This window comes from Enterobacter sp. Crenshaw (genome assembly GCF_024734705.1).
GTDB classification, from domain to species: domain Bacteria; phylum Pseudomonadota; class Gammaproteobacteria; order Enterobacterales; family Enterobacteriaceae; genus Enterobacter; species Enterobacter asburiae_B.
In genome coordinates this window covers 3895658-4007043 of record NZ_CP102932.1, presented here as the reverse complement: position 1 = coordinate 4007043, position 111386 = coordinate 3895658, and the positions used below count along the sequence as shown (strand labels likewise).

Annotated in this window: 114 protein-coding genes, 2 tRNA genes and 1 riboswitch (2 of these 117 running past the window's edge); of the genes, 68 read left to right on the top strand and 48 right to left on the bottom strand. The window is 57.4% G+C overall.

Translation table 11 applies throughout. The features are described from left to right. Positions 1 to 546, top strand: partial view of a siderophore-interacting protein gene (locus NWV12_RS19050; protein ID WP_048981239.1) — the 3' portion only. 219 nt of this gene lie to the left of the window's left edge; only the last 546 of its 765 coding nucleotides appear in the window; its start codon lies off the left edge, out of view; its stop codon occupies positions 544 to 546. Here NWV12_RS19050 and NWV12_RS19045 read toward each other — a convergent pair whose 3' ends face one another. Together NWV12_RS19045 and NWV12_RS19040 are read right to left on the bottom strand one after the other, a co-directional pair. Next, positions 547 to 1716, bottom strand: coding sequence for a DNA repair protein (locus NWV12_RS19045; protein ID WP_033146698.1), 1170 nt, complete (start codon positions 1714 to 1716; stop codon positions 547 to 549). A gap of 282 nt (positions 1717 to 1998) precedes the next feature. Then, on the bottom strand, positions 1999 to 2574 hold the full coding sequence (locus NWV12_RS19040) for a phage repressor protein CI (RefSeq protein WP_047060318.1): 576 nt from the start codon (positions 2572 to 2574) through the stop codon (positions 1999 to 2001). Positions 2575 to 2801: 227 nt separating this feature from the next. Between NWV12_RS19040 and NWV12_RS19035 the strand changes: the two genes are divergently transcribed. From NWV12_RS19035 to NWV12_RS18955, 17 genes are all read left to right on the top strand, one after another. Continuing rightward, on the top strand, positions 2802 to 3140 hold the full coding sequence (locus NWV12_RS19035; RefSeq protein ID WP_033146696.1) for a DUF5347 domain-containing protein: 339 nt from the start codon (positions 2802 to 2804) through the stop codon (positions 3138 to 3140). A 68-nt stretch (positions 3141 to 3208) separates the two neighbouring features. Next, the gene (locus NWV12_RS19030; RefSeq protein ID WP_029741400.1) at positions 3209 to 3436 is read left to right on the top strand and encodes a DUF2732 family protein; all 228 of its coding nucleotides are present in this window, start codon (positions 3209 to 3211) and stop codon (positions 3434 to 3436) included. Beyond that, positions 3436 to 3657: a TraR/DksA family transcriptional regulator gene (locus tag NWV12_RS19025; RefSeq protein WP_045404086.1), complete on the top strand. Its 222-nt coding sequence runs from the start codon at positions 3436 to 3438 to the stop codon at positions 3655 to 3657. The genes NWV12_RS19030 and NWV12_RS19025 overlap by 1 nt, the downstream gene beginning before the upstream one ends. 1 nt (position 3658) lies before the next feature. Continuing rightward, positions 3659 to 5848 (top strand): replication endonuclease, encoded by a 2190-nt coding sequence (locus tag NWV12_RS19020; protein ID WP_048981241.1) that lies wholly within the window; start codon positions 3659 to 3661, stop codon positions 5846 to 5848. A gap of 109 nt (positions 5849 to 5957) precedes the next feature. Next, entirely contained in the window at positions 5958 to 6398 is a 441-nt protein-coding gene (locus NWV12_RS19015; RefSeq protein WP_048981242.1) for a DinI-like family protein, read from the top strand. 179 nt (positions 6399 to 6577) lie between these two features. After that, the gene (locus NWV12_RS19010) at positions 6578 to 6781 is read left to right on the top strand and encodes a tail protein X (RefSeq protein ID WP_023309248.1); all 204 of its coding nucleotides are present in this window, start codon (positions 6578 to 6580) and stop codon (positions 6779 to 6781) included. Beyond that, positions 6772 to 6993 (top strand): HP1 family phage holin, encoded by a 222-nt coding sequence (locus tag NWV12_RS19005; protein ID WP_029741404.1) that lies wholly within the window; start codon positions 6772 to 6774, stop codon positions 6991 to 6993. Before NWV12_RS19010 ends, NWV12_RS19005 begins: the two co-directional genes overlap by 10 nt. Next, the gene (locus tag NWV12_RS19000; protein WP_048981243.1) at positions 6977 to 7486 is read left to right on the top strand and encodes a lysozyme; all 510 of its coding nucleotides are present in this window, start codon (positions 6977 to 6979) and stop codon (positions 7484 to 7486) included. The genes NWV12_RS19005 and NWV12_RS19000 overlap by 17 nt, the downstream gene beginning before the upstream one ends. Positions 7487 to 7494: 8 nt before the next feature. Further along, positions 7495 to 7908 carry an Rz-like lysis system protein LysB gene (lysB, locus tag NWV12_RS18995; protein ID WP_071891638.1) on the top strand — a complete coding sequence of 138 codons (414 nt, stop codon included), beginning with the start codon at positions 7495 to 7497 and terminating at the stop codon, positions 7906 to 7908. Further along, positions 7796 to 8041 (top strand): Rz1-like lysis system protein LysC, encoded by a 246-nt coding sequence (gene lysC, locus NWV12_RS18990; RefSeq protein WP_231926973.1) that lies wholly within the window; start codon positions 7796 to 7798, stop codon positions 8039 to 8041. The genes lysB and lysC overlap by 113 nt, the downstream gene beginning before the upstream one ends. Further along, positions 8004 to 8471, top strand: coding sequence for a phage tail protein (locus tag NWV12_RS18985; RefSeq protein WP_048981245.1), 468 nt, complete (start codon positions 8004 to 8006; stop codon positions 8469 to 8471). The genes lysC and NWV12_RS18985 overlap by 38 nt, the downstream gene beginning before the upstream one ends. Before the next feature lie 112 nt (positions 8472 to 8583). After that, positions 8584 to 9225 (top strand): phage baseplate assembly protein V, encoded by a 642-nt coding sequence (locus tag NWV12_RS18980; RefSeq protein ID WP_048981246.1) that lies wholly within the window; start codon positions 8584 to 8586, stop codon positions 9223 to 9225. Further along, on the top strand, positions 9222 to 9572 hold the full coding sequence (locus tag NWV12_RS18975) for a GPW/gp25 family protein (protein ID WP_033146688.1): 351 nt from the start codon (positions 9222 to 9224) through the stop codon (positions 9570 to 9572). The genes NWV12_RS18980 and NWV12_RS18975 overlap by 4 nt, the downstream gene beginning before the upstream one ends. A gap of 5 nt (positions 9573 to 9577) precedes the next feature. Beyond that, on the top strand, positions 9578 to 10486 hold the full coding sequence (locus NWV12_RS18970; RefSeq protein ID WP_048981247.1) for a baseplate assembly protein: 909 nt from the start codon (positions 9578 to 9580) through the stop codon (positions 10484 to 10486). Then, entirely contained in the window at positions 10479 to 11087 is a 609-nt protein-coding gene (locus tag NWV12_RS18965) for a phage tail protein I (RefSeq protein ID WP_101744685.1), read from the top strand. The genes NWV12_RS18970 and NWV12_RS18965 overlap by 8 nt, the downstream gene beginning before the upstream one ends. After that, positions 11084 to 12166, top strand: a complete 1083-nt coding sequence (locus NWV12_RS18960) for a phage tail protein (RefSeq protein WP_101744684.1) — start codon at positions 11084 to 11086, stop codon at positions 12164 to 12166. Before NWV12_RS18965 ends, NWV12_RS18960 begins: the two co-directional genes overlap by 4 nt. Continuing rightward, positions 12166 to 12762: a tail fiber assembly protein gene (locus NWV12_RS18955; protein WP_048980215.1), complete on the top strand. Its 597-nt coding sequence runs from the start codon at positions 12166 to 12168 to the stop codon at positions 12760 to 12762. The genes NWV12_RS18960 and NWV12_RS18955 overlap by 1 nt, the downstream gene beginning before the upstream one ends. Here NWV12_RS18955 and NWV12_RS18950 read toward each other — a convergent pair. Together NWV12_RS18950 and NWV12_RS22135 are read right to left on the bottom strand one after the other, a co-directional pair. Then, positions 12746 to 13141 carry a tail fiber assembly protein gene (locus tag NWV12_RS18950; RefSeq protein WP_029742197.1) on the bottom strand — a complete coding sequence of 132 codons (396 nt, stop codon included), beginning with the start codon at positions 13139 to 13141 and terminating at the stop codon, positions 12746 to 12748. The two genes, NWV12_RS18955 and NWV12_RS18950, sit on opposite strands and share 17 nt — an antisense overlap. Before the next feature lie 8 nt (positions 13142 to 13149). Further along, positions 13150 to 13458 carry a phage tail protein gene (locus NWV12_RS22135; RefSeq protein ID WP_375379104.1) on the bottom strand — a complete coding sequence of 103 codons (309 nt, stop codon included), beginning with the start codon at positions 13456 to 13458 and terminating at the stop codon, positions 13150 to 13152. Positions 13459 to 13583: 125 nt separating this feature from the next. Between NWV12_RS22135 and NWV12_RS18945 the strand changes: the two genes are divergently transcribed. The 9 genes from NWV12_RS18945 to NWV12_RS18905 all read left to right on the top strand — a co-directional run bounded on the left by NWV12_RS18945 (position 13584) and on the right by NWV12_RS18905 (position 20637). Then, positions 13584 to 14177, top strand: coding sequence for a recombinase family protein (locus NWV12_RS18945; protein WP_033146684.1), 594 nt, complete (start codon positions 13584 to 13586; stop codon positions 14175 to 14177). Between the two features lie 58 nt (positions 14178 to 14235). Next, positions 14236 to 15423, top strand: coding sequence for a phage tail sheath protein (locus NWV12_RS18940; protein WP_047060339.1), 1188 nt, complete (start codon positions 14236 to 14238; stop codon positions 15421 to 15423). A gap of 11 nt (positions 15424 to 15434) precedes the next feature. Next, entirely contained in the window at positions 15435 to 15953 is a 519-nt protein-coding gene (locus NWV12_RS18935) for a phage major tail tube protein (protein ID WP_023309235.1), read from the top strand. A 56-nt stretch (positions 15954 to 16009) separates the two neighbouring features. Continuing rightward, positions 16010 to 16318 (top strand): phage tail assembly protein, encoded by a 309-nt coding sequence (locus tag NWV12_RS18930; RefSeq protein WP_047060341.1) that lies wholly within the window; start codon positions 16010 to 16012, stop codon positions 16316 to 16318. A gap of 32 nt (positions 16319 to 16350) precedes the next feature. Then, positions 16351 to 16470: a GpE family phage tail protein gene (locus NWV12_RS18925; RefSeq protein WP_023616176.1), complete on the top strand. Its 120-nt coding sequence runs from the start codon at positions 16351 to 16353 to the stop codon at positions 16468 to 16470. Then, positions 16463 to 18742 carry a phage tail tape measure protein gene (locus NWV12_RS18920; protein ID WP_048979132.1) on the top strand — a complete coding sequence of 760 codons (2280 nt, stop codon included), beginning with the start codon at positions 16463 to 16465 and terminating at the stop codon, positions 18740 to 18742. The genes NWV12_RS18925 and NWV12_RS18920 overlap by 8 nt, the downstream gene beginning before the upstream one ends. A gap of 11 nt (positions 18743 to 18753) precedes the next feature. Further along, positions 18754 to 19218 carry a phage tail protein gene (locus tag NWV12_RS18915; RefSeq protein WP_023309232.1) on the top strand — a complete coding sequence of 155 codons (465 nt, stop codon included), beginning with the start codon at positions 18754 to 18756 and terminating at the stop codon, positions 19216 to 19218. Next, positions 19215 to 20369 carry a phage late control D family protein gene (locus NWV12_RS18910; RefSeq protein WP_048979131.1) on the top strand — a complete coding sequence of 385 codons (1155 nt, stop codon included), beginning with the start codon at positions 19215 to 19217 and terminating at the stop codon, positions 20367 to 20369. Before NWV12_RS18915 ends, NWV12_RS18910 begins: the two co-directional genes overlap by 4 nt. Positions 20370 to 20436: 67 nt before the next feature. Then, the gene (locus tag NWV12_RS18905; protein ID WP_029741756.1) at positions 20437 to 20637 is read left to right on the top strand and encodes an ogr/Delta-like zinc finger family protein; all 201 of its coding nucleotides are present in this window, start codon (positions 20437 to 20439) and stop codon (positions 20635 to 20637) included. An 81-nt stretch (positions 20638 to 20718) separates the two neighbouring features. Here NWV12_RS18905 and NWV12_RS18900 read toward each other — a convergent pair. Further along, a tRNA-Ile gene (locus NWV12_RS18900) sits at positions 20719 to 20794 on the bottom strand. 125 nt (positions 20795 to 20919) lie between these two features. On the opposite strand from NWV12_RS18900, the gene mug reads away from it, so the two are divergent. Beyond that, positions 20920 to 21426 carry a G/U mismatch-specific DNA glycosylase gene (mug, locus tag NWV12_RS18895; protein ID WP_023309229.1) on the top strand — a complete coding sequence of 169 codons (507 nt, stop codon included), beginning with the start codon at positions 20920 to 20922 and terminating at the stop codon, positions 21424 to 21426. A 101-nt stretch (positions 21427 to 21527) separates the two neighbouring features. Here the strand turns inward: mug and rpoD are convergent, their stop codons facing one another. The 3 genes from rpoD to rpsU all read right to left on the bottom strand — a co-directional run bounded on the left by rpoD (position 21528) and on the right by rpsU (position 25605). Further along, complete coding sequence (gene rpoD, locus NWV12_RS18890) at positions 21528 to 23375, bottom strand: RNA polymerase sigma factor RpoD (RefSeq protein ID WP_023309228.1); 1848 nt, start codon at positions 23373 to 23375, stop codon at positions 21528 to 21530. A gap of 153 nt (positions 23376 to 23528) precedes the next feature. Then, a complete protein-coding gene (gene dnaG / locus NWV12_RS18885; RefSeq protein WP_023333458.1) occupies positions 23529 to 25274 on the bottom strand; it encodes a DNA primase in 1746 nt (581 codons plus the stop codon). Between the two features lie 115 nt (positions 25275 to 25389). Beyond that, entirely contained in the window at positions 25390 to 25605 is a 216-nt protein-coding gene (gene rpsU / locus NWV12_RS18880) for a 30S ribosomal protein S21 (protein ID WP_001144069.1), read from the bottom strand. A gap of 236 nt (positions 25606 to 25841) precedes the next feature. Here rpsU and tsaD point away from each other — a divergent pair, with 236 nt between their 5' ends. Next, positions 25842 to 26855 carry a tRNA (adenosine(37)-N6)-threonylcarbamoyltransferase complex transferase subunit TsaD gene (gene tsaD / locus NWV12_RS18875; protein WP_029741753.1) on the top strand — a complete coding sequence of 338 codons (1014 nt, stop codon included), beginning with the start codon at positions 25842 to 25844 and terminating at the stop codon, positions 26853 to 26855. 44 nt (positions 26856 to 26899) lie between these two features. Here tsaD and ureG read toward each other — a convergent pair whose 3' ends face one another. The 9 genes from ureG to NWV12_RS18830 form a co-directional block, all read right to left on the bottom strand. Next, positions 26900 to 27517, bottom strand: coding sequence for an urease accessory protein UreG (ureG, locus tag NWV12_RS18870; protein WP_014071813.1), 618 nt, complete (start codon positions 27515 to 27517; stop codon positions 26900 to 26902). A 9-nt stretch (positions 27518 to 27526) separates the two neighbouring features. Continuing rightward, on the bottom strand, positions 27527 to 28201 hold the full coding sequence (locus NWV12_RS18865) for an urease accessory protein UreF (RefSeq protein WP_039263018.1): 675 nt from the start codon (positions 28199 to 28201) through the stop codon (positions 27527 to 27529). Then, the gene (locus NWV12_RS18860) at positions 28201 to 28740 is read right to left on the bottom strand and encodes a HupE/UreJ family protein (RefSeq protein WP_029741751.1); all 540 of its coding nucleotides are present in this window, start codon (positions 28738 to 28740) and stop codon (positions 28201 to 28203) included. The genes NWV12_RS18865 and NWV12_RS18860 overlap by 1 nt, the downstream gene beginning before the upstream one ends. Before the next feature lie 9 nt (positions 28741 to 28749). Continuing rightward, complete coding sequence (gene ureE / locus NWV12_RS18855) at positions 28750 to 29214, bottom strand: urease accessory protein UreE (RefSeq protein ID WP_101744682.1); 465 nt, start codon at positions 29212 to 29214, stop codon at positions 28750 to 28752. A gap of 9 nt (positions 29215 to 29223) precedes the next feature. Further along, positions 29224 to 30927 carry an urease subunit alpha gene (ureC, locus tag NWV12_RS18850; RefSeq protein ID WP_048979129.1) on the bottom strand — a complete coding sequence of 568 codons (1704 nt, stop codon included), beginning with the start codon at positions 30925 to 30927 and terminating at the stop codon, positions 29224 to 29226. Next, positions 30920 to 31234: an urease subunit beta gene (locus NWV12_RS18845; protein WP_045404057.1), complete on the bottom strand. Its 315-nt coding sequence runs from the start codon at positions 31232 to 31234 to the stop codon at positions 30920 to 30922. The genes ureC and NWV12_RS18845 overlap by 8 nt, the downstream gene beginning before the upstream one ends. A 10-nt stretch (positions 31235 to 31244) precedes the next feature. Then, a complete protein-coding gene (locus NWV12_RS18840; RefSeq protein ID WP_006811999.1) occupies positions 31245 to 31547 on the bottom strand; it encodes an urease subunit gamma in 303 nt (100 codons plus the stop codon). A gap of 10 nt (positions 31548 to 31557) precedes the next feature. Then, entirely contained in the window at positions 31558 to 32385 is an 828-nt protein-coding gene (locus NWV12_RS18835; RefSeq protein WP_048979128.1) for an urease accessory protein UreD, read from the bottom strand. Positions 32386 to 32529: 144 nt separating this feature from the next. Further along, entirely contained in the window at positions 32530 to 33543 is a 1014-nt protein-coding gene (locus tag NWV12_RS18830) for an alpha/beta hydrolase (protein ID WP_033146672.1), read from the bottom strand. Positions 33544 to 33690: 147 nt separating this feature from the next. Between NWV12_RS18830 and NWV12_RS18825 the strand changes: the two genes are divergently transcribed. Further along, entirely contained in the window at positions 33691 to 34113 is a 423-nt protein-coding gene (locus NWV12_RS18825; protein WP_045356087.1) for a MarR family winged helix-turn-helix transcriptional regulator, read from the top strand. Between the two features lie 40 nt (positions 34114 to 34153). Here the strand turns inward: NWV12_RS18825 and NWV12_RS18820 are convergent, their stop codons facing one another. Beyond that, positions 34154 to 35620, bottom strand: a complete 1467-nt coding sequence (locus tag NWV12_RS18820; protein ID WP_048979127.1) for an MFS transporter — start codon at positions 35618 to 35620, stop codon at positions 34154 to 34156. Between the two features lie 85 nt (positions 35621 to 35705). Next, positions 35706 to 36326, bottom strand: a complete 621-nt coding sequence (plsY, locus tag NWV12_RS18815; RefSeq protein ID WP_023309216.1) for a glycerol-3-phosphate 1-O-acyltransferase PlsY — start codon at positions 36324 to 36326, stop codon at positions 35706 to 35708. A 107-nt stretch (positions 36327 to 36433) separates the two neighbouring features. Between plsY and folB the strand changes: the two genes are divergently transcribed. Next, complete coding sequence (gene folB / locus NWV12_RS18810; protein ID WP_048979126.1) at positions 36434 to 36802, top strand: bifunctional dihydroneopterin aldolase/7,8-dihydroneopterin epimerase; 369 nt, start codon at positions 36434 to 36436, stop codon at positions 36800 to 36802. A 106-nt stretch (positions 36803 to 36908) separates the two neighbouring features. Further along, a complete protein-coding gene (gene bacA / locus NWV12_RS18805; RefSeq protein ID WP_033146670.1) occupies positions 36909 to 37730 on the top strand; it encodes an undecaprenyl-diphosphate phosphatase in 822 nt (273 codons plus the stop codon). Positions 37731 to 37740: 10 nt separating this feature from the next. On the opposite strand, the gene NWV12_RS18800 is transcribed toward bacA, so the two are convergent. Then, positions 37741 to 38982, bottom strand: coding sequence for a multifunctional CCA addition/repair protein (locus tag NWV12_RS18800; protein ID WP_039263025.1), 1242 nt, complete (start codon positions 38980 to 38982; stop codon positions 37741 to 37743). A gap of 60 nt (positions 38983 to 39042) precedes the next feature. Then, entirely contained in the window at positions 39043 to 39663 is a 621-nt protein-coding gene (locus NWV12_RS18795; protein WP_024906484.1) for a TIGR04211 family SH3 domain-containing protein, read from the bottom strand. A gap of 229 nt (positions 39664 to 39892) precedes the next feature. Here NWV12_RS18795 and NWV12_RS18790 point away from each other — a divergent pair, with 229 nt between their 5' ends. Genes NWV12_RS18790 through hldE form a run of 3 tightly spaced genes read left to right on the top strand, consistent with a single transcriptional unit; the run spans position 39893 to position 45542 of the window. Further along, entirely contained in the window at positions 39893 to 41194 is a 1302-nt protein-coding gene (locus NWV12_RS18790) for an inorganic triphosphatase (protein ID WP_101744681.1), read from the top strand. 21 nt (positions 41195 to 41215) lie between these two features. Next, positions 41216 to 44071 (top strand): bifunctional [glutamate--ammonia ligase]-adenylyl-L-tyrosine phosphorylase/[glutamate--ammonia-ligase] adenylyltransferase, encoded by a 2856-nt coding sequence (gene glnE, locus NWV12_RS18785; protein WP_048979124.1) that lies wholly within the window; start codon positions 41216 to 41218, stop codon positions 44069 to 44071. Between the two features lie 40 nt (positions 44072 to 44111). Beyond that, positions 44112 to 45542 carry a bifunctional D-glycero-beta-D-manno-heptose-7-phosphate kinase/D-glycero-beta-D-manno-heptose 1-phosphate adenylyltransferase HldE gene (hldE, locus tag NWV12_RS18780; protein WP_048979123.1) on the top strand — a complete coding sequence of 477 codons (1431 nt, stop codon included), beginning with the start codon at positions 44112 to 44114 and terminating at the stop codon, positions 45540 to 45542. A gap of 75 nt (positions 45543 to 45617) precedes the next feature. Here the strand turns inward: hldE and ubiK are convergent, their stop codons facing one another. Next, positions 45618 to 45914, bottom strand: coding sequence for a ubiquinone biosynthesis accessory factor UbiK (gene ubiK, locus NWV12_RS18775; protein WP_028014454.1), 297 nt, complete (start codon positions 45912 to 45914; stop codon positions 45618 to 45620). Between the two features lie 119 nt (positions 45915 to 46033). Next, positions 46034 to 46184, top strand: a riboswitch (FMN riboswitch). 106 nt (positions 46185 to 46290) lie between these two features. Here ubiK and ribB point away from each other — a divergent pair. Next, positions 46291 to 46944, top strand: coding sequence for a 3,4-dihydroxy-2-butanone-4-phosphate synthase (gene ribB, locus NWV12_RS18770; protein WP_023309208.1), 654 nt, complete (start codon positions 46291 to 46293; stop codon positions 46942 to 46944). Between the two features lie 32 nt (positions 46945 to 46976). Here ribB and zupT read toward each other — a convergent pair whose 3' ends face one another. Continuing rightward, a complete protein-coding gene (gene zupT / locus NWV12_RS18765; protein ID WP_033146665.1) occupies positions 46977 to 47750 on the bottom strand; it encodes a zinc transporter ZupT in 774 nt (257 codons plus the stop codon). A 196-nt stretch (positions 47751 to 47946) separates the two neighbouring features. Here zupT and ygiD point away from each other — a divergent pair, with 196 nt between their 5' ends. Next, positions 47947 to 48735: a 4,5-DOPA dioxygenase extradiol gene (gene ygiD, locus NWV12_RS18760; protein WP_096151032.1), complete on the top strand. Its 789-nt coding sequence runs from the start codon at positions 47947 to 47949 to the stop codon at positions 48733 to 48735. Between the two features lie 93 nt (positions 48736 to 48828). Here the strand turns inward: ygiD and NWV12_RS18755 are convergent, their stop codons facing one another. From NWV12_RS18755 to tolC, 3 genes are all read right to left on the bottom strand, one after another. After that, positions 48829 to 49989 (bottom strand): glutathionylspermidine synthase family protein, encoded by a 1161-nt coding sequence (locus NWV12_RS18755; protein WP_048979121.1) that lies wholly within the window; start codon positions 49987 to 49989, stop codon positions 48829 to 48831. Positions 49990 to 49991: 2 nt separating this feature from the next. Beyond that, entirely contained in the window at positions 49992 to 50660 is a 669-nt protein-coding gene (locus tag NWV12_RS18750; RefSeq protein ID WP_029740695.1) for a DUF1190 family protein, read from the bottom strand. A gap of 192 nt (positions 50661 to 50852) precedes the next feature. Further along, positions 50853 to 52331, bottom strand: a complete 1479-nt coding sequence (tolC, locus tag NWV12_RS18745; RefSeq protein ID WP_033146662.1) for an outer membrane channel protein TolC — start codon at positions 52329 to 52331, stop codon at positions 50853 to 50855. 204 nt (positions 52332 to 52535) lie between these two features. On the opposite strand from tolC, the gene nudF reads away from it, so the two are divergent. From nudF to parE, 5 genes are read left to right on the top strand one after another with little or no spacing between them, the layout of a single operon-like run. Further along, positions 52536 to 53168, top strand: a complete 633-nt coding sequence (gene nudF, locus NWV12_RS18740) for an ADP-ribose diphosphatase (protein WP_023333429.1) — start codon at positions 52536 to 52538, stop codon at positions 53166 to 53168. Continuing rightward, positions 53165 to 53587 (top strand): DUF1249 family protein, encoded by a 423-nt coding sequence (locus NWV12_RS18735; protein WP_003862516.1) that lies wholly within the window; start codon positions 53165 to 53167, stop codon positions 53585 to 53587. The genes nudF and NWV12_RS18735 overlap by 4 nt, the downstream gene beginning before the upstream one ends. 27 nt (positions 53588 to 53614) lie before the next feature. Continuing rightward, positions 53615 to 54442 carry a 3',5'-cyclic-AMP phosphodiesterase gene (gene cpdA, locus NWV12_RS18730; protein ID WP_024906493.1) on the top strand — a complete coding sequence of 276 codons (828 nt, stop codon included), beginning with the start codon at positions 53615 to 53617 and terminating at the stop codon, positions 54440 to 54442. Further along, positions 54442 to 55023 carry an esterase YqiA gene (yqiA, locus tag NWV12_RS18725; RefSeq protein ID WP_008502976.1) on the top strand — a complete coding sequence of 194 codons (582 nt, stop codon included), beginning with the start codon at positions 54442 to 54444 and terminating at the stop codon, positions 55021 to 55023. Before cpdA ends, yqiA begins: the two co-directional genes overlap by 1 nt. A 28-nt stretch (positions 55024 to 55051) precedes the next feature. Continuing rightward, positions 55052 to 56944 carry a DNA topoisomerase IV subunit B gene (parE, locus tag NWV12_RS18720; RefSeq protein WP_029740698.1) on the top strand — a complete coding sequence of 631 codons (1893 nt, stop codon included), beginning with the start codon at positions 55052 to 55054 and terminating at the stop codon, positions 56942 to 56944. An 83-nt stretch (positions 56945 to 57027) separates the two neighbouring features. Here parE and NWV12_RS18715 read toward each other — a convergent pair whose 3' ends face one another. After that, positions 57028 to 59169, bottom strand: coding sequence for a TonB-dependent siderophore receptor (locus tag NWV12_RS18715; protein WP_048979119.1), 2142 nt, complete (start codon positions 59167 to 59169; stop codon positions 57028 to 57030). 386 nt (positions 59170 to 59555) lie between these two features. On the opposite strand from NWV12_RS18715, the gene NWV12_RS18710 reads away from it, so the two are divergent. The 5 genes from NWV12_RS18710 to NWV12_RS18690 are packed head-to-tail and all read left to right on the top strand — an operon-like array spanning position 59556 to position 64229. Beyond that, a complete protein-coding gene (locus NWV12_RS18710; RefSeq protein WP_048979118.1) occupies positions 59556 to 60368 on the top strand; it encodes an ABC transporter ATP-binding protein in 813 nt (270 codons plus the stop codon). Continuing rightward, positions 60365 to 61348: an iron ABC transporter permease gene (locus NWV12_RS18705; RefSeq protein ID WP_048979117.1), complete on the top strand. Its 984-nt coding sequence runs from the start codon at positions 60365 to 60367 to the stop codon at positions 61346 to 61348. Before NWV12_RS18710 ends, NWV12_RS18705 begins: the two co-directional genes overlap by 4 nt. Further along, on the top strand, positions 61345 to 62385 hold the full coding sequence (locus NWV12_RS18700) for an iron ABC transporter permease (protein WP_048979116.1): 1041 nt from the start codon (positions 61345 to 61347) through the stop codon (positions 62383 to 62385). The genes NWV12_RS18705 and NWV12_RS18700 overlap by 4 nt, the downstream gene beginning before the upstream one ends. A gap of 9 nt (positions 62386 to 62394) precedes the next feature. Next, a complete protein-coding gene (locus tag NWV12_RS18695; RefSeq protein WP_048979115.1) occupies positions 62395 to 63345 on the top strand; it encodes an iron-siderophore ABC transporter substrate-binding protein in 951 nt (316 codons plus the stop codon). Continuing rightward, entirely contained in the window at positions 63342 to 64229 is an 888-nt protein-coding gene (locus NWV12_RS18690; RefSeq protein WP_048979114.1) for a MurR/RpiR family transcriptional regulator, read from the top strand. The genes NWV12_RS18695 and NWV12_RS18690 overlap by 4 nt, the downstream gene beginning before the upstream one ends. A gap of 83 nt (positions 64230 to 64312) precedes the next feature. Here the strand turns inward: NWV12_RS18690 and NWV12_RS18685 are convergent, their stop codons facing one another. The 4 genes from NWV12_RS18685 to qseB all read right to left on the bottom strand — a co-directional run bounded on the left by NWV12_RS18685 (position 64313) and on the right by qseB (position 67339). Next, positions 64313 to 64627, bottom strand: a complete 315-nt coding sequence (locus NWV12_RS18685; protein WP_008502984.1) for a putative quinol monooxygenase — start codon at positions 64625 to 64627, stop codon at positions 64313 to 64315. Positions 64628 to 64658: 31 nt separating this feature from the next. Further along, positions 64659 to 65240: an NAD(P)H-dependent oxidoreductase gene (locus tag NWV12_RS18680; RefSeq protein ID WP_023333418.1), complete on the bottom strand. Its 582-nt coding sequence runs from the start codon at positions 65238 to 65240 to the stop codon at positions 64659 to 64661. Between the two features lie 105 nt (positions 65241 to 65345). Further along, positions 65346 to 66683, bottom strand: coding sequence for a quorum sensing histidine kinase QseC (gene qseC / locus NWV12_RS18675; protein ID WP_048979113.1), 1338 nt, complete (start codon positions 66681 to 66683; stop codon positions 65346 to 65348). Then, positions 66680 to 67339: a quorum sensing response regulator transcription factor QseB gene (gene qseB, locus NWV12_RS18670; protein WP_039262997.1), complete on the bottom strand. Its 660-nt coding sequence runs from the start codon at positions 67337 to 67339 to the stop codon at positions 66680 to 66682. The genes qseC and qseB overlap by 4 nt, the downstream gene beginning before the upstream one ends. Positions 67340 to 67478: 139 nt before the next feature. Between qseB and NWV12_RS18665 the strand changes: the two genes are divergently transcribed. The 4 genes from NWV12_RS18665 (at position 67479) to ftsP (ending at position 72629) form a co-directional block, all read left to right on the top strand. Continuing rightward, complete coding sequence (locus tag NWV12_RS18665; RefSeq protein ID WP_023309189.1) at positions 67479 to 67880, top strand: YgiW/YdeI family stress tolerance OB fold protein; 402 nt, start codon at positions 67479 to 67481, stop codon at positions 67878 to 67880. Positions 67881 to 67998: 118 nt separating this feature from the next. Next, positions 67999 to 70257 (top strand): DNA topoisomerase IV subunit A, encoded by a 2259-nt coding sequence (parC, locus tag NWV12_RS18660; protein ID WP_032659942.1) that lies wholly within the window; start codon positions 67999 to 68001, stop codon positions 70255 to 70257. A gap of 163 nt (positions 70258 to 70420) precedes the next feature. Further along, entirely contained in the window at positions 70421 to 71158 is a 738-nt protein-coding gene (gene plsC, locus NWV12_RS18655; protein WP_023333413.1) for a 1-acylglycerol-3-phosphate O-acyltransferase, read from the top strand. A gap of 58 nt (positions 71159 to 71216) precedes the next feature. Continuing rightward, the gene (ftsP, locus tag NWV12_RS18650) at positions 71217 to 72629 is read left to right on the top strand and encodes a cell division protein FtsP (protein ID WP_048979112.1); all 1413 of its coding nucleotides are present in this window, start codon (positions 71217 to 71219) and stop codon (positions 72627 to 72629) included. 30 nt (positions 72630 to 72659) lie between these two features. Here the strand turns inward: ftsP and NWV12_RS18645 are convergent, their stop codons facing one another. Then, positions 72660 to 74135, bottom strand: a complete 1476-nt coding sequence (locus NWV12_RS18645) for a TrkH family potassium uptake protein (RefSeq protein ID WP_048979111.1) — start codon at positions 74133 to 74135, stop codon at positions 72660 to 72662. A gap of 199 nt (positions 74136 to 74334) precedes the next feature. Between NWV12_RS18645 and NWV12_RS18640 the strand changes: the two genes are divergently transcribed. Beyond that, on the top strand, positions 74335 to 76506 hold the full coding sequence (locus tag NWV12_RS18640; protein ID WP_048979110.1) for a YgiQ family radical SAM protein: 2172 nt from the start codon (positions 74335 to 74337) through the stop codon (positions 76504 to 76506). Between the two features lie 82 nt (positions 76507 to 76588). Here the strand turns inward: NWV12_RS18640 and dkgA are convergent, their stop codons facing one another. Together dkgA and yqhD are read right to left on the bottom strand one after the other, a co-directional pair. Further along, the gene (gene dkgA / locus NWV12_RS18635) at positions 76589 to 77416 is read right to left on the bottom strand and encodes a 2,5-didehydrogluconate reductase DkgA (RefSeq protein WP_033146647.1); all 828 of its coding nucleotides are present in this window, start codon (positions 77414 to 77416) and stop codon (positions 76589 to 76591) included. 105 nt (positions 77417 to 77521) lie between these two features. After that, complete coding sequence (yqhD, locus tag NWV12_RS18630) at positions 77522 to 78685, bottom strand: alcohol dehydrogenase (RefSeq protein ID WP_048979109.1); 1164 nt, start codon at positions 78683 to 78685, stop codon at positions 77522 to 77524. 195 nt (positions 78686 to 78880) lie between these two features. Between yqhD and NWV12_RS18625 the strand changes: the two genes are divergently transcribed. Then, complete coding sequence (locus NWV12_RS18625; RefSeq protein WP_048979108.1) at positions 78881 to 79780, top strand: AraC family transcriptional regulator; 900 nt, start codon at positions 78881 to 78883, stop codon at positions 79778 to 79780. Positions 79781 to 79824: 44 nt separating this feature from the next. Here NWV12_RS18625 and yghB read toward each other — a convergent pair whose 3' ends face one another. Together yghB and metC are read right to left on the bottom strand one after the other, a co-directional pair. Next, the gene (gene yghB, locus NWV12_RS18620; protein WP_023309176.1) at positions 79825 to 80484 is read right to left on the bottom strand and encodes a DedA family general envelope maintenance protein YghB; all 660 of its coding nucleotides are present in this window, start codon (positions 80482 to 80484) and stop codon (positions 79825 to 79827) included. Positions 80485 to 80627: 143 nt separating this feature from the next. After that, the gene (metC, locus tag NWV12_RS18615) at positions 80628 to 81815 is read right to left on the bottom strand and encodes a cystathionine beta-lyase (RefSeq protein ID WP_048979107.1); all 1188 of its coding nucleotides are present in this window, start codon (positions 81813 to 81815) and stop codon (positions 80628 to 80630) included. A 251-nt stretch (positions 81816 to 82066) separates the two neighbouring features. Between metC and exbB the strand changes: the two genes are divergently transcribed. Together exbB and exbD are read left to right on the top strand one after the other, a co-directional pair. Next, a complete protein-coding gene (gene exbB / locus NWV12_RS18610) occupies positions 82067 to 82798 on the top strand; it encodes a tol-pal system-associated acyl-CoA thioesterase (protein WP_023333405.1) in 732 nt (243 codons plus the stop codon). A 4-nt stretch (positions 82799 to 82802) separates the two neighbouring features. Next, complete coding sequence (exbD, locus tag NWV12_RS18605) at positions 82803 to 83228, top strand: TonB system transport protein ExbD (RefSeq protein WP_023309173.1); 426 nt, start codon at positions 82803 to 82805, stop codon at positions 83226 to 83228. Between the two features lie 42 nt (positions 83229 to 83270). Here exbD and NWV12_RS18600 read toward each other — a convergent pair whose 3' ends face one another. Beyond that, on the bottom strand, positions 83271 to 83720 hold the full coding sequence (locus NWV12_RS18600; protein ID WP_032659963.1) for a hypothetical protein: 450 nt from the start codon (positions 83718 to 83720) through the stop codon (positions 83271 to 83273). A 1-nt stretch (position 83721) separates the two neighbouring features. Continuing rightward, positions 83722 to 84126, bottom strand: a complete 405-nt coding sequence (locus NWV12_RS18595) for a hypothetical protein (protein ID WP_023309171.1) — start codon at positions 84124 to 84126, stop codon at positions 83722 to 83724. A 103-nt stretch (positions 84127 to 84229) separates the two neighbouring features. Between NWV12_RS18595 and NWV12_RS18590 the strand changes: the two genes are divergently transcribed. The 4 genes from NWV12_RS18590 to NWV12_RS18575 all read left to right on the top strand — a co-directional run bounded on the left by NWV12_RS18590 (position 84230) and on the right by NWV12_RS18575 (position 87577). Then, positions 84230 to 84733 (top strand): ESA_00282 family adhesion-associated protein, encoded by a 504-nt coding sequence (locus tag NWV12_RS18590; protein ID WP_023309170.1) that lies wholly within the window; start codon positions 84230 to 84232, stop codon positions 84731 to 84733. An 81-nt stretch (positions 84734 to 84814) separates the two neighbouring features. Beyond that, positions 84815 to 85303: a TIGR00645 family protein gene (locus tag NWV12_RS18585; RefSeq protein ID WP_023309169.1), complete on the top strand. Its 489-nt coding sequence runs from the start codon at positions 84815 to 84817 to the stop codon at positions 85301 to 85303. 345 nt (positions 85304 to 85648) lie between these two features. Continuing rightward, positions 85649 to 87196, top strand: a complete 1548-nt coding sequence (locus tag NWV12_RS18580) for a methyl-accepting chemotaxis protein (protein WP_048979106.1) — start codon at positions 85649 to 85651, stop codon at positions 87194 to 87196. Positions 87197 to 87322: 126 nt separating this feature from the next. Beyond that, positions 87323 to 87577: a hypothetical protein gene (locus NWV12_RS18575; RefSeq protein ID WP_045888190.1), complete on the top strand. Its 255-nt coding sequence runs from the start codon at positions 87323 to 87325 to the stop codon at positions 87575 to 87577. A gap of 107 nt (positions 87578 to 87684) precedes the next feature. Here the strand turns inward: NWV12_RS18575 and NWV12_RS18570 are convergent, their stop codons facing one another. Next, positions 87685 to 88017: a hypothetical protein gene (locus tag NWV12_RS18570; RefSeq protein ID WP_029740720.1), complete on the bottom strand. Its 333-nt coding sequence runs from the start codon at positions 88015 to 88017 to the stop codon at positions 87685 to 87687. A 160-nt stretch (positions 88018 to 88177) separates the two neighbouring features. Continuing rightward, positions 88178 to 89044, bottom strand: coding sequence for a glutathione-dependent disulfide-bond oxidoreductase (yghU, locus tag NWV12_RS18565; RefSeq protein ID WP_048979105.1), 867 nt, complete (start codon positions 89042 to 89044; stop codon positions 88178 to 88180). A gap of 245 nt (positions 89045 to 89289) precedes the next feature. Here yghU and NWV12_RS18560 point away from each other — a divergent pair, with 245 nt between their 5' ends. From NWV12_RS18560 to gss, 6 genes are all read left to right on the top strand, one after another. Further along, a complete protein-coding gene (locus NWV12_RS18560; protein ID WP_048979104.1) occupies positions 89290 to 90879 on the top strand; it encodes an ABC transporter substrate-binding protein in 1590 nt (529 codons plus the stop codon). A gap of 45 nt (positions 90880 to 90924) precedes the next feature. Further along, a complete protein-coding gene (locus NWV12_RS18555) occupies positions 90925 to 91878 on the top strand; it encodes an ABC transporter permease (protein WP_080973628.1) in 954 nt (317 codons plus the stop codon). 5 nt (positions 91879 to 91883) lie between these two features. Further along, positions 91884 to 92729: an ABC transporter permease gene (locus NWV12_RS18550; RefSeq protein ID WP_033146638.1), complete on the top strand. Its 846-nt coding sequence runs from the start codon at positions 91884 to 91886 to the stop codon at positions 92727 to 92729. Next, entirely contained in the window at positions 92722 to 93699 is a 978-nt protein-coding gene (locus NWV12_RS18545; RefSeq protein WP_039262944.1) for an ABC transporter ATP-binding protein, read from the top strand. Before NWV12_RS18550 ends, NWV12_RS18545 begins: the two co-directional genes overlap by 8 nt. Continuing rightward, the gene (locus NWV12_RS18540) at positions 93696 to 94673 is read left to right on the top strand and encodes an ABC transporter ATP-binding protein (RefSeq protein WP_048979103.1); all 978 of its coding nucleotides are present in this window, start codon (positions 93696 to 93698) and stop codon (positions 94671 to 94673) included. The genes NWV12_RS18545 and NWV12_RS18540 overlap by 4 nt, the downstream gene beginning before the upstream one ends. 111 nt (positions 94674 to 94784) lie before the next feature. Next, a complete protein-coding gene (gene gss / locus NWV12_RS18535; protein WP_048979102.1) occupies positions 94785 to 96650 on the top strand; it encodes a bifunctional glutathionylspermidine amidase/synthase in 1866 nt (621 codons plus the stop codon). Between the two features lie 177 nt (positions 96651 to 96827). Here gss and pgaD read toward each other — a convergent pair whose 3' ends face one another. From pgaD to pgaA, 4 genes are read right to left on the bottom strand one after another with little or no spacing between them, the layout of a single operon-like run. Next, positions 96828 to 97262 (bottom strand): poly-beta-1,6-N-acetyl-D-glucosamine biosynthesis protein PgaD, encoded by a 435-nt coding sequence (gene pgaD / locus NWV12_RS18530; RefSeq protein ID WP_039262947.1) that lies wholly within the window; start codon positions 97260 to 97262, stop codon positions 96828 to 96830. Next, entirely contained in the window at positions 97262 to 98590 is a 1329-nt protein-coding gene (gene pgaC, locus NWV12_RS18525) for a poly-beta-1,6-N-acetyl-D-glucosamine synthase (protein ID WP_048979101.1), read from the bottom strand. The genes pgaD and pgaC overlap by 1 nt, the downstream gene beginning before the upstream one ends. Next, positions 98583 to 100520 carry a poly-beta-1,6-N-acetyl-D-glucosamine N-deacetylase PgaB gene (gene pgaB / locus NWV12_RS18520; RefSeq protein WP_048979100.1) on the bottom strand — a complete coding sequence of 646 codons (1938 nt, stop codon included), beginning with the start codon at positions 100518 to 100520 and terminating at the stop codon, positions 98583 to 98585. The genes pgaC and pgaB overlap by 8 nt, the downstream gene beginning before the upstream one ends. Before the next feature lie 8 nt (positions 100521 to 100528). Continuing rightward, positions 100529 to 102967 carry a poly-beta-1,6 N-acetyl-D-glucosamine export porin PgaA gene (gene pgaA / locus NWV12_RS18515; RefSeq protein WP_048979099.1) on the bottom strand — a complete coding sequence of 813 codons (2439 nt, stop codon included), beginning with the start codon at positions 102965 to 102967 and terminating at the stop codon, positions 100529 to 100531. A 672-nt stretch (positions 102968 to 103639) separates the two neighbouring features. Between pgaA and NWV12_RS18510 the strand changes: the two genes are divergently transcribed. Next, positions 103640 to 104221, top strand: a complete 582-nt coding sequence (locus NWV12_RS18510) for a helix-turn-helix domain-containing protein (RefSeq protein WP_048979098.1) — start codon at positions 103640 to 103642, stop codon at positions 104219 to 104221. On the opposite strand, the gene NWV12_RS18505 is transcribed toward NWV12_RS18510, so the two are convergent. Both NWV12_RS18505 and NWV12_RS18500 read right to left on the bottom strand, forming a co-directional pair. Further along, positions 104222 to 104297 (bottom strand) — tRNA-Phe (locus NWV12_RS18505). Positions 104298 to 104392: 95 nt separating this feature from the next. Further along, a complete protein-coding gene (locus NWV12_RS18500; RefSeq protein ID WP_048979387.1) occupies positions 104393 to 105109 on the bottom strand; it encodes a DUF554 domain-containing protein in 717 nt (238 codons plus the stop codon). 181 nt (positions 105110 to 105290) lie between these two features. Between NWV12_RS18500 and NWV12_RS18495 the strand changes: the two genes are divergently transcribed. Further along, positions 105291 to 107426, top strand: coding sequence for an ornithine decarboxylase (locus tag NWV12_RS18495; RefSeq protein ID WP_048979386.1), 2136 nt, complete (start codon positions 105291 to 105293; stop codon positions 107424 to 107426). Between the two features lie 108 nt (positions 107427 to 107534). Here NWV12_RS18495 and NWV12_RS18490 read toward each other — a convergent pair whose 3' ends face one another. Both NWV12_RS18490 and NWV12_RS18485 read right to left on the bottom strand, forming a co-directional pair. Beyond that, a complete protein-coding gene (locus NWV12_RS18490; RefSeq protein ID WP_023309148.1) occupies positions 107535 to 108227 on the bottom strand; it encodes a response regulator in 693 nt (230 codons plus the stop codon). After that, positions 108217 to 109842, bottom strand: coding sequence for a sensor histidine kinase (locus tag NWV12_RS18485; RefSeq protein ID WP_048979385.1), 1626 nt, complete (start codon positions 109840 to 109842; stop codon positions 108217 to 108219). Before NWV12_RS18485 ends, NWV12_RS18490 begins: the two co-directional genes overlap by 11 nt. Positions 109843 to 110187: 345 nt before the next feature. Between NWV12_RS18485 and NWV12_RS18480 the strand changes: the two genes are divergently transcribed. After that, positions 110188 to 111386, top strand: the 5' portion of a protein-coding gene (locus NWV12_RS18480; RefSeq protein WP_029740738.1) for a 2-hydroxycarboxylate transporter family protein. 163 nt of this gene lie beyond the right edge of the window; the window shows 1199 of its 1362 coding nt (coding positions 1-1199); it begins with the start codon at positions 110188 to 110190; its stop codon lies off the right edge, out of view.

Below are 111386 nucleotides of genomic sequence, written 5' to 3'. Positions count from 1 at the left end.
ATCGACTGGGGTGACGGCGTACGTCCTCAGACGCGCGACTACACGCCGCTGTACGACGAGGCAAACCATGAGCTGGTACTCGATTTCTTCATTCACGACGGCGGCATTGCCAGCCGCTGGGCGGTCGAGGCGAAAGCGGGAGACAGGCTGACCATCGGCGGTCCGCGCGGTTCGCTGGTGGTACCGGAGGATTACGCCTGGCAGCTGTACGTGTGCGACGAGTCCGGCATGCCCGCGCTGCGTCGACGCTTAGAAAACATTGCTAAACTGCCGGTTCGCCCGCAGGTTCATGCGGTAGTGACGGTCGGGGACGAATCTTATAAAGACTATCTGGCACACCTGAGCGAGTTCGAAATCACCTGGGTGGTGGGCCATAGCGAGCAGGCGGTAGCGGACCATCTGGCGGCGCTGACCGTTCCTGGTGAAGATTACTTCATCTGGCTGACCGGGGAAGGGAAGGTAGTGAAGACGCTGAGCCGTCAGTTTGAAACCGACGCGATTGACCAGCAACTGGTGCGTGCCAGCGCATACTGGCACGCCAAATAATCAGGCGGCGGAATCCAGCTGCGCTTCGCTCACCTGATGTTCGAGCGAGGCGCGGACCTCGTGCAGCGCTTTCTCCTGCTGAGCGAAGTAAGCTTCCATATTGTTGAGCGACGAGACCAGAAGCCAGGACTCCTCTTTCTCCAGCTCTGCCAGCTCGTTCACTAAAATGTCTATCTGCTCGCGAACCTGCGCCATTTTTTTGCGGATACGTTCCAGATCGTTCAGCCTGTCGCTTGCCATCAATGGCTCAAAGCCCTGCTGCAGGCGGGCCACCAGTGAGCGAATGGTTTTAACGTCGCCACGCTGCTTTGCCTGGTTGAGCTGGACCATCATCGCGTTAGCTTCCTCTTTCAGGTCGTCCGCCACCAGATCCGGATGGCAGAGCTTGCTCGCCTGCCGCCAGAGGCGCTTAAGCTCGTTCCGATCCTCTTCCGAAAGATCCTTGCCCTTGCGCAGCCGCACTTCGGCATCGTGATGCTGCTCGCGATACTTCTCGTACTCTTCGTTAGCGTCGTCGCGCGCCTGACGCGCAGGCTCCTCTTCGCGCGTTAAGCCGCTCTCCAGCTCCAGCGCTTCGGCCAGCAGGTTGGCAATCAGATTGCTTTGCTGTTCAAGATGCTTACGCGCCTCAGCGGCCTGCACGGAGTCGGCCGGGAGATCGCGCCAGCGCTGGGTGAGCGTCGCCAGCACCTCTACCGCCTGCGCCATATAGCGCTGGCAGCGACGGTAATCTTCCTCGCGACGACGCGCTTCCGCCTGCTGACGGCGCAGATTGAGCTCGGCCAGCGTTTTACGCAGGGCGAGGATCTGCTGCATCAGCGGTCCGAGGCGAGAAAAATAGAGATCGTTGAACTCATCAAGCTGCTGCACCCGGGCGTTGCGGCGGTCAATCAGATCGCGTAGACGCTCTTCCAGCGCCTTCAGCTCCAGCTTGCTGGCGGCCACCTGCGGATCTCGCCACTGGGTTACGGCGCGCTGGCCCTGCAGCCAGGCGGTAATTGCCGCCATCGCAGCGGTGTAGTTCTTCTCCTCAAGCGCCACGACGATTGCCTGCAGCTCATCGTCAAACGCTTCATTTTTCAGGCGTGTCAGCTGGCTCTGGATGATGTCATCATCTTCCAGTTCAATGGCATTTTTAATGATTTCTAGCCGTTTGATCGGTGTGCTCATGATGCCTTTCGCTTTGGCGCTTAAGTATTTGAGTTAAGGTTAGTTGTTGTAAAAGCTACAGGAAATAATACACACGGATGATGATCGGCGCGATGGGGGATTTCTTTAATGAGTTGATGTGTGGTGCTCTCATTATGGGGTAAACCCGATAGAGCGACATGCCACACCTTCACCAGCCTTGTTAATGTGCGTCGATCCTCTTTTTCCCCTGCCTCGGGTTTTTCCGTGTCCTACCCGAAAGCGAGCGCCCCACCTTTGGTGGCGAATGCATCCGACCCACCCTCAATTAACCTCGCTGTAAATCCCCACCACGCGCCCCACCGTTTTTATCTCGTCGATACCGCATTCAAACGGAACCTTGCCGCCCGCCACGTGGAGTTTTTTACCCGGCAGCAGCGTGAGGTCGCGGATGCTGGCAGTGCCTTCAATCTCAACCAGCCACAGGCCGTCGGTTAACGATGCTTCTTTTTCAATAAAGTGCAGCTTTCCCTCCGCCCGAACGGCGATGCCGCGAGCTAGCGGTTTGCTAAAGAAACCAGAGTCAATACTCAAAGTGGTATTTTCTTCCAGCTTTCCATCACTCAGTGTGAATGTGGAAACCGAAACCGGATCGCCCGGCGCGGGGTGACCTTCAAACTGTGCACCTTGTCCGGTCATCAGCCAGCGAAGGCTGGCACCGGTGTCCAGCGCGCACTGAACCGCAAAGTCGTAAGAGACGGTACCGCGCGCGTAGCGGTTCTGAAGCGAGCTGGCGGCGATATTAAAGTGCCGGGCCAGCTGGATTTTCTGCGTGAAACCATATACCTGACAGATTCTATCGAGTAACTCTTCATTATTCACTTGAGAATCTAAAATCAAAATATATTCCTTTGGGTGTTTACTAATACTCATTTGGGTATTAGTATCATTACAAATTCGGGCAATCAGCGGCAGGCGTTGGCAAACAGAGGCTAATGATTGCAGACATTATCAAAATGGGAATCATGCAGCATGGCATCTGAAATCGCAATCATCAAACGGCGGAAAAAACCGTGCTGTGCCCGTTTTCAGCGCACTAGCGTGCGTGAGTTTACGCGAGGGGAGATATGGCGATAGAAGCTGCCCGTGCAAGGGTTCCACTTAGCGTGGGAGCGCGCCTTAGCGGGCTTAACCACATCGCTGAACTGCGCGCCCGATACGGGAGCGATAGCGGAAAAGAGCTGGCGCGGTTTATGGCTGAACTGCGCGATAAGCGCGATCCCTGTTTTGAGGAGAACAGCAGGGCGCTGGCCGCCCTCTTTTTCCTGGCGAGATTGCCCGTCGCCCGTCATGAGTGCGAGCTCAGTGAGCTAACCACAGAGGAGAAAAGGGCGCTGATTAACGCCATGAATCATTTTCGTGCTGTCGTGAGTTTATTTCCTGAACGGCTGACCATGCCGATATAACCCAACCCAAAAACTAATGGCGTAAACCCGCCGGGCATCCTTTTGCCTGAATTTAAGGAGAACGCGTGATGCGAAACAGTGAAAACCGCCCTTATCCGACCGGAAGTGAAGAACTGAAGCGCCTGCTGGCAGAGGCAAAAACAGAGGAACGATGCGCGCGAGCCCTCGCGGTCTCCCTGCGTCTGGAGGCCCTGGCGAGCCATATCTACAAAACCGGCATGAGCGGAGAAGACGTTGCCGAACTGCTGTGCCACGAGGCGGCCCGCTACGAGCGTGAATCCCAGGAGCTGCACTGATGGCCGATTTTATCGATCTTGCGCAGGCGCGCGAGCAGGAGGACAGAGAGCGGTACATTAATCGCGCCCGCAGACGACCCGCATCGCCTTCGCGTTTCCTCTGCGAGGACTGCGAGGCCCCGATACCGGAGGCGCGCCGAATAGCGGTGCCTGGGGTAGCCCTGTGCGTGACCTGCCAGGAGATCGCGGAGATGAAAAATAAACACGTCCGGGGAGGATAAGTTGGCTACGTCATTTGCTTATCCGTGGAATGCCCCACGGTCGGCCATTGCCAGCCCTTATCTCACCCACGCCCAACAGCAGCGCCGCGATCGCCTTTTCGCGGCGCTGCAGCAGGCAAGAATTTCCCTCTCACAGCAGCCTGACTGCGTACGCTTCGAGGTCTGGCGCACGGTTGACGCCCTCGAACAGCATAGGGGCAGCCCGCAGGCTAACGCCTTTTTGATCCGCTTCTGCAAAAGGATGTTACCCCGTCTGAGGCGGGTCTCTGAACGCTATGCCTGCACAGGCCTGCACGACGAGGTCTCGAGGGCCGTGTTTGACGGCCATTTCGACACTCAGCTTCTGCAATACCTCGCCTCGCGGATGGTCGAACTGGTGGCCCGCTATAACCGCCTTCCGGATATGTCCCGCGCGGACATCGACCTGCTGGCCGCAGATATCGCCAGCTTTATTCGCGGCGAGCTGGCGAATATTAACGATGCTGAGATGGGTGAATACCAGACGCTGTACGTCTGGTATCAGCGCGCCGGACTGATCGCCCGACAGTTCAACGTGTCGCCTCCGCACTGGGAGCGGGTGTCGAAGACGTTTTTCAACAAAGATGACGTTGCCGCGGCGGTGATCCGCATGTTTTCCGAGGCGTGGTGGCGCGGGCGTCTGCGTCGGGTCGCGGCTGCCTGGCGCGAGCATCTGCAGATTGCCCTCGGCAACGTCAGCAAGCGAAAAGCGGCGTATGCGAGCAAACGCTGCGTGACCGAGTGGCGCGAGCAGAAGCGCCGCACCCGCGAATTTCTCAAGGGCATGGAGCTGGAAGATGAAGAGGGCAACCGCATCAGCCTGATTGAAAAATACGACAGCTCGGTGGCCAACCCGGCGATACGTCGCTGTGAACTGATGACCCGTATCCGCGGGTTTGAAAATATCTGTGAGGCGCTTGGCTACGTGGGCGAGTTCTATACCTTAACCGCGCCCGCGCAGTATCACGCGACGCTGAAATCAGGCTTCCCCAACGCGAAGTGGAACGGGGCCAGCCCGGCGGATACGCAACTCTACTTTACCCGCCTGTGGGCGCGCATCCGGGCAAAACTGCACCGGGACGGGCGCCGTATCTTTGGTATCCGCGTTGCGGAACCCCATCACGACGGTACGCCCCACTGGCACATGCTGATGTTTATGCTGCCGGAAGACGTCGAATGCGTTCGCCGGATTATTGGGGATTATACCCGGCAGGAGGATGCTGCCGAGCTGCAGAGCGAAGGCGCCAGACAGGCGCGCTTTCACGCGGACGCGATCGATCCGCAGAAAGGCAGCGCTACCGGCTATATCGCCAAATACATCTCAAAGAATATCGACGGCTATGCGCTCGATGGCGAGACCGATAACGAAAGCGGTGGTCTGCTGAAGGAGACGGCGTCCGCCGTGTCGGCCTGGGCAGGGCGCTGGCACATTCGCCAGTTTCAGTTCATCGGCGGCGCGCCGGTAACGGTCTACCGCGAGCTGCGGCGTCTGGTGGATGCCGAGGCCGCGCGCGGTCTGAGCGTTGAGTTTGCTGCCGTCCAGGAGGCTGCCGACGCCGGGGACTGGGCGGGTTACGTTACTGCGCAGGGCGGGCCGTTTGTGCGTCGCGATGATTTACAGGTGCGCACGCTGTATGAGCCGCGCGCCGGGTTTAACCAGTACGGCGAGGAAACGGTCCGCATCCGCGGCGTGTACGATTCTGCCGTTGGCGCGGGCAGCCCAGTTTTAACCCGGCTCACGCAGTGGAAAATTGTGCCGAAGCGGGCCGCGGATCTTAAGGACGCGCCCGTATCCTCTCGGAGTTCTGTCAATAACTGTACGCAGACCGATCTTTCTCAACCCCTCAGCCGACGTGCGAGGCGGGCGTTAACCGAACGCATCAAATTCATCCGCCCTGGCGCGACAGCGCCCGTCGTCTTCGCGAGCGACCCGCAGAACGGGGTACCGGAGAAGGTGATCGATGAGATACGGCTCGCCACCGGGATAGCCATCAGCCGGGCAGAAGCCCTGCATCTGATGGCGGGAGGCATCAGCCGCTTTAACGATAAATGGTGCAGGGGCGCAGCTGACGGATCGCTATTTCCGGCACCGTGTTCTTACCAGCAAAAGGCGCGGAAAATCCTTGAACGTATTGGGCTTTTAACGGATCTCTTCGCTCAGAGGGCACGCTAATCTCCATCCATATCATGTACATACCGTGAAGGGTTCTGATTTTTCGCTTCACTCTTTTTGTGAATACGTGCTACTGTATGTTTATACAGTATCTCGTGGTGGAGGTTGTGTGGACAGAGAGTTGAACGAGCAGGTCATGATTGAACGAGTCGAGCTGATTGCGCGACTGACGACGGAAGGAACGTGTCAGGAAAGAGATCGTGAGATTGCCCTGAATTTGATTGCTGAGATTGCGCGGGGAAATTTAATCAAGAACAACGCATTTACCGTTGTATTCTCAGCATCGCCTGTTCCGGAACGAATCAAAAAAGAGGGCAACGTTCGGGTGAACATTACTCTCGATAAAGATCAGCAGATTGACCCTGCCGTCGCTGAGGCCTTTCAGTGCGAACTGACCCGCAGAATACGATCCCTGTTTCCGTCATCGCGGGTGAACGTGAAAATCGGATCGGTGACGGGGGTCGAACTCCAGGGGCTTGAAAAAGAAGCCGATCGCGAGGCGCTGGACGCTATCCTCCGGGAAGTCTGGGAAGACGAGAGCTGGCGCTAGCCCCGGCGTCATCACCCGTACCAACACCCTCATTCCTGTTTTGCGCTTCCGTTGAACCACGCTTCGCCGCTCGCGGACGATCTGTTGTGCCCGCGATTGTCCATCCGTCAGCGATAGCGAAAAGCCTGCTGGCCCGGGAAACTCTACGGTACCTGGAAACCGGATGTTGGGAGCGTCTGATGAAAATCTATGCAATGCAAGGGGACACGCTTGATGCCGTTTGCGCCCGCTTTTATGGGCGCACGGCTGGAGTCGTTGAAGCCGTTCTGAAGGCCAATCCTGGCCTCGCGGAGTTAGGCGTTATCTTGCCTCACGGCACGCCGGTAGAGATGCCGGAGGTGAATAGCGCCCCCACAAAAGAATCCGTAAACCTATGGGACTGAGCCTGGAGAAAATCACCACGTTTATCGCCTACTGGCTGGCCGTGGCGCTGGCATGGTTCGGGGCGATGTCTCCTGAAAAAGTCGCGCTGTACGTGGGGAGTCTGTGCGCCATTTTTACCGCATTAACGAATTACTGGTTTAAGCGAAAAACCTGGCGCTATCTCCAGTCTCTTGGCCTCGATAAGAAGAGCATTCGTGAACTCAATCATTAAGCGTTGCAGCGTCGCCGGCGTGCTGGCCCTGGCGGTGCTGATGCCTGACTTTCGATTACTGAAAACGTCCCCGGAAGGATTGGCGTTGATTGCCGACCTCGAAGGATGTCGCCTCTCGCCCTACCGGTGTAGCGCCGGCGTATGGACGTCCGGCATTGGCCACACGGCAAACGTTGTGCCGACGCGGGACATTACCGAGCGTGAGGCTGCGGTAAACCTGGTTGCTGATGTGCTCAATGTTGAGCGGCGTCTGGCGGCGTGTGCACCGGTAGAGATGCCGCCCCGGGTCTATGACGCGCTGGTGAGTTTTACCTTTAATGTCGGCGCAGGCGCTGCCTGCCGTTCGACGCTGGTGTCCTTTATCAAACGTAAACAGTGGCCGCAGGCATGCGGTCAGCTTACCCGCTGGGTGTACGTCAACGGCGTCAAAAATGCCGGGCTGGAAAACCGTCGCGTCCGCGAGAAGGCCTGGTGCATGAAGGGGCTGCCGTGAGAACGCTCATGCTGGCGCTGGCCGGGCTGCTGGCCATCGCGCTGTGGCTTCGTCATGACAACCTGAACCTGTCCCGTTCCTTAGCCGCGGCCAACCGGGTCGCCAGCGAGCAAAAAACGGCCCTCGCCACGCTTAATCAGCAGCTGTCCCTGTCGCAGCGAATGGCCAGAGCAAATGAAAACGCCCAGGTCAGGCTCCGTGAGGAGCTTGTCACCGCGGGCGAGGAGAGGGCAAGACGGGAAGCGACTATCGGGAGATTACTCAATGAAAATGAAGCGTTACGCCGCTGGTATACCGCTCAGCTGCCTGATGCTGTCCGCAGGCTGCACACCCGCACCGCCTGCGCCTCTGCAGCCCATTGTTTACAACGCCTGCCCGAAGGTGAGCCGCTGCCCGATGCCGGGGAGCGAACCCGCCACTAACGGCGATCTCAGCGCGGATATTCGCAGGCTGGAATACGCCCTTATCGCCTGCGCGCTGCAGGTTGAAACCATTAAAGACTGTCAGGATAAACTCGATGCACAAACTCAAGAGCCTGCGTCAGGCATTAATTGACGCGATCCCCCAACTCAATGCCAACCCGGAGCGCCTGCAGATGTCGGTCGGAGGCGGCAATATTGACGCCCGCCAGGCCTCCTCGCTCTCCTTTGAAAAGCGGTATACGCTGAACGTGAAGGTTAGCGGCTTCACCGGCGACAGCGAGGGATTTTTCGTCCCGGTGCTGGCCTGGCTTCGGGAAAACCAGCCGGATATTTTTACCCTCGATGAAGGCCGTAAAAACGGTTACACCTTCGCGATCGTCTTAAACGATGACGATACGATGAATATCACCATCAGCGTGCAATTAACCGAGCGTATTCTTGTTTCCCAGGAGCAGGGCGCTCTGCACGCGACGTATTCCCCCGAGCCGCCGCTGCCGGAGCCCGTCACGCGTCCGAAGGCGCTGTACGTTAACGGCGAGCTGGTCAGCCAGTGGGAGGAGTAATTTCCTCGCGCTGAAGGCCGCCATCCGACTGCCGTCTGGACCGCTTGTTGTATCATCCCGCAGAAAACCCCGTCTCGTTGCTGCCGTTCCTCCTGAACGGCATTCTCTTCTCATGAATACATTAACTTCCATGAACGGCATCGCTCGCGCGATCCGCAATCTTATTCGTATCGGTGTTGTGACCGATGTTGACCTCAGCAGAGGACTTTGTCGTGTCCAGACCGGCGGGATGAAAACCACCTGGCTGAACTGGCTCACCTGTCGTGCGGGACGTTCGCGCGTCTGGTGGGCCCCTTCTGAGGGGGAACAGGTGCTGCTGCTGGCCATCGGCGGCGAGCTTGATACCGCCTTTGTGCTGCCCGGCATTTTCTCTGACGACCATCCGGCGCCGTCCGGGTCGCCTGATGCGTTCCACGTCTCGTTTCCTGACGGGGCGGTCATCGAGTACGAACCCGGTCACGGGTCGCTGACGGTTACAGGCATTAAAACGGCCGATATTACCGCCTCTGAATCGCTGACCGCCACCGTGCCGGAGGTGAGGGTGACGTCAACGTCCCGCATCACGCTGGATACGCCTGAAGTGGTGTGCACTAACAAGTTAATTACTGCCTCTCTTGAAGTGCAGAAGGGCGGTGTGATGGCCGGAAATATTGAGCATTCCGGCGGTAAATTCACCTCCAACGGGGTGCAGGTGGATAACCACGCGCACGGCAGTGTGCAAAGCGGCGGAAGCTGGACTAAGGGGACACAATGACGGTGCGTTACAGGGGGATGAACAGGCAGACCGGGCTTAGCCTTTCAGAGGCGGAACACATCCGCCAAAGCGTGCGCGACATTCTGGTTACGCCGATTGGCTCGCGGGTCATGCGGCGGGATTACGGCTCGCTGCTGGCGGCGATGATCGACAGGCCGCAGAGCCCGGCGCTGCGTCTGCAAATCATGGCCGCCTGTTATTCCGCCATCCAGAAATGGGAGCCGCGAATAAGCCTGACGGCCATCACTTTCGAGCGTTCGGAGAACGACGGGACGTTGTATGTCGATATCACCGGCACGCGCCCGACCTCCGGGCAATCCTTTTCTATCACCATTTCACTGAGTTAAACGCTATGGCTATTGTTGATCTGAGCCAGCTCGCCGCGCCTGATGTCGTGGAGGAGGTGGATTATGAAACGCTGTTGGCAGAACGAAAGGCCACCTTTGTCTCGCTCTATCCGGAAGAGGAGCGAGAGGCGATTGCACGGACGCTGACGCTGGAATCCGAGCCGATTGTGAAGCTGCTGCAGGAGAATGCCTACCGGGAAGTTATCTGGCGCCAGCGGGTTAATGAGGCTGCGCTGGCCGTGACGCTGGCCTATTCTTCCGGTCACGATCTGGACGTTATTGCGGGAAACAATAATACCGAACGCCTGACCATCACCCCGGGCGATGTCACTACCATTCCGCCAACGGCTGCCGTCATGGAGTCTGATGCTGACCTGCGACTGCGTGCGCAGCAGGCCTTTGAAGGGTTGAGCGTCGCGGGACCGGTTGGAGCCTATGAATATCATGGTCGAAGCGCCGACGGGCGGGTCGCTGACGTTTCGGTTGAAAGCCCTCAGCCCGCATACGTGACGATTTCGGTGTTATCCCGTGAGGGGGATGGTACCGCTCGTCCTGAACTACTGGCGGTTGTTGAAAAAGCGCTTAACGCTGAAACCGTCCGCCCGGTCGGCGATCGTGTAACTGTCCAGTCAGCCGAAATTGTGCCTTACAAGATAAACGCAACGCTCTACGTTTATCCCGGACCAGAAGCTGAACCCATCAGGCAAGCTGCAGAGCAGAAGCTGCGGAATTATATCAGCGCGCAGCATCGCCTTGGACGCGATATTCGTCTCTCGGCCATCTATGCAGCACTTCACGTTGAAGGCGTGCAGCGCGTGGAACTGGAATCTCCCCACTCTGACATTGTACTGAGTAAGTCGCAGGCCTCGAACTGTACCTCGTATCAGATAGCGATCGGGGGTTCGGATGAGTGAAAGGCTGTTACCCGTTGGATCCTCGCCGCTGGAAGTCGCCGCTGCCGCTGCGCTCTCGAATATTGAACGAGTGCCGGTACCGCTACGCACCTTATGGAACCCCAGCGCGTGCCCGGTGAATTTACTTCCCTACCTGGCATGGGCGCTGTCGGTAGACCGTTGGGATGAGGCGTGGCCGGAGAGCACGAAGCGCAGCGTCATTATGTCCTCGTTTTTCGTCCATCAGCACAAAGGAACCATCAGCGCATTGCGTCGTGTGGTGGAACCGCTTGGCTTTTTGATTGAGGTGCGCGAGTGGTGGCAGCTCGGTGAGGAGCCTGGCACATTCCGTCTGGTTGTCGGTGTGCTTGATAACGGCATCACTGACGAAATGTATCAGGAGCTTGAACGGCTCATTGAGGATGCCAAACCGGCAAGTAGACACATGACCGGGCTGGCTATCAGCCTGAGCTCAACGGGAGAGTTTTATGTCGGCGCAGGATGCTATCACGGCGATGCGCTGGCTGTTTACCCCTATACCACTGAGGAACTTATTGTCAGTGGTGATTATTACCTGGCCTCGGCCATCCATTTGATTGATAACCTGAGAGTGAACGCATGACCGCAAAATATTTTGCCATACTGACGAATCAGGGCGCGGCGCGGCTAGCTAACGCGACGGCACTTGGTACGCAACTCAACCTGACGCAAATGGCGGTAGGCGACGCCAACGGAACGTTGCCAACCCCCGACCCGGCGCAGACGAAGCTCGTCAACCAAAAACGCATAGCGCCGCTGAACCTGCTCGCTGTTGACCCAAACAATACCAGCCAGATCATCGCTGAACAGATTATTCCCGAGAATGAGGGCGGTTTCTGGATCCGAGAGATCGGTCTCTATGACGACGACGGCATTCTGATCGCCGTGGCTAACTGCCCGGAGACATATAAGCCTCAGCTGCAGGAAGGCAGTGGCCGCACGCAGACCATCCGCATGATTCTCATTGTGTCGAGCACGTCATCAATTTCCCTGAAAATTGATCCGTCGGTTGTGCTGGCAACGCGTCAGTACGTTGACGATAAAGTTATTGAGGTAAAGGGCTACGCTGATGATCAGATGAAAAAGCATATTGCTGCTGATAATCCGCATAAACAGTACCCTTTAATCGCCAATGCGTTAAAAGAAATTGCCGATGCGGGGTTAAGCGCTGAGGTTCTCAAAAACCTTGGTTTGGGAGAAGGCTCTGCTTTGCCGGTTGGCGTCCCCGTTCCGTGGCCGTCAGCAACTCCACCGACGGGGTGGCTTAAATGCAACGGAGCGGCGTTCACAGCCTCCCAGTACCCTAAATTGGCTCTGGCTTATCCAACCTTGAAACTTCCAGACTTACGCGGGGAGTTTATCCGTGGCTGGGATGATGGACGTGGAGTTGATTCCGGGCGTAGCTTACTGTCGGCTCAGGGGGATGCTATTCAAAATATTGTCGGGACGTTGGGAAGAACCCAGCTATTTCAAGATACGATGTACACTGGTCCGTTTAATCAAATCGACCAGCTAGGTTCCGTTGGTTTGTCTCCTGCTCCCGGCCCTGCTGTTGGATATGGTGCCTGTAACTGGTCTTTTGATGCATCACGCGCAGTCCGCACTGCAACTGAAACTCGTGCGCGAAACATCGCATTTAACTACATCGTGAGGGCTGCATGATGGCTAAAGCTGAATTAAATCAGGACATGATCGCCACGATGGCAGGGGAAATCACCGTGTTTAACTACGATGGTGAGACGCGCGAATATATTTCCTCCTCGGTTGAATATTTGCCGGTCGGCGTCGGCATTCCGGCTAAATCATGCATTGACTCTCCGGGCGAAGACAAAGAGGGATTTACCATATGCCGGAAGGCAGATTTTACAGCTTGGGAATATATGGCTGATCACCGTGGTGAAACGGTATACAGCACTGAAACAGGCGAAGTGATTGTCATCACAGCACCGGGGGATTACCCTGACGGCACTACCACGCTGGCACCTGCGACATATCATGACACGTGGAATGGTAATGAGTGGGTGATTGATACTAAAGCGCAGCACGCGGCGGACGTGGAAGCGGCGGAGCAACAAAAAGTTGCGTTACTTTCAGAGGCGCAAACAACGATCAATATATGGCAGACCGAACTGCAGTTAGGCATTATCAATGATAAAGATAAGGCCAGCCTGATGCTCTGGCTGACCTACATAAAGGAATTGCAAGCTGTCATTCCTGACGCTGCACCAAATATCAAATGGCCTACACCGCCGGTTTAACAGGCCAGCTAACATCAGGAGCCGTCGACGTATCGACGGCTTTCACTTCCTTCTTATAGTCCATCCATGATGATAATTTTGCTTTGTCCTCATTGCTGATATCACCCAGCATTAACTCAACCCGCCAGTCTGCCGTAACATTATCAGCCGTTGCCAGCAATTGCGCGCGCTGATTCTCTGCCTGTGCAATGTGGTCAACTTTGGGCGATACAAGAATTGGATATCCATCATCATCTGATTCGATAACCTTCCCATCATTTTGCTGTCCCGCCATTAGGGCGTTGTATAAATCAGCGTTAATTTCGACGATATCAGCAGGCATATTGTCGTTTATGCTGTCCAGGAAAAAGCCATTTGACGACTTGGAAAAATAAATCATTTTGTCTCCTATATACCAACAGCGAACCAGTAACAGGCGCGTTCGTATTCAATCATTGCACCCTGGCTAACTTTCCCAACAACGATATAGAACTGAGATGTACCCAAATCAGAGCAGTTTGCTACGCCTACTGAGGTAACTCCTGCCGCTGAAGTTGTATGTGGGATTGCCATTAACATGAGTGTCCTTATGGGGAAGCTCACTGGAAAAGTAACCGTATAGCTTGAGCCTCCGCTAACGATGCCCCACTGTAGGATCAAACCAGAAGGTAGCTTTTGAAAGCCCGGCGAACTCTGTGAACTGGAGAATGATGTCATATCTGGAATCTGGTTAGCGCCAGTCCCAACATCCCTTTTAGCCGCTTCTTTCAAACCAAGGTTTTCGAAAATGCGTGTTTATCAATTAAATGGCATGATTTCCGGTTTTGACGGAGAGAAATACCATGCTTATTGGCTACGTACGCGTGTCAACAAATGAACAAAACACCGCCTTACAGCGTGACGCGCTGCAGCGTTCAGGATGTGAGCTCATTTTTGAAGATAAAATCAGCGGTAAATCGACAAACAGACCGGGACTCAATCGAGCTCTCAGACAACTTAATGCGGGCGATACTCTCGTTGTATGGAAACTTGATCGGCTCGGGCGCAGTATGCGCCACCTTGTTTCAATGACCGAGGAACTACGCCAGCGAAGCATTAATTTCCGTAGTTTGACTGATAGCATTGATACCTCAACGCCAATGGGTCGTTTCTTCTTCCATATCATGGGGGCGCTTGCTGAAATGGAGCGTGAACTCATTGTCGAGAGGACGTGCGCCGGGCTGGCCGCAGCGCGGGAACAGGGACGAATTGGTGGCAGACGCCCTAAATTGACGCAGGAGGAATGGGCTCAGGCTGGCAGGCTGATTGCTTCCGGGGAATCCCGACAGCGCGTTGCGTTAATTTTTGATGTGGGTATTTCCACGCTTTATAAAAAATTCCCCGCCACGATAGTCGGACAATCGTTGTGCCAGCGGCCGCTGGACAGGGATGGTTAGCTCATAGCAAGCCCAGCCGCGACAATATCACTCACCAACTAACCAAGGAGTTAAACGGATGAGTGATTTTCACCACGGCGTGGAAGTTATCGAAATCAACGATGGCACCCGCACCATTTCCACCGTCTCGACGGCAATCATCGGCATGGTCTGTACGGCCAGCGATGCTGACGACAAGACATTTCCTTTAAACGAGCCCGTGCTCATTACCAACGTGCAAAACGCGATTGCGAAAGCCGGCAAGGCGGGGACGCTGTCCGCTTCTCTGCAAGCGATCGCCGACCAGTGCAAACCGGTTGTCGTGGTTGTTCGCGTGGCCGAAGGCACCGCTGAAACCCCGGAAGAGGCGCGCAAGCAGACCGTTTCCAATATCATCGGTACTACCGATGAAAACGGTAAATATACCGGTCTGAAGGCGCTTCTCACGGCGAAAACGGTAACCGGCGTCAAGCCACGTATTCTCGGCGTGCCGGGGCTGGATTCTCAGGAAGTGGCGACCGCACTGGCCGCCATGTGCCAGAGCCTGCGCGCGTTCGGCTATGTCAGCGCATGGGGATGTAAAACCATTTCTGAGGCGATTAACTATCGCAAAAACTTCAGCCAGCGCGAGCTGATGGTTATCCATCCTGATTTTCTGGCATGGGATACCACCACGAACGCAACGACGACGGCCTGGGCGACCGCCCGCGCGCTTGGCCTGCGCGCCAAAATCGACCAGACCATGGGCTGGCATAAAACCCTGTCAAACGTTGGCGTCAACGGCGTTACTGGCGTAAGCGCTTCTGTCTCCTGGGATCTGCAGGAACAGGCCACCGACGCGAACCTGCTCAACCAGGCTGGCGTCACCACGCTGATTCGCAACGACGGCTTTAAATTCTGGGGTAACCGTACCTGCTCAGACGATCCGTTATTCGTCTTTGAAAACTACACCCGTACCGCACAGGTGCTGGCCGATACCATGGCGGAAGCGCACGCGTGGGCGATGGATAAACCCATCACGCCAACGCTTATTCGCGACATCGTTTCCGGTATTAACGCCAAGTTCCGCGAGCTGAAAACCAACGGCTATATCGTCGACGGCTCCTGCTGGTATGACCCTGAGTCGAACGATGCAACCACCCTGAAAGCGGGGAAACTGTATATCGATTACGACTACACCCCCGTCCCGCCGCTGGAAAATCTGACTCTGCGCCAGCGCATCACCGATACCTATCTGGCAGACCTGTCAGATTCGGTTAACAGCTAAGGAGCTGAAGCATGGCGTTACCACGCAAACTTAAGTACCTGAATATGTTCAATGATGGCCTGAGCTATATGGGCGTTGTTGAGTCTGTCACCTTACCGAAGCTGACCCGCAAGCTGGAGAAGTATCGCGGCGGCGGTATGCCGGGCTCGGTCTCTGTCGACCTCGGCCTGGACGATGATGCCCTGGCGCTGGAGTGGACCGTTGGCGGCCTGCCGGACGCCGCGCTGTGGGCGCAGTATGCCTCTCCGGGCGCGGACAGCGTGCCGCTGCGCTTTACCGGCTCTTATCAGCGCGATGATACCGGCGAAATCTCCGCCGTCGAAATCGTCATGCGCGGCCGTCATAAAGAGTTTGATGGCGGTGAAAACAAGCAGGGCGAGAGCGGCACCACCAAGATGTCCACCGAATGCGCTTACTACCAGCTGACCATTGATGGCAAAGAGATCATCGAAATCGACATCATCAACATGGTGCTCAAAGTCGACGGGGTCGATCGCCTGGCAGAACACCGTAAGGCCATCGGCCTGTAACCCTTTAACCGGCCGGGATTACCGGCCGGTGAGTTAACTTTCTGAAGAGTAACGAAATGGAACATATCAACGAGACCACCATGAACGAAAGTGAAAACCCACACATCGTCACGCTTGATAGCCCCGTTCAGCGCGGCGAGCAAAAAATCGAAAAGGTGACCGTCGCAAAACCCAATGCGGGGACCCTGCGCGGCGTATCGCTGGCGTCGCTGGCGCAATCTGACGTGGATGCGCTGATTAAGGTGCTGCCGCGAATGACCTCGCCGGCGCTGACCGAGCATGAGGTTGCGCGCCTGGATGCCTGCGATCTGCTCTCTTTTGCAGGTAAGGTGATCGGTTTTTTGTCACCGGCTTCGGCTCGCTGAAATTTCCCGAAAATGTGTCGGTCGACGATCTGATGGCGGATATCGCGGTGATCTTTCACTGGCCGCCGTCAGAACTGTACTCCCTTAGCGTGACCGAACTCCTCTTATGGCGCGAAAAAGCGCTACAGCGAAGCGGAAACCACCATGAGTAATAATGTCAGTCTTCAGGAGCTGCTTAAGGCAGTCGACCGGGCAACCCGACCGCTTAACGCTCTCCAGAACGCCAGCCTCACTCTCTCGAGCGATATCCGCGATGCGCAGACGGCGCTGGGGGAGCTCGATGAGCAGGCGGGGCGCATTAACGGCTTCAGAAAAGCAAATGTCCGGCTCGCCACGACGGAGCAGTCGCTTGCTCAGGCGAAACAGCAGGCCGCGGCGCTGGCGGTGCAGTTTAAAAACACGCAAAACCCCACCCAGGCGCAGGCTGATGCGCTGTCTGAAGCCCGAAAATCGGCAGTCGACCTTAAGCATGAGTACAACAGCTTACGCTACTCGGTACAGCGTCAGCGCGCTGAACTCGCTCAGGTGGGTGTCAACACGCGCACGCTCTCGTCGGATGAACGTCGTTTAAAAAGTCACATCAGCGAAAAAACGCAGCAGCTTAACCGACAGCGGGAGGCGCTGGCCCGCGTCAATCAGCAGCAGGAGCGGCTGAGTGTCGTTCAGAATCGCTACGAGTCCGGCAAACGCGTTACCGCGCGGGTGCGTCAGCTTGCGAATGCGGGCGTGGGCATGGCAAAAGCGGGATTTGACCAGACGTCCCGGTTTATGGCGCCAGGCATCAGCTTTGAAAAGCAGATGTCGACCATTCAGGCAAACCTTGGCCTGGCGAAGGGGGATTCCCGGCTTGAGGCCATTCGCCAGCAGGCGCGGGAGGTCAGTGCCAGGACCGGAGTACCTGCAGATACGGTCCTCCGGGCACAAACCGAACTGGCTCGTTCAGGGTATGACGCCGATGGGCTGCTTGCGGCCACCGCGCCAACGGTCAACCTCAGCCTGGCGGGGAATGTCGACGCGGCTAAAGCCGCCGATATGATCGCCAGCACGCAGGCCGCGTATAGCCTGGGCGATATGGACGCGGGACGCATCGCAGATGTGCTTACGCGCGGTTTTACCTCTTCGAATACCAGCCTCGCTGAGATGGTGGCGGCCGTCACCTCCGCTGCGCCCGCTGCGGGTGCCGCCGGTATGGGGCTTGAAGAGACCACCGCGCTGCTGGGCGTTCTGGCGGAAAAAGGAATGAAAGGTGCCGCCGCGGGGGACGCGCTCAGCGCGATGTTGCGCCATGTTCAGACTCCGGATGCCATAAAAGCCGCGGGGGTGCTGGCTTCCGCTGCGGGTGATGGATCGCTTGATGAAAAACGCCAGCAGTTGCAGGGGGCAAAGGGCAGTACCGCGCTCGCGGCTTCCGTGCAGACCGATAATCTTGACGGCGATATCAACCGATTCCAGGCCGCGTGGAACGGGTTGAAGATTGATGTATTTGATAAAGCGGATGGCGCTCTGCGCAACCTGATAACAACCGCAACCGGCTGGCTTGGTACGGCCTCCCTTTGGGTGAATGCCAACCCTGAGCTGACGCAGACCCTCGCCAGCATCGTTGTCGGCGCGCAGGCGTTTGCTGGCGTACTGGGTGGCGTAGGCACGGTTATCGGCCCGGTACTGACGGGCGTCAATATGGTTATTACCGCGGCCGGGATGTTGGGAACGGTATTCAGCGTGGTGGGCGGCGCCATCATGACGGTGCTGGGTGCCCTTAGCTGGCCGGTGATTGCCCTTGGCGCGGCGATTGCTGCCGGTGCTTTGCTGATTTTTAAATACTGGGAGCCCATCAGCGCCTTCTTTGGCGGGGTGATGGAAGGGCTTTCAACGGCTTTCGCACCGCTGGGTGCGCTGTTCTCACCGGTGATGGCGGTGTTTGACGCTATCTCGGAGAAGCTGGGCGGTATCTGGCAATGGTTCACCGACTTGATTACGCCGATCAAGGCGACGCAGGAAACGCTGGATGGCTGTAAAAACGCTGGCGTGATTTTTGGTCAGGCGCTGGGCGATGCGTTAATGGCCCCGCTTGATCTCTTTAATAGCCTGAGCGGCAAGGCCAGCTGGCTGCTGGAGAAGCTCGGTATTATCAAAAACGAGTCGGGCGATCTCGACGCCGCTGCGGCAAAAGCAGAAGCGGCATCCTCACCGGCGGGCAGCGCTTATATTCCGGGCGCGGGGATCTCTGGCGGCAGCCTGGGGTATCAGCCGACCATCGCTACTGGAGGACGCTCTTACGTCGATCAGAGTAAAAGCGAATATAACATCACGCTGCAGGGGGGCACGGCCTCCGGAACGGATCTGACCCGTCAAATCCGGGAGACGATAGATAATATTGAACAGGATAAAGCGAGACGGCAGCAATCCAGCTTTATGTATAGTTGAGGAGAGAGAAAATGTTAATGGTGCTGGGGCTGTTTGTCTTTGAACGACGAACCTTACCGTATCAGTCAATGATATTCACAAAAGACTACCGCTGGGCATCCAGCGCTCGCATCGGGAAACCCAAAGCCTGGCAGTACCTTGGCGAAGGTGAGACATCCTTTAGCCTCTCCGGCTTACTTTACCCGGAACTCACGGGAGGGCGGCTTTCGCTCAAGGCGGTTGAGCTGATGGCAAATGAGGGGCGGGCATGGCCGCTGATAGACGGTACCGGCATCATTCACGGCATGTTTGTCATTGAGAAAGTCACGCACACGCATTCGGATTTTTACAGTGACGGTACCGCCCGAAAAATTGAGTTTACCCTGTCGCTAAAACGCGTGGACGAATCGCTGATGACGACGTTTGGCGACCTGCGAACGCAGGCCTCAGAGCTGGTGGAAAGCGCACGGAATAGCATTGGAGGGCTGGTGGGATGATCACCGAAATGAATATCCGGGCGGGTGGAAAAATCGCCCCTGATTTTATGCTTAAGCTTGACGATCGTGATATCACGCAAAATTTCAGCCATCGTCTTATCAGCCTGACCATGACCGACAAACGGGGGCTGGAAGCCGATCAGCTGGATATTCTGCTGGATGATTCCGACGGGCTGCTGGACTTGCCTGCCCGGGGGGCAAGGCTGTCCTTATGGCTGGGATGGGAGGGAACCCCGCTCGAGGAGAAAGGGGACTTTACGATTGATGCGATTCATTTCCGGGGCGCGCCGGATACGCTGACCATCCGGGGATTCAGCGCAGATTTTCGTGGAAAGCTAAACGTGCGGCGCGAACAGTCGTGGCATGACACGACGATTGGCGCGATAGTCGATACCATCGCTCAGCGTAACCAGTTGACCGCCAGCGTCGCGTCGGGGCTTGCATCCATCGCCATCTCTCATATTGACCAGTCTCAGGAGACAGACGCGGCGTTCCTCTCCCGCCTTGCTGAACGTAATGGAGCATTTGTTTCAATCAAAGCCGGGAAGATTATCTTTATGAAAGCGGGCCAGGCCGTGACGGCCAGCGGCACTCCGCTTTCCTTAATGATGATTGAACGTGGGGATGGAGATAAGCACCTTTTTTCCATAGCTGACCGTGAAAATTATTCCGGCGTAACGGCCAAATGGCTGCAAACGCGTGACCCCAAACAACAAAATCCTCAATTGAGTATTGCTCGTCAGTCCGGAGGGCAGCAGACAGAAGCACTGCAGCACCCGGATGCCGCCGCACCGGTAGCGGGAGCAGCAGGCAAGGAGCAGAAACCGCAAGAGAGGCTGGTGGGATCGGCGGAAAACGTATTTGAGCTAACCACGGTTTATGCCTCTGAAGAGCAGGCGCTCAGGGCCGCAGAGGCTAAGTGGCGCGCGCTTCAGCGGGGAACCGTAGAGTTTTCCATCCAGCTTGCCCTGGGACGCGCCGATCTGTTCCCCGAAACGCCGGTACTGGTAAACGGTTTTAAACGCATCATCGACGAGCAGGCGTGGATCATCAGCGAGGTGGTGCATACCCTCAACGATAGCGGATTTACCACGCAGCTTAAGCTTGAGCTGAACGTCAGCGGCGAAAAATTTACTGTTGATAGTGAGTAATGTAGTTGCTATTGGTTTTATTTTGGGTATTATTGATTCACAAAATGTGAATCAAGTGGAGGGGTACATGTTTCATTGTCCTAAGTGCAAGCACTCTGCGCATGCGCGTACCAGTCGCTATCTAAGTGAAAATACCAAAGAGCGCTATCATCAGTGCACCAATGTGGATTGCAGCTGTACGTTCGTGACGATGGAGTCCGTGGAGCGCCTGATCGCGACCCCGGGCGCCTCTGAGCGTGTCCGAACGGCTTCGCTAAACCACGGTTAGCGGCTGCGTTGCCGGCTCAAAAAATCAATAAAAAAGCCACTCAATTGAGTGGCTTAATCATATGATTCTAAAACTAAAATTTGGTGGCCCCTGCTGGACTTGAACCAGCGACCAAGCGATTATGAGTCGCCTGCTCTAACCACTGAGCTAAGGGGCCGTGGCGGTGAATTATAAAGTAACTCCCCGCAGCAATCCAGCCATTCACACCTGCCTGCTGTTTTTATAAACAACGCATAATCAATCCTTTATACTTCCCTGACGATGTATCGATCGGGAGTAAAGATGATCAACGATATTCTGGCCCCTGGCCTGCGGGTGGTGTTCTGCGGAATCAACCCGGGTAAGTCCTCGGCGCACACCGGTTTTCACTTTGCCCATCCGGGTAATCGCTTCTGGAAGGTGATCTACCAGGCCGGGTTTACCGACAGGCTACTCAAGCCCGAAGAGGAGCAGCATCTGCTGGATACGCGCTGCGGGATCACCATGCTGGTCGAGCGGCCTACGGTGCAGGCAAGCGAGGTCAACCTGCATGAGCTGCGCAGCGGCGGGCGGGAGCTGATCAAGAAGATAGAGGATTATCAGCCCGCCGCGCTGGCGATCCTCGGCAAGCAGGCCTACGAGCAGGCGTTTAGCCAGCGTGGAACGCAGTGGGGCAAGCAGAGCATCACGATTGGCGTTACGCAGGTGTGGGTGCTGCCGAACCCGAGCGGGCTCAACAGGGCGACGCTGGATAAGCTGGTGGAGGCGTACCGGGAGCTGGATGAGGCGCTGATGGTGCGGGGGCTGTAATCCTCTGAGGCCTGATGCCCTCACCCTTACCCTTTCCCACAGGGAGAGGGAATAAACAAAAAAAAGCTCCCGATTGGGAGCTTTTTCACTGTCAGGACCGATTAGTCGTCCAGGAAGCTACGCAGTACTTCAGAGCGGCTTGGATGACGCAGCTTACGCAGCGCCTTCGCTTCGATCTGACGGATACGTTCGCGGGTAACGTCGAACTGTTTACCCACTTCTTCCAGCGTGTGGTCGGTGTTCATATCAATACCGAAACGCATACGCAGGACTTTTGCTTCACGGGCGGTCAGGCCAGCCAGAACGTCGTGCGTCGCAGCGCGCAGGCTCTCGGTGGTCGCAGAGTCCAGCGGCAGCTCGAGGGTGGTATCCTCAATGAAATCACCCAGATGCGAATCTTCATCATCACCGATTGGTGTTTCCATGGAGATTGGCTCTTTGGCGATCTTCAGCACTTTACGGATCTTGTCTTCCGGCATCAGCATGCGCTCGGCCAGCTCTTCCGGCGTCGGTTCGCGGCCCATCTCCTGCAGCATCTGGCGGGAGATACGGTTGAGCTTGTTGATGGTCTCAATCATATGCACCGGGATACGGATGGTGCGCGCCTGATCCGCGATAGAGCGTGTGATAGCCTGACGGATCCACCATGTTGCGTAGGTGGAGAACTTGTAACCACGACGGTATTCAAACTTATCTACCGCTTTCATCAGACCGATGTTGCCTTCCTGAATCAGATCCAGGAACTGCAGACCACGGTTGGTGTATTTCTTGGCGATAGAGATAACCAGACGCAAGTTCGCTTCAACCATCTCTTTCTTCGCACGGCGGGCTTTCGCTTCACCGATGGACATACGACGGTTGATGTCTTTAACCTGCTCGATGGTCAGGCCGGTCTCTTCTTCAATCTGATGCAGTTTCTGCAGGCCGCGATGCACATCGTCCTTCACGTCGTGCAGTTTTTCAGACCACGGCTTGTTCATTGCGATAGCCGCGTTGAACCAGGTTTCGCTGGTTTCGTTGCCGGTGAAGAGGGTGATGAAGTTCTTCTTCGGCATTTTGCACTGCTCAACGCACAGCTTCATGATGATGCGTTCCTGGGTACGTACGCGATCCATCATAACGCGCATGCTGTTCACCAGGTAGTCGAACTGTTTTGGCACCAGGCGGAACTGTTTGAAGACTTCAGACAGCTTCAGGATCTCTTCCTGAGCGGCGGCATGGCTGCGGCCTTTCGCTTTGATGGTGTCACGCGTCACTTCGTACTGGGTACGCAGCTCGGCAAACTTCTCACGCGCCAGCTCCGGGTCGATGCTGTTGTCATCGTCCGCGGTGTCGTCGTCGCTCTCTTCCTCATCTTCGTCTTCGTCATCATCCATCTCTTCCTGAGACAGTTCAGAACCGACGTGAGTGGCGGTAGGCGCCATATCTTCTTCAGCGTTCGGGTCGACAAAACCGGTGATCAGGTCAGACAGGCGCGCTTCTTCCGCTTCAACGCGATCGTACTGCTCCAGCAGATAGGTGATCGCTTCCGGGTACTCGGCAACGGAGCACTGAACCTGGTTGATCCCGTCTTCGATGCGTTTTGCGATGTCAATTTCGCCTTCGCGGGTCAACAGTTCAACGGTACCCATTTCGCGCATGTACATGCGGACCGGGTCAGTGGTACGCCCGATTTCAGATTCCACGCTGGACAGTACCTGTGCAGCAGCTTCTTCCGCATCTTCGTCAGTGTTGTTGGAGGTTTCAGCCAGCAACAGATCATCGGCATCCGGTGCTTCTTCCATCACCTGAATGCCCATGTCATTGATCATTTGGATGATATCTTCGATTTGATCTGAATCGACGATATCTTCCGGCAGATGGTCATTGACCTCGGCATAGGTCAGATAGCCTTGCTCCTTACCACGTTGGACAAGAAGTTTCAGCTGTGACTGCGGGTTTTGCTCCATAAGACGGTATCCACACTTAATTCGTTTGATTGGTGTCGGCGATGGGGCTGCCAACCTTTAAAGCGAGGGCGTACTTATATTTTTGCCGCTGCCTCTCAGTGCGGCTGCCGGGGGCTTCCCGATCGATATTCGGCACTTAAGCCGTTAAATTTTTTATTTCTTCGCCAGTTCCTGGTTAATCATCCAGAGCTCCCGGCGTTCTTCGCTGCTTAAACCGTGTGTGCGCTCGCGAGCAATCAACTCTTCCTGGCGCAGCTCAAGCATCGAATCAAACATATGGTTGAGTGAGTCGGTGAACGTTTTTTCTGCAATGTCCTTATCTGCTATATCGTCCCACATCGACAATTTTTCAAGGGTAGCGGCCTCTTTTGTGCCGCGATAGTGCTCTAAAAGTTGTCCGGTGGTCAGACCTGGCTGAGACAAACACGTATTGACCAGTTCTGAAAATAAGCCAAGTCCGGGCAATTTTTCGTGGTTTAAACCCGCCAGAGATGGCACCTGCGGCGCAAGCTCGGGGTTTTGGACCAGCAACCCTATCAGTATACGCATGGTTGTGCGTTTTAGCTGAGGCGCGGGGCGAACCGCACCGTTTTCAGCCTGTTTTGGCATTAAACGTTCAAGCTGGCTGTCATCCAGAATGCCGAGCTTGTTGCCTAACTCCTGACGCAGATAGATGCGAAGCGTTTCGCCGGGCACCTGGCTGATTAACGGCAACGCCAGCGTACTGAGCTGCGCGCGCCCGTCAGGGGTACTCAAATCGACCTGCGGCATCAGGCTGTTAAACAAAAACGTGGAGAGCGGCTGAGCCTGCTCCATCCGCGCTTCAAACGCCGCTTTGCCCTCTTTACGCACCAGCGTATCCGGGTCTTCACCGTCGGGCAGAAACATAAAGCGTAGCTGACGCCCGTCGGTCATATAGGGTAGCGCGGTTTCCAGCGCGCGCCAGGCGGCGTCGCGCCCTGCGCGGTCACCGTCGTAACAGCAGATGACGTTGTTGGTCACCCTGAACAGCAGTTGAATATGATCGGCGGTGGTGGACGTCCCTAACGACGCAACCGCGTAGTTGATGTCGTACTGCGCCAGGGCCACGACGTCCATATAGCCTTCGACGACCAGAAGACGCGGAGGTTCCGCATTATTCTGCTGCGCCTCATAAAGGCCGTACAGCTGGCGGCCCTTATGGAAAATATCGGTTTCCGGGGAGTTGAGGTATTTCGGCAGGGCATCACCCAGCACGCGACCACCAAAACCAATTACCCGGCCACGCTTGTCGCGGATCGGGAACATCACCCGTTCGCGGAAGCGGTCGTAGCTTCGTCCCTGGTCGTTGGTGACCAGCATGCCTGCATCGATGAGAGACTTACGATCTTCGCTATTGCCGCCAAAACGCTTTAACACGTTGTCCCAGCCGGGCGGGGCGTAACCAATAGCGAAACGCGCAATGACATCGTCGCTCAGTCCGCGCTTGTTCAGATACTGACGCGCAGGCTCAGCCGCAGAGTGCTTAAGAGACTGTTGGTAAAACGAATTCAGGCCATCCATCAGTTGATACAGCGTTTGCCGTTGATGGCGCTCGATCTGACTTGGCCCACTGCCTGCTTCATACGGCACTTCAAGGTTATGCATCGCCGCCAGCTCTTCGACGGTTTCAACGAACTCGAGCTTGTCGTAGTTCATCAAAAAATCGACGGCATTACCGTGTGCGCCACAGCCGAAGCAATGGTAGAACTGCTTTTCACCGTTTACGGTGAAGGAGGGGGTTTTTTCGTTATGGAACGGACAGCACGCATGGTAGTTCTTGCCCTGCTTTTTTAGCTTTACCCGCGCGTCGATGAGATCGACGATGTCGGTTCTGGCAAGCAGGTCATTGATGAAAACGCGTGGGATTCTTCCGGCCATATGCCCCGTTATTTTTAGTGACTCATAAACGAAAACAAGCCGCGCATTCCTTCCGGAAGCACGGCCTTACGACTATTACTCTGTCTGTCAATTGAGGGCTGAGGCCCTCAACCAATTAGTACAGACGAGTACGGCGTGCGTTTTCGCGAGCCAGTTTCTTCGCGTGACGTTTCACAGCGGAAGCTTTAGCGCGCTTACGTTCGGTCGTTGGTTTTTCATAAAACTCACGACGACGAACTTCAGCCAGAACACCTGCTTTCTCGCATGAACGTTTGAAGCGACGCAGTGCTACGTCGAACGGCTCGTTTTCACGTACTTTAATTACCGGCATGTAACTCTCACCTTTAATAAATTCGGTTTGCCGCTGGCATCAACGCCAGCTTATTTCAAAATGGTGCGGAATTTTACTGCAAATGCTGCTGCTTTGTAAAGCACCGATGCGATTTTGAAAGGGACTTTAATAAGGGTGAGGAGTATACACGAGCCTTCTTCCTGGGGCGAACAAAGTTTTACATCAACCCGCCCAGGCTCTACACTGCGCGGTATTGAAACGAGGTAAAACAAGTCATGCGTGTACTGGGTATTGAAACATCCTGCGATGAAACCGGCATCGCCATTTACGACGACGAAAAAGGGCTTCTGGCCAACCAGCTGTATAGTCAGGTGAAATTGCACGCTGACTACGGCGGCGTCGTACCTGAACTGGCCTCTCGTGACCACGTGCGTAAAACGGTTCCCCTGATTCAGGCGGCGCTGAAAGAGGCCGGGTTGAGTTCAAACGATATCGACGCTGTGGCCTATACCGCAGGCCCGGGCCTGGTCGGCGCGCTGCTGGTCGGCGCGACGGTTGGCCGTTCGCTGGCCTTCGCGTGGGATGTGCCGGCGATCCCGGTTCACCATATGGAAGGGCATCTTCTGGCACCGATGCTGGAAGAGAATCCGCCTGAGTTCCCGTTTGTGGCGCTGCTGGTTTCCGGCGGTCATACGCAGCTGATTAGCGTAACGGGCATTGGCAAGTACGAGCTGCTGGGCGAGTCGATCGACGACGCCGCCGGTGAAGCGTTCGATAAAACCGCCAAGCTGCTGGGTCTGGATTATCCGGGCGGCCCGATGCTGTCGAAAATGGCGTCGCAGGGAACGGAAGGGCGCTTTGTCTTCCCGCGCCCGATGACCGACCGTCCAGGGCTGGATTTCAGCTTCTCCGGGCTGAAAACCTTCGCGGCGAATACGATCCGTAATAACGATGACAGCGAGCAGACCCGCGCCGATATCGCCCGCGCGTTTGAAGATGCGGTGGTGGACACGCTGATGATCAAGTGCAAGCGCGCGCTGGATCAGACCGGCTTTAAGCGTCTGGTGATGGCGGGCGGCGTCAGCGCCAACCGCACGCTGCGCGCGAAGCTCGCCGAGATGATGCAAAAGCGTCGCGGGGAAGTGTTCTATGCCCGTCCGGAATTCTGCACCGACAACGGCGCGATGATCGCTTACGCCGGAATGGTGCGCCTGAACGCGGGCGCAACGTCCGACCTGAGCGTGTCCGTGCGTCCGCGCTGGCCGCTGGCGGAACTGCCGGAGGCGTAATCCCTCACCCTAACCCTCTCCCACAGGGAGAGGGGATTATGGCCCTACACCCGCAACATCCCTTTCTCTTCCAGAAACGCAATAATCGTCGCCAGACCGTCACCCGCTTTCAGGTTGGTAAAGGTCCACGGGCGCTCGCCGCGCATGCGGTTGGTGTCGCGCTCCATCACCTCCAGCGACGCACCGACATACGGCGCGAGGTCGGTTTTGTTGATCACCAGAAAATCGGATTTGGTGATCCCCGGCCCGCCCTTGCGCGGGATTTTTTCCCCTTCGGCCACGTCGATCACGTAGATGGTCAGATCCGCCAGCTCCGGGCTGAACGTCGCGCTCAGGTTGTCTCCGCCGCTTTCCACGAAGATCAGATCCAGATTGCCGAACTTCTCGCTTAACGCCTCCACCGCCGCCAGGTTCATCGACGCATCTTCACGAATGGCGGTATGCGGGCAGCCGCCCGTCTCTACGCCCACGATGCGCTCCGGCTCCAGCGCGCCCGCCTCGGTGAGGATGCGCTGATCCTCTTTGGTGTAGATATCGTTCGTGACCACCGCCAGGTGATACGTGTCGCGCATCGCCTTGCAGAGCGCTTCCAGCAGCGCGGTTTTGCCCGATCCTACCGGGCCGCCCACGCCTACGCGCAGGGGATGTTTGTAATCAGCCATGTTGACTCCTCAGGAACGGAATAGTCGTGAATATTGGGTTTCGTGGCGCGCGGAGGCGATGGCGGACAGCGGCGTTGCTGCCCCCAGCGCGTCGTCGCTGCGCAAAAATGCCTGTTCAAGCCCGGCGGCGTAATGGTCGCCCAGTTCGATAATCAGCTGCTGCGCGGCCTGTTGCCCAAACGGCACCAGCTTGACGCCCGCCATCACCGCGCTCTCCATCCAGCTGTAGCCGAGGCTCAGCGCCAGCTCGTGCGCGCTAATGCCCCAGCGCACGCCGAGCCAGGCCATGCCGCAGAGCTGGCTTTGCATAAACAGCGGCAGCCATTCGGGCGGACAGTCAGGTTCCCAGCTCTTAATCAGCCGCGTAAACGCCGCTCCACGGTTGCGCTCCTCTTCGCGCAGCTCGCGCGTTTCCCGGCAGGCGAGAAGGTATGCCGTCCAGCGTTTTGCATTTGTAAGAGAGCGTTGCTCGCAGGCCTGATAAAGACGGATAAACAGCGGCAGATCGACGCAGAAAAAGCTCTGCTCCATCTGCTGGATTTGCCAGCGTTTGAACGCGTCGGCGTCGGTGACCCAGCCTGCCTCAACGGCCCACTCCAGCCCCTGCGACCAGGTAAACGACCCGACCGGCAGGCTGCTGCTGGAGAGCTGCATCAGGCGCAGCCTCTGGCGGGCGTGCTCCATCAGCTCATCAGCGCCAGCAGGGCAGAGACGATCAGCCCGCCGCCGAAGGTTTTACGCAGGCCGTCGTGACGGCGCAGCAGCAGCCCTGCGGCAAAGCTGGCGCACAGCACCGTGGCGCTGGCGAGCATAAAGCCGCTGGTGAAGAGCCAGAAGCTGTGGCCGGACATCTCCACGCCGTGCGCCCAGCCGTGGAACATCGCCAGGGCAGGTACCGCCAGCAGCAGACGGTTTTCAGTTTTAAACATCATCACGCCGGATACCGCCAGCGAGGCGATAATCAGCATCTCCATGCCGCTGAAGCCGCCGAGCAGGCTGCCCGCAATGGCGCCGACAAGCATCATCCCGAGGGTGGCAAACGGCAGCAGGAGTTTGCGGCCGCTCAGGGCCGAGAGCACGCCAGCACCGGTGAGCATCAGCAGATGATCGAGCCCGGTCAGCGGGTGGAGAAAACCGGCCTGAAAGCTGTCGGTGCCGTGGCCGGGATGCGCGAGCGCGGGAACGGAAAAAGCCAGCAGTAACAGCGGTAAATACTTGCGCATGATGGATCCTTAATGTGAATGAGCGTGAGAATGGCTGTGGCTGTGGGCATCGTTGGCGTAAGCGCCCGCTTCCGGTTCAAACGGCAGGCTGGCGTAGGTCACGTCCAGACCGAACTGGCGCAGCATGTCGTCGAGAACGTGGTCGTGGTGATAGCGCAGCTCGCCGGGCATGATTTGCAGCGGCACGTGGCGGTTGCCCAGGTGGTAGCAGGCGCGGGCGAGCAGGAACGGATCGGCGCAGCGCACCACGGAAACCGACTCCGGGGCGGCGATCACTTCGATGACCTCGCTGCCGTCGTCGGTCGTCAGCAGGTCGCCCCCGCGCAGCAGCAGGCCGCGCGGCAGCATCAGCCCGGCTTCGCGTCCGTCGTTCAGCGCTACGCGGGCGCGGCTTTTCACCCGCACGTCAATCGGCAGCGTGACGCTGGCGGTAATCGGATGCGCGTGGTCCAGGCGTTGGGTTAAATAGATCATCATCACTCCTCAAAACAGGAAATAGCGTTGCGCCATCGGCAGAACGTCAGCCGGTTCGCTGGTTATCAGTTCACCGTCGACGCGCACCTCGTAGGTTTGCGAGTCCACGGTGATATTCGGCTGCAGGCCGTTGTGGATCATGTCCGCCTTTTTCACCGTTCGGCAGCCTTTCACCACCGCGGTGGCGCTCTGCAGGTTGAGCTGCTGCGGAATGCCGTTCGTACTGGCGGCCTGCGAGATAAACGTCAGTCGGGTAGCGTGGCGCGCGGCGCCCAGCGCGCCAAACATCGGACGGTAATGCACCGGCTGCGGCGTAGGGATTGAGGCGTTGATATCTCCCATTGGCGCACAGGCGATCATTCCGCCCTTGACGATGGTGGCAGGCTTCACGCCGAAGAACGCCGGGGACCAGACCACCAGATCCGCAAGCTTGCCCGCCTCAATCGAACCGACTTCATGGGCGATGCCGTGGGTGAGCGCCGGGTTAATGGTGTATTTGGCGACATAGCGCTTCACGCGGAAGTTGTCGTTATCGCCGGTCTCTTCCGGCAGGGCGCCGCGCTGGACCTTCATGCGGTGCGCCACCTGCCAGGTGCGGATAATCACTTCCCCGACGCGGCCCATGGCCTGAGAATCAGACGACGTGAGCGAGAACGCGCCGATGTCGTGCAGCACGTCTTCCGCGGCGATGGTTTCACGACGAATGCGGGATTCGGCAAACGCCACGTCCTCGGCGATATCCGGATCGAGGTGATGGCAAACCATCAGCATGTCGAGATGCTCGTCGATGGTGTTCACCGTGTAGGGCAAGGTCGGGTTGGTGGAAGAGGGCAGAATATTCGGATGCGCGCAGGCGGTGATGATATCCGGCGCGTGGCCGCCGCCCGCGCCTTCGGTGTGGAAAGTATGGATGGTGCGCCCGGCGATGGCCGCCAGCGTGTCTTCGACAAACCCGGACTCGTTCAGCGTGTCGCTGTGCAGCGCCACCTGAATATCCATCTCGTCTGCCACCTCCAGCGAGCAGTTGATGGCGGCAGGCGTCGCGCCCCAGTCTTCGTGGATCTTCAGCCCGATGGCGCCCGCGGCAATCTGCTCGCGCAGGGCGTCCGGGCTGGAGCCGTTACCTTTGCCGAGCAGACCGATATTCACCGGCAGCGTATCGGCAGCCTGCAGCATGCGGGCGATATACCACGGCCCCGGCGTGCAGGTGGTGGCGTTGGTGCCCGCCGCCGGTCCGGTGCCGCCGCCGATCATGGTGGTGACGCCGGAAACCAGCGCCTCTTCCGCCTGCTGCGGGCAGATCCAGTGGATGTGGGTGTCGATCCCGCCGGCGGTAACGATTTTCCCCTCGGCGGCAATGACTTCCGTTGCCGCGCCAATGGGGATCGTCACGCCGGGCTGAATGTCCGGGTTCCCGGCTTTGCCGACGGCGAAGATCCGTCCGTCCTTGACGCCGATATCGGCTTTTACGATCCCCCAGTGATCGACGATCAGCGCGTTGGTGAGAACCAGATCCACGCAGCCCTCAGCGGTCATCTGCCCCTGGCCCATGCCGTCGCGGATCACCTTTCCGCCGCCGAATTTGACCTCTTCGCCGTAGACCGTGAGATCGTCTTCCACTTCGATCCACAGCTCGCTGTCGGCCAGCCGCACTTTATCTCCGGTGGTGGGGCCGAACATATCGGCATACGCCCGGCGCGAAATCTCAGCCATGTTTCACCTCGCCCATCACCTCGCCGCGAAAGCCGAAAATGCGCTGCGCCCCCGTGACCTGAACCAGCGTCACTTCCCGCTTCTGGCCGGGCTCGAAGCGCACGGCGGTGCCCGCCGGGATGTTCAGCCGGAAGCCTTTGGTGGCTTCCCGATCGAACTTCAGCGCCGGGTTGACCTCGTAAAAGTGGTAGTGCGATCCGACCTGGATCGGCCTGTCGCCGTGATTTTCGACAACCACGCGTTGGGTTTCACGCCCGACGTTGAGGGCAATCGTTCCGGGCTGGATCTGGTATTCACCTGGGATCATCAGGCGCTCCTTAGACGATCGGGTTGTGGACGGTGACGAGCTTCGATCCGTCCGGGAAGGTGGCTTCGACCTGAATATCCGGGATCATCTCCGGGACGCCCTCCATGACCTGGTCGCGCCTCAGGACGTGGCGGCCCGCTTCCATCAGCGAGGCGACGGTTTCGCCATCGCGCGCGCCCTCCATAATGAAGGCGCTGATCAGCGCGACCGATTCCGGGTAATTGAGCTTTACCCCGCGCGCGAGGCGGCGTTCGGCAACCAGCGCGGCGGTGAACAGCAACAGCTTGTCTTTTTCTCTGGGAGTCAGTTCCATAACGTTTCTCTTATGTCTGCCAGATACGCGGCGAACAGGCGGTTTTGGTGGTGAGAAGCGGGCGAAGCGACTGCCAGATGTCGCGCATCACCCGCTGGCAAATCAGGTTGTCGTCGGAGAGAAAACGCACCGACAGCAGATCGTCAGCGAGCGTTGCACCTGCATAATTTTCCAGCGGCGCGAGCCGTTCGCGCACCGCGTCGAGATGTTCTTCTTTGGCCGGATAGAACAGCAGCGTGCCGAGCCACGGATGCCCGGCGACGGGCGTGAGATCGCCGTCGCTAAGATGCTGACGCTCGATCAGGCGCGGTTCGTCTTCAACCCAGATTTCAAGGCGGCTTTCCAGGGTGCCGTGGCTGAAGGTCTCACCGATCACCGGACGCCCCAGGCAGTACAGCTCCCACGCCAGCAGCGTGCTGGAGGCCTTCAGGTGGAAGACGGAGCGCAGCGCGGCATTCGCTCCGGGAAAAATAATCGTGTCCTGCGGCAGCCACTCCAGGGTGGAATCTTCCTCGAGGTAAAAATGCTGGCTCAGACGAGCCTGTGGGCCGCTGCTGCGATAGAACTTGCTCGCCCCGGGCATGGTGATGAGCGCGTGGCTTTTGGCGTCCAGCCGAACGGAAATGTCCAGCGTGTCGCCGCCCACAATCCCGCCGGGCGGGTGCAGCAGGTAAAGGTGGCAGGTTTCCCCTTCGGGGTAAAACGGACGTTGAACGGTGAGCGGCCCGACGTGGTGGGCGGAGTACAGGAGGGTTTTCTCAGGGGTGTGACAAAACTGCAGGGCAAGCGACGCCTGCCAGCCTTTATACGTATTATCAGTGACCTGAGCTGCTAACATGCTGCATCCATTTCCACACCATCGGGATACGTTTCAGTATGCCCTGGCGGAAATGAAGCCTGTCATACGAGTCGCTTATGGATGGCCAGGCAGGAGAAATACAAAAGCACGGCCGGGGCCGTGCTCTATAGATGAATGACGATCCTACTTCAGGTGTTCATGCAATGCTGCACCTGCCTGCTCAAGGGCAACTTTCACCGTTGGCTCCTGGCTCAGCGGGTTAAGCAGGCCGTAGTCGTGGATCATGCCGTTATAGCGCGTGACGGTCACCGGGACGCCAGCCGCATCCAGTTTACGCCCGAATGCTTCACCTTCATCCCGCAGAACGTCCAGCTCCGCTGTCTGGATCAGCGTCTCGGGGAAGCCTTTCAACTGCGCGGTGCTGGCGCGAAGCGGAGAGGCAAGGATATTGTTGCGATCGGCAGCGCTGGTGGTGTAGTTATCCCAGAACCATTTCATCATGTTTTTCGACAGGAAATAGCCATTTTCGAACTGGTTATACGAGGCAGTATCAAAGTTCGCATCGGTAACCGGCCAGAGCATGACGTTGTAGCGAATTTTTGGCCCATTGAACTGTTTGGCCTGCAGCGCCACCGAAGCCACCATGTTGCCGCCCACGCTGTTACCCACCAGACCCAGACGGCTACCGTCCACGCCAATTTCCTGACCGTGCCCGGCGACCCATTTTGTCGCTTCATAGGCCTGATTAATTGCTACCGGGAAATGGGCCTCAGGTGACGGAGTGTAATCGACGTAAACCGCAGCGGCACCCGAAGCGCGAACGAGGTCGCGGATTAAGCGTTCGTGGGTAGGGAAGTCACCCAGCACCCAACCGCCGCCGTGAAAGAACATAAAGGCGGGAAGCGTGCCGCTGGCGTTTTCAGGTTTCACTATTTTCAGTTTTATTGCCTGGCCATTTACCTGGATCGTTTTTTCAGAGACCTGAGCGGGCGGCAGTTTTGCGCCTTGCTGTGCGCCAATCAGTACCTGGCGGGCCTCCTGCGGGGTCATCTGTTCCATTGGCTTACCCTTGCCGGAATTCAAAACATTAAGAAATGCCTGTACGCCTGCGGTCGGGGTTGGGGTATTGGTGGTTTGAGCGGATGCCGCGGCTGACGCGAAGACTGAAGAAACCAGGATGGCGGTTAGTGTTTTCATGGTAGTGCCTCTTTAAGCGAATTTGATCGGATGAGATAACTATGTAGTGCGCTACTTAGTTGTTGATATAATACTTGCGCGCAAGATACTTTTAGTCAAACATTATTTATAATTTTTTCAGGAAACCGATTCGGAGTTGATAGAAAAATGAAAGAAAACAAAACGCTAGATGATTTACTTTGCTTCTCGCTGTACTCGGTCACCAACGCGTTCGTTCGCCAGTATCGCCCCTTACTGCAAGAGATGGATCTAACCTATCCGCAATTCGTTGTTTTGATGGCGCTTTATGAGAAAGATAACATCCCACTTCGCGATCTCAGCGATAAGACATTTTTTGATTCGGGCACATTGACCCCGCTTGTACAAAAGCTTGAGGCAAAAGGATTTCTCAACCGTATCGCGGTTGTGGGTGATGAAAGGATGAAAAATGTTGTACTGACCGACAAGGCCAAAGACCTGAAGAAACGGGTGATGGCATTGCCGGACCAGATTCGCTGCAGCATGCGGATGAATGACGATGAGCTTGAGACGCTAAAAAAACTCTCCCGGACGCTGCTTGACGATTTATAAGAAACCTTCGGCGGGGTGAACCCACCGAAGTGATGTGTCGTTACCGGTAGTCCTCCGCATCCACGTCATACCCGGACGGCTCCCAGCGGATCGCCAGCAGCGACGCCAGGCCGATAAACGGCGCCAGCGCAATCACCCAGAAGACGGCGGTATCCAGCGAGGCGACCAGCAGCGGGAACAGAAACAGCGACAGCGTGGAACTGCTGCGCATCAGCGTCTGGTTGAGGCCCACGCCCACGCCGCGCAGGGAGGTCGGGTAGCTCAGAGAGGCGAACGTCATGGTATGCGCGCCCGGGCCAAAGCCCTGGCCGAACAGGAAAAGCGCCAGCATGGCTACGGCAAGCACGCCTTCAGAGGCACCTTCCGGTCGGCCAATCAGCGCCAGGCCAAGCAATGCGACAAGCTGGCAGGCATAACCCGCAAGCGACATCCGCCAGGCGCCGAAGCGCGGCACGTAGCGTACCGCCAGCAGTCCACCGACGAAGGCAAACAGCAGGTTAAGCGCCAGAGAAATGAGAATGGTGGTGAGCATCGACTGGACAAAGAAGCTGGAGATGATCACCGGCAGACCAAACGCCACGGCGTTGTAGGCAAACGACGAGACGACGGACAGCAGCGTGGCGAGCGTCGTGCGGCGCAAGTAGATGCCGCGGAACAGGTTCAGATAGTTTGACCATTTCGCTTTATTCACGACAGGTGCGGGCTGGCCGAGCGCGTCCTGCGGCACGTGGGCATTGATGTTATACGACTGGCGTAAAATCGACGCCGCCTCTTTCAGGTTGCCCTGATTCGCCGCCCAGACCGGAGATTCGCTCATATAGCGGCTGCGGATGGCGATAATCACCAGCGCGGGCACCGCGCCAAAGCCGAGAATCAAACGCCACAGCCAGTCGCTATGGCTCTCCGGCAGCACGGCGTAAAAGAAAAGCACCAGCAGGTAGGAGATGCTGATGGCGGCATACCAGGTTGGGCACCACATCGCGACGCTGGAGGCCTTATTTCCGGGCCCTTTCAGCCTGGCGAACTCGCTTAAAAACGCCATCGCCACGGGAAGGTCGATCCCAACCCCCAGCCCCATCACAAAGCGGGCGCCCGCGAGCACATATTCGTTCGGGGCCAGCGCACAGGCGATCGCCGCCACCACGAAGAACACCATATCAGCCATAAAAACGCGGTAGCGCCCGATTTTATCCGTGAGGTAACCGCCGAGCAGCGCCCCGACAATGGCACCAAAGGTAATCGCCGAGGCCACCATACCGGTCCCGGCGGGCGTCAGGTTAAATTCGCGGGTGATGTCTTTAATGCCGAACGCCAGCGCGCCCAGATCGTAGGCATCGAGGAAAATACCGCCCAGCGCGATACTGACCACGATACGGGCGTTTGCGCGGCCCTGAGAGCCGTCATTAACGAGGCGCGATACGTCCGACGCGCTGCGCACCCACTGGATGTCGCCATCCGGGGTGCTTCCTGCCGTTGAAAGGGGAGTTGGTTCTGTGATTTCTGCCATTTTTCTTTTTGTGTGGTTGTGTTGTGTCTCTAACAGTTACCACAGGCAGAAGGTGACCAAAATCACATTTGGCTATAAGGCATAACTAACCCTTCGGAGCGTCTTTTTTCTTTCTCTTGAGCTTCGTCCAGATTTTGGTCTCCTGACGACGCCACAGGCGCTGGATATTGTCGTGATGACGCAGCAGGATAAGACAGGAGAGCATCGACACCGGGAAGGTGAACTGGGGTTTGAACCACCAGACGTAGAACGGAGCGATCAGCGCGCTGACGATGGCGCCCAGCGACGAGTAGCCGCTAAGAAGAATGGTCAGAAGCCAGGTCCCGGCCATGACGCCGGTGAGATCCCAGCCGATAGGTGCAATCGCACCGAAGGCCGTCGCAACGCCTTTGCCGCCTTTAAAACCGAAGAATACGGGCCAGATGTGGCCAACGCAGGCAGCAATAGCAATGAGCCCCAGCCAGAACGGCGTAACGCCCAGCGCATAGGCGCCCCAGACGGGCAGCATCCCTTTCAGAACATCAAAAATCAAAACCGCTACGGCTGCTCCCTTGCCGCCAATTCGTAGTACGTTGGTCGCCCCCGGATTCCCGGAACCATTTTCACGCGGGTCAGGTAACCCGGCAATGCGGCAGACCAGAATGGCGCTGGAGATTGAGCCGCAAAGATAGGCGAGGAGGATCATTCCAGGCGCGATTGCACTCATAACGCTGTTCCGTTTTGAAAATGTATCTGTATTCTCAGCATCTGTGGATAATACGCATAATTCGCCGGAAGTGGTATCCGGTTTAGCCAAAAAGCAGGCAGGTCGTGATGGATATTGTATTTATAGAGCAACTTTCGGTAATCACCACAATTGGTGTTTACGACTGGGAACAGACCATCGAGCAGAAGCTGGTGTTCGATATCGAAATGGGATGGGATAACCGCAAATCGGCAAAAAGCGATGACGTGAACGACTGTCTGAGCTATGCCGATATCAGTGAAGCGGTCATCGCCCACGTTGAAGGTAAACGTTTTGCGCTGGTCGAACGGGTGGCGGAAGAAGTCGCAGAATTGCTGCTGAAAAAATTCAATTCACCGTGGGTGCGCATCAAGCTGAGCAAGCCGGGAGCGGTGGCGCGCGCCGCCAACGTTGGCGTCATTATTGAGCGTGGCACAAATCTGAAAGGCAAGAATTAACGTCATAATTGCTAAACCATTTTAGGTTATACCGGTCTTAAAGCTGTATCTTTCACGGTAGCCGTTGGGGCGACCGTTTTTTTATATCTTTTTTAGGGGTTTATAGATGAGCGATATGCACTCGCTGCTGGTGGCGGCAATACTGGGTGTGGTCGAAGGATTGACGGAGTTTTTGCCGGTCTCCAGTACGGGCCATATGATTATCGTTGGCCATCTGCTGGGCTTTGAAGGCGATACCGCAAAAACGTTTGAAGTGGTGATCCAGCTGGGGTCTATTCTGGCGGTGGTCGTAATGTTCTGGCGTCGCCTGTTTGGCCTGATCGGCATCCATTTTGGCCGTCCGCCTCAGCACGAGGGGGCCAGTAAAGGTCGTCTGTCACTGATCCATATTCTGCTTGGGATGATCCCTGCGGTGGTGCTGGGCCTGGTGTTCCACGACGCCATCAAATCGCTGTTTAACCCGATTAACGTAATGTACGCGCTGGTGGTGGGGGGCTTCCTGCTGATCGCCGCGGAAGTGCTGAAGCCAAAAACGCCGCGCGCGGAAGGTCTGGACGATATGACGTATCGTCAGGCGTTTATCATTGGTTGCTTCCAGTGTCTGGCGCTGTGGCCGGGCTTCTCGCGTTCAGGCGCAACCATCTCCGGCGGGATGCTGATGGGCGTAAGCCGTTACGCCGCGTCAGAGTTCTCGTTCCTGCTGGCGGTGCCGATGATGATGGGCGCCACCGTACTCGACGTCTATAAGAGCTATCACTTCCTGACGGCTGGCGACATTCCGATGTTCGCCGTCGGCTTCATCACCGCGTTTATCGTGGCGCTGATTGCCATTAAAACCTTCCTGCAGCTGATTAAGCGTATCTCGTTTATTCCGTTCGCGATCTATCGCTTTATCGTGGCGGCTGCGGTGTACGTGGTCTTCTTCTGACCGATGGCCCTCAGTCTTTCGGCTGAGGGCAATGCTTTTCCTTCCAGTCCGACACCGCCTGAATTCGCCGTTTCGTGAGCTCTTCGCGAATTTCCGGCCCTTTGAATCCCGCTTCGACAACGTCCTTCGTGGGCACCGCTTTCGCTACGTCCCAGGCTTTGCGCAGTAAGCGTCCCTGCGGGTAATCGCACGCTTCAAAACCGGTACGACCGCGCACGTCAGCTTCGCTGGTGAGCGCGATTTGCTCGACGCGCTGGGGTTTGCGCCAGGCGTCGATGTTATCGAAAAGCTTAACGATGGTGGCCGGTTTCAGAATAGGGAAGGTGTGGATCAGATCGTGGAACTCGGCCACCAGTTTCGCCAGATCGCGGATCTCGTTCGGCACGCGCAGACGCTGGCACAGCCCCTCGACCAGCTTCACCCCCGCCGGGCCGTGCCCGTGGTGGCGAGGCCAGAATTCTTTTGGCGTTAAGCCTTTGCCGAGATCGTGGCACAGGGTGGAAAAGCGCACGTCCACCTCAGGGCTGAGCATGGCCGCCATGCTCAGGGTCATCAGCGTGTGTACGCCGGTATCAATTTCCGGGTGCCATTTTGCCGGGGCAGGCACGCCAAACAGCGCGTCTATTTCCGGGAACAGCACCTTCAGCGCGCCGCAGTCGCGCAGGACCTGGAAAAAGACCTGCGGGTTGCGCGTGGTGAGGGCATTTTCCGTCTCTTTCCAGACGCGCTCTGGCGTCAGGTGTTCAAGCTCGCCCGCCTCTGTCATGGCGGTCATCAGCGCCATTGTCTCATCGGCAATCCGGAAACTGAGATGGGCGTAACGCGCGGCAAAGCGCGCCACGCGCAGCACGCGGAGCGGATCTTCAGAAAACGCCGGGGAGACGTGACGTAAAAGACGGTTGCGCAGATCGTCCTGACCGCCATAGGCGTCAACGATCTGCCCGTCCTCGTCCTGCGCCAGCGCGTTGATGGTGAGATCGCGGCGCAGAAGATCTTGCTCCAGCGTCACGTCCGGCGCGGCATAGCAGGTAAAGCCCGTATAGCCCGAGCCCGATTTCCGCTCGGTACGCGCCAGGGCATACTCTTCACGGCTTTTCGGGTGCAGGAACACGGGAAAATCGCGGCCTACCTGCTGGTAGCCCGCGTCGAGCATCTCTTCAGGGGTAGCGCCAACCACCACCCAGTCTTTATCTTTGACCGGCAGACCTAACAACGCATCACGTACCGCACCACCGACCAGATAACTCTTCACGCCCAACTCTCCCGTTTTCTCTTTTCCAGAATGATACGTAAGTCTGGCAGAGAAGACGAATTAGTTCATCCAGCGGTCTTTACGCTTGCGGCTTGGGATCAGATGCGGCAGGACCAGACCCAGCACCAGACCCACGCCCAGCACGCCGCCGCCATACATAAACCACTGCATGATGATGGTGCGCTGTTTGTCGTCGAGCTGCAGATTAGCGGCATTCACTTTCTTCTGCGCGACAATCAGCTCGTTTTTCAGTTTCTGGTTCTCTTCTTTCAGACCGTTAATCACCCCGTCGCTTTGCGCCACTTTCTGCTGCATTTCAGCGGTGCGCTGGTTCCAGGTGCCGTCGATGTTGTTCAGCTTGTCGGTCAGGGTCTTCACCTGGTTTTCCAGATCGGGAACGCGCGTGCGCAGGCTTGGCACGGTGCTCAGCTCTTTCAGCGGGATCCAGGACGTACGGCCGGTACTGTCGCGCACCTGACCGTAATTGGTGTCCGCGTTGGTCTGTAACAGGGTGACTTCCTCGCCGGCATTCACCGTGCCCACGAGGCGATAATTATCTCCGGGGCCACTGCGTACCCAGGTGTTCAGTTCGTCAGAAACGTAACGCTTCTCTTCAGCGTGCACTGCGGTTGCGGCGCTAAAAGCGAGTAAAGTAAGTCCAATCAGGCGTAATTTAAGCATCATTAGTCGTTATTTTCATAAATAGTGGAACGATAGTAGTGGCAACAGTGTCTCTACGCAAAGCATTCGTCAGCAATCAGAATCATCTGTGTCACGACTCTACAGATTTACGCCCGACAAATTGCTCATTGCATGGCAATTTGGCGCAAAATACTATGTACTGACAAACAAATGGCGAGGAAGTTCGCCCTCATTGACGCGTCTGTGACGCCCGCAAAAGTACAAGGCTATGGCACAAGAAATCGAATTAAAGTTTATCGTCGAAAAAGACAGCGTTGACGCACTCCGCCAGCATCTGCATACGCTTTCCGGCGAACACCATGCACCGGTACAACTGCTTAATATCTATTACGAAACGCCAGACAACTGGCTGCGTCGCCACGATATGGGGCTGCGCATCCGCGGCGCGAGCGGGCGCTACGAGATGACGATGAAAATTGCCGGCCGCGTGGTCGGCGGTTTACATCAGCGCCCGGAATACAATATCGACATCAGCAAGCCAGAACTTGAGCTGGAACGTTTCCCGACGGAAGTCTGGCCGGATGGCGAACTGCCTTCCACGCTGGCGGAACAGGTGCAGCCGCTGTTCAGCACTGATTTCTGGCGCGAAAAATGGCTGGTGACGGAAGGCAAAAGCCGCATCGAAATCGCCCTCGATCTTGGCGACGTGAAGGCGGGTGAGTTCCAGGAGCCGATTTGTGAACTCGAGCTTGAGCTGCTGGAAGGGGACGCGAATGACGTGCTGAAGCTGGCGCGCAGGCTGGTGAACCACTCCGGACTGCGTCAGGGAAGCCTGAGTAAAGCCGCGCGGGGTTACCATCTGGCCGCCGGAAATGCGCCGCGCGTGCTGAAAGAGACGACCATCCTGCACGTTGCGCCGAAAGCCAGCGTTGAACAGGGTCTGGAAGACGCGCTGGAGCTGGCGCTTTCTCAGTGGCAATACCATGAAGAGCTGTGGGTGCGAAATGTGAAAAACGCGAAATCCCACGTGCTGGCGGCGATTGCCCTGGTGCGCCATACCCTGACGCTGTTCGGCGGTATTGTTCCTCGCAAAGCGAGCGCTCACTTACGTGACCTGCTGACGCAAACCGAAACGCTGATGCTCTCTGACGTATCGGCGCAAACGGCGATCTACAGCCCGCAAGCCGCGACGGCAAAACTGGCGCTGACCGAGTTTCTGGTGACGCGCGGCTGGCGCGCCTTCCTGGATGCGAAAGCGGAGGCCAAAATCGCGGAAAACTTTAAGCGTTTCGCGGATATTCATCTTTCCCGTCATGCCGCTGAGCTGAAGAGTACCTTTGCGTATCCGCTCGGCGATCAGTATGGCGATCAGCTTCCCCGTCTGTCGCGCAACATCGACAGCATGCTGCTGCTTTCCGGCGCTTATGACGGCGTTAAAACCCAGGCCTGGCTGGAAAACTGGCAGGGGCTGAAGCATGCCATTGAAACCCGCCAGCATATTGAGATTGAGCATTTCCGTAACGAGGCCATTTCGCAGGAGCCGTTCTGGCTGCACAGCGGAAAACGTTAACTCTGGCAAGGAACCCCTATAATGCCGCTTTCTTCACCGTTACAGCAGCAGTGGCAGACCGTTTGCGAACGTCTGCCTGAGTCATTACCGGCGTCATCGTTAAGCGAGCAGGCGAAGAGCGTGCTCGCCTTCAGTGATTTTGTGCAGGAAAGCATCACCGCCAACCCGGACTGGCTGGCAGAGCTTGAGAACGCACCGCCGCAGGCGGACGAGTGGCGACAGTATGCCGGCTGGCTGCAAACCGCGCTCGAAGACGTTGCGGATGAAGCCACGCTGATGCGCGTCCTGCGCCAGTTCCGCCGTCGGGTGATGGTGCGCATTGCCTGGGCTCAGGCGCTGGAGCTGGTGAGCGAAGAGAGTACGCTGCAGCAGCTAAGCGAGCTGGCGCAAACGCTGATTGTCGCCGCGCGCGACTGGCTGTACGCCGCCTGCTGTAAAGAGTGGGGCACGCCGTGCAGCGAGGAAGGGGTTCCTCAGCCGCTGTTGATTCTGGGGATGGGCAAGCTGGGCGGCTGCGAGCTGAACTTCTCCTCCGACATCGACCTGATTTTTGCCTGGCCCGAGAACGGCTCCACGCGCGGCGGCCGTCGCGAGCTGGACAACGCCCAGTTCTTTACCCGCCTCGGTCAGCGTCTGATTAAGGCGCTGGATCAGCCGACGCAGGACGGTTTTGTTTACCGCGTGGACATGCGCCTGCGCCCGTTTGGCGACAGCGGACCGCTGGTGCTGAGCTTTGCCGCGCTGGAAGATTACTACCAGGAGCAGGGGCGCGACTGGGAGCGTTATGCGATGGTTAAAGCGCGGATCATGGGCGACAGCGACGACGCTTACGCCAACGAGCTGCGCGCCATGCTGCGCCCGTTCGTATTCCGTCGCTATATCGACTTCAGCGTGATCCAGTCCCTGCGTAATATGAAAGGGATGATCGCCCGCGAGGTGCGCCGTCGCGGGCTGAAAGACAACATCAAGCTCGGCGCGGGCGGCATCCGCGAAATCGAATTTATCGTCCAGGTCTTCCAGCTTATTCGCGGTGGCCGTGAGCCGTCCCTGCAGTCCCGCTCGCTGTTGCCGACGCTGAGCGCCATCGAGCAGCTGCACCTGCTGCCGGACGGCGACGCGCAAACCCTGCGCGAGGCCTATCTTTTCCTGCGCCGTCTGGAAAACCTGCTGCAAAGCATCAACGACGAACAGACCCAGACCCTGCCGGGCGATGACCTTAACCGGGCGCGCCTGGCCTGGGGCATGCGCGTGGACGACTGGGCGGCGTTAACCGAACGGCTGGATGCCCATATGGCAGGCGTGCGCCGCATCTTTAACGAGCTGATCGGTGATGACGAAAGTGAATCACCGGACGATGCCCTTTCCGAGCACTGGCGCGAGCTGTGGCAGGACGCGCTCCAGGAAGATGATACTACGCCGGTGCTGACGCACTTAACCGACGACGCCCGCCATCGCGTGGTGGCGCTGATCGCTGATTTCCGTCTTGAGCTGAACAAACGCGCCATCGGCCCTCGCGGCCGTCAGGTGCTGGATCATCTGATGCCGCACCTGCTGAGCGAGGTCTGCTCGCGGGCGGACGCGCCGGTGCCGCTGTCGCGCATGATGCCGCTGCTGAGCGGGATTATCACGCGTACCACCTATCTGGAGCTCCTGAGCGAGTTTCCGGGGGCACTCAAGCACCTGATTACGCTCTGCGCCGCGTCGCCGATGGTGGCCAACAAGCTGGCGCGTTACCCGCTGCTGCTGGATGAGCTGCTCGACCCGAACACGCTGTATCAGCCCACGGCGACGGATGCCTACCGGGACGAGCTGCGTCAGTATCTGCTGCGCGTGCCGGAAGAGGACGAAGAGCAACAGCTGGAGGCGCTGCGCCAGTTTAAGCAGGCGCAGATGCTGCGCGTGGCGGCGGCGGACATCGCCGGAACGCTGCCGGTGATGAAAGTGAGCGATCACTTAACCTGGCTGGCAGAGGCTATCATCGACGCGGTGGTCCATCAGGCGTGGGTGCAGATGGTGGCGCGCTACGGCCAGCCGAAACATCTGGCCGAACGTGAAGGACGCGGATTCGCGGTCGTGGGGTACGGCAAGCTTGGCGGCTGGGAGCTGGGATACAGCTCCGATCTGGATTTAATCTTCCTGCACGACTGCCCGGTTGACGTAATGACCGACGGCGAGCGTGAGATTGACGGGCGCCAGTTCTACCTGCGCCTGGCGCAGCGCATTATGCATCTTTTCAGCACCCGCACCTCGTCGGGCATTCTGTATGAAGTGGATGCCCGTCTGCGTCCGTCCGGCGCGGCGGGCATGCTGGTGACCTCGACGGAGTCCTTCGCCGATTACCAGAAGAATGAAGCCTGGACGTGGGAGCATCAGGCGCTGGTGCGCGCTCGCGTCGTGTATGGCGATCCGCAGCTCAAAACGCAGTTTGACGTCATCCGTAAGGAGGTTATGACCACCGTGCGTGTTGGCAGCACGCTGCAAACGGAAGTGCGCGAAATGCGCGAGAAAATGCGCGCGCATCTCGGCAATAAACACCGCGATCGCTTTGATATTAAAGCCGACGAGGGCGGGATTACCGATATTGAGTTCATTACCCAGTATCTGGTGCTGCTGCACGCCCACGACAAGCCGAAGCTGACGCGCTGGTCCGATAACGTGCGCATTCTGGAGCTGCTGGCGCAAAATGACATCATGGACGAGCAGGAGGCGCAGGCTTTAACCCGCGCCTATACGACGCTGCGCGATGAGCTTCACCACCTGGCGCTGCAGGAGCAGCCGGGGCACGTGGCGCTGGACTGTTTTGCTCATGAACGTGCTCAGGTAACGGCCAGCTGGCAGAAGTGGCTGGTGGAACCGTGCGTAACAAATCAAGTGTGATATTATCGCGCGCAAATTGTGAATCTTTCTGGAGTCAGGAATGAAAGTAACACTGCCAGAGTTTGAACGTGCTGGGGTAATGGTTGTTGGGGATGTGATGCTGGATCGCTACTGGTATGGGCCTACCAGCCGCATCTCTCCGGAAGCACCGGTACCGGTGGTTAAGGTCGACACCATTGAAGAGCGTCCCGGCGGCGCGGCAAACGTGGCGATGAACATTGCCTCTCTGGGCGCGCAGTCGCGTCTGGTGGGCCTGACCGGCATCGACGATGCGGCGCGCGCGCTGAGCAAGTCGCTGGCGGACGTGAACGTGAAGTGCGACTTCGTTTCTGTTCCGACCCACCCAACGATTACGAAACTGCGCGTGCTGTCGCGCAACCAGCAGCTAATCCGCCTCGACTTTGAAGAAGGGTTCGAAGGCGTTGATCCTGAGCCGCTGCACGAGCGTATCAACCAGGCGCTGGGCAATATTGGCGCGCTGGTGCTGTCCGACTACGCCAAAGGCGCGCTGGCGAGCGTGCAAACGATGATTCAGCTGGCGCGTAAAGCCAACGTGCCGGTGCTGATCGACCCGAAAGGGACCGATTTTGAGCGCTATCGCGGCGCGACGCTGCTGACGCCAAACCTCTCCGAGTTTGAAGCGGTGGCGGGTAAGTGCAAAACCGAGGACGAACTGGTTGAGCGCGGCATGAAGATCATTGCCGATTTCGAGCTGTCCGCGCTGCTGGTGACCCGCTCCGAGCAGGGGATGACGCTGCTGCAGCCGGGCAAAGCGCCGCTGCATATGCCAACCCAGGCGCAGGAAGTGTACGACGTGACCGGTGCCGGTGATACGGTGATCGGCGTGCTGGCGGCGACGCTGGCAGCAGGAAACTCGCTAGAAGAGGCGTGCTACTTCGCTAACGCCGCGGCGGGCGTGGTCGTCGGTAAACTTGGTACCTCAACCGTTTCACCAATCGAGCTGGAAAACGCGGTGCGCGGTCGTGCGGATACCGGTTTTGGCGTCATGACCGAAGACGAGCTGAAGGTGGCCGTCGCCGCCGCGCGCAAGCGTGGTGAAAAAGTGGTGATGACCAACGGCGTGTTCGACATTCTGCACGCGGGCCACGTTTCGTATCTGGCGAACGCGCGCAAGCTGGGCGATCGCCTGATTGTGGCGGTTAACAGCGATGCATCGACGAAACGCCTGAAGGGTGAAACGCGTCCGGTGAACCCGCTCGAGCAGCGCATGATTGTGCTCGGCGCGCTGGAAGCGGTGGACTGGGTGGTGTCGTTTGAAGAAGATACCCCGCAGCGCCTGATTGCCGGCATTCTGCCGGACCTGCTGGTAAAAGGTGGGGATTACAAGCCGGAGCAAATCGCGGGTAGCGAAGAGGTCTGGGCCAACGGCGGCGAGGTGATGGTGCTCAACTTTGAGGACGGGTGCTCAACCACCAACATCATCAAGAAGATCCAGAAGGACAGTCAGTAAAAAACGGGCCAGCTGGCCCGTTTTTTTCTCCCTCTCCCTGTGGGAGAGGGCTGGGGTGAGGGCATCAGGCCGCACTTACTCCTGGTCATCCACCGGTGGAATGGCCGGTGCCGGCTTCACTTCTTCCGGCGCATTGCGGTTTTCCAGCTCGCTCAGACGCTGTTCCAGCAGCGCCAGCTTCTCGCGGGTGCGCAGCAGAACCTGGGTCTGCACGTCAAACTCTTCGCGGCTGACTAAATCAAGGCGAACCAACTGCGCCTGCAGCGTCTGGCGGATTTTCTTTTCTACGTCATCACCAAATTCACGAATGCCTTTTGGCATAGATTCATGAACCTGACGCGCGATCTGCTCAATTTTTTTCGGGTCAATCATTGGCGTTTCCCTTGATGGAAAAGTGTTAGTGTCCATTGTAGCGCGTCATGCCCGGGGTAAACAAAATTGTTTGATGCTTATGCATTGCCCAGGATAATCAATAGCGTTATAGTTATCTCGCTTATTCTCAGGGCGGGGCGAAATTCCCCACCGGCGGTAAATCAGCGTGACGCTGAAAGCCCGCGAGCGCTTTGGGTGAATACTCAAAGGTCAGCAGATCCGGTGTAATTCCGGGGCCGACGGTTAGAGTCCGGATGGGAGAGAGTAACGATCAAGTCGGGCATGGGCCCGCTCACGTTATCTTTTTGCCGCTTATACGGCGCTCCTAAGACTGCCCTGATTCTGGTAACCATAATGTTAATGAGGTTTTTTTACCATGAATCAGACGCTACTTTCCTCTTTTGGCACTTCAACTCAACGTGTTGAACATGCACTGGATGCACTGCGCGAAGGCCGCGGTGTGATGGTGCTTGACGATGAAAACCGTGAAAACGAAGGCGACATGATTTTCGCCGCCGAAAACATGACCGTTGAACAGATGGCGCTGACCATCCGTCACGGCAGCGGCATCGTATGCCTGTGTATTAATGAAGATCGTCGTAAGCAGCTCGATCTGCCGATGATGGTCGAAAACAACACCAGCGCCTTTGGTACCGGTTTTACCGTGACCATTGAAGCGGCGCATGGCGTGACCACAGGTGTGTCTGCGGCTGACCGTCTTACCACCGTACGTGCAGCGATTGCTGATGGTGCGAAGCCATCCGATCTGCACCGTCCAGGCCACGTCTTCCCACTGCGTGCGCAGGCGGGCGGCGTGTTGACCCGCGGTGGTCACACCGAAGCGACGATCGACCTGGTGACGCTGGCTGGCTTCAAACCTGCTGGCGTGCTGTGCGAACTGACCAACGATGACGGCACCATGGCGCGCGCGCCGGAATGCATTACCTTTGCCCGCCTGCACAACATGCCGGTGGTCACGATTGAAGATCTGGTTGAGTATCGCCAGGCGCACGAGCGCAAAGCCAGCTGAAAATAAAAACGCCGGGATATCCCGGCGTTTTTTTACCCGATTCCTGCGGTCTGCAGCAGAACCAGACTTAATCCCATCACCGACATTCCGCACAGCACGCCATAGCTGGGGTTGTTGTTAGGATCGATCTCCTTCGCCAGCGGCATCAGTTCATCCACCGAAAGCGCAACCATGATCCCGGCTACCGCGGCCATAATCGCCGCCATCACTACCGGAGAGACCAGGCTACCAAGGATCAGCCAGGCCAGTACGCCGCCAAGGATTTCGGCCATCCCGGAAATGCCCGCCCAGAACACCGCGGTGCGTTTCGATCCCGTTGCGGCATACACGGGTCCGGCGACGGCCAGTCCTTCAGGAATATTGTGTAAGGCGACCGCCAGCGCGATGCCAAAGCCCATCTCAAGATTGCTGCTGGCCGTCACGTAGGTAGCGACCCCTTCCGGGAAGTTGTGCAGGCTGATGCCAAGCGTTAACAGCACGGCGGTACGCTTGATATTGCGCGGCATGGGCGTCACGTTTTTCTGCATTAAATCCTGCGGATGCGCGTGCGGCAGCATCCGATCGAGGGCAAAGTATCCCAGCAGGCCAAAGACAAACATGCCGTAGCCCAGCAGCGGAGACATGCCTTCCGTGCCCAGCGCGGCAGGCAGCATCTCCATCAGGGAGATGAGCAGCATGATCCCGGCAGCAAAGCCCAGTGAAAAGGCCAGTACGCGGTTAGAGGGCTTTTGGCCGAGCACGCCGAGGAGCGCACCGATGAAGGTCGCGGCGCCCGCCAGTATGGTCAGGATCAGGGGGACTGACATGCATTGCTCCTTATGATAATCATTCTCATTAATATAAATGATCCATTTCTGGCAAAGCGAGGGTGAAAACCCGGCTTTACACATTCCTTACATTCAAATTTCCTGATGATGATCTTCACGCTTATCTACGTTCATCTTTGCCGGATTGCGCGTAATGTAGCACCATTAAATTGACACCTTCTGTAAGGATATCACCATGACTTCTTCCCGTATGCCAGCCCTGTTTTTAGGCCACGGTAGCCCTATGAACGTTCTGGAAGACAACGTCTATACCCGCGCCTGGCGTCATCTGGGCGAGACGTTGCCGCGTCCGAAAGCGATCGTGGTGGTGTCTGCGCACTGGTTTACCCGTGGGACCGGCGTGACCGCCATGGAAGCGCCAAAAACCATTCATGATTTTGGCGGCTTCCCGCAGGCGCTGTACGACACGCATTATCCGGCCCCCGGCTCGCCTGAGCTGGCAAAAAAGCTGGTAGAGTTGCTGGCGCCTGTCCCTGTGACGCTGGATAAAGAAGCCTGGGGCTTTGACCATGGCTCCTGGGGCGTGCTGATTAAAATGTATCCTGACGCTGATATCCCGATGGTGCAGTTGAGCATCGACAGCACTAAACCGGCGGCCTGGCATCTGGAGGTGGGGCGCAAGCTGGCAACCCTGCGTGATGAAGGCATCATGCTGGTGGCGAGCGGCAACGTGGTGCATAACCTGCGTACCGCACGCTGGCACGGTGAGAACACGCCGTACCCGTGGGCAACCTCTTTTAACGACTACGTCAAAGCGAACCTGACCTGGCAAGGCCCGGCTGAGGAGCATCCCCTGGTGAACTATCTGGATCATGATGGCGGTTCGCTCTCTAACCCGACGCCGGAACACTTCCTGCCGCTGCTGTACGTTCTTGGCGCGTGGGATGGTCAGGAGCCGGTTACGATCCCGGTCGACGGTATTGAGATGGGGAGTTTGAGTATGCTGTCGGTGCAGATTGGGTAATAAAAGCAAAACGGCAACCTCAGGTTGCCGTTTTTAGTGTTTGCACCCTCTCCCACAAGGAGAGGGGCGAGGGTGAGGGCATCAGGCTGCGGCCTATTCGACAAAAATGTGCGGATAAAAGCGTGACAGATCCTGCGTGATCAGCGCGCGATCTTCGCGAATGCCAATCCCGGCCGGTTGATCGTTGATAAGCCAGCTGCCAATCAGCGTATAGCTGTCGCCAAATTTCGGCAGCTGATAGAACTCCTGGACGATCATCCCTTCTTCGCCGTATGGCCCTTCAACCGCTTCCAGCGTCTTGCCGTTTTCGATAATCGAGACGTTTGCGCCTTCGCGGGAGAAGATCGGCTTAACAACGTATTTTTCCATTTGCGGGTAATCATCTTCCGCAAAATAGGCTGGCAGCAGGTTCGGGTGGTTCGGGAACATCTCCCAGAGCATCGGCAGCAGGGCTTTGTTAGAGATGATGCTCTTCCAGGCCGGCTCCAGCCAGCGTACGCCAGCATCTTCCAGCTTGGTGGAGAACATCTCGCGCAGCATGTATTCCCACGGGTAGAGCTTGAACAGGTTGCTTATCACCTGGTCCTGCATATCCGTAAACTGACCTTTTTCACCCAGGCCGATATCCTCGATATAGAGGAACTCGGTCGCCACTTCCGCTTCGGCGGCGCAGTCCTGCAGATACTGAACCGTGCCACGGTCTTCTTCCGTGTCGCGGCAGCAGGCGAGATGGAGCAGGTTAAAGCCATGCTGTTCGCGCAGCTCGGCAAAACGCTCAATCAGCTTTTCCTGCAGGCTGTTAAACTGGTCGCTGCCTTCAGGCAGGTTTCCGGCATTGGCCTGGTCTTCCAGCCAGATCCACTGGAAGAACGCCGCTTCATACAGAGAGGTTGGCGTATCGGCGTTGTTTTCCAGCAGCTTCGGTTCACCTTTGCCGTCCCACGCCAGATCCAGGCGAGAGTAAAGCGAAGGTTGATTCGTTCTCCACGACTGGCGCACAAAGCCCCAGGTGTGCTTCGGAATGCGGAACTTTGCCATCAGCTCGTCGCTGTCGATGACCTTTTCCACGACCTTCAGGCACATCTGGTGCAGCTCGGCCGTCACCTCTTCCAGTTTTTCCACCTGAGCCAGCGTGAGCTTGTAATAGCCGTCTTCACACCAGTACGGCTCGCCGTACATGGTGTGGAAGTTAAAACCGTACTCGGTGGCTTTTTCGCGCCAGTCCGGGCGCTCGGTGATACTGACTCGTTCCATGATCAGCCGCCCATTGAGCGAGTAGAGGAGGTGCCTGTCGCACTACGCTGCATGCTGGTCTGCTTCGCCACAGATTCACCAAACCCGCCGCGGGTGATGGTGCTGGTGGTCGCAGGCTTCGGCGCCATCGCCGTTTTCGGTACGTTCACGGTGCGGCCAGGGGTCGCTGCGCCGTAGCCTTTGCCGCTGGCATCGGTATATTGACCGTAAGCCGGGCTGGCCGGGTTTTTCGAGCTAAACAGCGGCTGCTGCTGGTAGCCCGCACCGCCGCCCATCAGGCGACCCATCATGTAGCCTGCCATCAGCGGCATCCAGAAGCTGCCGCTGGACTGAGCCTGCGCCTGATTTTCAGGTGCGGTGCCTGCCTGAGCCGGTGCCTGCTGGCACTGACCTTCACCAAACTCCGCCACGCAGTCTTCGCGTGAGGCATATTTCGGTGCAGTACGTTCCGCTTCTTTCAGCGCGCTGGTGTAAGCCGTTTTACATTCGGCGGCTTTGCCGGTTGCGGCAGAGCAGTCGTCTGCGTTTTGATACAGCGAAACCGTTTCGTCATTTTTCTCACAGCCTGCCAGCATAAAGACAGCCGTGACCGCCAGCGCAACAGGGGTGAGGTGACGCGCGTTCCAGCTCTTGCGGAACGAAGCGTGATTTATGGATTTTGTCCGTTTCATATTTGTCTTCCAGGACCCAGTGGTAATAACGCTCAGGATAGAGGATGAGTGGTTGAAAATGAAGCGAAGAGGGGCGGAATCAGGGGTATCTTTACGTTGGCTTACGTTCGGATGTGATTCAGATGCGCCCCTCTCCCTGTGGGAGAGGGGCGGGGTGGAGGGCATCAGGCCGCAGTGGGCCTGATGACACTCTTAGTTACGGAACGGATTATTGCCTTTGCTGGCGGATGTAGTGGTACGCGCAGCGGCCGGCTGTGCCGCAGGGGTGCTGCTGTTAGCGTTGAAGTTATCAACCGCGGCAACCTGCTCCGGGTTCTCCGGCGCAACGCTGTCCGGAGAGGTGGAGACCGGTTTGCCCAGCGCGCTGTTCAGCATCTGCAGATCTTGCTCGTTCAGCGTACCCAGAGCCTGTTTGATGTTCAGCTGGTTAATCAGGTACTGGTAACGCGCGCTTGAGAGCTGCTGTTTCGCGTTGTACAGCGTGGTGGTCGCGTCGAGCACGTCCACGATAGTACGCGTACCGACCGAGTAACCTGCTTCCATCGCATCCAGAGAGCTCTGTGCAGACACAACGGCCTGTTTATAGGCGTTGATGCTACTGATGGAGGCGTTCACGTTGTTGAAGGAGGAACGCACGGTCTGCACCACGTTGCGGTGCGCGCTTTCCAGCTGCTCGCTCGCGCCAACAAAGTTGTACTGCGCCTGTTTCACCTGAGAGTTAACCTGACCGCCCTGGTACAGCGGCAGGGAGAAGCTCAGACCCACTTTATTCTGACCCATATTGCTGTCGTCATACTGGGACGTATTGGTTTTAGAGCCGCTATAGGACGTATCAGAGACACCGGTAGACGCGCTCAGGCTCAGGGTTGGCAGATGGCCGTCCTGCGCCTGACGAATTTGTTCGCGGGCCAGGTCCTGGCTCAGACGCGCCTGCAGCAAACTCAGGTTGCGGTTTTCCGCCTCTTTCAGCAGGGCGTTAACGGCCTGCGGTTTATCCGTTTTAAAGCTATCCACGTTCAGCGACGCCAGCTCAGGATAGTAATTCCCGGTGACCTGACGCAGGGATTCCAGCGCGTTGTCGAGGTTGTTACGCGCGGTCACTTCGTTAGCCAGCACGGTGTCGTACTGTGAACGGGCGTTCTGCACGTCGGTGATCGCGACCAGGCCCACGTTGAAACGCTGGGTGGTTTGATCTAACTGGCGGTAAATCGCCTGTTTCTGCGCTTCGGTGTAGGAGAGTGCGTCAATCGCGCTCAGCACGTTGAAGTACGCCGTGGCGGTGTTCAGGATCAGCGTCTGCTGGTCGGTCTGATAGGTCACATCCTGAATACCCGCACTCTTTTCCTGCAGGGTCAGGGCGCGCCATTTGGACATATCAAACAGCGTCTGTGTCAATTGCAGTGAGGCGCTGGTAGCATTGGAGTTTACGCCGTTAGCGTCGCGGAAACCGTTGCTGTAGGTATAATCTGCACCTAAACCTAACTGTGGCAGCAAGGGGCTACGCGCTTCGTTAATCTTTTCAAACGCAGCATCACGATCGGCCGCTGATTTACGTAAATCAGGGTTGCCCAGACGTGCCTGCTGGTAGACCTGTAACAGGTTTTCCGCCTGGCTCATTGCACTGAAGCCCGTCAGGCTCAGGCCGATAAGGATGGGGAGCAATTTCTTCATTTGCATTCCTTGTTGTGAAGCAGTATTAGCGCTGATCTAATTAAAAAATAATTGCCGATTCTAACAGAATCTTCCATACCAAAAGGTTGGCGTAACGTGCCATCTGGCGGTAATTTGCACCAATCTACCATATAGCCTTACAAACGGCAGCCAAACAGCCTTGAAATTCACAATTTCATCACCATTGCTACCAGGACTCGACTCATGCAAAAACCAGAAAAGTTGCCCGTGACATTCGCCAAAAACGATGTAGAAATTATTGCACGAGAAACGCTTTATAGCGGTTTTTTTTCAATGGATCTTTACCGTTTCAGGCATCGCCTGTTTAACGGGGAAATGAGCGGCGAAATCAGACGCGAAATTTTTGAGCGCGGGCATGCGGCAGTCTTGCTACCCTTTGACCCAGTGCGTGACGAAGTTGTGCTGGTGGAGCAGATCCGCATCGCCGCTTATGACGTCAGTGAGAGCCCGTGGCTGCTGGAGATGGTGGCCGGGATGATCGAAGAAGGTGAGTCTGTTGAAGACGTCGCCCGTCGCGAGGCGCTGGAAGAGGCCGGACTGGTGGTGGGCCGTACAAAACCGGTGCTGAGCTATCTGGCAAGCCCGGGCGGTACCAGCGAGCGCTTGTCCATAATGGTGGGCGAAGTGGACGCCACGACGGCGGAAGGGATCCACGGTCTGGCAGATGAAAACGAAGATATTCGGGTTCATGTGGTGAGCCGGGAACAGGCTTATCAGTGGGTAGAAGAGGGGAAAATCGACAACGCAGCGTCTGTCATCGCCCTGCAATGGCTGCAGCTGCATTATCAGACATTACGAAACGAGTGGAAAAAATGAAGCGCTATACACCTGACTTCCCAGAAATGATGCGCCTGTGCGAAACCAATTTCGCACAGTTGCGCCGCCTGCTGCCGCGAAACGACGCACCCGGCGAAACGGTAAGCTATCAGGTGAGCAACGCGCAGTATCGATTAACGATAACAGAATCAACGCGCTACACTACGCTGGTGGAGATTGAGCAAACGGCACCCAGCATTAGCTACTGGAGCCTGCCGTCGATGACGGTGCGCCTCTATCACGACGCGATGGTCGCTGAAGTGTGTTCAAGCCAGCAGATCTTTCGCTTCAAGGCGCGGTATGATTACCCGAATAAAAAGTTGCATCAACGCGACGAAAAGCATCAAATTAACCAGTTTTTAGCCGACTGGCTAAGATATTGTTTAGCACATGGAGCAATGGCGATTCCGGTTTGTTAGCGTCATAAACCTACCTAAGGACACCATTTGGAAAGCCTGTTGAACCTGACTGTTGCTGGTGGGGCGCCAGTCAGGATATTACAAATCACCGATACCCACCTTTTTGCCGAAAAGCATGAAACGCTACTGGGGGTCAACACCTGGGAGAGTTATCAGGCGGTACTTAGCGCCATTCACGCTGAAAACCGTGCATGCGATCTGATTGTCGCAACGGGCGATCTGGCGCAGGATCAGTCCTCCGCGGCCTACCAGCATTTTGCTGAAGGCATCGCGAGCTTTAGCGTGCCTTGCGTCTGGCTGCCAGGAAACCATGACTTCCAGCCCGCCATGTACAGTTCTCTTCAGGATGCGGGAATTTCTCCGGCGAAATGTGTTTTTGCGGGTGAACAGTGGCAGATCCTGCTGCTCGATAGCCAGGTGTTTGGCGTCCCGCACGGTGAGTTAAGCGAGTTTCAGCTCGACTGGCTTGAGACCAAACTGGCTGCTGAACCTGAACGTCACACGCTGCTGTTGCTTCATCATCATCCTCTGCCGGCGGGCTGCAGCTGGCTCGATCAGCACAGCCTGCGCAACTCCGCGGCGCTGGATCGCGTGCTGGCGAAGTTCCCGCGGGTGAAAAATCTGCTGTGTGGACATATTCATCAGGAACAGGATCTCGACTGGAACGGGCGCCGCATGCTGGCGACGCCGTCGACCTGCGTTCAGTTTAAGCCGCACTGCGCCAACTTTACGCTTGACACCATCGCGCCAGGTTGGCGCTGGCTGGAACTGCATGCCGACGGCACGCTGACCACGGAAGTCTGCCGTTTGACCGGTGCAAAATTCCGCCCGGATACCGCTTCAGAAGGCTATTGATGTCTACGCTCCTTTATCTGCACGGATTCAACAGCTCGCCGCGCTCCGCAAAAGCGACACAGTTTCGCCAGTGGCTGAGCGAGCATCACCCCGACGTTGAGATGATTATCCCGCAGCTGCCGCCTTACCCGGCAGAGGCCGCGGAGATGCTGGAATCTATTGTGCTTGCGCACGGCGGCGAAACCTTCGGTGTGGTCGGTTCATCGCTGGGCGGGTACTACGCCACCTGGCTCTCACAATGCTTCATGCTGCCCGCTGTTGTGGTTAATCCGGCGGTACGGCCATTTGAGCTGCTGAGGGACTTTCTTGGCGAAAACGAGAACCCCTACACCGGGCAGCAATATGTGCTAGAGTCACGCCATATTTACGATCTCAAAGTTATGCAGGTCGACCCGCTTGAGGCACCGGATCTCATCTGGCTGCTGCAACAGACGGGTGATGAAGTGCTGGATTACCGCCAGGCAGTGGCGTACTACGCCTCCTGCCGCCAGACTATAGAAGAGGGCGGAAACCATGCTTTCACGGGCTTTGAGAATCATTTCACCCAGATTGTCGATTTTCTTGGACTGCACAGCCACTGACAATCAATGCGAATTGCTAGTTTAAATCATGACGCAAACCTATAACGCTGATGCCATTGAGGTCCTCACCGGGCTTGAGCCGGTTCGCCGCCGCCCGGGGATGTACACCGATACGACGCGCCCAAACCATCTGGGCCAGGAAGTTATTGATAACAGTGTGGACGAAGCGCTGGCGGGCCATGCCAAACGCGTTGACGTCATTCTGCACGCCGATCAGTCGCTGGAAGTCATCGACGACGGGCGCGGCATGCCGGTGGATATCCATCCGGAAGAGGGCGTGCCTGCCGTTGAGCTGATCCTCTGTCGTCTGCACGCGGGCGGTAAGTTCTCCAACAAGAACTACCAGTTCTCCGGTGGTCTGCACGGCGTGGGCATTTCCGTGGTGAACGCCCTGTCCAAACGCGTGGAAGTGAACGTCCGTCGCGACGGTCAGGTATACAACATCGCGTTTGAAAACGGCGATAAGGTGCAGGATCTGCAGGTTGTCGGCACGTGCGGCAAACGCAACACCGGTACCAGCGTCCACTTCTGGCCTGACGAAAGCTTCTTCGACAGCCCGCGTTTTTCCGTTTCTCGCCTGACGCACCTGCTGAAAGCCAAAGCGGTGCTGTGTCCGGGCGTGGAAATCACCTTTACCGATCACGTTAACAATACCGCACAAACCTGGTGCTACGCCGACGGTCTGAACGATTACCTGTGCGAAGCGGTAAACGGCCTGCCGACGCTGCCGGAAAAACCGTTTGTCGGTAACTTTAGCGGCGATACCGAAGCCGTGGACTGGGCGCTGCTGTGGCTGCCGGAAGGCGGCGAGCTGCTGACCGAAAGCTACGTCAACCTGATCCCAACCATGCTCGGCGGTACCCACGTCAACGGCCTGCGTCAGGGGCTGCTGGACGCGATGCGTGAGTTCTGCGAATACCGCAATATTCTGCCGCGCGGCGTGAAGCTGTCGGCGGAAGATATCTGGGATCGCTGCGCCTACGTGCTCTCCGTGAAGATGCAGGATCCGCAGTTTGCCGGTCAGACCAAAGAGCGCCTGTCGTCACGTCAGTGCGCGGCGTTCGTTTCCGGCGTGGTGAAAGATGCGTTTACCCTGTGGCTGAACCAGAACGTGCAGGCAGCAGAGATGCTGGCCGAAATGGCCATTTCCAGCGCCCAGCGTCGTCTGCGCGCCGCGAAGAAAGTGGTGCGTAAAAAGCTGACCAGCGGCCCTGCGCTGCCGGGCAAGCTGGCGGACTGTACCGCGCAGGATCTCAACCGTACCGAGCTGTTCCTCGTGGAAGGGGACTCGGCGGGCGGATCGGCCAAGCAGGCGCGCGATCGTGAATATCAGGCGATCATGCCGCTCAAGGGTAAGATCCTGAACACCTGGGAGGTCTCTTCTGATGAAGTGCTGGCCTCGCAGGAAGTGCACGATATTTCGGTGGCGATCGGCATCGATCCGGACAGCGACGATCTGAGCCAGCTGCGCTACGGCAAGATCTGTATCCTCGCGGATGCGGACTCCGATGGTCTGCACATCGCCACGCTGCTGTGCGCGCTGTTCGTGAAGCACTTCAAAACGCTGGTGAAAAACGGTCACGTCCACGTGGCACTGCCGCCGCTGTACCGTATCGACCTCGGCAAAGAGGTTTACTACGCGCTGACGGAAGAAGAGAAAGCGGGCGTGCTGGAACAGCTGAAGCGCAAGAAGGGCAAACCGAACGTGCAGCGCTTTAAAGGGCTGGGCGAGATGAACCCGATGCAGCTTCGCGAAACGACGCTGGATCCGAACACGCGCCGTCTGGTGCAGCTGACGATCAGCGATGAAGACGAGCAGCAAACCAACGCCATGATGGATATGCTCCTTGCCAAGAAACGTTCGGAAGACCGACGTAACTGGCTGCAGGAGAAAGGCGATATGGCGGATATTGAGGCCTGATGCCCTCACCCTAACCCTCTCCCGCCGGGAGAGGGAATGGATCGTAGGCCCGGTAAGCGTTAGCGCCACCGGGCTTTTTTACATCAAAACTCCATCTTCACCGTAAACTGCACTTCGCGCGGATCGCCAATCTGGTTGCCCAGGTTGTTGGTCGCAATCGACGACGTGTAGTAGGTCTTATCAAACAGATTTTTCACGTTCACCTGCAGCGTCACCGGATACTGTAGCTTCATCTTGTACGCCGCAAACGCGTCCGCCACGAAATAGCCCGGCAGATAATAATCCGCACCGTTGGTTGCGGAACGACGGCTTACGCCGTGCCCGCCGCCGCCCAGCGTCAGGGTATTCCCGGCAAACGCATTGTGAATATCGTAGGTCAGGAACAGGGAGCCGGTATGGCGCGGCACGTTCGGCAGCGGTTTGCCCGCATAGTCCGGATCTTCCAGCACCTTCGCGTCGGTATAGCCGTAGCTGGCGATAATGTTGGTGTTCTCGGTCAATGACCCGGCGAGATCCACCTCCACGCCCTGAGAGCGCACGCGGCCCGCGGTTTTAGCGACGGTTTCATCACCCACGCTCTCTGTGTACAGCACGTTGCGCTTGTGAATATCAAACAGCGCGATATTGGCGGTAATGCCGTCGAACAGGTCAAACTTAGCGCCGATTTCATACGCGTTTGACGTTTCCGGCGGCAGGTCACCAATGTAGCTCGCAATGGACGACTGCGGCATAAACGTCTGGGAATAGTTGGCAAACAGCGAGACCGCCGGGGTGAGCTTATAAACAAGACCCAGCTTTGGCGTCCACTGGTCGTCGCGGCTGTCGGTGTTCACGTTAAACGGACGGCCTTTGCCCGCGTACTGGGTGTAATACTGATAGCGCATTCCGGCGACGGCGATCCACTTATCGGTCAGGTACAGCGCGTCCTGCGCGTAGGCGGAGTAGCTTTCCTGCTTAATGGTTTGATCGCTGTCGGATGCCGAGACGGTGGTGCACTTGCCGAGGCTGCCGTAGCTCGGGTGGTAAATATTGAAGTCCTTAACGTTCTTACAGCGGATCATATCCGTACGCAGCAGATCGTAATTCTCATACGACACGCCGGTCAGGATCTCATTGTAAAAGCCCGCGATGTCCACGTTTCCCTGCAGATCCGCGCGCGTCGTGTGCATACGCTGGGTCGAGCCCTGGGTCGCATCCACGCGGCGGGTCAGGTTGCCGGTTTTTGAATCGTAGGCCATCACGCGGGCCTGGTTATCGCTGTACTTATCCTGGCTGTAGCTGTAGTCGAGCTTCGCGGTCCACTGGCTATTAAGGCGATACTCCGCGTTGAGCTGAGCGAGATCGGACTGGCCGTCGGTCACGTTAAACGGTTCGTCGAAGCGGGTTTTACGATCGACGTTGACGGCTTTTTTAGTGTTGAGATCGAAGATCGTTCCGCGATCGAACGGCGTTTTATAGTCGCGATGCGAATAGAGCACGGTCACGGTGGCGTCGTCGCCAAACCAGGTCAGCGACGGGGCAATAAAGGTGCTGCGTTCGGTGCCGAAATTGCGCCAGTAATCCTCGTCCTGATATTCGCCCGTCAGGCGATACGCCAGGCGCGTGCCGTCAATCGGGCCGGTAACATCAACCTGTCCGGTGCCGCCGCCAAAGCTGGACGAGGTAGCGGAAAGGGAACCGCCGAAGGTCTTCTCCGGGCGTTTGGTGACGACGTTAATCAGGCCGCCCGGATCGAGAATGCCGTAGAGCGTCGAGGCCGGGCCTTTCAGCACCTCTACGCGCTCGGTTGCGGCATTAAAGCTGCGCGGCAGCACGGTGCGCAGGCCGTTGGTCATGATCGAGCCGTCGCGGTTCGCGCCAAATCCGCGGCGCACGAAGGCATCCTGCGTACCGCCCAGTGTGTTGGTCTGCACCACGTTGCTGACGTTATAGAGCGCTTCATCCAGCGTGGTGGCATGCTGATCCGCCAGCACTTTGTCGCTGACGGTATTGACCACCTGCGGGATGTCCAGCATCGGCATGTTGGTTAACGTCGCGGTGGAGGTATTCAACGGCTGATAGCCATTCGTGGCCTCCACCGTCGTATTTGGATCGGCGGTGACGGTAAGCGTTTCGCCGTCTTTAGTCGCGGTGTTATCTGCTGCCTGCACCAGCGGCGCCATAAACAGCAGTGAAAAGAGCGCGCGCCCTTTTACCCCAGAGAGTGAAGGTGTGAACGTAGCCATTACATCTGTTATCCCGAAATATCCCGCGAATGACGTTTCGCGGAAAAATGTGTGAGTCATTGCCCTTTACGGTCTGTCCGTTAGCCACGGTGGGCATCGGACATGTAATTGAGAATCATTCAATCATGCGCGAATGTAGTAGTAAATGGAAAAAAGAAAAAATCGACTACAACGTTTAGCCGGGCGTATAAGCGCAGCGGGAGGATTATTAATTTATTGAATTAAATGTTTTTTAAAGACATTCCTTGTTCATTTTCCCTCAGGCTTATCCCTGGTTTTATCAGGGTTTTTCTTCTCTTGACTACTACATGGCGCAGCGTCAAACTCTCAAAAGAGAATGATTTTTATTTATATTTGTTGCGCTTTTTTATTACGTTGGCATTCACGTGGCTCACAACACAAAAAAACCGGGACTGGTTCTGGAGAACCTCTCTGCGGGCTATCAGAAAAAAATCATCGTTGATGATATCTCCCTTGCGATCCCACAGCAGAAAATGACCGTGCTGGTAGGGGCGAACGGCTGCGGAAAATCCACGCTGCTGAGCACCATTGCGCGTTTGCTTCAGCCGCTTGGCGGCGCGGCAGTTCTCGACGGCAAGGCGATCCACGAGCAGCCGACCAAAGCCGTCGCCCGCCAGCTGGGTATCCTGCCGCAGTCTCCGCTGCTCCCGGAAGGGCTGACCGTCTTTGAACTGGTCTCGCGCGGGCGTTTTCCCTGGCAAAACTTTATGCGCCAGTGGAGCGACGAGGACGAACTGGCGGTGGAAGAGGCCCTGCGCCTGACCGGCACGGCAGAGTTTGCCCATATGCCGGTGGAAAGCTTATCCGGCGGCCAGCGTCAGCGCTGCTGGATCGCCATGGCGCTGGCGCAGCAAACGCCGTATATCCTGCTTGACGAGCCCACGACGTTTCTCGATCTCCGCTATCAGGTGGAGATCCTGGAACTGCTGCACACCCTGACCCGCCGGCACGGGCGTACCGTCGTGGTGGTGCTGCACGATCTCAACTTCGCCGTAAACTACGGCGATTCGCTGGTCTTTTTACGCCAGGGGAAAGTTGAAGGCGTATTGCATGAGGGCGATGTCTGCACGCCGGAGCTGATCAAAGCGGTGTTTGATGTCGACGTGCATATGTCCATAAACCCGTTGACCGGCAAGCCGTTCTTTATGCCGTTTCGCCAGAGCACCGTTCAGCCATGATGCGCTCCTCTCTGGCCTTCCCGATCTTCGCATTGCTGCTGGCGCTGGGCGCGATTATGCACCTGGGCATCGGCGCACGCTTCATCGCCCCGCAGACGGTGGTGGAGGCATTCTTCCATTTCGATCCGCGCAATTTCGACCATAACGTCATTATCAAATTAAGACTGCTGCGCCTCTGCGCCGCGATGGTGACGGGCGCCGCCCTCGGCGTGGCGGGCGTGCTGCTGCAGTCCGTGATCCGCAACCCGCTCGGCGAGCCGCATATTCTGGGGCTCAACGCCGGGGCCGCGCTGGCGGTCGTGATTACCAGCGCGCTTGGGCTGTCGCTGCCGTTTGGTCGCCCGCTCGTTGCCGCCGCCGGTGCCGCCGCGCTGTTTTTGCTGGTGCTGATGTTCTCCTCGTCCGGTCGCACCGGGCTTACGCCGATGAAGGTCACGCTGTGCGGCGTGGCGATGTCGGCGTTTGCCTCGTCGATTACCGCCGCGGTGTTAATCCTCGATGAACAGACGCTGCTCGCCATGCGCACCTGGCTGGCAGGGGACCTGTCCGGGATCAACGTGCAGACGCTCCGGAGCGCCCTGTGGGCCGCAACAGCCGGTTTTGTTCTCGCCATCGGGCTGTCGCCCTCGCTCAACATGCTGGCGCTGGGAGACCGAATGGCGCAGGGGCTTGGCGTGTCGCTGCTGAAAACCCGCCTGCTTGCCCTGCTGGCCATCGCGCTGCTCTGCGGCGCGGCCGTCTCAATTACCGGGCCGATTGGCTTTATCGGCCTGGTCGTGCCGCAGCTCATTCGCCGTCTGGTGTCGGTGGATTTACGCGTTATGGTGCCGCTGTCTGCCCTGTGTGGCGCGCTGGTTCTGCTGCTGGCGGATATCGCCGCCCGCACGCTGTTTACGCCCTGGGAGCTGGCAACCGGCATCATGACGGCCCTGGTCGGCGCACCCGTATTCATCTTTATGGCATCGAGGATGTTCAAATGAACCGGGCCGGATTCCGCGCGATCCGTATTGGCCGTGTATCGGCGCTGGTTCGCCCGAGGGCGCTGGCGTGCCTGACGCTTTTAGCGCTGGTGGCGTTAAGCCTGCTGGGCTTTGGCCTGACGCACGGATCTCTGCCTGTTCCCACCTCCGCCATCGGGCGGGCGCTGTTTTCTCCTGAGAGCCTGACGGCGGAGACGCGCTACATCGTGATGAATATCCGCCTGCCGCGCCTGCTGATGGCGGTGCTGTGCGGCGCGATGCTCGGTATGGCGGGGGCGGCAATGCAGTCCATCACCCGCAATGGTCTGGCCGATCCCGGGCTTATCGGCGTGAAGGAGGGCTGTAGCGCGGCGGTACTGCTGCTGATTTTTCAGTTCCCGGCGCTGGGCCTGGCCTGGCGTCCTCTGGTCGGCATGGCCGGCGGGCTGCTTACCGCGCTGCTGGTTATCGCCCTGGCGCGCGATATCTCGCGCCCGCGGTTCATCCTGATCGGCATCGGCGTGTCGTGGGCGTTTGCCGCCGCAATGGGCGTCTTTATCACCACCGCCGACGTGCGGGACGTGCAGACGGCGATGCTGTGGCTGGCGGGAAGCCTGCATGCGGCAAACTGGACGCTGGTGGGGTTAGCCACGCTCTGGGCTGCCCCCGCGTTTGCGCTGCTGCTGTTTACCGCGCGGGCTGCGGACGTGGTGTTGCTTGGTAATCAGGCCGCAGCGGGCCTTGGCGTGCGCATAACCCGGCTGGCGCTGCTGCGGGTTCTCGCCCCGGTGGTGCTGACGGCGGCCTGCGTCTCGTGCGTGGGCAGTATTGGTTTCGTGGGGTTGATTGCTCCGCATATGGCGCGCCTGCTGCTGCGCGGTGGGCAAACCGCGCTCCTGACGGGAAGCGCCGTGCTGGGCGCGCTGCTGGTGCTGCTGGCGGATAACGTCGGACGTCTGGCGTTCCTCCCGCTGCAGCTGCCGGCGGGAATTGTGATTTCACTGATTGGCGGACCGTTTTTCCTGCTGCTGCTCTGGCAGCGTCGGGACAGATTTTAGGGGACTAAAATGCGCGTAGTGTTTTCGATGCTGTTGCTGGTGGGGTTCGCGGTGGGTGCGGCGGAGCCGACGCAGACGTTTACTGACGATCTTAACCGAAAAGTGGTGGTACCGGTTCATCCGAAACGGATTGTCTCTTTACACGATCTGGATATCACCATTCCGCTGATTGAGCTTGGCGTGCCGCCGGTGGCAAGCCATGGCCGCACGCGGCCGGACGGCAGCCACTTTCTGCGCTCCAGCGGCATGTTGACCGGCGTCGACTTTGATAATTCCGACATTAAGTTTATCGGCACGGCCGATATCGACATTGAAGCCATCGCCGCCGCAAAGCCTGACCTCATCGTGACCGAGCCGACCCGCAACACCCCGCTGGAACAGCTGGCAAAAATTGCCCCGACGGTGAGCATCGATCATCTCGGCGGCGGCGCGCCGGAGATCTATCGCAAGCTGGCTCAGCTGACGGGAACGCAGGCGCGGCTCAAGGTTCTGGAGCGGCGCTATCAGGAGCAGATTAAGGCCCTGAAGGCGACAATTGATACCCGCAAGGTGACCGTGTCCGTGATTCAGGCGAATCAGGGAAAGATTAATGCCATGCACAGCTACCACTCGCTGGGCCGCGTGTTGCGCGACGCCGGGTTCATCTTCCCGCCGCTGATTGAGTCCATCCCGGACGGAGGGCGCATCGACGTCAGCGCCGAGCGCCTGCCGGAGCTGGATGCCGATTTCGTCTTCGCCACCTGGCGCGGGGATACGGGCGGTAAACCGCAGGACGAGCTGGCGGCGATGGATGCGGTCATGCCGGGCTGGTGTCAGTTCCTGAATGCCTGCAGAACCGGGCATTACGTGCTGATCTCGCGTGAAGAGGCCATCTCGAATTCGTACGCCTCGTTAGGGCTGATGGCCGCGCAGGTGCAGTCGCATATTGCCGGGCGTCCGCTGCCGGAGGCGTCACGGTGATCCGCAAAGAGAAAGGGCGCGTGGATGTCTATGGCGACCGCTTTCGCGCGCGTGCGCATCAGCTGACGCCGCGTCTGCTGCAGGTTGCACGCTATATCCATGACAACCGCGAAGCGGTGATGGAACAGACCGCAATGGAGATCGCGACGCTGTTGAAAACGTCGGATGCCACGGTAGTCCGCGCCATTCAGGCGCTTGGTTTCGCCGGGCTGCGCGATCTCAAGCAAACGCTGGAGCAGTGGTTTGGTCCGGTGGTCACCTCCAGCGAAAAGATGTCCACCACGGTGAATACGCTCGCCAGCGACGTCAACGCGAGCATTGATTTTGTGCTGGAGGGGCATCAGCACACCTGCGAGGTGTTATCCGAGCCCCACAACCGCTACGCGATGGCCCAGGCGGTCTCTCTGCTGGCGCAGGCGAGGCAGGTCGCCATATTTGGCATTGGCGCCTCCGGCATTCTGGCCGAGTACACCGCCAGGCTGTTCAGCCGCATGGGGTTACCCGCCACGCCGCTTAACCGTACCGGAATAGGGCTTTCCGAGCAGCTGATTGCGCTTCAGCGCGGCGACGTGCTGGTGATGATGGCGCAGAAATCCGCGCACCGGGAGGGGCAAACCACGCTGCGTGAAGCAAAACGTCTGGGCATTCCAACTATATTGCTGACCAACGCCCTCGATTCGCGTTTCAGCAAGGAGGCCAGCGTGGTGATCCACGTTCCGCGCGGCGGCGAAAAAGGCAAAATCCCGCTCCACGGCACGGTGCTGCTGTGTCTGGAGATGATCATTTTATCCGTCGCCTCCACCGAGCCGCAGCGCACCATCAAGTCGATGAAGCGCATCAACGAGCTACACCGTGGGTTAAAGCCGGGGAAGAAAAGCACCTAAAAACAAAGCCCGGTAGCGCTGACGCTCACCGGGCCTGGATCTGTTCTCCCTCTCCTTTCGGGAGAGGGCGGGGGAGGGGAAACTTAAACCCCTTGCTCCAGAATGCGGATGTGGGTTTCCAGCACGTCACCCTTCACCGCGTCGCTCCACGCTTTCATGTGCGCGGTCTGCAGGTGCGCTTCAAGATGCGCGACGGTTTCCCACTGCTCAACCATGATGATCGAGTCTGGCGCGGTCGCCTGGAAGCTGGCGTCAGTGGCGGCATCCACCATCGGCGCGTAGCCGTGGCAGCCTTCTTCTTTCAGTACGGTCGGGATAATTTTCGCGAACTGATCCAGCACCGCCTGGCGGTGATGTTGACCTGGACGAGTACGGATTTCTGCGATTACGGTAAGCATGTTTACTACTCCTTTAATTCCAGGCTACCAGTTAAGCAAAAATTTCCGCGAGATGCTTGCGATATTCTGCGATATAGCTCGGGACGTCAGGCATTTTAATCACGTCGTTGACGATAAAGGTCGGCAGCGGATCCATGCCCAGGAACTGGTTAGCCTTGTGGAACGGCAGGTACGCGCCGTCGACGCCCACGCCTTCGAAGAACTGATCTTTATCGGTGAAGGCTTCCAGCGGGGCGTTCCAGGTCAGCGAGAGCATATATTTTTTGCCCTGAATCAGGCCGCCCGAGCCGTATTTTTTGGAGGCGTCAGAGCGGGTGCGGCCATCGCTGGCATACAGCGAGCCGTGACCTTCGGTGAACACGTCGTCCATGTATTTTTTCACGGTCCACGGCGCGCCCATCCACCAGCCTGGCATCTGCCAGATCACCACGTCAGCCCACAGGAAGTTCTGCACTTCGGCCTTCACGTCATAATTGCTGTCCGCACGCACGACCTTAACATCATGCCCGGCGTCGCGCAGGAAACCGTCCGCGACCTCGGTCAGGGTGTCATTCAGCTGGCCTTTAGAGTGCGCAAATTCTTTTGCACCGTTGATAATCAGGATGTTGCTCATTATTTGTCCTCGATGATGAGAGTATGGCCAGTATTCTACGCGCGAGGACGGTGCGGTAAAATGAGCAAAATGTGCAAAGTCTTTTGCGTTAAACGCAATAATCCCTTACCAGCTGACCTTCGCTTCAAAACCGCCTTCAGGCGCATTGCTCAGCGAAACGCGCATCCCGTGCAGGGCGGCGATGCGTTTTACAATGGATAACCCCAGCCCGCTGCCCGTGGCATCCTGACCCGGCGGGCGATAAAAGCGCTCGCCGATGCGCGCCAGCGCGTCAGGTGAAATGCCTGGGCCGTTGTCGCGCACGGTAAAGCCACGCGCGTCCAGCGTTACGTCCACCACGCTGCCGCGCGGGCTGTAGCGAATCGCGTTATCCAGCAGGTTGCGCACCAGCAGGCTCAGGAGCAGCTGCTGGCCCGTGCGTGTCACCTCTGGTGCATGGATGTTCAGGCGAATATCAATGCCCGCCTGCTGCGCCGGATGCCAGATATCCAGCACGGCCGACTGCAGCAAGTCGGCAACCGTTATCGGTTCAACATCGTCCAGGTTATCCAGCGAGTCCAGACGCGACAGCGTGAGGAGCTGATCCACCAGCCGGGAGGCGCGGTCGATGCCCGCATGCAGCTGCATCAGCGCTTTTTCCCGCGCCTGCGGATCGTCATGAGAGAGCTGGGCCACGTCAGTTTGCACCTTCAGGGCCGCCAGCGGGCTGCGCAGCTCGTGGGCGGCATCGGACGTAAAGCGGCGCTCGCGGGTCATCATCTCCTGGGTGCGCGCGAAGAGATGATTCAGCGAGTCGAGCAGGGGGCGTACTTCCGTAGGGACGCCCTCGGTCGGCAGTTTATCGGTGGCATCCGGCGAGCGGGAGCGCAGGGTCTGCGCCAGCTTTTTCAACGGCTTCAGTTCACGGCTCAACAGCAGGATCAGCAACAGCAGCATTACGGGTAGCGCCACCAGCCACGGCGTAAGCTGCGAGCTGACCACGTCCAGCGCCATCTCCTGGCGGTACTCCCACTCCTGGCCGACCACCACGCGGTACTTCCCGTCGGGTGAGGTCAGCCATAAAAAGCGCCATTCGTCGTTGTCGCCCTGCAGCTGCCCGTTATCGAACCCGTCGCGGCGATAGTGGTACGGGATATCGCGTCCGTTTTCACCGTCGTTGAGGAGCATTTTGCCGTCGACGGCGTAAATGGCGAAAGCCAGCGCGTCGTCGTCCAGACGACCGTGCTTCACTTTTTTCGGGATCTCGCGCATGCGTTCGGGGGCGCGGATCTCGTCCAGATCCATCGTCAGCAGCCGTTTAGCAAACAGCATCTGCTGGGTATCGAACAGCTTGTCGAGCTTGTGGGTCGTCTGCTGCCAGGCAACCAGGCTGGCGGCAAACCAGGCCGTCAGAGACAGAAGTAAAAAGAGAAGCGTCAGGCGCAGCTTCAGGCTCAGTTTCATGCGTCACCCAGGGTATAGCCGATGCCGTGCACGGTGCGGATAAACTCGCTCCCAAGCTTGCGGCGCAAATGATGGACGTGAACCTCGATGGCGTTGCTGGAGACATCGTCGTCCCAGGTATAGAGTTTTTCCTCGATCAGCTTTCGCGGCAGCACCCGACCGGCGTTACGCATTAACAGCTCCAGCAGCGCGAACTCTTTCGGCTTGAGCGTCAGCGGCTCACCGTCCAGCGTGGCGATGAGACGGCTCGGATCGAGCGTGACCTTCCCGTGACGCAGCTCGCTACTCGCCTGGCCGTGGCTGCGGCGGACCAGCGCTTCGAGGCGGGCACCCACTTCGATCAGCGCGAACGGCTTACAGAGATAATCATCCGCGCCAAGACGCAGTCCTTCGACGCGCTGGTTAAGCGCATCCCGCGCCGTCAGAATTAATACCGGCTCGCTGCGCCCGCTTTCGCGCCACGCGCGCAGGATGTCCAGACCGTCAATTTCCGGCAGCGTCAGATCCAGCACCACGGCATCATAGGGCGCAGAGGAGAGCGCGGCCTGGCCGGTTTTACCGTCGGTAAACCAGTCCACGCTAAAGCCCATTTTGCTCAACCCCGCCTTGATACCGTCGCCGATTAACCTGTCGTCTTCTACCAGTAAAATGCGCATGTTCCCTCCTTGATGTCGTCAGTAAACCCTCTGTAAGCGCCTGCTGTACAGCAATAATAAATAAATTTTTCCCTTAAGAAGTTGTTAAGGATTACCCTGTTAAATGGACTGCGAAACGACATTAAAGGGAGAGATAAAGATGAAAAAATTCGCTGCAATTGCTGCCATCATGATGATGACCACCGCGCCGGTCTTTGCTGCTCAGGGCGGTTTTACTGGCCCATCGGCCACACAGACCCAGACGCAAACTCAGCAGGGCGGTTTTGTCGATAACAACGCCAACCTCACCACCGCGGCAAAAGTGAAAGACCTGAAGGACGATGCCTGGGTGAAGCTGCGCGGGAACATTACCGAGCGCCTGTCCGATGACCGCTACACCTTCCGCGATGAATCCGGCACGGTCGTGGTTGAGATTGACCACAAGCGCTGGAACGGCGTGACCGTCACTCCGCAGGATAAAGTTGAACTGCAGGGTAAAGTCGATAAAGACTGGAACGAGTTTGAAATCGACGTGAAGCAGGTTATTAAGCTGAACAAATAACCCGAAAAGGGCCGCCTGTGCGGCCCTTTTTCTTTGTGACTCAATTCATCAGATGAGGTAGTATCTGCGGCAATATTGCCTGAAACCCTTCGGTTTCTGAGTTGAGGAATCACACGTAATGAGCGATATGGCAGAGCGCCTCGCGCTACATGAATTCACGGAAAACGCCTACCTGAACTACTCCATGTACGTCATCATGGACAGGGCGTTGCCGTTTATCGGGGATGGCCTGAAGCCCGTTCAGCGCCGCATCGTGTATGCGATGTCCGAACTGGGGCTGAACGCCACCGCCAAGTTCAAGAAATCCGCCCGTACCGTCGGTGACGTACTGGGTAAATACCATCCGCACGGCGACAGCGCCTGTTATGAAGCGATGGTGCTGATGGCGCAGCCGTTCTCTTACCGCTACCCGCTGGTGGACGGGCAGGGGAACTGGGGTGCGCCGGACGATCCGAAATCCTTCGCGGCGATGCGTTATACCGAATCCCGTCTCTCTAAATATGCCGAAGTGCTGCTGGGCGAGCTGGGTCAGGGAACCGTTGACTGGGTGCCGAACTTCGACGGTACGATGCAGGAGCCGAAGATGCTGCCCGCGCGTCTGCCGAACATTCTGCTGAACGGCACCACCGGTATCGCGGTCGGTATGGCGACGGACATTCCACCGCACAACCTGCGTGAAGTGGCGAAAGCCGCTATTACCCTGATTGAGCAGCCGAAAGCGACGCTCGACGAGCTGCTGGATATCGTGCAGGGGCCAGATTTCCCGACCGAAGCCGAGATCATCACCTCGCGCGCGGAAATCCGCAAAATCTACCAGAACGGTCGCGGCTCCGTGCGCATGCGCGCGGTGTGGAATAAAGAGGACGGCGCCGTGGTGATCACCGCGCTGCCGCATCAGGTTTCCGGTGCCAAAGTGCTGGAGCAGATCGCCTCCCAGATGCGCAATAAAAAGCTGCCGATGGTGGACGACCTGCGCGACGAATCGGATCACGAGAACCCGACCCGTCTGGTGATCGTGCCGCGCTCCAATCGCGTGGACATGGAGCAGGTGATGAACCACCTGTTTGCCACCACCGATCTGGAAAAAAGCTACCGCATCAACCTGAACATGATTGGCCTCGACGGACGCCCGGCGGTGAAAAACCTGCTGGAGATCCTCACCGAATGGCTGACGTTCCGCCGCGATACGGTCCGGCGTCGTCTGAACCATCGTCTGGAGAAAGTGCTTAAGCGCCTGCATATCCTCGAAGGTTTGCTGGTGGCGTTCCTCAATATCGACGAAGTGATTGAGATCATCCGTACCGAGGACGAGCCGAAGCCGGCGCTGATGTCGCGCTTTGGCATCAGCGAAACCCAGGCCGAAGCGATCCTCGAACTGAAGCTGCGCCATCTCGCCAAACTGGAAGAGATGAAGATCCGCGGCGAGCAGAACGAGCTGGAAAAAGAGCGCGATCAGCTGCAGGCGATCCTCGCGTCCGAGCGCAAGATGAATACCCTGCTGAAGAAAGAGCTGCAGGCCGATGCCGACGCCTTCGGCGACGACCGTCGGTCTCCGCTGCACGAGCGCGAAGAAGCGAAGGCGATGAACGAGCACGACATGCAGCCGTCCGAGCCGGTCACGATTGTTCTGTCGCAGAGCGGCTGGGTGCGCAGCGCCAAAGGCCACGATATCGACGCGCCGGGGCTGAGCTACAAAGCGGGCGACAGCTTCAAAGCGGCGGTGAAAGGCAAGAGCAACCAGCCGGTGGCGTTTATCGACTCCACCGGCCGCAGCTACGCCATCGACCCGATTACGCTGCCTTCCGCGCGCGGGCAGGGCGAGCCGCTCACCGGCAAGCTGACGCTGCCGCCGGGGGCGACGGTTGACCATATGCTGATGGAAGCCGATGACCAGAAGCTGCTGCTGGCGTCCGATGCGGGCTACGGCTTTATCTGTACCTTCAACGATCTGGTCTCCCGTAACCGTGCCGGTAAGGCGCTGATTAGCCTGCCGGACAACGCCCACGTGATGGCGCCGCTGGTGATCGAGAACGAAAGCGACATGCTGCTGGCGATCACCACCGCCGGACGTATGCTGATGTTCCCGGTCAGCGATCTGCCGGAGCTGTCGAAAGGCAAGGGCAACAAGATCATCAACATCCCGTCGGCGGAAGCCGCGAAAGGCGAAGATGGCCTGGCGCACCTCTTCCTCCTGCCGCCGCAGAGCACGCTGACCATTCACGTCGGCAAGCGTAAGATCAAGCTTCGTCCGGAAGAGCTGCAGAAAGTGGTGGGTGAGCGCGGTCGCCGCGGCTCGCTGATGCGCGGCCTGCAGCGCATCGACCGCGTGGAGATTGACTCTCCTGCACGCAGCGCTGCGGGTGACAGCGAAGAGTAATGTCGTGATATCCCCCTCTGCCCGGAGGGGGAGTTTCAATAAAATTTCCCGTAAAATCGTTGTTAATTCGTGCGTTGCGATTAACAATACGCGCTCGTAATAAAGTCCTTACCTGGCCACAGGTGAAGTATAATTGTCAGCTGTTGGGGCTTCAGAGGTCGCTATGCTATATATTGTTCGTCTTATTCTTACCGTTATCTACTGCATTCTGGTCTGTATTTTCGGCTGCATCTATTGCCTGTTCAGTCCGCGTAATCCTAAGCATGTTGCCACCTTCGGCCATATGTTTGGTCGCCTTGCGCCGCTGTTTGGTCTGAAGGTTGAAAAACGTCTGCCTGAAGGGGCGGAGAATTTCGGTAACGCCATCTATATCGCCAACCATCAGAACAATTACGATATGGTCACCGCCGCAAATATCGTTTTGCCACCGACCGTGACGGTGGGGAAAAAAAGCCTGCTGTGGATCCCGTTTTTTGGCCAGCTGTACTGGCTGACCGGTAACCTGCTGATCGACCGTAATAACCGTGCGAAAGCGCACAGCACCATTGCGGAAGTGGTCAATCATTTTAAAAAGCGCAGAATCTCAATCTGGATGTTCCCGGAAGGAACGCGAAGCCGCGGCCGCGGCCTGCTGCCGTTTAAAACCGGGGCGTTTCATGCCGCAATTGCGGCAGGTGTTCCAATTATTCCTGTGTGCGTTTCCAATACTTCGAATAAGATTAATCTTAACCGCCTGAATAACGGGCTGGTGATTGTCGAAATGCTGCCACCCGTCGATACCAGCAAATACGGTAAAGACCAGGTGCGCGAGCTGGCAGCGCACTGCCGTGAGCTGATGGCTCAGCACATTGCGCAGCTCGACAAAGAAGTCGCAGAGAGAGAAGCCGCCGGTAAGATTTAATCCGGCGTTGAAGGGAAAACGAATTCCCGCGTTGTTAGTCGTTTCAGATGGAGCTTATATGTCACTCAGTCGGCGTCAGTTTATTCAGGCTTCCGGGATCGCCCTTTGTGCGGGTGCGATGCCGCTGACAGCCAGCGCCGCCGGGCAGCAACAGCCGCTGCCCATTCCGCCATTAATTGAATCCCGTCGCGGTCAGCCGCTTTTCCTGACGCTGCAGCGTAGCCACTGGTCCTTTACCCAGGGGACGCGCGCGCCGGTCTGGGGCATTAACGGACGTTACCTTGGGCCGACCATACGCGTGTGGAATGGCGATGACGTAAAGCTCATCTACAGTAACCGTACCCCTGAAAATGTCGCCATGACCATCAGCGGCCTGCAGGTTCCTGGCCCGTTGATTGGCGGCGCGGCGCGAATGATGTCACCCAGCGCCGACTGGGCTCCCGTTCTGCCGATTCGCCAGAGCGCGGCCACCCTGTGGTATCACGCCAACACGCCTAACCGCACGGCGCAGCAGGTTTATAATGGCCTGGCCGGAATGTGGCTGGTGGAAGATGAGGTCAGCAAATCCCTGCCGATCCCGAACCACTACGGCGTGGATGATTTCCCGATTATCATCCAGGACAAGCGTCTGGATAATTTCGGTACGCCGGAATACAGCGAGCCGGGCAGCGGTGGCTTTGTCGGCGATACGCTGCTGGTCAACGGCGCGCAAAGCCCTTATGTGGAAGTTTCGCGCGGCTGGGTGCGCCTGCGTCTGCTCAACGCCTCTAACTCGCGCCGCTATCAGCTGCAAATGAGCGATGGCCGTCCGCTGCACGTGATCTCCGGCGACCAGGGCTTTTTACCGGCCCCGGTGTCCGTCAAACAGCTGGCGCTCTCGCCGGGCGAACGTCGCGAGGTTCTCATTGATATGACCAATGGGGATGAAGTGTCTGTCACCTGCGGTGAAGCGGCCAGCATTGTGGACCGCATTCGCGGATTCTTTGAACCGTCGAGCATTCTTGTCTCGACCCTGGTGCTGACCCTGCGCCCGACCGGCCTGCTGCCGCTGGTGACCGATAGCCTGCCAATGCGTCTGCTGCCGCAGGAGATCATGAGCGGCTCGCCGGTGCGTAGCCGTGATATCAGCCTGGGCGACGATCCGGGCATCAACGGCTCGCTGTGGGACGTCAACCGCATCGACATTACCGCGCAGCAGGGCACCTGGGAGCGCTGGACGGTCCGTTCAGATATGCCGCAGTCGTTCCATATTGAAGGGGTGGCATTCCTGATCCGCAACGTCAACGGTGCGATGCCGTTCCCGGAAGATCGCGGCTGGAAAGATACCGTCTGGGTGGACGGCCAGGTTGAACTGCTTGTCTATTACGGTCAGCCTTCGTGGCCGCACTTCCCGTTCCTGTTCCACAGCCAGACGCTGGAGATGATGGACAGGGGCTCCGTGGGGCAGATGCTGATCAACCCCGCACCTTAACCCCAACATTCCCGGTTCGCCGGGAATGTTTTATGCCCGCCAGAAAAAGCGCGAGAACAGAATCAGCACCGGGTAAATTTCCAGACGCCCCAGGATCATCGCCGCGCACATCAGCATTTTTGCCCCCTCGGTTAACGTGCCGAACGTCGACGCCGTCTCGCCAAACCCCAGCCCCATGTTGTTGATGCAGGCGGCAACCGTTGCGAATGCGGTAAACAGGTCGTAGCCCATCAGGTTGAGCGACCAGACAAAAAAGCCTGTGATCATGACGTAGAGAAAAAAGAAGCTCCATACCGAGCGCAGGACGCGTTCATTCACCACGCTTTTGCCCACCTTAATGCTCAGCAGCGCTCTCGGATGCGCCAGCTGGTTCATCTCCTGAATACTCTGCTTGAACATAATGAGAAAACGCAGGGCTTTGATCCCGCCGCAGGTCGAGCCTACGCAGCCGCCAAAAAAGCTGGCGCTCAACAGCAGGAAGATGGTGTGTGCGGGCCATTGGGCATAGTCGGCTGTCGAAAGGCCGTTATCGGTCATCATCGAACTGGCAAGGAAGAAGGCGTGCACCAGGCTATCCATGGCGTTGTAAATCCCGGCATGCCAGACCTGCCAGGCGGTGATGACAATAATCACCGCGGCGGCGCTCAGAAAGAATTTAACCTCCGGGCTGCGGCGAATCGGTTTCAGGGTGCGTCTGACAATAGCGACATACCAGAGGGTGAAGTTGAACGCGGAGAGCAGTGAAAACGCCCCGGCGACCAGCTCAATCGCGTGGCTGTCATAAAACCCAATGCTCTCGCTGCGGGTGGAGAACCCGCCCAACGACACGGTCGACAGCCCGTGACAGAGGGCGTCAAAAAATGACATTCCCGCCAGCCAGTAGGCCAGGGTGCAGGCCACGCCCAGCGCGAAGTAGGTCACCCACAGCGTCCGCGCGGTATCGGCAAGGCGGGGAGTCAGACGCTCCTCTTTGAACGGCCCCGGCATCTCTGACTGATAGAGCTTCATGCCGCCGATGCCCAGCAGCGGCAGGACCGCGACGGCCAGTACGATGACGCCTAACCCGCCGATAAAATTCAGCTGAGCGCGGTAATAAAGGTAAGACTTAGGCAGGGCGCTGACGTCCCCGATCACCGTTGCCCCGGTGGTGGTGATCCCGGAAACCCCTTCAAAGAGCGCGTCGGCAAAGGAGAGCTGTAGCCCGTCATCCATCCAGAGCGGCATGGCGCTAATGAATGAAAACAGCAGCCAGAACAGCACGATAATCACAAACCCGTCGCGGGTGCGAAGCTGTATGCCGGCGTGACGGGTTGCCCGCCAGGTTAGCCCTCCGAGAGTAAAAAAGGTTAAAAAGGTGGTCAGGAAGGCAAAGTAGGTCCGCTCTTTATTCAGCAGGGCGATCACCATCGGCGGCAGCATGGAAAGGCTGTACAGCAGAACCAGAAAACCGCAGAGGTGAAGGACAACCCGCAGCTGGGATACATGTAACGAATCGTTGGGCTTCACGACAGAGCTCCGCGCAATAACACGTTCCGGGGCAACTCACCGGAAAATATAGTGAATATTATGATTCAAAATTATCAGGGCGCGGTATTTTAACGACTTCCACGAATATCTGCCTGCTTCCTGCATCCTTTTCTTCAAATCTGGCGGATGAACAGCGTATAATCCCGCTCCTTTTGTCTATTTTTTCTTCGGAAGCATTATGAGCGCAATTTCCCTGATCCAGCCGGATCGTGACCTCTTCTCCTGGCCCCAGTACTGGGCGGCCTGCTTTGGACCGGCGCCATTCCTGCCGATGTCCCGGGAAGAGATGGACCAACTGGGCTGGGACAGCTGCGACATCATTCTGGTCACGGGCGATGCCTACGTTGACCATCCGAGCTTCGGCATGGCCATCTGTGGCCGTATGCTTGAGGCGCAGGGCTTCCGCGTGGGGATCATCTCCCAGCCTGACTGGAACAGCAAAGACGACTTTATGCGTCTGGGTAAACCGAACCTGTTCTTCGGCGTCACCGCAGGCAACATGGACTCGATGATCAACCGCTATACCGCCGACCGCAAGCTGCGCCATGACGACGCCTACACGCCGGATAACGTGGCGGGTAAACGCCCCGACCGCGCAACCCTGGTCTATACCCAGCGCTGTAAAGAAGCCTGGAAAGACGTCCCGGTGATCCTGGGCGGCATCGAGGCGAGCCTGCGCCGCACCGCGCACTACGACTACTGGTCAGATACCGTTCGCCGCTCGGTGCTGGTGGATTCCAAAGCCGACATGCTGATTTACGGTAACGGCGAGCGTCCGCTGGTGGAAGTGGCGCACCGTCTGTCGCAGGGTGAGCCGGTGAGCAGCATCCGCGACGTGCGCAATACCGCCATTATGGTGAAAGAGGCGCTGCCGGGCTGGAGCGGGGTGGATTCCCGCATCATTGATATGCCGGGCAAAATCGACCCGATCCCGCATCCGTACGGCGAAGATCTGCCGTGTGCCGATAACAAGCCGGTTGAGCCGAAAAAAGCGGAAGCGAAGGCTATCGTTGTGCAGCCGCCGCGCCCGAAACCGTGGGAAAAGACCTACGTGCTGCTGCCGTCCTACGAGAAGGTGAAAGCCGACAAGGTGCTCTACGCGCACGCGTCCCGTATTCTGCACCATGAAACCAACCCGGGCTGCGCCCGCGCGCTGATGCAGAAGCACGGCGAGCGCTTTATCTGGATTAACCCGCCGGCGATCCCGCTCTCCACCGAAGAGATGGACAGCGTCTTTGCGCTGCCGTACAAGCGCGTGCCGCACCCGGCGTACGGTAACGCCCGTATCCCGGCGTATGAGATGATCCGCTTCTCGATCAACATCATGCGCGGCTGCTTCGGCGGCTGTTCGTTCTGCTCCATTACCGAACACGAAGGGCGTATTATCCAGAGCCGCTCTGAAGATTCGATCATCAATGAGATCGAAGCGATTCGCGACTCGGTGCCGGGCTTTACCGGCGTGATTTCCGACCTTGGCGGCCCAACCGCGAACATGTACATGCTGCGCTGCAAGTCGCCGCGCGCGGAGCAAACCTGCCGTCGCCTCTCCTGCGTCTATCCGAGCATTTGCGAGCATATGGACACTAACCACGAGCCGACGATCAACCTCTACCGCCGCGCGCGCGACCTGAAGGGCATCAAGAAGATCCTGATCGCGTCCGGGGTACGTTACGACATCGCCGTGGAAGATCCGCGCTACATCAAAGAGCTGGCAACGCACCACGTCGGCGGCTATCTGAAGATTGCGCCGGAGCACACCGAGGAAGGCCCGCTGTCGAAAATGATGAAGCCGGGCATGGGCAGCTACGATCGCTTTAAAGAGCTGTTCGATACCTATTCGAAGCAGGCGGGTAAAGAGCAGTATCTGATCCCATACTTCATCTCCGCCCACCCGGGCACGCGCGATGAGGACATGGTGAACCTGGCGCTGTGGCTGAAGCAGCGTCGCTTCCGCCTGGATCAGGTGCAGAACTTCTATCCGTCACCGCTCGCTAACTCGACGACCATGTATTACACCGGCAAGAACCCGCTGAGTAAGATTGGTTATAAGAGTGAAGAGGTGGTGGTGCCGAAAGGGGATAAACAGCGCCGTCTGCATAAAGCGCTGCTGCGCTACCACGATCCGAAAAACTGGCCGCTGATCCGTCAGGCGCTGGAAGATATGGGTAAAAAACACCTGATCGGCTCGCGCCGCGACTGCCTGGTACCGGCCCCGACGCTGGATGAGATGCGCGAAGCGCGTCGCCAGAACCGCAATACGCGCCCGGCGCTGACCAAGCACACGCCGATTGTGCATCAGCGTTCGAACGGTAATTCGAGTGTGAAGAAGCCCGTGAAGCGCAAAGCGTAAATAAAAACCCCGGCGAGCCGGGGTTTTTATTTCGACACGTAGGCCGGGTAAGGCGAAGCCGCCACCCGGCTTTTTTACGCGATTACCCGCCAAACTGGTCCGGGTCCGGGCCTAAACGTTTACCCTTATCCAGCTTCGCAATCTCACCCAGCTCGTCTTTGTCCAGACGGAAATCCCAGACGTCGAAGTTCTCGGCGATGCGCGATGGCGTGACCGATTTCGGGATGACCACCAGGCCGTTGTCCAGATGCCAGCGAATGACGATTTGCGCCGGGGTTTTACCGTATTTATCCGCCAGCTCACGGATAATCTTTTGATCAAACACCCCTTCGCCGCCCTGCGCCAGCGGGCTCCAGGACTCGGTCTGGATTTTATGCGTAGCGTTCCAGGCGTGTAGCTGGCGCTGCTGCATCAGCGGGTGCAGCTCGATCTGGTTAATCACTGGCGCAACGCCCGTTTCGTCAATCAGCCGCTGCAGGTGATGAACCTGGAAATTACAGACGCCGATGCTTTTCACCAGCCCCTCTTTCTGCAGTTCAATCATCCCTTTCCAGGCATCAACGTAGTGATCGATAGCCGGAACCGGCCAGTGCATCAGCCAGAGATCGACGAAATCGAGCTGGAGTTTCTCCAGGCTCTCCTCCAGCGCTTCGCGGGGACGTTTTTGATCGTCGTTCCACAGTTTCGTGGTGATGAATAACTCATCGCGGGGGACGCCAGCGCTGGCCAGTGCCTTACCCACGCCGTCCTCGTTTTTATATGCGGCGGCGGTATCAATGGACCGATAGCCGACTTCCAGGGCTTTATGAATGGCGGAGACGACCTCGTCGTTACCGGCTTTCCATACACCTAGCCCCAACTGGGGCATCACGTTGCCGTCCTGCAGCTTGATTACGGTTTGGTTTGCCATTTTTCCTCCTTCAGGTGCGCATCGCCGGAGGGTTCCTCCGGCGATGGGTTGTGCATTAAGTCTGGACGAAATGTCAAAAAACGAAAGTCGGGAGGGCAAAAACGCTTAGCGTGCCGCTTCGTAGATGCGACGGCTCACGTCCAGCGTAATGTCGCCGTGCTCGCCCAGGTGGGTCATGCCGTGTTCTTCGAGTTTCGCCAGCAGGGCAGGGATGGAGCTGCCGTCCAGACCGTAGCCAGAGAGACGCGTTGGCACGCCCAGACCTTCAAAGAAGCTGCGGGTCGCTTCGATGGCGGCATCAATACGCGCATCGTCAGAACCTTCGGTGATGTTCCACACGCGTTCTGCGTACTGCAGCAGTTTGGCACGCTTGGTATCCCGCTTTTCGTTCCACAGCGCAGGCAGCACAACGGCCAGCGTTTGCGCGTGGTCCAGACCGTGCATCGCCGTCAGCTCGTGGCCCAGCATGTGGGTTGCCCAGTCCTGCGGTACGCCAGCCCCGATCAGGCCGTTCAGCGCCTGCGTTGCCGCCCACATGACGTTGGCACGCACGTCGTAGTTTTCCGGCTCTTTCAGCGCTTTCGGACCTTCTTCGACGAGCGTCAGCAGAATGCCTTCCGCGAAGCGATCCTGAATTTTGGCATTCACCGGGTACGTGACGTACTGCTCAACAGTATGAACAAAGGCATCGACCACGCCGTTCGCCACCTGACGCGCAGGCAGGGTGTAGGTGTAAACCGGGTCCAGAATGGCGAACACAGGCTGAACGTGTTCGTTCATGAAGGCCTGTTTATCGCCGGTCGTTTTACGGGAGATCACCGCGCCCTTGTTGGATTCAGAGCCGGTGGCCGGCAGAGTCAGCACGGAGCCCATCGGGATGGCGCTTTTAATGTCGCTGCCGCGGGTTTCCAGGATGTGCCACGGATCGATGCCGTCAGCGTAGTGCGCTGCCGCCGCGATGAATTTGGTGCCGTCCAGCACGGAGCCGCCGCCGACGGCCAGCAGGAAGGTGATCTTCTCTTCGCGGGCGATTTTCACCGCGTTCATCAGCGTTTCGTAAGACGGATTTGGCTCGATGCCGCCGAACTCACGCGCGTCCAGACCGTCCAGGGCGCTGTAAACCTGATCCAGCACGCCGGTTTTTTTCACGCTGCCGCCACCGTAGGTGATCAGCACGCGGGCGTCTGCGGGGATCTGCGCGCGCAGATCGGCGATAGCGTCTTTACCAAACAGAATGCGGGTTGGGGTGTGAAGATTAAAGTTGTTCATTGCTCGTTCCCTTTAGTGGGTGAAAAACCGTGGTGGCGCAGAGGGCGACCTGATGCTGCACATTGTGGCCGTCCGGGGCTATCCTCTCAATGCACATTCCTGCCGATGTCTTGCCCATTTCTACAGAGCGCTGGAGAAAGCGCGGAAAAGCACGCACACTGTCAACGTCGGAAACCGTACCCGGAGTAACGTAATATGAACCGTGAAGCGATCTGCCATCAGCTCACTGCGCAGATTAAAAGACTGATAGATAACGAAAATGGCGTCAGTGGCCTGCTTCCTGACATTCGCCTGCTCTACGGCACGCAGCCCGGGACGCGCACGCCGGTCATGTACCAGCCGGGCATCGTTTTTCTCTTCTCGGGCCATAAAATTGGCTATATCAACGAGCGCGTGTTCCGCTACGACACCAATGAATATCTGCTCCTGACGGTACCTTTACCCTTCGAATGTGAAACCTTCGCGACAGAGGCCGTTCCGCTGGCCGGTATTCGCGTCAACGTCGATATTCTTCAGCTGCAGGAGCTGCTGATGGATATTGGCGAAGATGAGTTCTTCCAGCCGTCTATGGCGTCGAGCGGGATTAACTCGGCGACGCTGTCGGAAGAGATCCTCTGCGCCATTGAACGTCTGCTGGACGTGATGGAAAGGCCGCTGGACGCGCGCATTCTGGGCAAACAGATCGTCCGCGAAATTCTCTACCACGTGCTGCTAGGCCCGGGCGGCGGGGCGTTACTGGCTCTGGTGAGCCGACAGACCCACTTCAGCCTGATAAGCCGCGTGCTCAAGCGTATCGAAAGCCAGTACACGGAAAACCTCAGCGTCGACCAGCTGGCGGCGGAAGCGAACATGAGCGTCTCGGCGTTTCACCATAACTTCAAGTCGGTAACCAGCACCTCGCCGCTGCAGTACCTTAAAACCTACCGGCTGCATAAGGCGCGGATGCTGATGATCCACGACGGCATGAAGGCCAGCGCGGCGGCAATGCGGGTGGGTTACGAAAGTGCGTCGCAGTTCAGTCGGGAGTTTAAGCGCTATTTCGGCGTCACGCCGGGAGAGGATGCATCACGCATCCGAACCATGCAGGGAGCTTAAGCTTTTCCCCTCTCCCCTATGGGGAGAGGGTCAGGGTGAGGGGATCAGGCGCTGCAGTACTTCTTCTTAATCACTACCGCGATGGTTCCCACCAGTCCTGCCACCAGCAGGAACATCGGCAGCACCATCAGGAAGGTCATCACCTGATCTTCATGGTGTTTCACAAAGGGGATCATATTCAGCGCGTAGCCGAGCGTGGTGACCACACCCACCCACAGCAGGGCGCTGAGCCAGTTGAAGAACTGGAAGCGGCGGTTTGACAGACCGGAAATGCCCGCCATCGTAGGCAGAAGCGTGCGAACAAACGCGAGGAAACGCCCCGCCAGCAGGGCCAGCAGGCCGTGCCTGTCGAACATGCAGGTCGCACGCTGATGATATTTATGCGGTAACTGCGCCAGCCAGCCTTTCACGACGCGGGTATTCCCGAGCCAGCGGCCCTGCAGATAGCTCAGCCAGCAGCCCAGGCTGGCTGCGGAGGTGAGAATAACCATCGTTGGCGTGAAGTCCATGACGCCTTTCCCGATTAACGCCCCGGCAAGTAAAAGCAGGCTGTCACCGGGTAAAAAAGAGGCTGGCAGTAATCCATTTTCCAGAAACAGAGTTGCGAACATCACGAGGTAAACGATACCGACGACGTGAGGATCCGCCAGCGCGGCAAAGTCGTGTTGCCAGAGCGCCGCGATAATATCTTGAATAACAGCCATGGACTTTCCTGTGGAACAGCAGATATAGCGCTATTGTACTCCCTTATTCGCCCGTCGGGTTTGATCCCGGGCGCAACTCAAGCAGACTTTTCTGCTTGCGGTGTCCACAAAAGCGTCCAGGGAGTACATTTTCAGCCAGCACTCTACACGATACGCTCGAACCCTGCTGCTAAATCGGCAATTAGATCGTCAACGTTTTCTAAACCGATATGCAGTCGAATCAGGGTACCGCTGAAGTCCACTTCACCGCCGGGACGCAGAGCCGCAACCTGTTCCGGCTGGTTAGGCAGGATCAGGGATTCAAAACCGCCCCAGGAGTAGGCCATGCTGAAGAGGGTAAAATTATCCAGATAGCTCGCCAGCTCGTCGTTATTCAGCCGTTTTTTCAGTACGAACGAGAACAGACCGCTGCTGCCCGTAAAGTCACGCTGCCAGAATTCGTGGCCTTTAGTGCCCGGTAACGCGGGATGATTCACGCGCTCAACCTGCGGATGCTGCGCCAGCCATTCGGCCACCTTCAGGCTGCTTTCATGGTGCTGACGCAGACGAACGCCCAGCGTGCGGAGTCCGCGGCTGGTCATGTAGGCCGTGTCTGCATCCACCATCTGGCCCATCAGGTAAGCATTTTCACGCAGCTGATCCCAGCAGCGCGCGTTGGAAACCGCGGTGCCAATCATGCCGTCAGAGTGGCCTATCAGGTATTTCGTCGCCGCCTGAATCGAGATATCAATGTCGAACTCCAGGGCTTTAAACAGCACGCCCGCCGCCCAGGTGTTATCGATCATCACGATCGCCTCTGGCGCTTTGCTGCGCACGGCCTTCACGATAGCCGGCACGTCATGAACTTCCATGGTGAGCGATCCCGGAGATTCCAGGAACACAATGCGCGTGTTTGGCTGAATAAGTTCGGCAATGCCTTCACCAATCAGCGGGTCGAACCAGCCGGTCGTTACGCCGAGCTTGCTGAGGATTTTGGTGCAGAAGTCCTGGCTGGGCTCGTAGGCGGTGTTGGTCATCAGGATATGGTCGCCCTGTTCCACAAACGCCAGAATGGTGTTGGCGACCGCCGCCGCCCCGCAGGGGAACAGCGCGCAGCCCGCGCCGCCTTCCAGCTCGCACATCGCTTCCTGAAGAGAGAAATGGGTCAGCGTGCCGCGACGGCCATAAAACAGCCCGCCTTTCGCGCGATTGCGCGTGGCAATTTTTTTCTCCTCAACGGTATCAAACACCAGCGAGGAGGCTCGTTGAATCACGCTGTTGACCGATCCCTGCGTATATTTTTTGCTGCGTCCTGCCTGTACCAGCGTGGTATCAAGATGCTTCTTTGTCATGTTCGCTAACCCTGTTTTTATACGTCTGGACGTCCAGACTACCACGATTGGAAAAAACTGCACCCCGGGGCTTATCGAATAAGCAGAAAATATTAGCAAAAATTTGCATAAGAAATTTTTACTGCGTAAGCGCAAGGAAAGTGAACGAAAATTACGGCACCATGCAAATACTAATGAGAACTACTATCAATTCGACGACGTTTTGATATTATTACGCTCAGATTTTGTGATTTGCGTCCTGGAGATACAGAGTGGGTAATAATTTGATGCAGACGGATCTCTCCGTTTGGGGCATGTATCAGCATGCTGACATCGTGGTTAAGATTGTGATGATCGGCCTGATTCTGGCGTCCGTTGTCACCTGGGCTATTTTCTTCAGCAAGAGCGCCGAGCTGCTTTCGCAGAAGCGCCGCCTTAAGCGGGAACAGCAGCAGCTGGCCGAAGCCCGCTCTCTGGATCAGGCTTCAGATATGACCTCATCCTTCCACGCCAAAAGCCTGACCACCCTGTTAGTGAATGAAGCACAGAACGAGCTGGAACTCTCCGCTGGCAGTGAAGATAACGAAGGCATCAAAGAACGTACCGGTTTCCGCCTGGAGCGTCGCGTTGCGGCCGTTGGCCGACACATGGGACGCGGCAATGGTTATCTGGCGACCATCGGCGCGATCTCACCGTTCATCGGTCTTTTCGGAACGGTCTGGGGCATCATGAACAGCTTTATCGGTATCGCGCAGACCCAAACCACCAACCTGGCGGTCGTGGCGCCGGGTATCGCTGAAGCGCTGCTGGCGACGGCAATCGGTCTGGTTGCCGCTATTCCGGCGGTGGTCATCTACAACATCTTCGCACGCATGATTGGCAGCTACAAAGCCACGCTGGGTGACGTTGCCGCGCAGGTTCTGCTGCTGCAAAGTCGCGATCTCGACCTGAACGCCAGCTCGGTTAAGCCGGTGCACGCGGCGTCTAAACTGCGCGCAGGTTAAGAGTATGGCGATGCGTCTAAACGAAAATCTGGACGATAACGGCGAAATGCATGAAATCAACGTGACGCCGTTTATCGACGTCATGCTGGTTCTGCTGATTATCTTCATGGTGGCCGCGCCGCTGGCGACGGTGGATGTGAAGGTGAATCTGCCCGCCTCTTCCAGCCAGCCCCAGCCGCGCCCGGAGAAGCCTATCTACCTGTCGGTGAAAGCGGATAAATCCATGTTCCTCGGGAACGACCCGGTGACGGCCGACTCTGTCATCCCGGCGCTGGAGCAGCTTACGGGCGGTAAGAAAGACACCACGGTCTTCTTCCGCGCGGATAAAACCGTTGATTATGAAACCATGATGAAGGTAATGGACACGCTGCATCAGGCGGGTTACCTGAAGATTGGACTGGTCGGCGAAGAGAAAGCGGCCTCGAAGTGATAAAGAAGCTGGCGAAAGCCGGCTTTTTTTATGCCTGTCGGTTTATGCGTTTTTATTATCCGTCGGTGCGGTAGAAGGGGTTGCCAGCGCGTCCTCATCAAGCGCCACGCAGGTGACGTTTGAGGTACGGTACTCACCGTCTGACAGCTTGCGCGTCAGACGCAGGGTGGCGATTTCTCTGGCAAGCAGATACTGATAATTGGCCTCAAGACGTCCCAGAAGCTTCTCTTTCAGCTCGGGACGCTGCTCTATGATGGCGTTCATCACGGCACCGTAAATCTCTTCTTTGACCTGTAGCGGATAAATTTCACGGCGATTCTGCCATTTCAGACGAACCAGCGTCGCCGGGATCGATACCAGGTCTTGCGTAATACGCGTCATCTCGTCATTTTTTGTGTTTCTTAGCGCGTCGAGATTTTGCTTTAAGATAAATTCATCACTTTTTTTATCATCTAAAGTCAAATAAACGTCGTTGTTTTTAACTTCTTTCACGTTAATCTTCCCCCAGGCTATAAAAGATTGGGTTGTTTTTTTCGCGCGTAATTAAATTAAGCCAAATTTCATTGCCCGCTTCATTAATTTCTTCGGTTTTTTCAGCCATTATTTGACTTAGTTTCTGGGCATCTATTTCACCCTCGGCCTGCAGGTCATTCAGCAGGTGGACAAAGGCTTCAATTTTTATGGCGCGAAATAAGCGGTCTTTTATATGGCGATCGTGCTCTTCCAGCAACATATTTCGGGATTTGCCAGTTCGGGAAACACCAATTAATATATCGGGCTCGAAATCAGAGAGCTTTCTTTTCCCCTGAGTGAAACTGGCCTCTTTTTCTGCTTCCGTCGGTTGCTGTTCCACAGGCGTAATGTGGTACTTAGCCGGGACGAGATAGTCGGGCAGCATTTTTAATTTCCTTTATTTTCAACAGGGTGGGGTTGGTAAAGGCGTGAGATTCGTTGACAATATCATGAGGCAAATTTAAAATCAAAAAAAATGGAGCCTACCCATGAACAGCATCTTTTTTACGGTCATCACATTACTATTACTGACCGCTGGTGTGCTTTTATTGATGCAGGAGTTCAATAAAACGAAAGTGTCGAAAGACACCAGTGAACCCCCGCAACCTGAACTTATGACAAAAGAGGAAGGGGAAGACCATTTCTCTGTATTGATGAACTCCGTTACGCCTGTCTGGTACTGGCGGGTGAACCACGAATATATCGACTTTTTACACGCGACAATTAAGCGCATGAAAATGTCGGAAATTAATGACACGCCTGGACTGTTTGAGGCGCAGCGTCGCTGTAGCGATCTGAATTCAGCAGTCTATAAATATTATGACAATATTAAAAAGCGCTGTCTTAACGGCGAGAAGGTCTCTTATTCCGATCTGGACGTATTAAATTTGCGTCAGTGTTTTCGCGAGTTCAGCCTGGAAGCCTATCCTGAACTGGTGGCGCTTGTCTGGCCGGAGTACGCACGTCCCGAAGTTAACCCAGACAACGTCTGAGTGACGTACCGTTGAGTTATTGCAAACAGCCAGCGCCGTTGAGATATACTGGGCGCTGGTTTCTTTTGCAAACAGGACTCTATGGAACGCTTTTTTGAAAATGCCATGTACGCCTCCCGCTGGATACTGGCTCCCGTCTATTTTGGCCTCTCGCTGGCACTTATCGCACTGACGATTAAGTTCTTTCAGGAAATCTGGCATGTTCTGCCGAACATTTTTTCTATTGCCGAAGCGGATTTGATTCTGGTTCTGCTGTCGCTGGTGGACATGACCCTGGTGGGCGGGCTGCTGGTGATGGTGATGTTCTCCGGCTACGAGAATTTTGTCTCCCAGCTCGATATCGACGAGCGTAAAGAGAAGCTCAGCTGGCTGGGCAAAATGGATGCTTCGTCGCTGAAGAATAAAGTGGCCGCGTCGATTGTGGCGATCTCCTCTATCCACCTGTTGCGCGTGTTTATGGACGCGAAGAACGTGCCGGATAACAAACTGATGTGGTACGTCATCATCCACCTGACGTTTGTGCTGTCTGCGTTTGTGATGGGGTATCTGGATAAGATCAGTAAGAAATAAAGTACACCTTACCCCTCACCCTAACCCTCTCCCCAAAGGGGCGAGGGGACCGCTCGGTGCGGCCTTTCTCCCTCTCCCTGTGGGAGAGGGCCGGGGTGAGGGCATCAGACCGCACTATTTATCCGACGACGCCTGCCACAGATTCAAAGCGCTTTCCCACTCTGCACTTATCACATCACAAATTGCATCACTAAGCGCGGGCCTAATGATTAACGGCAGCTGTGTGACCAGTGAAGCCACGCTAATTAAAAATGATCACAAAACGTTATAATTTCCCTCTTTCCTGCCGATAACGAGAGTAGTACTCGCCTCTGGGCGAACTCACCCTCACGGCAAGGAAGACTTATGAATATGCTCCGTAATTTCACGATCCGTTTCGTCATGCTGACGATTCTCGGGATCTTTTGTTTAATGTGGGCGGGCGTTGGGTTGTACAGCACCTGGTCCCTTTCTCGCGTATCGGATGGCAATGAAGTCGATCGCCAGCTGGTTAAACAGATGACGGTACTCAGCCAGGGTAACGATCAATATTTCCGCTTTGTGACCCGTTTGAGCCGTGCGATGGAAGTCAAAGCCGCAGGCGGCACGCCGGATCTGTCCTCTGCCCAACAGGCGCTGGATAACATGGGCAAGAAACTGGCCGAGATGAAAGCGATCTCCCCAGGCCCGATGGACGAGCAGGTCTCTTCCCGGGTGATCGGCTCCTGGCAGGCGCTGCTCGAACAGGGCGTTACGCCGCAAATGCAGCAGGCGAAGCAGGGGGCTCTGGAGGGGTATCGCCAGCAGGCCAACAACGTCACGCCACCGCTGAGCCGCGCGTTCGGTGCGGCCGCTGAGGCGTTCAACAATGCCGCCGCGAAGTCGCTCGACAGCACCCGCGTGGTGGTGGACGGCCTGACAAGCATGACCCGCACGGTGATTATCGTCGCCACGATTATCGGCCTGCTGATCCTGCTCTTCACCGACCGTTACCTGGTGGCGATGCTGGTCAAACCGCTGGCTCGCATTCGCCAGCAGTTCCGCCAGATTGCCCAGGGCGATCTCAGCCAGCCCATTGAGCCGTTCGGCCGCAACTGCGTGGGGCAGCTGGTGCCGCTGCTGAGCGCGATGCAGGACAGCCTGCGCGAAGCGGTCAGCACGATTCGCTCCGGCAGTGAAAATATCTGGCGCGGCGCGACAGAAATCTCCAGCGGTAACAACGATCTCTCTTCCCGTACCGAAGAGCAGGCGGCTGCGCTGGAAGAGACGGCAGCCAGCATGGAACAGCTGACCGCCACGGTGAAACTGAACGCGGAAAGCGCGCGTCAGGCCAGCCAGCTGGCCGATGTCGCCTCAACTACCGCCAGCCGCGGCGGCTCGCTGGTGGAAGAGGTGGTGACCACCATGAGCGGTATTTCGGAAAGCTCGAAGAAAATTGCTGAAATCACCAACGTGATCAACAGCATTGCCTTCCAGACCAATATTCTGGCACTCAATGCGGCGGTTGAAGCGGCGCGCGCGGGTGAACAGGGGCGTGGTTTTGCCGTGGTGGCAGGTGAAGTCCGTAACCTGGCAAGCCGCAGCGCCAACGCGGCTAAAGAGATTGAGGGGCTGATTACCGATTCCGTTTCCCGCGTAGAGCAGGGGGCGCAGCTGGTGAGCGACACCGGCACCACCATGGATGCGATTTTGCGCGACGTGACGGAAGTGACGACCATCATGAAGCAAATCGCTTCCGCCTCTGAGGAGCAAAGCAAGGGTATTTCGCAGGTCGGGATTGCCATTACCCAGATGGACGGCGTGACCCAGCAAAATGCCTCGCTGGTTGAAGAGGTTTCTGCGGCAGCGGCGGCGCTGGAGCGCCAGACCGAAGATCTTCAGCGCTCGGTGCAGAAGTTCCGCCTGACGGCATAACGCAACCTATAAGGCCGCCTTGTGCGGCCTTATATTATTAACGCCTTCCCCATTCAGCCCCTTCTGAAACTGCTATTCTTTTGCTAACCCCCTGACGTTCTGGGCTCTCTTCTCCGAGGTGTTGCTATGAACAGATCGTTATCTGTCGTTCCCGTCCTTTCTTGCATTCTTCTGATGCTGTTCTCGGTTTCTGCCAGTGCGACCCAGCAGGCGCAGGAGCGACGCGTGGCGCGTGATGTCAGGCAGGAAACCCGCGACGCGTCGCGGCAGGTGAAGCAAACCTGCGTGGCGAACAATAACCAGAGTAATCACGACTGCCGTCAGGACAAGCGTCAGATGAAACAGTCCGGAAGACAAAAAGCGCGGGACATTAAGTATTAATGCGGTTAACGGAAACTATCCAGGGATGAGACACGAACAATAAACGAAAAGCATCATCGGGGATGTGATTCATGCCGGGCAAACGCAGCGCTGCCCGGCTGTATTTATCAGTGCGTCGCTTCACCAATCAGCGCGCCCGTGCCCGCACCAACGGCTGCACCTTTCAGCACGCTCTTGCCGGTAACCGCCGCGGCACCTGCGCCTACGGCAGCACCTACCGCGCCGCCCTTACGCGCGGCTTTACCTTTGCCGCCGTTTTTGAACATGGCACCTGTGCCTGCGCCCACGACGGCGCCGCCAACGGTCGATTTCAGATCTTTGCCCGTGGCCGCACCAATGGCCGCGCCTGCTACCGCGCCAGCGGCGGTTTTGTCGATAGCCATTCCCGAGGTGGAAAAAATGAGGGCGCTGATAACCAGCGTTGTTTTAATAAGTTTCATAACAGATCCTTTGTGACTGCTGTCGGTTGAGACGTCATTTCTCACTCTCTGACGCGAGAAAAACGTCCAGATAGTGCCAGCAATACCGGCTCAACCTTTAAGCTAATCATGCCCTGGGCTGGGATCTCAGTTGCCGGGCGGGGACCCGCCCGGCTGAACATTACGCCTGACGCTTATCTTCCGTATTGGTATCGAAGTCGCTCGCCGCGTGGCGTTCGTGGAGCTGCTCGTTCAGCTCGCCGCTGGTGCGGTTAACGATACGGCCGCGCTTAACGGCATGGCGATTCGCCACGTCTTTCGCCCAGCGCTGCACGTTTGTGTACTTCTCTGCATCGAGGAACTCGGCGGCGTTATAGACGCTGCCCAGCGCCACGCAGCCGAACCACGGCCAGATGGCGATATCCGCGATGGTGTACTCTTCACCCGCCACGTAGCGACCGCGCGCCAGCTGTTTATCCAGCACGTCGAACAGGCGCTTGGCTTCCATGGTGAAGCGGTCAATCGCGTATTCAATTTTTACCGGCGCGTAGTTGTAGAAGTGGCCAAAGCCGCCGCCGAGGAACGGCGCTGCGCCCTGCAGCCAGAACAGCCAGTTCAGGGTCTCGGTGCGTCCCGCCGGATCTTTCGGCAGGAAGTGACCGAACTTCTCTGCCAGGTAGAGCAGGATATTGCCGGATTCAAATACGCGCGTTGGCGGGTTCGTGGAGTGGTCACGCAGCGCCGGTATTTTCGAGTTCGGGTTCATCTCAACAAACCCGCTGGAGAACTGATCGCCTTCGCCGATGCGGATCAACCATGCGTCGTACTCCGCGCCCGTCACGCCCAGCGCCAGCAGCTCTTCGAGCATGATCGTCACTTTCTGGCCGTTCGGTGTTCCGAGAGAGTAAAGCTGCAGCGGGTGGGAGCCCACGGGCAGATCTTTCTCATGGGTCGCGCCGGAAATCGGGCGGTTGATGTTGGCGAACGCGCCGCCGCCGTTCTTTTTCCATTCCCATACTTTTGGTGGCTGATACGTGTTGTCTGACATGTTGGCCTGCCTTTTGAGTGATGTGTTGAGGCAGTGTAGCAGGAGATTTGTGAAGCGTTTAACGAACTGAGCGTAATCGATCTGCCGCTATTCCTTCCGGCGCTTATATATATCAAATCCGGCATAAGCTTAATCGAAAATCGCATTTTCATAATTAATGCGTAAACCGATAAAGCTGAATATGATGCTTCAACATAAATAAAAGATGCAGTAATAAACACTTTATAAGGCAAGGAGTTAGTGAGATGCGCAAGCTTCTGTTATCGGCAGTGGTCGTTTCGCTCGCGTTAGGCCTGGCGGGCTGTGATGATGCGAAAAATAAAGAGACAAATACGCCCTCAGCGGCAAAAAACGACGCGCCAAAAGAGGGCGGTTCGCTAATTATTGGAATTACCTCCGGCGACCCGTTAGCCGTTAATCCGCTCTATGCCAGTGACCGTACGACGTTAACGATCATGCAGGCGCTCTATGCCCCGCTGTACAGCTTTAATAACGGCAACATTGAGTGGGGCCTGGCGGAAAGCCTGACGCCTTCCGCCGACAACCTGAGCTATACCCTGACGCTAAAACCCAACCTCAAATGGCAGGACGGCCAGCCGCTGACGGCGGACGACGTGGTCTTCACCTTCAATAAGCTGCTGGATGCCAAACAGCACAGCTTCTTCCGCAGCATGTTCACCTACGGCGACAAGCCGGTACAGGTGAGCAAGGTGGATGAGCGCACCGTCAAGTTCACCCTACCGCAGGTCAGCGCGGCCTTTACCGGCACCCTGGTACAAATCTACCCGATTCCGCAGCACGTGTTCGCCGGTGAAGGCGACCTGGAAAAGAGCAGCAAAAACGATGCGCCGGTCGGCTCCGGGCCGTTCAAATTTAAAGAGTACCGCGCCGGGCAGTATTACGCCCTGACCCGTTTTGACGATTACTGGAACGGCAAAGCGAAGCTTGATTCGGTCACCTACCGTTTCGCCAAAGACAGCAACGCCGCCAACCTTGCGCTGCAAAACGGGGAAATCAATCTCAAGATGGTTGACCCGCAGGACGTGAACCGCCTGAAAAATACCAGTAAGTTTGACTTCGTGGTCTATCCGGAAGGCCGTCTGGCCTATATGACGTTCAACCAGAACGTGCCGGTGATGAAGAGCAAAGCGCTGCGCCAGGCCATCGCGTATGCCATCAACAAAGACGAGCTCACCCAGACCGCGTTTACCTCGCTGGACTACGCTAAACCGGCGACCTCGTTCCTGACGCCAGATACGCTTTACAAGACGGATGACGTCGAACAGTACAAGTTCGATCTACAAAAAGCCAAAGAGCTGCTGAAGACGTCCGGCGCGCCGGACAACCTCAAGCTGCGCCTGGCGTATGTGAACACCAACAAAACCCAGGAGAGCATGGCGCTCTACATTCAGCAGGCGCTGAAGGGCATTGGGGTGAACGTGGAGCTGATGCCGCTGGACTCCAACGCCATGTCTCAGCGCAGCCTCGATATGAACAACACCGCGTGGGAGCTGAACTTGGGCGGCTACATCATGGGCTCCGAGCCGGACGGTTACAAATCGCTGTTCATGAGCAACGAAGCCTATAACTACGCGCACTACAAAAATCCGCAGTTTGATGCCCTGTGGGATAAAGGCGCAGTGGAAACCGACGCCGCAAAACGTGCCGATATCTACAAGCAAATTCAGCAGACCGTGGCGAACGATATGACCTACTACCCGATCGCCTATACCAATGCGACCGTCGCGGTGGACAAGCGTTTTGGCGGCACCGAGGAAGCGGAGCCGAAACCGGTCTATCTGTTCCAGGATCTGTCAAAAATCTATCAGAAATAAGTGATTGCCCCGGCCGTCAGGTCGGGGCTTTTGAAAGGGCACGTCGTGAACACACTCCTCACGCGTCGGCTGCTGCAGCTGCTGCCGATGCTGTTTTTTATTTCACTGGTGGCGTTTCTGCTGGTCAAGCTCGCGCCTGGCGATCCGGTGGCGGCGTACATTACGCCGCGTATGGCCCCGGAGGATATCGAACGTATTCGCCAGAGCCTGGGGCTGGATAAGCCCCTGGTCACGCAGTACGTCCTGTGGCTGAAAAACGTCCTGCAGGGCGATCTCGGCTATTCGCTGATTTATCACCGCCCGGTGCTGGAGATGATCGGCGAACGCATACCGGCCACGCTGGGGCTGATGGGCGCGTCGCTGCTGATGGCGATCGTGCTGGCGATCCCGCTGGGCCTGCTGGCCGGGGCATTTAAGCACCGCTGGCTGGATCATCTGCTCAATATATTCGCCTATATCGGCATTTCTGTTCCGATATTCTGGTTCGGCATCTTGCTCATCACCGTTTTTGCCGTGCAGCTTAACTGGTTCCCCAGCATGGGGATGCGCACCATCGGCATGGAGGATAACGGGCTGGATCTGCTGCGTCACGGCGTGCTGCCGTGTATTGCCCTCACGTTCTACAACCTCTCCAGCTACGTGCGCTACATCCGCTCCAACACCATCTCGCAGCTCTCGGCCGACTACGTGCAAACCCAGCTTGCCTACGGCGCGACGCGTTCCAGTATTCTGTTTCGGCACGTTCTGAAAAACGTGCTGCTGCCGGTGATTACCCTGTTCGGCCTGTCGTTCGGTGAGCTGATTGTGGGGGCCTATGTGACGGAAAGCGTCTTCTCCTGGCCGGGGATGGGGCTGCTCGGGATCCAGTCGATCGCCTCGCTGGATTACCCCCTGATTATGGCGATCATCATGCTCTCGTCGATGATGCTGATCGTCGGTAACCTGATCGCCGACGTGCTTTATCGCTTCGCCGATCCCCGCATTCGTACGCTGAGGTAACCCGGATGAGCAGACGCTGGCAGCAGGTTCGTCACCAGCTGCGCCGCAACCGTCCGGCGCAGTTCTCTCTGTTTGTGCTTTTTATTTTCGTCGTCGCCGCGCTCTGTGCGGGGTTAAGCCCGTACGATCCGGATCGGATGTCGCTCGGCGCGCGCACGTTGCCGCCGGATGCCGCGCACTGGTTCGGCACCGACGAATACGGCCGCGACTACTTCACCCGCGCGCTGTATGGCGGCCAGATCTCCCTGATGGTCGGTTTTCTGGCGATGCTCTTTTCCACGCTTATCGGCACGGTGGTGGGAACGGTGAGCGGCTATTTTGGCGGCTGGCTGGATAACCTGATGATGCGCGCCGTGGATATCCTGATGGCCATTCCGGCCTTCTTCCTGCTGCTGGTGGTGAATGCTTACCTCAAGCCGGGCGTGGATAACATCATTCTGATTATCAGCCTGCTGACGTGGATGAACATGTCGCGTCTGGTGCGTGCTGAAACCCTGTCGGTGAAAGAGCGCGAGTACGTGCTTTATGCCCGCGCGTCGGGAGAGCATCCGCTGCGCATCATCGTGCGCCACATTATTCCCGGCGTGCTGCCGACCATTATCGTGGCGGCCACGCTCAATATCGCCTCGGCCATTCTGATGGAGTCAACGCTCAGCTTCTTAGGGCTGGGCGTGCAGGCGCCCGCGGCGTCGTGGGGAAGTATGCTTAACAACGCCCAGTCTTATATTGGCGAAGCGTCGTGGCTGGCGATGTTCCCCGGCATTCTGATCCTGCTGACGGTGTTCAGCTTTAACGTGCTGGGCGATGTGTTCCGTACCGCCTTTGAGCCGGGAGCGAATCGCGATGAGTAACTTATTAGCGCTTGAGAACCTGCAAACCACGTTCCGCACCCGGGAGGGCGAGGTTCACGCGGTGCGCGGCGTGAGCTTTCAGGTTCAGCCGGGGGAACTCGTCGGCATCGTCGGCGAGTCGGGCTGCGGGAAAAGCGTCACCTGCAAGTCGATTATCCAGCTTCTGGGGAGCAACGGACGGATAACCGGCGGCAGCATCCGCTTCCAGAATGAGGATCTGGCGCAGAAAACGCCCGCGCAGATGCGCGCCATCCGCGGCAACGAGATCGCGATGATTTTTCAGGATCCGATGACCGCCCTGAATCCGGTGCTGACCATCGGCAAGCAGATGGCTGAGATCCTGATGCGCAACAAAGGACTCAGCAAAAAAGCGGCCAAAGCGGCGGCCATCGCCATGCTGGAACAGGTAGGCATTGCCGGGGCGGAACGGCGATACGACCAGTATCCCCACGAGTTCAGCGGCGGGATGCGCCAGCGGGTGATGATCGCCATTGCGCTCTCCTGCAACCCTAAGCTGCTGATCGCCGATGAACCGACCACCGCGCTGGACGTGACCATTCAGGCGCAGATCCTGCGCCTGCTGAAAAGTCTGCAACAGCAGACCCGGACCGCGATTTTGCTGATCACTCACGATCTCGGCGTGGTGGCGCAGGTCTGCAGCCGCGTGGTGGTGATGTACGGCGGGCTGGTAATGGAGGAGGGGAGCGTGGAGGACATTTTTTATCGCCCTGCGCATCCTTACACCCAGGGGCTGCTGGCCTCGCTGCCGCGCCCGGATGAGGTGAATCAGCGTTTATCGCCCATTGAAGGTTCACCGCCCGGCCTGCTTAACCCGCCGCCGGGCTGTCCGTTCGCGGAACGCTGCCCGAAGCGCATGCCCCAGTGTGAAAGACAGCCCGCCTTTTACGCCGCCGGAGAGGGCCATCGCGCCGCCTGCTGGCTATGGGCCGACAAGGAGATTCAGGCATGAATGAAAAACAGGCGCCATTAGTGAGCGTGCGCGATCTGCGCAAGCACTATCCGCTCAACGGCGGTTTGCTGCGTAAAGGCGTGGCCGTGAAGGCGGTTGACGGCGTGAGTTTTGATATCCAGCCCGGCGAGACGTTTGGCCTTGTGGGGGAGTCCGGCTGCGGAAAATCTACCCTCGGGCGCGCCATCCTGCGTCTTTTCGATATCACCTCGGGCGAGATCCACTTTGCCGGGCAGGCGATCGCCCGCGCCCGTGAAAAAGACCTCAAGCCGCTGCGTAAGCGGATGCAGGCGATTTTTCAGGATCCTTACTCCTCGCTCAACCCCGGTATGACGGTGCGACAGCTGGTGGCCGAGCCGATGCAGATCCACGGCTACAGCCGCGAAGAACAGCGGGAACGCACTGAAATGCTGCTCTACAAAGTGGGGCTGAAGCACGAGCACCTTGAACGATTCCCGCATGAGTTCAGCGGCGGGCAGCGTCAGCGCATCAGTATTGCCCGCGCGTTGTCCGTGCATCCTGAATTCGTGCTGTGCGATGAGCCGCTCTCGGCGCTGGACGTCTCGGTGCAGGCGCAGGTGGTGAATATTTTGCAGGATCTGCAGCAGGAGCTGGGACTAACCTATCTGTTCATCGCCCACGATCTCTCCATGGTGCGGCATATCTCCAGCCGCATTGGGGTGATGTATCTCGGCAAACTGGTGGAGGTTGCTCCGGCGAATGAACTGTATCAACGTCCGGCGCACCCTTACACCCGCGCGCTGCTGGCGGCGGTTCCCCAGCCCGATCCGCGCATCCGCAACCTCGAAGACGCCACCCTGCGCGGCGACATTCCAGGCCCCACGTCCGCGCTGCCGGGCTGTAAGTTCTGCAGCCGCTGCCCGCACGCCATGCCGGTGTGCCAGACGCAGGAGCCTGCCATGCAGGAGATCGCGCCAGGGCATTTCGCGGCATGCTGGCTGTTTAACATGTAATTAATGCGCCGCGCAGGTGTATGATAAATGTCCCTCTGTCAGGTTAATTACAACGTGCAGACGACGACAACCCTTAAAAAAATTGCCGCCTGCCTGTTTTAGGTTGGATACATGCGTAAAGGAAAGTTAAGCAGTGATGCGCCATTCGGGACATTGTTAGGCTATGCGCCCGGTGGCGTGGCGATTTACTCTTCAAATTACGGCAGTCTGGACCCGCGAAAATACCCGGAAGACGCGGATTTTCGCAGCTATATCGGCAACGAATACATGGGCCACAAGTGGCAATGCGTTGAGTTTGCCCGCCGTTTCCTGTTTCTCAACTATGGCTTCGTGTTTACCGACGTCGGCATGGCGTGGGAAATCTTCTCCCTGCGCTTTTTGCGCCAGGTGGTGAACGATAACATTCTGCCTCTTCAGGCTTTTGCCAACGGCTCAAAACGCGCGCCGCGCGCCGGGGCGCTGCTGATCTGGCAAAAGGGCGGCGAGTTTCACGAGACCGGCCACGTGGCGGTGATCACCCAGCTTCTCGACGATAGGGTGCGAATTGCGGAGCAGAACGTGATTCACTCCCCGCTGCCGCTCGGGCAGCAGTGGACGCGCGAGCTGCGTCTGAGCGTGGAGAACGGGTGTTACACGATCCATGACACCTTCAATGACACGGAGATTCTCGGCTGGATGATCCAGACCGACGACACGGAATACAGCATTCCCCAGCCGGAAATCGACGGCGAACTGCTGAAAATCAGCGGCGCGCGGCTGAAAAACAAGCGTCAGTTCGACGGAAAATGGCTTAACGAAAATGACGCGCTGCAGCAGGCGTATATCCGCGCCAACGGCCATGTGATCAACAAAGATCCCTGCCAGTACTTCACCATTACCGAAAGCGCCGAGCAGGAGCTGATCAAGGCCACCAACGAACTGCACCTGATGTACCTGCACGCGACGGACAAGGTGCTGAAAGACGACAGCCTGCTGGCGCTTTTCGACATCCCGAAAATCCTCTGGCCGCGCCTGCGCCTCTCCTGGCAGTGGCGTCGCCACCATATGATCACCGGTCGTATGGATTTCTGCATGGATGAGCGCGGCATTAAGGTCTACGAGTACAACGCCGACTCCGCGTCCTGCCATACCGAGGGCGGGCTGATTCTCGAAGAGTGGGTGAAAAACGGCTATCGCGGCAACGGGCATAACCCGGCGGAAGGGCTGCTGGAAGAGCTGACCGGCGCGTGGAAGCACAGCCACGCGCGGCCGTTCGTCCACATCATGCAGGACAACGATGTCGAAGAGGACTATCACGCGCTCTTTATTCAGCGTTCGCTGATGCAGGCCGGGTTCGAGACCAAAATTCTGCACGGGCTGGAGGCGCTCAGCTGGGATGCCGCCGGACAGCTGATTGACGACGAAGGTCGCCACGTCAACTGCGTGTGGAAAACCTGGGCGTGGGAAACGGCGATAGAGCAGATCCGCGAGGTAAGCGAAACCGAATACGCCGCCGTGCCGATCCGCACCGGACATCCCGAGGGCGAGGTGCGCCTGATTGACGTCCTGCTGCGCCCGGAGGTGCTGGTCTTCGAACCGCTGTGGACCGTTATTCCCGGCAACAAGGCGATTCTCCCGGTCCTGTGGCAGCTGTTCCCGAATCACCGTTATCTGCTCGACACCGATTTTGAGGTTAACGATCTGCTGAAGCAGACCGGCTATGCCGTCAAGCCGATTGCCGGACGCTGCGGCAGCAATATCGATCTCATCAGCGCCCAGGACGAACTGCTGGATAAATCCAGCGGCAAGTTTGTTGACCGCAAAAACATCTACCAGCAGCTGTGGTGCCTGCCGAAGGTCGACGGCAAGTACATACAGGTCTGCACCTTCACCGTGGGCGGGAACTACGGCGGAACCTGTCTGCGCGGCGATGACTCGCTGGTGGTGAAGAAAGAGAGCGATATCGAGCCGCTGATTGTGGTGAAGGACTCGCTATAAAAACCTCCCCGCAGGGTTGAGGGTTGCCTACAAAATAATGCCTGCACGGACGGCCCCCTCTCCCTTGAGGGAGAGGGCTGGGGTGAGGGGGAATATACGGCTCAGGTCACGTTATGTTCCTTGCTACAAAATACTGTGGATCCCTCAACCCGCAGCGTCTCCTGCGGGGGCTTTTCGCTACTGTTCTTCCTCTTCCTGCTGCTCGTTGATCTTCAGATCGATGATGCGGCCAATCTGATCGTGGTACACCGTCAGCAGGTTGTACTGGCTCATCTCGGAGATGATCTGCGGTGAGACGTTAAAGCTGCGGGCCAGCTCCTCCTGGTGAAAATAGCCCGGCTGGCGCCGTCTCACGTGGGCGCGACGGCGGTTGTACTGATACCACAAAATCAGCAGCCAGCCGTTGAGCGCGGCAAACAGCAGGTAGATCAACACCGTATTAAAGGACGCGATAATCACGCTCCAGCGGTGGTCGCTCTCATCGGTTAGCTGCATCCACAGACGGGCATACAGGAAAAACAGAAATCCTCCCCACGCCACCAGCGTTAGCGCGGCATCAAAAAGACGCGGCAAGAGCCGATGCTCGGTCAAAATTAAGGTGTTTTCGTTCATTAAATGCTCCCTTTTCCCCGGTCCGGACTGATCCAGCGCGCGCGGGCGCGCTGGCGTTTAAGCATGACTTTTGGAAATGCGACGAGGGTGGTGAACAGGCCGATCATCCAGTACACCATCGGGAACCAGATCACCCAGAAAAGCGAGCTGGCCACTTTACGTTCATAGCGCCGCTCGATGTACAAGCTGACGAGGAACTGCAGCAGGCACATCACGCCCAGCAGCAGCCCGGTAAACTCCGGTGGAAAAAGGCTCTCCACGGTCAGCCTGGCGGGAACAGGCGCAACCTGGCTGAGGAGGAACAGCAGCACCGTCATCGCGTACGCGAAGGCCCACAGCGTTGACAGCGCGTACTCCAGAAACAGCGGCCACATGCGGTGATGCTCCCAGCGCACGATCCTGCGAAGGTTAACCAGAAACACCTCCGCGCCCCCCTGGGCCCAGCGCAGGCGCTGTTTCCACAGGCCTCTCAGCGTCTCCGGCATCAGGATCCAGCACAGCGCCCGCGGCTCAAAAAAGATATCCCAGTGGCGCAGCTGAAGCTTCCAGCTGATGTCGATGTCTTCGGTGATCATGTCCGGACTCCAGTACCCGACGTCCGCCAGCGCCTGTCGGCGAAACGCGGCGATGACGCCGGAGACGGTAAAGACCCGGCCATAGATCCGCTGCGTCCGCTTGATGAGCCCAATAATGGATGAGAACTCGCCCACCTGAATGCGGCCAATCAGCGTGGAGCGCGTGCGAATGCGCGGATTGCCGGTAACCGCGCCGACGTGGGGGTACTGAATCAGCGGGGCCACCAGATAAGCGGCGGTATCGCGATCGAGCAGGGCGTCGCCGTCAATGCAGACCAGCAGATCGCCCCGGGCCGCCGCCGCCCCGGCCTTGAGCGCCAGCGCTTTCCCCTGATTTTCTGCGAGGTTAATCACCCGCAGGCGCGGCTGTTCCTGCGCCAATTCCTGCAGCACCTGCGCGGTGTTGTCAGAAGATCCGTCGTTGATGGCAATAACTTCTATATTTTCATACCGCTGATCCAGCGCGGCGCTGATGGTCTCCCGGGCATTTCGTCCCTCGTTGAAGCAGGGGATAAGAATGGAGATGAGCGGCTCACCGGCGAGCGTCGGGGCGGACGTGTCTTTATCCCACGACCAGTGGCGTTCAAGCTGAAACCAGAAATAGAGGCCGCCGGTTATCCAGAGCACCGACATGAACAGCGGCCAGAAGAACACAAAATCCAGAATCAGTTCGCCGGTAAAGAGGGCGGCCACGCCTAACGGCAACCCGAATACCAGACATAAAATAGAGAAGGCGATAATGCGATCAGTCATTGTCAGGGTACCAGTACGAAGAAAATTCAGGCCTGATGCGCGAGATATCAGGTTGGTTGTTGAGAAAGTCGTCGGGGTAGTATCCGTAGTTTTTGACGCCGTTCAGCTGGAGCACGCGCATCCACTGCGCAAGCTGGCTGTCGGACACGGCGCGCTGCGGTTTCTGGTCCCAGTCCCTGGCCTGCAGCTCGAAAATGGTTTTATCAAGCGCGCCAGGGCGTGCGGCGACCGCGTTAACCAGACGCGTCAGCCAGGCATCGCTCTCGTCTGCCGGGATGGACTCCATCAGCGGCATGGCCATCGGCACCGTCCAGTCGTACTCCGCCAGAAAATCATCAAGATTCTGCGCGAACCACGCTTCGCTTTCGGGCTGCAGAATGGGTAAGGCGAACATATTGCGCGCGGTTTTTATCTGCGGGCCACGGATATGCTTCACCGCCAGGCTCAGGGCGTGGGTAAACCCGATGAGCGTCTGGCTTTTCTGGCGCGTGGTGTTCTGACCGGCATCGTCCACGTCCGTCAGCGCCGCATCGTCATGGAACAAAATCCCGTTGAAGCTGGCATAGCGGGCCAGATCTTCATAGATGTCCGTCACCTGCTGGCGCACCCGCGGGTCCCACGGGGAGAGCCGGATATAGGGCTCGGTGGCTTCGCGCAGCTGGCCGGTTTGACGATCCCGGCGCTGCACGCGCGGCAGGGAAGGATCGAGATCGAACGAGAGCACCGGCATCCACGCGAAGACTTTTACCCCGGCGCGGGTTTGCAGCTGCCAGGCGACAAAATTAAAGAGATCGGCCCGAACCGGCAGCCGACGGTTGGGGAAATAGAGCGCCTTGATCCTGCCGTCGCCCTGCGGGTCGGCAAACGCCTGCAGGAAAACATGGCTGATCTTCATGTCGTAAACCCGCTGGATCAGCCTGTTGATGTTTTGGGTCTGCTGGGCCGGATCGGGATCGTAAACGTAGTCGAGATCGACGTGCATGACGCGCACGGGATCGCGCTCCTGAACCTGGCTGACCGTGCTGGCAAACGCCTTGAGCGAGGGATTCCCGGCGATCAGCAGGCGGGGGATGTTGCCCAGATCCTGCACGTTCCCCAGCCCGTCCTCAAGGGTAAAGGCCAGCCGGTAACCCTGCTGTCTGGCGATAGCGAGCGACGTACCGTTGGCGGCGCCGTAGGGCCAGACCCAGGCGCGCGGCGCCTTGCCCGTCACCTGCGTGATTTTTTCAGTCACTTTGCGAACGTCATCGCCGATCCGCTGGCTGAACTGCCGATCGGTTTCATAGCGGCCCGTCGCGCTGTCATACAAGCGGTTGGCGATGGCCGGCTCGCGGCTGCCCTGCGGGTTGGCCGGAATGCCGTAATGCGAGGCCCAGGTATGCGATCCGATCTCAATCAGCGGGGATTGGCTGAGCTCGCGCACCATGTCCCACGTTGCGAAGCGCTCGCGGGGCGTCATCAGGCCGCCAAAGTTAACTTTTTGATTTGCCGGCGTATCCACCCAGCTGCCCACCGGCGCCCACAGTGCAGGAACGTTCCATGCCTGAAGCAGCGGCCAGACGCGGGTGTAAAAGCTGCTGTAGCCGTCGTCAAAGCTGAGCAGAACGGCTTTTGGCGGCAGCGTTTTTTTCCCGTCATGCGCGTCAAGAATGTCCTGCACGCTGATGGCGTGGTAGCCATTGTGCAGCAGCCAGCTTATCTGCTCGTTTAACGCGCTGGTGCGAACGGAGAGATAGCGCTGATCGGCGGCATCGTCTTCGACGTCGTGGTAGGCCAGGACCAGAAACTGGTTCTTCGGCCAGGGTTTACTCGCCTCCAGCTGCGGCCGATCTTTGGGCGCAATGAACGAGATCGCCTGCGCGCAGACGCTCGCGCTGAGGCAGAGCCAGCCGAGGAGTATCAGGCTCACGGAAAAACGTGTGTTCAGCATATTCATCCTTAAAAGCGTAAAGTCGCGTCAAACGTGACGGAGAGGTTGCTCTCGCGTTTGCCGTCGTAAGGGCGTTTATCCCAGTTCAGCATCACGCCGGTATCAATGACGTTGTTCCACTGGACGCGCTGTCCGTAACCCAGCAGGGCGATGGCGCCAGCGGATTGATTTTTCTGCCAGTAGCTGCCGCCTCCCGCCACGAACTGCTGGCTCCAGAGGGTGTCGTAATGGCGATACATTTCATGGTCAACGGCCAGGGCCGCCGTCACGGACAGATCCCGCGCCGGGTTGTAGTAGAGCGTGTCGAGCAGGCTGTTTTTACTGGCGGCGATCCCCGGCTCGAGATCCAGCGTCAGGGACGGGGTCTGCCAGAGACGCTCCTTGCCCGTGAGGGTGTATTCCTGGCGGCGGTTATGATCGGAGAAGCGGCTGAGGGCGGCGCTGAACTGGTACTCACGCCGCTCGTTTTGATACCAGCGCACCCCGCCTTCACCCCGGTTGGCGCTAATGCCGTTGCGTAACGCCCGAAGGGGCGTAGTGCGCGACAGGCGTTCCAGGCTGCCGCTGACCTGCCAGCTATCGTTCACAAAGTACGTTGTTGCGAGGCGAGCGCCCGGCTTGTTTTCGCCGTGATAGCGGTTGCTGGAAAGCTCGGCTTCGAGCTGGAGGTCGCGTGGTCGCCACTCGACGCCGCCCAAAAGGTGACGGCTGGTGCCTTTGCCTTCATCGAAATTACTCTGCGCGTAGCGGGTACCCGCAAACAGCCGCCAGCTGTCCGCTACGGGTGGGCCATAGAGCGTGGCGTCCCAGCTCAGGTCGTGCGTCCCGCTGACGGGGCTATCGGAGTGCAAACCCTTGCTCGCGTTGAGGCGCAGCTCGGACATGTGGTGGACCGTCCTGAGCCTGTCGAGACGCCTGGCGCTGCGGTCGGCAGGCGCGCGGGCAAGCACGTCGTCGGCCAGTAAATCCATCTGTCGCCACTCCTGTAGATCCATTGCGACGTAAGCCTGCTGTTGCTCTAGCTCTGTATTGGACGGCTCCAGCGCCTCCGCCTTTTTCAGCGTTTGCTCGGCCGCACGCGGCAGGCCCCGCGCCTGAAGCAGGGTGGCGTAGTCAATCTGTAATCCCTGATTGCCCGGCGCCGTTGTCGCCAGACGGTGCGCCAGCGTTTCGGCTTCCGGCAGGGCATTCGTCGCCAGCAAATAGTTAAAGCGGAGCGACTGTCCGGTAAGCCATCGATCGTTCGGCTGAGGGGTAGGGGAGCCGAAATCGTAGCGGGTCCACGGGACGTTGCGGGTCTGGCGCTCAGCATATCGGCGGGCGGATTGATAATCTCCCGTATCCAGCCAGGCGTAGAAAAGCGCGTGCTCCTCGTCCTGCGGGTCGGAAGCGTATTGCGGATAGCGTTGCAGAAGCGCGAAGGCGGCGGCCGCGTTTTTCTCCTGAAGATATGCGGAGATGACCCAGCCGATTGCCCAGCCCGGCACCGGATGCTGGTCTGCCGTAAGATCCTGATATTCGCTAATCACCCGTGGGTAATCAGCATGGGCGTATAGCGCGCCAAGCCTGTCTATACGCGCCAGAACGACGTCTTCCGCCGCCTGCGGATCTTTTTGCCAGCGGGAAAGCAGATCGTCGTAACGATTCAGCGTGGATTGCGCAAGCTGCAGGCGCTCCTTTTCTGTTCTGCCGGGCACATCGGCAAGGCGAACCCGTTCGGCGGCGGCATTACGCTCAAGACGGCGACGCTCCGCGGGAGACAGCGTCACGCTTTGTGAAAGCTGCAGCGCGGGGGTGTTCACCCGGCTATCCGTTAGCGCGTCGATTAGCTCGCTGAGGAGCGCTTTATTCTCAGGCGCGATATTCAGCGCGCGCGTGTCTGCCAGAAGCCGATCCCAGCTTTTTCCCTGGCGTAACCAGACATACGAGAGCGTCTCAAGATGTGCCTGAGAGGGATTTTCCGCTACCAGCCGTTGGGTTTCCTGCAGGGCAAGCGCGTCCATGCGGGCATCGGCCAGGGTTTTGATGTAGCCGATACGATAATCGCCGTTATCCGGCGCAAGGCTACGCGCCTCTTTCCAGCGCGCCAGGGCTGGCTGCCAGGCTTTTTTATTCCGCCAGGATTGCGCGACGGCAGCAACGCCGCGGGCGGGCAGCGGCATATAAATACCGTAACGCTGCCAGACCTGAATAACCTCGTCATCATGACCTGCCCAGGACGCAACCTGTAACCAGTCCGCAACTTGATCAGGCGTCAGGGCATGCTGCTGCTGATAACGCTGAAGATAATCGAGAAACGGCGAGTAATTACCGTTACGCGCCTGTTGAATCTGTTGCTCATAAACGGATTCAGTCGCCTGAGCCAGAACAGGAAAGAGGAATAACAGAAACAATAATGTTGGGGCGCGATAAAAGAATAACGTATTGAAGCGAAGCGATCTTTCCATATCTATTTGCCATTTGTTTATCATGAATCCATTGCATAACACGGCCGCCTTTAAACTCAGGGTTAAAGGCCATAAATGAGAACATTAAATCTGAATGCAGTGATGTTACGGGGTACTTACCAAAAGGTAATTATGGATCCTTATCTCAGTGGACTGGGTGAAAGCTAATGTACACCTGATATGTTGCCGGATAAATATGTTGAAATGGGGCTGTGTTGTTTTGAGATAATTCTGTATCGAGTGGTTTTTGGCGGTTTTATTGAAATGATTGTTTATTTGTAAATGATTGATATATTTGTATTTTATTTATATTGTGACAGCTTTGTATATATTTTTAATGTGGTTTACCTGCCTCAATTAAAGTACTTTCTGGTGCATGTTTGGGAAGTTTCATGACAAAAACTCTTAATGTTTAGAGAAGTGACTTTTCTGCGATTGTTTTTTATTTATAATTAATGGCAGCCATTGAATGATAGTCTACAGGAAGTCTTACTCATCAATGTCTGTATTGAGGGATGTCCAAAGCCAGAATACATTTATCGTTAATATAACAGCGCTATAAAACGAAGGCGGCCTTCTTTGCGAGGGATCGTGCTTGCTTTAATCTAAAAGGGATGGTTAGTGGCAACTTCAATTGTTTTAGTGACTCAGGATCGCTACCTTGTCAGAGGGATGCGGATATTTTTCCCGGATATTATCCTGCTCGACTCGATTGACAGAAACATATTTGATAACGGTGCAGATGAATATTCTGTATTGATTGATAGTCGTTCTCCGCTCCGTTTATATGATTACCTGATACGCCATCCGGCCAGAACGAAAAAAACAATCTGCTGCGTTATGCTCGATATGCGACACCGGGAGGAGAATCTGCTCAGTATGAAGTTATTTATGAACACGTCGCTGACCGCGCCGGATATGGCGTCGCTGTTTAACCTGGTGCTCAATATGAAAGGCCGGCGCCTGACCACGAAGTGGCTGCTTAATTTACGGCTTAGCACGCACGAAGCGATCATGCTGCGGTTGCTGCGGGCAGGGATGCCGATGGAAGCCATCGCCGATGAGCTGAATACGTCGGTGAAAAGTCTCTATCGCAAACGAACGGTGCTCTCGGAACGCCTGGGGGCGGAGAACTTCAACGAGGCGTGTTTGTTTATCTTTAAAAACAAACTGCTGGACGCAGGTGGGAACGATCCCTGGGGTGGGGAGAAACCAAAAGCAAAAACCCGCCACGAGGGCGGGTTCTTTAAATAGTGGTGCCCGGACTCGGAATCGAACCAAGGACACGGGGATTTTCAATCCCCTGCTCTACCGACTGAGCTATCCGGGCAACGGGGCGCATTAAACCCGATCTGCCCCGTGGCGTCAACGAAAAATGTTGTTTTCGTTACAGACTGCGCAATCTCTCACCATTTCGCCGTATCCTTAAGCAAAAAAGTGCGTCCAGAGCGCGGAGAGCGGCATGGCGAGCAGCAGTGCGGGCAGCATGTTCACCACGGCAAACATCTTAATCCCACAGATGCGCAGCCCGGTAGCCAACAGCAGCAGGCCGCCGACGGCGGTAAAGTCTGCCATCATCGCCAGCGTGGTGAGCGGGAGAATCAACGTGGCGCAGGTGGCGAGAGCCAGCTGAATAAGCAGCATCGGCACGCAAATCGCGGCAACGGCAATGCCGAGCGTGGTGGCAAAAATAGTGGCGGTGAAGAAATCAAGAAACGCTTTCGCAATCAATATGCCTGGGTCGCCCGTCATCCCTTCCTGCATTGAACCGAAAATCCCGGTGCCGCTGGCGCAAAACAGAATAATGATGGCGACGTAGTTCTGAATAAACGACTCGTGCGTACCGTGTTTCGCCTTGCCGCCCGGTCGGGCAATCAGGTTTTTGGCTTTACTCACCGCGCTGTTAATGCCTTTTTCCAGATAGCAAAATTCGCCAATCAGCGCGCCGAGCAGGGTGGCCAGCACCATCACCGGCAGGTTGGCGCATTTGATCACGAGAAGAATACCGATCCCTAACGATGCCAGGCCGAATATCGAGGGCATGGAGGTGCGAATACGCTCCGGCAACCGCTGGCTCAGCACGGCGCCGAGTACGCCGCCCAGCAATACGGCGCCTGCGTTAATAAATGGCCCGATAACCAAAGTTAACTCCTGTTATTTAATCATTGATATTGCATTATTATGGCACGGCAGGGCTGCGCGGGCCTTAGCTTTGGTTGATTTCGTGCATACTGATTCCTTCTTGCACCTCAAAATAAAAGGTGACATTATTGCGCGAATTTTCTCCTCCCTGTCTCACCGCCCGGTGAGGGTAACTGCGCTTATGAAAACCATGAAAATTGCCGTCAGCCGCGAGCTGCTCTCCACTGTGTCTACGCACCGCGAAAAGGTGACGCTGGACAGCACTGATTTTACCGATGTGGCGGCCGTCGTCATCACAACAGCTGAAAGTCGCAGCGGCATTCTTGCACTGCTGAAACGCACGGGCTTTCATTTACCGGTGTTTATTTTCTCGCAGGAGCCAACGGACGTACCCGACGGCGCCACCGCGGTCATCTCGGGTAAAGCTCAGGAGTTTCTGGAACTGGAGAGCGCTGCCAGCCGTTACGAAGAGAATCTGCTGCCGCCTTTTTTCGACACCCTGAGCCAGTATGTGGAGATGGGCAACAGCACTTTCGCCTGTCCGGGCCACCAGCACGGGGCATTTTTCAAAAAACACCCGGCAGGGCGACAGTTCTATGATTTCTTCGGTGAGAACGTGTTTCGCGCCGATATGTGCAACGCCGACGTGAAGCTGGGCGATCTGCTGATCCACGAAGGGTCCGCCAAGCACGCGCAAAAGTTCGCGGCGAAAGTGTTCAACGCGGACAAAACCTACTTCGTGCTGAACGGCACCTCAGCGGCCAATAAGGTGGTGACCAACGCGCTGCTGACCCGCGGCGACCTGGTGCTGTTCGACCGCAATAACCACAAATCTAACCACCACGGAGCGCTGATCCAGGCGGGCGCCACGCCGGTTTATCTTGAGGCCGCGCGTAACCCGTTTGGCTTTATTGGCGGGATTGACGACCACTGCTTTGACGACGCCTATCTGCGGGATCTTATCCGCGAGGCGGCGCCGGAGAAGGCCGACGAGGCGCGCCCGTTCCGCCTGGCAATCATTCAGCTTGGCACCTACGACGGGACGATCTACAACGCCCGCCAGGTGATCGACAAGATCGGTCATCTCTGCGACTACATTCTCTTTGACTCCGCATGGGTGGGTTACGAGCAGTTTATTCCGATGATGGCGGAAACGTCCCCGCTCTTGCTGGAATTGAACGAGAACGATCCGGGAATTTTCGTGACCCAGTCGGTGCATAAACAGCAGGCCGGGTTCTCGCAAACGTCGCAGATCCATAAAAAGGATAACCACATTCGCGGTCAGGCGCGTTTCTGTCCGCACAAGCGGCTGAACAACGCGTTTATGCTGCATGCCTCCACTAGCCCGTTTTATCCGCTGTTCGCAGCGCTGGATGTGAATGCCAAGATCCACGAAGGTGAAAGCGGACGCAGGCTGTGGGCGGAGTGCGTCGAGCTGGGGATTGAAGCGCGCAAGGCGATCATTGCGAATTGCCATATGATCAAACCGTTTATCCCACCGGTGGTGGCGGGGCGGCCGTGGCAGGATCATCCGACGCACGCCATCGCCAGCGAGCTGCGCTTCTTCAGCTTTGAGCCGGGGGCCAAATGGCACGGCTTTGAGGGCTATGCCCGCGAGCAGTACTTTGTCGACCCGTGCAAGCTCCTGCTGACCACGCCGGGTATCGATGCTGAAACCGGGGAGTACACCGATTTCGGGATCCCGGCGACGATTCTGGCGCACTACCTGCGCGAAAACGGCATCGTGCCGGAGAAATGCGACCTCAATTCGATCCTGTTCCTGCTGACGCCTGCCGAAAGCAGCGAGAAGCTGGCGCAGCTGGTGGCGATGCTGGGCCAGTTCGAACAGCATATTGAAGACGATACGCCGCTGGCGGACGTGCTGCCGACGATCTTCCAGAAATACCCGGTGCGCTACCGGGATTATACCCTCCGCCAGCTGTGTCAGGAGATGCACGATCTCTACGTCAGCTTTGACGTGAAGGATCTGCAGAAGGCGATGTTCCGCAAGGAGAGCCTGCCTGAGGTAGTGATGAACCCGCAGGATGCGAACCGGGCCTATATTCGCGGTGACGTGGAGCTGGTTCGCATACGTGATGCCGCAGGGCGCATTGCTGCCGAAGGGGCGCTGCCCTATCCGCCGGGCGTGCTGTGCGTGGTGCCGGGTGAGGTCTGGGGCGGGGCGGTACAGCGTTACTTCCTCGCGCTGGAGGAGGGCATCAACCTGCTGCCGGGCTTCTCGCCGGAGCTGCAGGGGGTTTACAGCGAGAAGGATGCCGACGGGATTAAGCGGCTGTATGGGTATGTATTAAGGTAGCCCCCCCTCACCCTAACCCTCTCCCCAAAGGGGAGAGGGGATTGTACGGGGCCGTCTTTTCACCCTCGCCCCTTTGGGGAGAGGGCCGGGGTGAGGGGGAACGTTTCATCAAACCGCACTACGCTTGTACATCCTCCTCGGATGCCCAATCTTGCCGTACAGCATCTCCACCGTCAGAAAGCCCGCCTCTACGCAGTGCTCCAGATAGCGCCGGGTGGTGGTTTTGCTTAATCCCGTTTCGCTCACCACCTCATCCACGGTAAAGCAGTGCGTTGCCTTGTCGTTGAACAGCGTCTGCACCCGCGCCAGCGTATTTTCCTCAATGCCTTTACTGCCGTTGTCCAGGCGGTAGTTTTTCGCCTGTAGCTGATACAGCGAATCCACGTTCTGCTGGTCGACAATCTTCCACACGCGCTGCTGTTCCGCAAACTGCACAAACCGCTCCAGCGACTGGCTGAGCCGCTTCCAGGAGACGGGTTTGAGGATGTAGTCGAACGCGCCGTTGCGAATCGCCTGGCTGCAGGTGTCCATATCGCTGGCGGCGGTAATAAAAATCACCGAGCAGTTGGCGCGGGCCAGCATGGGGTTATTGATAAGCGAGATGCCTTTGCCATCCGGCAGATAGTTATCCAGCAGCATGAGCTGCGGCTGTTTGCTTTCAAGCTCTGCCTGGGCCGCAGCCAGCGACGAGGCAATGCCCACCAGCCTCAGACGCGGGTGTTTGCCTATCAGCTCCGCGTGCAGTTGCGCCAGTTCGTTCTCGTCTTCAACAATCAGTACGTCGATAAGTTCATGTTGCATAGTCGGTGTCTTCCAGTTGCCGGGCGATTCCCGTGGCCGGGATAAACAAGGAGAAAATGGCGCCGCGCGGGGTATTATCGGCAACTTCTATCGCGCCGCCAGCCTGTGTGACGTAGCTTTCGATCAGATACAGGCCAATCCCATGATCGCCGCGCGTTTTGGTGGTGATGCCGCGTTCAAAGATCCGGTCACGCATCTCCGGTGTAATGCCAACGCCCTGGTCGGCGACTTCAATAATCAGCTCCTTTTCGCTGAGCTTTATCAGCACTTCTACCGGCGCGTGGGGAAGCGGCGACCGCTGTGTCGCTTCGATGGCGTTATCCAGCAGGTTGCCAATAATCGAAATCAGCTCTTGCTCACCAAGGGGCAGGAACGGTCTGTCCAGCCGACAGCCCGGGTCGAAACACAGCTCGACGCCTTTCTCCCGCGCGCGGGCGGCTTTCCCCAGCAGCAGGCCGCACAGGGTCGGGGAACTGAAGCGCGAAGAGATAAAGTCCAGCAGCTCCTGGGCATGTTCCGACTGCGCCTGAATGTAGCTAATGGCTTCCTCATAGCGGCCCATATGCAGCAGGCCGGAGAGGGTGGTCATCCTGTTTAACTGCTCGTGGCGCATGATGCGCAGGTTATCGACATAGCGTTTTACCTGGCTGAGCTGGGCGCTCAGCGAGTCGATCTCGTTGCGATCGCGGAAGGTGATCACCCAGCCCTGCAGCGACCCCTCAAGCATGATGTGCACCCGGCTGGCAATCACCGTGAGATCGTTAAAACGGCAAATCTCGTCATGGGTATCTTTCGCCAGCATCGTCTGCGTGTCGAAGAACGGGACCGGATCGATCACCTGGCTTATCAGCTGTCCGCGCAGCTCGCGGGCCGGCTGGCTCAGGCCCAGCAGCTTGCGCGCCGCCTGGTTGATGACTTCAATCCGCCGCCGATCGTCAATGGCAATCACGCCTTCATAAATAGATTCCATCATCGCCTTCTGCTGGCGCACCAGCAGGCCGATCTCGCGCGGCTCAAGGGAGAAGATCTGCTTCTTGATGCTGCGGGTAAAGAACCAGGAGAAGATAAAGAGAGCGATCAGCAGCAGCACGGCGGCAATCAGGATATTGACCACTTTGCTGACGGTAATGGTATCAAGGTAGCTGGTCAGATAGCCTACCGAAACAATGCCGACCACCTGTCCGGCGGCGTTGAAGATGGGGGCTTTACTGCGCAGCGAAATGCCCAGCCCGCCTTTGCGAATGGTGGTGGTGCTTTTACCCTGCAATACGGCTTCATTGTCTCCGCCAACCAGGGTTGTGCCCACTCTGTCGGCAAAGACGGAGTGAAAAAGATGCTGCCCCTTATTATCACCAATCACAATAAAGCTGGCGTCACTGTGCGCAGAAATCTTCTGCATAAAATCATGGATGGCATTGATATTCTTTTGTTCAACTTCATTACGCAATGTCGGAATAAGCGCAATCTCTTCAGCCTGTATTTTGGCACGCGTACTCATTTCCTGATAAAGCTGTTTTCCGACGTCGGCATAATAATATCCGCCCAGCAGCGCGAAAAGCACCGAGAAAAAGGCAACCAGCGAAATAAACAGCTTAATCTGGAAAGAAACTTTCATAACTATCACGCGAGGTAGCAGCAAAGATCGCCAATATATCATCTTTTTTTGCGCTGACGCCCGCTTTGCCGAAAACTTGTGATCCCTTGCACAGCGGGCGCTGTAAAAGCGTTATGCTGAAGGCTAACGTGCTTCGGGCTTCCCGAACAAATGTTATTTGTTTGTTCAATTCGGAAAAGAAACCATAAAAACCACGGCAATAAATAAGGTGTAAATCACATTAAATAAAAGAAACCATTAAAACCATAGCTGCCATTAAAACTTCGCTTTTAATATGCCATTCCTCACATAAAGTAAGCCTTTGTGACTCTAAGCTGAACGCACAAAATAACCAAGGGGCTTATTATGAGCACAACTGACGATTCTTTCTCTGTTACCCACGACCCGATTGAAATTCAGCGGCCTTCGCTCAAAGAGCGCTGGTGGCATATTATGGATACCTGGAAAGTTGGGATTATTCCTCTGCCGCTGTTCGTTCTGGCGGGCGCACTGATTGCGATTGATTGCCTGGGCGGAAAACTGCCGAGCGATATCGTGGTCATGGTGGCAACGCTGGCCTTCTTCGGCTTTGCCTGCGGCGAGTTTGGCAAACGCCTGCCGATTGTCGGCAAGCTCGGCGCGGCGGCGATTTGCGCCACCTTTATCCCTTCCGCGCTGGTCTACTATGGCCTGCTGCCGGACGTGGTGGTCGAGTCCACCACCAAGTTCTACAAATCCACCAACATTCTCTATCTCTACATCTGCTGCATTATCGTCGGCAGCATCATGAGCATGAACCGCACGGTGCTGATTCAGGGCTTCCTGCGCATCTTCTTCCCGATGCTGTGCGGTGAAATCGTCGGCATGCTGGTGGGGATGGGCGTGGGCCTGGCGCTGGGTCTTGAGCCGTTCCAGATCTTCTTCTTTATCATTCTGCCGATTATGGCGGGCGGCGTCGGGGAAGGGGCGATCCCGCTTTCCATCGGCTATGCCACCCTGCTGCACATGGACCAGGGCGTGGCGCTCGGCCGCGTGCTGCCAATGGTAATGCTCGGCGGTCTGACGGCAATCATCATCTCCGGCTGCCTGAACCAGCTCGGTAAACGCTTCCCGCACCTGACCGGTGAAGGTCAGCTGATGCCTAACCGCGCGAATGCCGATGCCACCGTCTCTCAGCCTGCGTTTTCCGGCAAAGCGGACGTCACCACTATCGCCTCCGGCGCGCTGCTGGCGGTGCTGCTCTACATGCTGGGCATGCTCGGCCACAAGCTGATTGGCCTGCCAGCACCAGTTGGCATGCTGTTTATGGCGGTCCTGGTGAAACTCTGCAACGGCGCCTCTCCGCGTCTGCTGGAAGGCTCTCAGGTGGTGTACAAATTCTTCCAGACCTCCGTGACCTACCCAATCCTCTTCGCCGTCGGCGTGGCTATCACCCCGTGGCATGAACTGGTGGCGGCGTTCACCGTCAGCAACCTGTTGGTGATTGTCAGCACCGTTTCCGCACTGGTGGCAACCGGCTTCTTCGTCGGCAAAAAGATTGGTATGCACCCGATTGATGTCGCCAT

Bases quoted from the DNA above. Each gene is read 5' to 3' on its own strand.
- NWV12_RS19045 (WP_033146698.1), bottom strand. From the start codon at position 1,716: ATGAGCACACCGATCAAACGGCTAGAAATCATTAAAAATGCCATTGAA.
- NWV12_RS19035 (WP_033146696.1), top strand. From the start codon at position 2,802: ATGGCGATAGAAGCTGCCCGTGCAAGGGTTCCACTTAGCGTGGGAGCG.
- NWV12_RS19030 (WP_029741400.1), top strand. From the start codon at position 3,209: ATGCGAAACAGTGAAAACCGCCCTTATCCGACCGGAAGTGAAGAACTG.
- NWV12_RS19025 (WP_045404086.1), top strand. From the start codon at position 3,436: ATGGCCGATTTTATCGATCTTGCGCAGGCGCGCGAGCAGGAGGACAGA.
- NWV12_RS19010 (WP_023309248.1), top strand. From the start codon at position 6,578: ATGAAAATCTATGCAATGCAAGGGGACACGCTTGATGCCGTTTGCGCC.
- NWV12_RS19005 (WP_029741404.1), top strand. From the start codon at position 6,772: ATGGGACTGAGCCTGGAGAAAATCACCACGTTTATCGCCTACTGGCTG.
- lysB (WP_071891638.1), top strand. From the start codon at position 7,495: ATGCTGGCGCTGGCCGGGCTGCTGGCCATCGCGCTGTGGCTTCGTCAT.
- lysC (WP_231926973.1), top strand. From the start codon at position 7,796: ATGCTGTCCGCAGGCTGCACACCCGCACCGCCTGCGCCTCTGCAGCCC.
- NWV12_RS18985 (WP_048981245.1), top strand. From the start codon at position 8,004: ATGCACAAACTCAAGAGCCTGCGTCAGGCATTAATTGACGCGATCCCC.
- NWV12_RS18980 (WP_048981246.1), top strand. From the start codon at position 8,584: ATGAATACATTAACTTCCATGAACGGCATCGCTCGCGCGATCCGCAAT.
- NWV12_RS18975 (WP_033146688.1), top strand. From the start codon at position 9,222: ATGACGGTGCGTTACAGGGGGATGAACAGGCAGACCGGGCTTAGCCTT.
- NWV12_RS18970 (WP_048981247.1), top strand. From the start codon at position 9,578: ATGGCTATTGTTGATCTGAGCCAGCTCGCCGCGCCTGATGTCGTGGAG.
- NWV12_RS18965 (WP_101744685.1), top strand. From the start codon at position 10,479: ATGAGTGAAAGGCTGTTACCCGTTGGATCCTCGCCGCTGGAAGTCGCC.
- NWV12_RS18960 (WP_101744684.1), top strand. From the start codon at position 11,084: ATGACCGCAAAATATTTTGCCATACTGACGAATCAGGGCGCGGCGCGG.
- NWV12_RS18955 (WP_048980215.1), top strand. From the start codon at position 12,166: ATGGCTAAAGCTGAATTAAATCAGGACATGATCGCCACGATGGCAGGG.
- NWV12_RS18950 (WP_029742197.1), bottom strand. From the start codon at position 13,141: ATGATTTATTTTTCCAAGTCGTCAAATGGCTTTTTCCTGGACAGCATA.
- NWV12_RS22135 (WP_375379104.1), bottom strand. From the start codon at position 13,458: ATGACATCATTCTCCAGTTCACAGAGTTCGCCGGGCTTTCAAAAGCTA.
- NWV12_RS18945 (WP_033146684.1), top strand. From the start codon at position 13,584: ATGCTTATTGGCTACGTACGCGTGTCAACAAATGAACAAAACACCGCC.
- NWV12_RS18940 (WP_047060339.1), top strand. From the start codon at position 14,236: ATGAGTGATTTTCACCACGGCGTGGAAGTTATCGAAATCAACGATGGC.
- NWV12_RS18935 (WP_023309235.1), top strand. From the start codon at position 15,435: ATGGCGTTACCACGCAAACTTAAGTACCTGAATATGTTCAATGATGGC.
- NWV12_RS18930 (WP_047060341.1), top strand. From the start codon at position 16,010: ATGGAACATATCAACGAGACCACCATGAACGAAAGTGAAAACCCACAC.
- NWV12_RS18925 (WP_023616176.1), top strand. From the start codon at position 16,351: ATGGCGGATATCGCGGTGATCTTTCACTGGCCGCCGTCAGAACTGTAC.
- NWV12_RS18920 (WP_048979132.1), top strand. From the start codon at position 16,463: ATGAGTAATAATGTCAGTCTTCAGGAGCTGCTTAAGGCAGTCGACCGG.
- NWV12_RS18915 (WP_023309232.1), top strand. From the start codon at position 18,754: ATGTTAATGGTGCTGGGGCTGTTTGTCTTTGAACGACGAACCTTACCG.
- NWV12_RS18910 (WP_048979131.1), top strand. From the start codon at position 19,215: ATGATCACCGAAATGAATATCCGGGCGGGTGGAAAAATCGCCCCTGAT.
- NWV12_RS18905 (WP_029741756.1), top strand. From the start codon at position 20,437: ATGTTTCATTGTCCTAAGTGCAAGCACTCTGCGCATGCGCGTACCAGT.
- mug (WP_023309229.1), top strand. From the start codon at position 20,920: ATGATCAACGATATTCTGGCCCCTGGCCTGCGGGTGGTGTTCTGCGGA.
- rpoD (WP_023309228.1), bottom strand. From the start codon at position 23,375: ATGGAGCAAAACCCGCAGTCACAGCTGAAACTTCTTGTCCAACGTGGT.
- dnaG (WP_023333458.1), bottom strand. From the start codon at position 25,274: ATGGCCGGAAGAATCCCACGCGTTTTCATCAATGACCTGCTTGCCAGA.
- rpsU (WP_001144069.1), bottom strand. From the start codon at position 25,605: ATGCCGGTAATTAAAGTACGTGAAAACGAGCCGTTCGACGTAGCACTG.
- tsaD (WP_029741753.1), top strand. From the start codon at position 25,842: ATGCGTGTACTGGGTATTGAAACATCCTGCGATGAAACCGGCATCGCC.
- ureG (WP_014071813.1), bottom strand. From the start codon at position 27,517: ATGGCTGATTACAAACATCCCCTGCGCGTAGGCGTGGGCGGCCCGGTA.
- NWV12_RS18865 (WP_039263018.1), bottom strand. From the start codon at position 28,201: ATGGAGCACGCCCGCCAGAGGCTGCGCCTGATGCAGCTCTCCAGCAGC.
- NWV12_RS18860 (WP_029741751.1), bottom strand. From the start codon at position 28,740: ATGCGCAAGTATTTACCGCTGTTACTGCTGGCTTTTTCCGTTCCCGCG.
- ureE (WP_101744682.1), bottom strand. From the start codon at position 29,214: ATGATCTATTTAACCCAACGCCTGGACCACGCGCATCCGATTACCGCC.
- ureC (WP_048979129.1), bottom strand. From the start codon at position 30,927: ATGGCTGAGATTTCGCGCCGGGCGTATGCCGATATGTTCGGCCCCACC.
- NWV12_RS18845 (WP_045404057.1), bottom strand. From the start codon at position 31,234: ATGATCCCAGGTGAATACCAGATCCAGCCCGGAACGATTGCCCTCAAC.
- NWV12_RS18840 (WP_006811999.1), bottom strand. From the start codon at position 31,547: ATGGAACTGACTCCCAGAGAAAAAGACAAGCTGTTGCTGTTCACCGCC.
- NWV12_RS18835 (WP_048979128.1), bottom strand. From the start codon at position 32,385: ATGTTAGCAGCTCAGGTCACTGATAATACGTATAAAGGCTGGCAGGCG.
- NWV12_RS18830 (WP_033146672.1), bottom strand. From the start codon at position 33,543: ATGAAAACACTAACCGCCATCCTGGTTTCTTCAGTCTTCGCGTCAGCC.
- NWV12_RS18825 (WP_045356087.1), top strand. From the start codon at position 33,691: ATGAAAGAAAACAAAACGCTAGATGATTTACTTTGCTTCTCGCTGTAC.
- NWV12_RS18820 (WP_048979127.1), bottom strand. From the start codon at position 35,620: ATGGCAGAAATCACAGAACCAACTCCCCTTTCAACGGCAGGAAGCACC.
- plsY (WP_023309216.1), bottom strand. From the start codon at position 36,326: ATGAGTGCAATCGCGCCTGGAATGATCCTCCTCGCCTATCTTTGCGGC.
- folB (WP_048979126.1), top strand. From the start codon at position 36,434: ATGGATATTGTATTTATAGAGCAACTTTCGGTAATCACCACAATTGGT.
- bacA (WP_033146670.1), top strand. From the start codon at position 36,909: ATGAGCGATATGCACTCGCTGCTGGTGGCGGCAATACTGGGTGTGGTC.
- NWV12_RS18795 (WP_024906484.1), bottom strand. From the start codon at position 39,663: ATGCTTAAATTACGCCTGATTGGACTTACTTTACTCGCTTTTAGCGCC.
- NWV12_RS18790 (WP_101744681.1), top strand. From the start codon at position 39,893: ATGGCACAAGAAATCGAATTAAAGTTTATCGTCGAAAAAGACAGCGTT.
- glnE (WP_048979124.1), top strand. From the start codon at position 41,216: ATGCCGCTTTCTTCACCGTTACAGCAGCAGTGGCAGACCGTTTGCGAA.
- hldE (WP_048979123.1), top strand. From the start codon at position 44,112: ATGAAAGTAACACTGCCAGAGTTTGAACGTGCTGGGGTAATGGTTGTT.
- ubiK (WP_028014454.1), bottom strand. From the start codon at position 45,914: ATGATTGACCCGAAAAAAATTGAGCAGATCGCGCGTCAGGTTCATGAA.
- ribB (WP_023309208.1), top strand. From the start codon at position 46,291: ATGAATCAGACGCTACTTTCCTCTTTTGGCACTTCAACTCAACGTGTT.
- zupT (WP_033146665.1), bottom strand. From the start codon at position 47,750: ATGTCAGTCCCCCTGATCCTGACCATACTGGCGGGCGCCGCGACCTTC.
- ygiD (WP_096151032.1), top strand. From the start codon at position 47,947: ATGACTTCTTCCCGTATGCCAGCCCTGTTTTTAGGCCACGGTAGCCCT.
- NWV12_RS18755 (WP_048979121.1), bottom strand. From the start codon at position 49,989: ATGGAACGAGTCAGTATCACCGAGCGCCCGGACTGGCGCGAAAAAGCC.
- NWV12_RS18750 (WP_029740695.1), bottom strand. From the start codon at position 50,660: ATGAAACGGACAAAATCCATAAATCACGCTTCGTTCCGCAAGAGCTGG.
- tolC (WP_033146662.1), bottom strand. From the start codon at position 52,331: ATGAAGAAATTGCTCCCCATCCTTATCGGCCTGAGCCTGACGGGCTTC.
- nudF (WP_023333429.1), top strand. From the start codon at position 52,536: ATGCAAAAACCAGAAAAGTTGCCCGTGACATTCGCCAAAAACGATGTA.
- NWV12_RS18735 (WP_003862516.1), top strand. From the start codon at position 53,165: ATGAAGCGCTATACACCTGACTTCCCAGAAATGATGCGCCTGTGCGAA.
- yqiA (WP_008502976.1), top strand. From the start codon at position 54,442: ATGTCTACGCTCCTTTATCTGCACGGATTCAACAGCTCGCCGCGCTCC.
- parE (WP_029740698.1), top strand. From the start codon at position 55,052: ATGACGCAAACCTATAACGCTGATGCCATTGAGGTCCTCACCGGGCTT.
- NWV12_RS18715 (WP_048979119.1), bottom strand. From the start codon at position 59,169: ATGGCTACGTTCACACCTTCACTCTCTGGGGTAAAAGGGCGCGCGCTC.
- NWV12_RS18705 (WP_048979117.1), top strand. From the start codon at position 60,365: ATGATGCGCTCCTCTCTGGCCTTCCCGATCTTCGCATTGCTGCTGGCG.
- NWV12_RS18700 (WP_048979116.1), top strand. From the start codon at position 61,345: ATGAACCGGGCCGGATTCCGCGCGATCCGTATTGGCCGTGTATCGGCG.
- NWV12_RS18695 (WP_048979115.1), top strand. From the start codon at position 62,395: ATGCGCGTAGTGTTTTCGATGCTGTTGCTGGTGGGGTTCGCGGTGGGT.
- NWV12_RS18685 (WP_008502984.1), bottom strand. From the start codon at position 64,627: ATGCTTACCGTAATCGCAGAAATCCGTACTCGTCCAGGTCAACATCAC.
- NWV12_RS18680 (WP_023333418.1), bottom strand. From the start codon at position 65,240: ATGAGCAACATCCTGATTATCAACGGTGCAAAAGAATTTGCGCACTCT.
- qseC (WP_048979113.1), bottom strand. From the start codon at position 66,683: ATGAAACTGAGCCTGAAGCTGCGCCTGACGCTTCTCTTTTTACTTCTG.
- qseB (WP_039262997.1), bottom strand. From the start codon at position 67,339: ATGCGCATTTTACTGGTAGAAGACGACAGGTTAATCGGCGACGGTATC.
- NWV12_RS18665 (WP_023309189.1), top strand. From the start codon at position 67,479: ATGAAAAAATTCGCTGCAATTGCTGCCATCATGATGATGACCACCGCG.
- parC (WP_032659942.1), top strand. From the start codon at position 67,999: ATGAGCGATATGGCAGAGCGCCTCGCGCTACATGAATTCACGGAAAAC.
- plsC (WP_023333413.1), top strand. From the start codon at position 70,421: ATGCTATATATTGTTCGTCTTATTCTTACCGTTATCTACTGCATTCTG.
- ftsP (WP_048979112.1), top strand. From the start codon at position 71,217: ATGTCACTCAGTCGGCGTCAGTTTATTCAGGCTTCCGGGATCGCCCTT.
- NWV12_RS18640 (WP_048979110.1), top strand. From the start codon at position 74,335: ATGAGCGCAATTTCCCTGATCCAGCCGGATCGTGACCTCTTCTCCTGG.
- dkgA (WP_033146647.1), bottom strand. From the start codon at position 77,416: ATGGCAAACCAAACCGTAATCAAGCTGCAGGACGGCAACGTGATGCCC.
- yqhD (WP_048979109.1), bottom strand. From the start codon at position 78,685: ATGAACAACTTTAATCTTCACACCCCAACCCGCATTCTGTTTGGTAAA.
- NWV12_RS18625 (WP_048979108.1), top strand. From the start codon at position 78,881: ATGAACCGTGAAGCGATCTGCCATCAGCTCACTGCGCAGATTAAAAGA.
- yghB (WP_023309176.1), bottom strand. From the start codon at position 80,484: ATGGCTGTTATTCAAGATATTATCGCGGCGCTCTGGCAACACGACTTT.
- metC (WP_048979107.1), bottom strand. From the start codon at position 81,815: ATGACAAAGAAGCATCTTGATACCACGCTGGTACAGGCAGGACGCAGC.
- exbD (WP_023309173.1), top strand. From the start codon at position 82,803: ATGGCGATGCGTCTAAACGAAAATCTGGACGATAACGGCGAAATGCAT.
- NWV12_RS18595 (WP_023309171.1), bottom strand. From the start codon at position 84,126: ATGCTGCCCGACTATCTCGTCCCGGCTAAGTACCACATTACGCCTGTG.
- NWV12_RS18590 (WP_023309170.1), top strand. From the start codon at position 84,230: ATGAACAGCATCTTTTTTACGGTCATCACATTACTATTACTGACCGCT.
- NWV12_RS18585 (WP_023309169.1), top strand. From the start codon at position 84,815: ATGGAACGCTTTTTTGAAAATGCCATGTACGCCTCCCGCTGGATACTG.
- NWV12_RS18580 (WP_048979106.1), top strand. From the start codon at position 85,649: ATGAATATGCTCCGTAATTTCACGATCCGTTTCGTCATGCTGACGATT.
- NWV12_RS18575 (WP_045888190.1), top strand. From the start codon at position 87,323: ATGAACAGATCGTTATCTGTCGTTCCCGTCCTTTCTTGCATTCTTCTG.
- NWV12_RS18570 (WP_029740720.1), bottom strand. From the start codon at position 88,017: ATGAAACTTATTAAAACAACGCTGGTTATCAGCGCCCTCATTTTTTCC.
- yghU (WP_048979105.1), bottom strand. From the start codon at position 89,044: ATGTCAGACAACACGTATCAGCCACCAAAAGTATGGGAATGGAAAAAG.
- NWV12_RS18560 (WP_048979104.1), top strand. From the start codon at position 89,290: ATGCGCAAGCTTCTGTTATCGGCAGTGGTCGTTTCGCTCGCGTTAGGC.
- NWV12_RS18550 (WP_033146638.1), top strand. From the start codon at position 91,884: ATGAGCAGACGCTGGCAGCAGGTTCGTCACCAGCTGCGCCGCAACCGT.
- NWV12_RS18545 (WP_039262944.1), top strand. From the start codon at position 92,722: ATGAGTAACTTATTAGCGCTTGAGAACCTGCAAACCACGTTCCGCACC.
- NWV12_RS18540 (WP_048979103.1), top strand. From the start codon at position 93,696: ATGAATGAAAAACAGGCGCCATTAGTGAGCGTGCGCGATCTGCGCAAG.
- gss (WP_048979102.1), top strand. From the start codon at position 94,785: ATGCGTAAAGGAAAGTTAAGCAGTGATGCGCCATTCGGGACATTGTTA.
- pgaD (WP_039262947.1), bottom strand. From the start codon at position 97,262: ATGAACGAAAACACCTTAATTTTGACCGAGCATCGGCTCTTGCCGCGT.
- pgaC (WP_048979101.1), bottom strand. From the start codon at position 98,590: ATGACTGATCGCATTATCGCCTTCTCTATTTTATGTCTGGTATTCGGG.
- pgaB (WP_048979100.1), bottom strand. From the start codon at position 100,520: ATGCTGAACACACGTTTTTCCGTGAGCCTGATACTCCTCGGCTGGCTC.
- pgaA (WP_048979099.1), bottom strand. From the start codon at position 102,967: ATGGAAAGATCGCTTCGCTTCAATACGTTATTCTTTTATCGCGCCCCA.
- NWV12_RS18510 (WP_048979098.1), top strand. From the start codon at position 103,640: ATGCGGATATTTTTCCCGGATATTATCCTGCTCGACTCGATTGACAGA.
- NWV12_RS18495 (WP_048979386.1), top strand. From the start codon at position 105,291: ATGAAAACCATGAAAATTGCCGTCAGCCGCGAGCTGCTCTCCACTGTG.
- NWV12_RS18490 (WP_023309148.1), bottom strand. From the start codon at position 108,227: ATGCAACATGAACTTATCGACGTACTGATTGTTGAAGACGAGAACGAA.
- NWV12_RS18485 (WP_048979385.1), bottom strand. From the start codon at position 109,842: ATGAAAGTTTCTTTCCAGATTAAGCTGTTTATTTCGCTGGTTGCCTTT.